Here is a 115,343-nt window from a genome sequence, read left to right on the forward strand (position 1 = left end):
TGACAGAAACAAGCGACAGAAGTTAATAGCTAAAGTAGATAGCAACGAAGAAACTTAAAAGATATTATCAGAAATTTTCCAGATTTAGTTAGTACGTAGAAATACGGACTAACACCTAATTTGCTTGGTAACCATAGCGTTTTGGACCCACCTGACCCCATGCCGAACTCAGTAGTGAAACGAAACAGCGCCGATGATAGTGTAGCATTTGCTATGTGAAAGTAGGACATTGCCAGGCTCCAAATAAGAGAAACCCGTTACAGCGATGTGACGGGTTTTTTGCTGTCTGTAAGAAAGTGAAAATATTAGTTGTCAGCCATCAGTTATCAGCTGCACAGCGTCAACCTGTACTTCGTAGCGTGGGTTGAGTATCACGAAACCCGCGGGTAAAAGAACGCGACGACCACCTCAGTGCCCAGTGAATCCCATTAAAAAACATTAAGAGTACTTTGCTATGTGGCTCACTACCGCTGTGGGCACCACGACATTCTACTGCGTAGCGCACCGACTCCAAATACGAGAAAGCCGCTTCAGAAATGAAGCGGCTTTTTTGCGTCTGTAAGAAAGTGAAAATATTAGCTATCAGCCGTCAGCTATCAGCTGCACAGCGTCAACCTGTACTTCGTAGCGTGGGTTGAGTATCACGAAACCCACGGGTAAGGCTCGGCGCACATCTTTGTATGGTAAATATAGTCCTCTTATCTCACGAGCAGGATTACCCGCAATAACTTTATTTGTCTCTACATTTTTAGTAACGACAGATCCCGCAACAATAACACCGCTATTCCAAATGGATGTGGGCTTGAGCTATTATCAAATTTTTTTAGAAAGTCTTTTAAGTATTTTGCTAATTATCAATTGATAGCAAACCCTATAAACTTGCCCCATCTTGTATTTACATACCTTACCAAAGGGGAGAAGAGCATGTCTCATCAAATTATTAAAGACTTACATAACCGTTACACGGCTAAAAAATACGATACGAGCAAACGTATTTCTTCGGCGGATCTTGATGTAATTAAAGAAGCTATTCGCTTGTCTGCTTCTTCAATCAACTCTCAACCTTGGAAGTTTGTATTGGTAGAAAGTGATGAAGCTAAGCAGCGTTTGCACGATACATTTGCTAACAAGCACCAGTTTAATCAATTACACGCTAAAGAAGCATCTCATACACTTTTACTTGCATATGATCCTAAGTTTACTAAGGATAAATTTTCTAAACGTGTAGACGTTGAGGTTAGCTCTGGTCATTTGCCTGCAGAATTACGTGAGAGTTTTATGGGGGCCTATGCTTTTGCTGAAATGAATACGGATGAAAATGGCTACAATGGCAGCTGGACTAAAGCACAAGTTTACCTAGCACTAGGTAACATTATGCATACACTGGCGCGTTTAAATATTGCATCTACGCCTATGGAAGGTGTTGATCCAGAGTTAATCAGTGAGAAGTTTAGCGAAGAGCTTGATGGTCATATTTGTGAAGTGGCACTTGCAATGGGTTACCCAGTTGAAGAAGAAGATTGGAACTTTGGCAAACCTAAAGCGCGTTTACCAGTTGAAGATATTATAGCTACTGTATAATACCAATCCGCGATAATACTTAATCATTTTGAGGGGCTAAACGTGTCGCTATCTTCGTTAAAAAATTCTTATTTAGAACAACTAAATAGCGAATTTTTTGTCTAGCTATCAACACATTTTTCCATCCTCAAAATAGATCACTTAATTATGCGAATTGGTATAACGTGTTGCTATAAGTTAATTAGCCGAGAGCCTTCTCGGCTTTTTTATTTTTAAAATAAACCATACGCTTGTGTTTCTTCGTCTTCCTGTTGTGCTAAATGATCAGGTCTAAATATTGCGCTAGGGTCTATTAAAACACTGTGTTTTTCGGCTAACTTTATTAGCCCTCGCATCATGCTTTTGGTTTGCGGGTCTATATCAAAGCCTACTTCGGTTAATTTATCGAGTGGCTTAATGTCTTCTTTTTTATAATCTATATTGTCCTCTACTTTATCTACTAGTAATCCGATATGTGGGTTGAGCCCATCTTTGGTAGTAAAAACAATAATAGGTTTATAATCGAGTGTTATTTGCTCTTTTGCCGCATCAAATAACCGTTGTAATTGCATAAAGCTGTTGCGCTTTATACTCGCTAAATATTTACTGGCCTGTTTATAGTCTTGCTCGTTATGTGCACTAACTGCGTGATCTGTTGCTGTAACTAGCGCTTGAAAAGGCTCATCAAGTTTTTCTATGATAGATTTTAGGTCACTGTTGTCGGTTTTAAACTCTTTATAAAATACGGCGATGTTGTGTAGCTGAGTTTTATCGTTTGTTATTACGTGGCTCTGTTGCGCGAGACTTTTTTCAAATTGGCTAAACCAATCATTAAGCGAGGCTTGCCAGGTTCTTAGCTCATTGAGTGCTTTTTTATTTCTCTGCTCTGTAGAACTACCATTTAAAATAATACCTAGGTCGAACACCGGCGTGGGTGTCTCCATGTAGTCTTTTACACCAATAAAGCTCTTATTATTATTTGGCAATGTAGTGAGGTTATTATCAAATCGCTCGGTGAGTAAAATATCGAGAATTTTAAGTGAAATGGTTTTACAGCCCACTTGAAAGTTTATGAATTCCATACCTTTATCTTTAATTGCCTTGTAATGCTTTAAGGATAGAACAAAATAGATAAATAGCTTAAAGGTTGTGTAGTTTTTTAATTAGTGATTTAACTGCGAGTTTAAATTGCTGCTCTAATGCTTTTTTTCCACTTAAGCGATGTTGCTTAATTAGCTGCTCGTTACTGTGGTTTTGTAATACCATTTGTATCAGCAAGTGGCGATCTTCACTTTTAGTTGCCATTAGGCAGGACGGTGAGTGGTTAAATAAATACCATAGTTTTGGCGCGGTATTAAAGCGATTTATTGTACTAATTGTAGTGTTTATAAGTGGGTTGGGCACGCTAGATTCATCGATAAATTTACTTATTAGCTCACTGACTAACTCACTGTCGAGTTGGCTAAAGTGCGTTAATAAACCATAAAACAAATCACTTTTAAATTGCTGAGCTAAGGTATGTAAGCCCTGCGTGGATGTGCTTAATGCTTTAACAACAAGGGCTGAGTGCTCACCGGTGCTTTTATCTCGCTGATAACCTAGCTTTACAGCACTAAAGTCCTGAGATTGCCAAAAACGTAAAAGCCCTGCTGTAGCCCCAAAACTTGCACCTATATAACTACAGGTGGGTGTTAGCTGATGCTGGCAATGCGCTAGCAATGCTTTACCTACGCCTTGTTGGTGCAGATTAGGTGCAACAGCTATACGAATAACGCGTGCGCTTTGTTTTGTTAAATAGCTTGGCTGTGCGCTTAATTGCGCGAGCGATTGCGCCATTAAATGCCCTTGTGGGCGCCGCTCACCACTGATTACTTGCTTAGCTAGCTCTGCATCCATACCGCCTTCAATTGCTATTAAACATACACCCACAACATGCATGTTGCATCTGCTAATAAACAGCCTTTGCGCTGGGGCATCAAGTAATTGGCGTAAATCGTTAACACTGCTTTGGTAATGGGCAAGTGCCAGCAGTGCAACTATTTGCTGCAGTAAAGGCTCATTGTCAACGAGTTGCTGTTGGGTGACCTCAACATGCTCAATGCTATTTAAAGCGGGCGGGTATTCGTTATATTGTGCATCTAAAGCAAAGAGTGTGCGTACATGCTGCTCAAGAGGGTCGCCCTTGGCAAAACGTAAAGGCTCTTCTAAGTTTACAATTTTTGCCGCTTTGTAATTTGCTTTAATATGTTGAGTAAAGCGAATGGTATAGCCTCGGCCATTACCCTCATAACCTACCAAGGTGCTTGCAAAGACTATACGCGGGTAGTGCTTTAGCATGGCTAATAATAGGGGAACAGGGATTGCGGCGGCTTCATCGACCAGTAATAAATCACATTGCGGCAACTGATTAAGCAGTGCGTCGGGCGCCATGTACCGTAAATTAGCTAAATGTTTTTGCTGAGCCTTGTATTCAACCTGCAAGGTTTTAGCTAAATGCTTAAAACAGCTATGGGTGGCTCTAAATTGTGTTGCGCATACAATGATTTTTTTATCATGTAATGCTGCGGCTGCAAGACCTAGCGCGGCTGATTTTCCTCGCCCTCTGTCGGCATTAATAATTAAAGGCCTGTTCGCACGCCCTGTGGCCACCTTAATTATTTGCTCAACGCATTGCTGCTGCGCCTGATACTCAATTTTATTTGTTACACTGCTTTTGAGCGGCGGCTGTTTAAAGTCAGTGTGTTCATCAAAGTGTATGGCAGGTAGCGTTTGTAAAAGGCGAGAAAAACGTAAATTAAAATAGCTTTGCTGATTACTACACCCATAAGACTGCACGTTTTGCAGCGCAGGGTCTTGCCATGAGGCTAAACGTTGTAAATCAGGCAGTAATAAAAATAAAAGCCCGCCGGCTTTTACGGTGCCGGCTAATGCGGCGAGTTTATCGGGGTAAATGCCACTAAAGCCATCATACACGGCATGAGGAAACTCTTGCCCAAGTAGTTGATGAGTATGCTCAGGCCAACTTGCATTGGCAAGGCTGCTTGAAAGTAGTTTTACATCATCCGAACGTGTTAACGCGTTTAATAGCTCATAGCACCAAGTGGGTTGGCCTGTGATAAGCACTAACTGACGATGCTTTGCGTCAGTTAGTTGCTGCGTTAATTGCTCAACACAGTGCTTATACAGCTTGAAGTCGTGCATATGCGGTTACTAACCATTTGCTGCCAAGGTCGTCAAAGTTTACTTGCACACGCGATTGTGCGCCGCTGCCTTCGTAATTAAGCACGGTGCCTATACCAAATTTAGCGTGTAGTACACGTTGGCCTAAGTTAAAACCACTTTCTTCGAATACAGCATGGCTTACTGAGGCACTAAAACGCCCCGCAGCAGGCGGGCGTGATACCTGGGTTTTAATGCGAATTTCTTCTACGCAATCTTCAGGTATTTCGCGTAAAAACCGCGATGGGCTGTGGTACTTTTCTTGTCCGTATAAACGGCGGCTTTCGGCATGGCTTATGTAAAGTTTGTCCATGGCACGGGTCATACCCACATAACAAAGGCGGCGTTCTTCCTCTAAGCGCCCCGATTCTTCATTACTTTGCTGTGATGGGAACATGCCTTCTTCAACGCCCACCATAAACACAAGCGGAAACTCTAAGCCCTTAGCTGAGTGAAGAGTCATCATTTGTACTGCGTCTTCATGCTCATCGGCTTGGCCTTCGCCTGACTCAAGTGAGGTGTAGGCTAAAAAGCCTTGCAGTGGTGAGCTAAACTCTTCTTCTTCGGGGAGCTCGTACTGATCGCAGGCACTGATAAGCTCTTCTAAGTTTTCTACGCGAGCGCGGCCTTTTTCGCCTTTTTCAGCTTGATACATGGCCATTAAACCAGAGGTTTGAATAGTGTATTTGGCTTGCTCTTGCAGTGTAAGGTCGCTAATTTTATCTTCTATGTGCTCTACCAATTCTACAAACTTTGTTACAGCGCTTGCCGCACGGCCAGATAAGTGTTGTTGTTCAACAATTGCTTTGGCTGCGTACCAAAGAGGCAGCGACTCAGCACGCGCACAGTCGCGTATATGGCTAAGTGTTTTATCACCAATACCACGCGCAGGGGTGTTAATAACACGCTCAAATGCAGCGTCGTCTTGGCGATTACCTACTAAGCGTAAGTACGAGAGCGCGTCTTTAATTTCTTGGCGCTCGAAGAATCGCATACCACCGTAAATGCGGTATTTTAAGCCTTCTTGTAGCATTGCTTCCTCAAGTACACGAGATTGCGCGTTACTACGGTATAAAATAGCGGCGTCTTGCAACGCATTGCCGGCATTTAACCAGCTGCGTAGCTTACTGCTTACAAAGCGGGCTTCGTCTAACTCGTTAAAGGCGGCATAAATTGATATAGGCTCGCCTTCGTTACCATCGGTCCATAAGCTTTTACCCATGCGCTCTGAGTTGTTTTTAATTAGCGCATTAGATGCTTTTAGAATGGTTGCGGTTGAGCGGTAGTTTTGCTCAAGACGAATAGTTTCGGCGTCAAAGTCAGTTAAAAAGCGTTTAATGTTTTCTATTTTAGCGCCGCGCCAACCGTAAATACTTTGGTCATCGTCGCCTACAATCATAATGCTTTGTGTATCACCAGCAAGTAGCTTTAACCATGCGTATTGAATGGTATTGGTATCTTGGAACTCGTCTACCAGCATGTGGGCAAAGCGCTGCTGGTAATGGCGAAGTAGCGTAGAGTTATTTTTAAGAACTTCGTAGCTACGTAACAGTATTTCTGCAAAATCAACTAAACCTGCACGGTCACACGCCTCTTGATAGGCGGCATATACACGCAGCATCATTTGCTCATTTATATCGTAGGCTTGAATATCTTTAGGGCGCAGGGCTTCATCTTTTTTAGCGCTGATGTACCAGCCAAATTGCTTGGCGGGCCACTTTTTATCATCAATATTCATTGATTTTAATAAGCGCTTGATCATTCTTAGCTGATCGTCAGAGTCTAAAATTTGAAAGGCTTCTGGTAGGTTTGCTTCACGGTGATGAGCGCGCAAAATACGGTGTGATAAACCATGGAATGTACCAATCCACATGCCTCCCACGGGAGCTTTTAGAGTTTCTTCAACACGAGTGCGCATTTCTTTAGCAGCTTTATTAGTAAAGGTAACCGCAAAAATACTATAAGCAGAGGCTTGCTCAACCTGCATTAACCACGCGATACGATGAACTAAAACACGTGTTTTACCCGAACCAGCACCTGCTAATACCAGCATGTTTTGTAGTGGGGCTGCAACGGCATCGCGTTGTTTGTCATTTAAGCCATCGAGTAATTCAGAAACGTCCATCGTTACGCCTTTTCAATCAATAATGAGGGCAGTATAACAGGTGTTTTTGTTAGGCTAAATAAAATACTGTTTTTATGAACAGCTATTATAAAATTGCCTCTAAAACCAATCAGTTGGCTAGTTTATAAGTGACTAAAATTAATAATAAAAATAATCAAATTGACCTATATTTAGTAAAAAATACTAAAACAGTTATTTAGTACTAATTTAACTAACTGATTTTTAAGCTTTAATAAATTGGCATAAAGTGTGATAGTAAGTAAATAACTAAAATTTAAAATTAATTAACTACAGAGGTGAGTATGGCAGATCAAGGTTCTGGCGGTAATGTAATTGCTGCATTGTGTAATATATTTTTTCCTGGTTTAGGGCAATTAGTACAAGGGCGAATTTTAGCCGCTATCTTTTTTGCGCTAGCTATTATAATTAGTTACGCACTTATTTATGTATTGGTAGGCTTTGTACTTGTGCCTATTATTTACTTATGGTCGATTATAGATGCTGCACGTTTTAGATCGCGAAGTTAGCCTCTATGTTGCCTACTTAAATAGCGCCAATGGGCGCTATTTTGCGTTTTAGGGGCACAGTTTAACGTTATTTATGGGTATAATTAGTGCATTAGCGTTTTAAAAGTAAAAATTATGGAATATCAATTTATACGTGACCCTATTAGCGGGCTGCGCATTAAAATAAGCAGCGAGCATGCCCTAATTGGCCGCTGGTTAAACGAAGAAATTGGCAAAGAAAAAGTCGCGATGGTACAAGCACTTATTAGCTCGGTAAAGACAAGCTACGAGCCAATAACGTTAAAAGGCCAAGAGATAGACTTAATACTCTCTAAAGACGAAGCCTTATTTGAAGCGCATGCTCTACACCAAGACAGCGAAGATTTAGTCGCCTATCAAGATGATGACTTAATGCTTGAAGAAAATGGCTTAAGCAGTGGCTGTGGCTTTGAAGACTTTGTTGACTTGATCAACTCATGGCATGAGTTTTCGGCTGGTCGTTAAGTTATATTATCTGTATTATTTTTATAAATTTATTTAGAGTAGAAAGTTTAAAATGAAAAAAGTTGAATTAAAAATTGTCAATCCTAAAGTTGGTACTGAAATTCCTATACCTGAGTATGCTACAGATGGCTCTGCTGCTATAGATCTTAGGGCCTGTATTGATGACATATTACAAGTTTTACCGGGTGAGACGAAATTAATTCCTACTGGTATTGCTTTAAATATGCAGGATACTGGAATGGCTGCTACTATTTTGCCTCGCTCAGGTTTAGGTCATAAACATGGGATTGTACTGGGTAATTTAGTCGGATTAATCGATTCAGATTACCAAGGCGAGTTATTCATTTCAGTATGGAATAGAGGTAATGATGAATTCTCAATAAACTCTGGTGATAGAATTGCTCAATTGATGTTTATACCAGTACTTAAAGCTGATTTTGTACTTGTCGATGAGTTTGAAGCAACAGATCGTGGAACTGGTGGCTTTGGTCATACTGGCGTGAAGTAAACTTCTTAGGTGGCGTGTATATTCACGCCACATAGCAACTTAGTTAAAAGGATTTACTAAATGATTCGACATATTATTGCCGTAATTTCAGCACTCTTAATTTTGTTAATACTTTATATTCTCAATAAAAATATTGCTATTGGAGCTTTAGGAGGTATTGCAAGTCTTATAATTGTTGAAGTGTATTTTTTTATGGGAAAAAATGATCTCGATCTTACATTCCTTGGCCTGAAAAGGTTATTTTATGTATTTAAAAAAAGAAAAATAATAAAAGAATCTATTAATTATGACTCATTGGCTGATTATGCCTTCTGGTTAAAAGAGGAGTTTGTTTTTCCTCTATCTTCCTTTAATAAAAAAATAGATAAAACTGTAATTCAAAAGCTTTCAAGTTTCGAAGCCGCCATATTTATTCTACTTGTTAATGACAATCAAAATTTTATAGATTGTAGCTACCTTACTTCAGAGGATTTTAAGGAACTTTTTACTAAAGCTCTACAAGAGTCGTTTTATAAAAGGCTAATTCTTAAAGAGTCCCTGTCACGAATTATTAAGCCAGCTGATTTAGATAGTTTACTTTCCAAGTTTGAAGAACAACTCATAGTGGATAGCGGTTTAAGTAATGAAAATACTGATAATAACCTCTTCACTAATAAGGTTAGAGAGCTATGCGGTGAAGGGGGCGAAATAAAAATATCAATTTTCTCAACCACTTCGCAATTATCTCACGATATTTTAAAAGATTTAAAAGCTTATCAAACAAGCACTACTAAAGTAGATATAGATTTCTATATTTGCAGTCCAAATGTTAAAACAGACTTAGCAATCTTGGAATTAATGAAAGAATATGAAGTCCCTGTTGGTGCATTGCCAGATCAGTTTGTAAAAGCTAGTAATAAAAAAGCACATGTAGAGATGGATATTATCCGCCGTGTATTTAGGGTGTTGCGCTCTTTTAAAGACATTAAAGATAATCAAGAAAGCTATTGTAAAACGTCTGTTTATTTATATAAAAAAAGCTATCCCGGTTGTAAAGTTCGTTTAATAGAAAATAAGTTTGTTGAATTACAACCTGGTCCATTAAAGTTTGCTAATAATTTATATCGATTCCGTATTGCGAGCACTGATTCAGAAGTGATACATACTCTAAGTGATGCTGTTAAAAACTTTAAAGGTGGTAATGAAGTTCAATGCATTGAATTATTGAACCAGCCAATAGAACAGGCAGAAAAGCAGGCATTATTAGAGTTAGCTGAATGGCTAATATCAAGGGGCATAAAAACAGATGATTTATCTAATTATGCAACAGATATTCATGCATTTAGTGGTGATCAAGAAGCACGTGCTAGACTAAAATTTTTACAAAATAGAATAGGTATTGCTTATAAAGCGATAACTAATTTGAGTAATTTTACAAATGAAGAGCTTTGTGCAGAAGAAAACTTTAAACAATTAACGGGTAGCGGCATCAGGGAATTAGAAATAAACAATAAAATTAAACATATAACAGTCGCTGCTATTTTTACGAATGATAATAAAATCCTTCTAATTGAAAAAGCTAAAGAATTTTATGAAGGAAAGTATAGCCTTGTTGCAGGACATGTAGAGTATCAAGATAATACGCTCGCTGATGCTGTGGAGAGAGAGGTCAATGAAGAGATTGGGCTGAGCATAAATAGCTTAAGTTATATTTGTCATATTGATGACTTAACAGACAAATGTGGTCATGGTGGTGAGATCCATGATTGGCATGTTTTTAATTCTTATGAAATCATAGATGAGAATAGTTTAAAGCTTGGTGCCGAAGTTAAAAGTATTAAGTGGGTTTCTTTGAATGAACTTCAAACAATAAAAGAAGAATTAACTGATGGTGCTTGCAAGATTTTTAATGCCATGGGTTGGTTGAAATGAAAACCGTTGTTATAAGACTAACCGGAGGCGGTGCTATTTCTGAGGCTAGTACCGAAATTGATGTGCCATGGTGGGGGTATAGAAATATGCATATCGCTCCTGATGTATTCAAAGATTTACCAGTTATTATTACAAACAACCCATCAACAAAGTTCATATTTGTTTGCGGTGGCATAGGAGCTTTTCTTTTTACTGATTTAGTTAAAAACCTAGCCATGGATAGTTATGTAGATGAAGTTGGGAAAGGCATAATTTCGATATTAAATGGTATCGCAATATCATATTTAAACTCATTTTCTATAAACGTTTATTCAAATGAAGTACCTGTCAATCAAATAGAAAAATACTTATCTACAACGGATGCTAGATGTTTTTTTATTAAGCCTGATTCAGGTTGTATTAGTAGTGATTCACTTGCTGCAGAAGCTGCTTTTTTAACTAAAGCAGACCTTCTGTTATATGTAAAAAAAGGCGCCCCTCAATATCATGTTGGTTTTGATAAACCAACAATCATAAATCGCTGGTCATTAGATGATATAGAGCTTAAAGCTCTTACTTTATATGAGAAGCAAAATAAGCATTATGTGCTTGATTATCAGGCATGTTCTATACTCAAATCTAATTCTAACGAAACTTATATTATTCCACCTGAAATTATTAAAGAAATCAGTACGAGCTCTTTTCCTGGCAGTAACTCAAAATTAGTAACAATGGTGTATTAAATGGTATTAAGTTCCGAAAGTATAAAAAGACACCTAATTGAAGGTAAGCTTGTTATTGAGGGTTTTAAAGAAAGCTCATTCAGACCTGCGAGCTATTTACTGAGGCTAAGTGACCACATACTTTTAATGGAACAGCACGATAGAGAAATTGATACTAAATCTACAGATACGAAATCTTTTTTTAAAGCTATACAAATTCCAATTGAAGGATATGTATTAAAACCAGGTGATTTTATATTGGGAGCTTCTGTTGAGTCTTTGAGTTTACCAAACTCTTTGTGCGGGGAGCTAAGCCAACTATCCTGTTACGCTAGAGTGGGTTTGAGCATTAACTTCAGCGCTAATTATGTTGCACCTACATTTGGCCACAATAACCCGTCTTCTATAACCTTTGAGATAAAAAATGAATCTTGTAATGATATCCGTATATATTCTAGAGTGAATTTTTGCCATATACGCTTTATGCAAACTGACTTGGATGTTAAAAGTTCATATAATGGAATATACAGTGGGCATAAAGAGGCAAAGGCAGCTGACTTTAGTACAAAGCCAGCGAAAGGTTAAATAATCTTACGGTAGTCGGTTACGTTTAAGTAATCGGCTATTACATTATGTGGTTGTTGGCTATCTGGGTTAGCAACCGCAAGTAAATGCTCAATGCCGTATTCTCGGGCAGCATTTAAAACTGGCACACTGTCATCAACAAACAAAGTGCGCTGCTTATTAAATCCTAAATCTTTTTGTACTTGATGCCACAAACTTTGCTGCTCTTTACTCACTCCGTATTGATGAGTCGACACCACGCCATCTAAATAATTATCTATCGCGGTATGTTCAAATTTAAGCATGACGTTTTCTGGGTGGGCGTTAGTTAACAGGATTAGCTCTTTACCTGCTTTTTTTAACTCAGTTAAAAAGTGGGGCACATCTTCGCGTACTTTTATTAAGTGCTGGGTTTGGCGTTTTAATTCCATTATTGGCAAATTGAGTTGCTCTTGCCAATAATCTAAGCAATACCACTGTATTTGACCACTTACCGCTTGATAGCGCTTGTGCATTTCGGCTTTTGCTTCATCAAGGGTAATATTGCGAGTGAGCGCAAGTTGCTCTGGTACCACGTTAAGCCAAAAGTGACTATCGAAATGTAAATCGAGTAATGTTCCGTCCATATCGAGTAAAACGGTATCGATTTTTGACCAATTTAGCATGGGCTTTTCCTTGTGAAAAGTTTATGATTAAGCACAACTGCCATGATAGCAAAATAACGCCAATGACACAGAAAAAGCACCCAACTCCGCCTCAAATTATTAGTAACAATGTAGTTGCTAAAAGCCGTTTATTTACTGTTGAATCGTTAGAGCTTAAGTTTTCTAATGACGAAGAGCGCCAGTATGAGCGCATACGTGGCGGTGGCCGCGGGGCTGTAATGATTGTACCAATAACTGCAGATAACGAAATGCTACTGGTACGAGAGTATTGCGCGGGCACAAACAACTACCAATTAGGCTTTCCTAAAGGCTTGATAGACCCAGGCGAAACGCCACAACAAGCTGCAAACAGAGAGCTCAAAGAAGAAGTGGGCTTTGGTGCTGAATTTTTTGAGCCGTTAAAAGTAGTATCAATGGCACCAAGTTACTTTAACGCGACCATGCATATTTTATTTGCTAAGCAACTATATCCGCAAACGTTAGAAGGTGATGAGCCCGAACCTTTAGTGGTTGTTAAGTGGCCATTAACAGATTGGCAGTCATTATTAGAGCAAGACGATTTTACCGAAGCTCGCAGTGTTGCCGCTTTGCTATTATTAAATAAGTATTTAGCGTCTGGAGCTGCAAATGAATAAATTATTAGAGCCTTGTATTGAACTTGCACAAAGTGCAGGCGATGCCATTATGGCTATTTATAAAAAAGACGATATTGGCCAGCAAGAAAAGTCAGACTCTACGCCTGTTACAAAAGCAGACTTAGCGTCTAATGATGTGCTTGTTGCTGGTTTAAAAGCGCTTGCGCCCGACATTCCTATCATGTCGGAAGAAACGCCTATTCCGGCACTTGCTGACAGACAAAACTGGCAACGCTATTGGCTATTAGATCCGATGGATGGCACCGGCGAGTTTATTTTAGAAAGTGGTGATTTTGCCGTTAATATTGCGCTTATTGAAAATAACCACCCTGTTTTAGGTGTGATTCATTGGCCAGCAAAAGACATTACTTACTTTGCTACCGCTAACCAGGGTGCATTTAAACGAGAAAATGGTAGCGACACAAAAATGTCGGTAGCAACACCCGATAACCTAACGCTGGCAGTAAGCCGTAGACAAAAAATTGAAGCGGTCAGTCAGTATTTAAATACGCAGTTTGCCACTATTGCTGTTGGTTCGTGTTCTTTGAAGGCGTGTATAGTTGCCGAAGGTAAAGCCGACTGCTTTTTACGAATTGGTCCTACAGGCGAGTGGGATACCGGCGCATCACAAGTTATTGTAGAAGAGGCGGGCGGATGTATTACCGATGCAGAGTTTAACCCGCTTACTTATAACCAGCGTGAAAGCACTGAAAACCCTGACTTTATTGTAATGGGGCACCCAGATTGGGAGTTTCAAAAAATGATAAGCCCGCATCAGCGATAGCTATTTATAGTGCCTGTTGGTTGCTTTTTGTTCGGTTGAACGCAATTAACTAGTTAAAGCCTTGCAATATAAGTTTATTCCTATATTATAGCGCTCTCTTCGAAACAGGCTCGTTATTAACACGAAACTATTTCAAAGAAATTACAGGCGCGGGATGGAGCAGCCTGGTAGCTCGTCGGGCTCATAACCCGAAGGTCGTCGGTTCAAATCCGGCTCCCGCAACCAATTTTTAAAAAATTTGGTTACTGTAAAACTCTAGCTTAAGAGACTAAATTAAGTAGTCGATAGACTTAAAATATACAGGCGCGGGATGGAGCAGAATGATAAATCATTCGCCGGACTGCTTAAACCTGAAGTCGAAGGTCGTCGGTTACAATCCGTCTCTTAGACTATAAACATACAGGCGCGGGATGGAGCAGCCTGGTAGCTCGTCGGGCTCATAACCCGAAGGTCGTCGGTTCAAATCCGGCTCCCGCAACCAATTTCCTTTATGGAGTTGGAAGCCACGTTGTAATGTAAGCAACGCTAAATAAGTATGCATATTTCAGGCGCGGGATGGAGCAGCCTGGTAGCTCGTCGGGCTCATAACCCGAAGGTCGTCGGTTCAAATCCGGCTCCCGCAACCACTGAAATAAAAAGTTAGAATGAATCGACACTCTATATGAGTGTTTTTTTATGCCTAAAATTCAGTGAAATGAATAGCTCGTCGGTCTCAGCTCTTTATTAGCCAGCAAATGTCGTCGGCTCACCTTTTATAAGATCATGCTCCCGCAGCCACTGAAATACATAAAATGAAACGACACGCTTAATGTGTGTTTTTTTATGCCTAAAATTATATTTCTTTCCTTAAAAAGCACTTTTAGATTTACCCCCCAAGCAATAGCTATAAATATTACAAACTTCCTTAAAAATGCGTTATTACTTAAAACTTTGTATAGTTTGTGTTAAAACGGCACAAATAATTTTGGGTTGTTAAACATGACTGAGCTTTACCACTGGTTTGATTTAATTGGCATTGCCGTGTTTGCTATTACGGGTACATTGGTTGCACACGAAAAGAAAATGGATGGTTTTGGTGTGGTGGTATTAGCAGCGGTGACAGCCATTGGAGGCGGTACAGTTCGCGATCTTATACTGGATGTTCCGGTATTTTGGTTACACGACCAAAGCTTTTTTTATGCTATTTTAGCTGCGGTATTTATTACCACTCGGCTTATTAACAAGCAAAAGTCGATTCCGCATTACACATTACAAATTGCCGATGCATTTGGTTTAGCATTTTTTGCGGTTATGGGTACTCAAAAAGCCTTACTAGCCGGTATGCCAAATATGACCGCAATTATTATGGGTGTAATTACCGGTTGCTTTGGTGGCATGCTCCGAGATGTGCTTGCCCGCGAAATTCCTATGCTGCTAAAAGGCGAGCTATACGCAATTACCTGTATCGCAGGCGGTGTAGTTTATACTTTGGGTATTCACTTTACGTTAGCGACCGAACTTGCCATGGTAATGGCAATGCTAACCACCTTATTGCTTCGTATTGCAGCTATTAAATGGCAAATCACAGTACACGTTTTTAAATATTCTGACTAAACTAATTAATTAAACCATTAATTAGGATAAGGAATGTCGCTAGCTCGCATTTATTCTCGTGCCCAAGTAGGTATAAACGCCCCCGAGGTTATTGTAGAGGTACACCTTGGGAATGGTTTGCCAGCTTTTCATATTGTAGGGCTTCCTGAGGCCTCAGTTAAAGAATCAAAAGATAGGGTGCGTAGCGCCCTAGAAAACTCACAATTTGGTTTTCCCGATCAACGTATCACCGTAAATTTAGCCCCTGCCGATTTACCTAAAGATGGAGGGCGCTTTGACTTAGCTATTGCCGTAGGTATTTTAGTGGCCTCTGGGCAGGTTGTTTGCCCTGATATACATAAATATGAGTTTTACGGAGAGCTTGCCCTTAATGGCGAAGTGCGTGGTGTAAATGCCATTTTGCCCTCTGTACTTGCAGCAAAAGAACAAGACCGCTGCTGCTTTTTACCTTTTACCAACGATAGCCTCGCAAGTTTGGTGAACGGCGTTAAACGTAAAGCGGTTAATTCGCTGCAAGAAGTGTGGGGCGATTTATTAAATCAGCAGCCGCTGCCTTTAAATATTGAATACCCTGATTGCGCCCAGTCTCCCGACTTTTTACTCGATTTAAGTGATGTTAAAGGCCAACCCGGTGCTAAGCGAGTGCTAGAAATAGCTGCAGCTGGAGGCCATAACCTACTTTTTTTAGGCCCGCCTGGTACGGGCAAATCTATGCTAGCGCAGCGTATGGCAACGATAATGCCAACCATGTCGGACGATGAGGCAATATCAACGGCTGCACTGTATTCTATTATTGGCCAATCTATTGACTTAAATAATTGGCGCCAGCGGCCGTTTCGAAACCCGCACCACACTTGCTCAGCCGTTGCTTTAGTCGGTGGTTCTTCAAACCCTAAGCCGGGTGAAATTTCACTTGCGCATAACGGGGTATTGTTTTTGGACGAGCTTCCGGAATTCGAACGTAAGGTACTTGATTCTCTGCGTGAGCCTATGGAAACCGGTTCTGTGGTTATCTCCCGTGCTGCAAGGCAAATGGAGTTTCCGGCGCAGTTTCAGCTAATAGCTGCACTCAACCCAAGTCCGACTGGATGCCATAATGATAAGCGAGCAACGCCTGACCAAGTTATGCGTTATTTATCTCGCGTGTCAGGCCCGTTTATCGATCGTATCGATTTGCAAATTGAGCTGCCACGTTTAACCAGTGTTGAGCTGCAAAGTACTCAGCCTGAAGAAAGCAGTGCTCAAGTTAGGCAGAGGGTTGAAGCTGCATACCATATTCAGTTAAAACGCCAAAGTAAGGTTAACGCGCGTCTAAATAACAAAGAAATGAATATACACTGTGAGCTTGCGCCTGCTGAGTTGCAGTTTTTAGCACGCGCTAGCGAAAAGTTGTCGTTATCACCGCGCTCTTACCATAGGGTCATTAAAGTGGCGCGTACAATTAGTGATTTAAAAGGTGCAGAGCATATTAGTTTAGAAGAGCTAAAAGAGGCGCTAAATTATCGTGCTTTTGAGCGGTTACTAGCGCAGTTAACTAAATAAACTAAACGCTGCTGGAAGTAATACCGAACCGCAATAATGTTTCATTATTTTAAGCTGTTAAGCTCAGTGTATTTTTACGATGTTAAAATTTTAATGCGCTAAATTGAGAGCATATAGCCTTTGCCACGTACGGTTACAATACGCTTTTGGTCTTTTTCATCGTATAGCTTTTTACGCAAACGGCCAATTAAAACATCCACAGTGCGGTCATTTGGGCTCCAATCGGGCTGACCTATTTCTTCTGATATTTTCTCACGCGAGGTGGCTTTGCCTGCGTTGCTAATTAAACAAATTAGCACTTTGTGCTCGGCTTCGGTTAAGCGCGACTCAATACCCGATGAGGTAATTAATGTGCGATTGTCGGGGTGAAGTTTAAAGTCGGCGTATTCTATAAATTCTTCGCTTTCGTCATCATCTTGATTAATTGCAATACGTTTATAAAGCGCACGCATGCGCAGCTCAAGCTCTAATAAGTCGACAGGCTTGCAAATATAATCATCAGCGCCTTGGGCAAGCCCTGCAATACGATCTGCTTGTGAGTCACGGCTGGATAAAACAATGACGCCAATATCGGTCAAAGTGTTGAGCTCTTTGGCAAGCTGCAATCCATCACGCTTGGGTAATACAATATCAATAATGGCAAGAGAAATAGCATTGCGCAGGTTTACGCGTTGCCTAACTATGTTTAGGGCATCAGCACCTGTGGGGTCTATTTCTATCGAAAATTCGGTGTCTGTAAAGTGATTTTGGATGCGCTTAACGAGTAGCTCGTCGTCTTCAACCAATAAAACGTTAATTGCCATAGGACTTATTTTTGTATATTTATAGCTCTGTATGGTAGCACCAATCGTTTAATGCTGAGAAGGGGGGTCTGTAACTTTTCGGTAACTTTATGTTTCAAATATAAAAGGGGTCATACAAAGCACCTGTTGATAGCATGAAGCTCAGCACACTTAGTAAAAATGTGCTGAGCGCTGTGTTACTTATCTGAGTACATAGCATCCCACCATTGTGGTTCGCCTTTTAGGTGTTTATCAAAATAAGCAAGCATGGTGTTCCACCAGTCAAAGCGTTTGTCACGAGCAAAAATTTGATGGTTAGCGCCTTTGTATTCAATAAGCTCTACGTCTTTGTTTAGTAGTTTTAAAGCTGTATACATGGTTAAGCTTTCACCAACAGGTACATTGGTATCGCTATCGCCATGTAAAAGTAACAAAGGAGTCGTTACTTTATCGGCATGAAATACAGGGCTATGATCGCTGTACAGTTTAGCGTTATTCCACGGGAAGCTATTTTTAGAGGCTTCGCCTGAGTATAAGTAACCCCACCAACCTTCGCCCCAATATGAGGTTAAGTTAGAAATACCCGCATGCGCAATTGATGCACTGAACATGTCGGTTTTTGTTGCCAGCAGCATGGTCATAAAGCCACCATAAGAGGCGCCTAAATTACCTACTTTTTTGCTATCAACAAAATCGTACTTTTTCAAAAATGCTTGGGTACCTTGCATTATATCGTTAGCGGTATAGTCACCCCAGGCATTAACGTGCTGTGCAGAGAAATTTTGCCCAAACCCTGTTGCTCCTGTGGGCTGTAATACATAAACAATATAGCCATTTTCTGCCCATAAGTTAAATGGGTAGCGACCTGTAAAGCCACGAGTAACCGGTGAAGTGCCGCCGTAGTAATAGACAAGCGCAGGGTGTTTTTTAGTTTTATCTAAATTAGTAGGTAGGTATACACGTCCTGTTATTTCTACGCCGTCTTTATTTGTAAAATTAAACTCTTCAAGGGTCGGAATTTGCGTATTAGCGTAGGCAAGCGGCTTAGAATCCCAGATTAGATCTGTTTTGTTTTTACTTATATTTAAGCGTTTAAGCTGCTGTGGCGTAGATGCTGTGGTACCGCTTAGTAGTACTTGCGGGTTTCTCTCGTGCGAGTAGCTAAACTGCTCGACGATATCTAGGCCTGTATTAAGTTTTTTAAAGCGCTGTTTACTTAAGTCATATAAATACAAAGGTTGGGTATCTTGCTCGGTTACTTTTATAAGCGCATCGCCGTTATCAAGCACATGTAATTCACCTATAGCGGGGTCAAACTGCTTACTCAGCGCTTTTACGTTTTTACCGTTATCGCTAAGTAAGTATAATTGGCCGTCGTAATTATTAGCTAACATCTCTTTTGGAAGGGCGCGGCCTGCACCATTTTTAAAATCTGGGCCCGCAACAACGTATACATCTTTATTGGCGTACTTTGCATGATTAAAGGTTTTAAATTTACCAAAAGAGGTTATTTTATTTGATTTTAAATCAAGCTCCAGCAGTTCGGTCTCTGGGTGGGTGGTGGCTTGCATAACCATCGCTTGTCGGCTCATTAAAACCTTGCCACGATTTGTGTTTGCATCTTCAAAGTTATGTGAGATAGGTCCTTGGCTCAGTGCTTTGGTTAAGCCACTGTGAGTGTCTAATATATAGAGTTGACTTACGTTGCGTGCGTATGACCATCTATCTTGCAGGCCTTTGTAGTGCTTAGTTAAGCTGTTGTTGTCTTCAGGTGTTTTAGACCAGCTAAAAATAAGGCTGTTACTATCATAAAAATTAAAGTTGCTCGCGCCTTCAAGTTCTGTGGCTAATGTTTTAACGCTGAGGTTTTTACGGTTTAGCTGTTTTAGCTCGTTGCCTAACATATAAACTAAAAATTGGTTATTGGGGCTCCACACCATATTGCTTGGCTGTTGGCCTTCAAAACGATACAAGGTTTGGTTTTGGTTATTTTTAAGCTCAGTTACCACGTTTGCTTGGTTAGCAGTTTGGTTTGAATAGCTGCGTGTACTAGTAACATATTGTTTAGCATCGGGCGCAAAAGAAAGCCCACTAATGGTAGGTGCATCAAAAAGCTGCTCGGCTGAAAGTCGCTCGGTTGTAGAAGTATTAATTGTAATTTTGTCAGTATCGGATTTGGGCTCAAAGTCGAGGGAAACGTTGTTCCAGTTGGCAACCTGTTGTGCTACTACAATCACTTTATGAGTGCCATTTGTTAACGATAAAGAGTATGTGTGGTTATCCCCTTTTTGAAGCTTAGCATCGACAAACAACTGAGCGTTTTCTACTCCCTTTATGGTTAATGTACCCTGGCTAAAGCGCCTTGTTTCAATATTGAACTTAAGCGCTTGTAGGCCACCTAAAGTAAGCGCGTTTACTTTATGAAACGGCTGCCAGCTGTGCTTTTTACCAAATACAGACACGCTTTGCGAATTACGTTGCAGAGGCTCTAATAAGTTATTAATAATGGTTTGACCGTGTGGCGTTTGAAATGGCTTAACTTGCATGTTCTCGCCTAGGGGGCCAATAAACTCAATATTTGATTTATCAAGCGGGGCTGCTATTGCGGTCATACTCAAACTGCTCAGAACAAAAAGCCTGGCAGTCTGTTTTAGTAATTTATTTTTTGTGGTCCAAGGTGAGCTAATTCTCATATTTGTGCCTATTATTGATAGTTATTTGGCCAAATATAGCATGTATTGTTACCATGCCCATATGTTCAACTCATCGGAGAAAAAGTGACTTTACTGATTGTGTACATGGTTGCTGCCATCGTCATTTCTTTTTTATGTTCAGTTATGGAAGCAGTGCTATTAAGTATTTCGCCGAGTTACGTAGCGCTATTACGTAAAAAACAGCCAGAACTTGCTAAGCAACTCGAAAAGCTAAAAAATAATGTAGATCAACCGCTTGCTGCAATACTAACGCTTAACACCGTGGCTCATACCGCCGGTGCTGCAGGCGTGGGCGCACAAGCTGCTGTGGTTTTTTCAGATGCGGCGGTCGGCATTGCTTCTGCCATAATGACACTTTTAGTATTGGTACTTTCAGAGATCATTCCAAAAACCTTAGGAGCCAATTATTGGCGTGCCTTAACCCCTAGCGTGACTTACTCCTTACGCTTTTTAGTAATATCGCTAAAACCATTTGTATGGTTTGCTCAAAAGCTCACTAATTTAATGGGTGCCAAGCACGATGAGGCTTTTTATATTCGCCAAGAAATAGAAGCTATGGCAGATATAGGCACTGAGTCGGGAGCTATTCATCAAGATGAGTCTGAAATTATCCGTAATTTACTGCATTTTAGGCATGCTAAATTATGTGATTTAATGACCCCGCGCACCGTACTGTACAAGGTGCATAAAGGTTTAACCGTCGATCAGTATATGAGTGAGCATGGCTCGTCTTCGTTTTCGCGAGTGCTTGTATTTGATAAAGATGCCGATGATATTATTGGCTTTGTGCATAAAAACGATATTATGTTGGCTTATCACCGCCTTGGCACCGACTATAAAATTAGCAAATTAGTAAAGCCTATTCACACGGTACCAGAAGGGCATAATGTGTCGTCGTTACTACAAACCTTGCTTAAACAGCGCACTCATATATGTTTAATTGTTGATGAGTACGGTGATGTGCAAGGTATTGTAACCCTAGAGGATATGATAGAAGCGCTTATGGGGCTTGAAATTGTTGATGAGCGTGACCAGTCAACCAATATGCGAATGGTTGCTAAGCAGCGTTGGCGCCAGCGTTTAGCAAGCAGTGAGCACATAGTAAGTAATGATGATGATACGCCCCGAGACAACAGGTAATTGCCTCGGGAGTGAAGGCTAGCGTTTAATTGTGCCCCCAGTAGTATTGACCCAGTTTAGTGCCCACTCAATAAAATCGCCTTTGGGTTTGGGGCAGGTAAATAAAAAACCCTGCATAGCTAAATTGGTGCGGTAATTTTTTAAGTACAACGACTCTTCAGCGCGCTCCACGCCCTCAGCCACTAGGGCTAATTGCTCTTGGCTGGCAATATCAACCAGAGAACTAACGACTACTTGCGAGAACTGATCTGTTTCAATATTACTAATAAGTGTACGGTCAATTTTTATTTCAGTAAAAGGCAGGCGTTTGAGCTGGTTCATATTGGTAAAGCCCACCCCAAAGTCATCTAATGATATACCAAAGCCATGCATTCTTAATCTGTTTAGCGTTTCTAGCTGAGAAAGGCTAGATAGCGCATGCTGCTCGGTGATTTCTAAAATAATATCACTTGGTGATAACTCATTGAGCTGTAAAATAAGCATTAGCTTATTAGGGCAGCTTAAATCATCTAATTGCGTAGGTGATAGGTTAAAAGCCAGTTTTAGGTGCGCGGCAATACTTGTGCGTATGGCTTTTAAATCGCTGGTGGCTTGTTCAAATAAGCTAAAGGTAATTTGATTAATTAATCCGCATTGCTCCGATAATGAAATAAAGCGGTTGGGTGCGATGATTTCGCCAGTATCCGTTTTAACTATGCGCGCTAATACTTCAATACTTTCTATTTCACTGGTTTGAGAATTTATTTTGGGCTGATAGTAAGGTGTTATTTCGTTTAATTTTATTGCCTCATGCAATGCTTTTTCTGAAATAGAGGTATAGGAATGATCGCTATGTACTGCTAAATGTTGTGCTTTTTGTAAAACGGTTTTTACTTGGTTTAGTTGTACAGGCTTAGCTAAATTTGCGACTAAGTGAATATTGCTATGACGCGCTAAATTTGCAGCTAAATTAATAACCTTGTGATCCATCTCCGAAATTATAACTACTGCACCTGTAAAATTAAGCTCGCCTAGCTTTCTGATGAACTCCATGCCATCCATTTCAGGCATGTTTAAATCTGTAAATACAATATCGTAAAAGTTTATATCGTCTGTTACATGAGTTAGCGCTTGCTGAGCACTCAGGCATTTTGTAACTTTATTCGAGACTCCTAACTCATTTAAAATGGCCTCCATAACAATTAAAATTGCCTTAGAGTCATCCACAACTAAAATATTGGGTACCGAAATCGACATGCTCTATCCTTGTAACTGCTTAATATATTAGTACTGTAAAAATAGCGCCTGATCAGCCTTTTGTCAGCTTAGTTTTATATTATTTTTTATCTTTTAAGTGCTTTTGTGCTTATTGTTTAAGGCAATTCGTGTTTTTTAAATTCATCGGTATACTAACGCCATTGTTTTAATTGGTTTTAGTCATGATAAAAATAGAACTTATGCTCGCCGAGCAGCCATTAACGTTAATGGTAAGTGGGCAAAAAATAGTACAAATATTCCATAATCAGCAAGCAATAACATTTGAAAATCCAAAAGATAATTATGTTGAGTTTGCTTTAAACAACCAGCGAATAGGTATAGATAGCTCGCAGATTCAGGAGCAATCACTTTCGTTGTTTGTTGATGACGTATTTGCTACTCAGCTTGCTTTACCTGCACCGGTAAATAACACACCCAAAAAAGGCTTTTTAGGGCTAGCGGCACTGGGTTTTAAGTTATTTAAAAGTGCAAAAGTAATAAAGGTGGCGCTGGCAGGTGCATCGGTTGCTGGCTATGCGTGGTTATTTAGCATTGAATTCGCATTAATGCTGATTGCCTGTTTAGTCGTGCATGAATATGGGCACGTAAGAGCCATGAAATACTTTGGTATAAAAACCAAAGGTATTTACCTTATTCCCTTTGTAGGCGGGCTTGCTGTAAGCGACGATAAAATAACAACGCGCTGGCAAGATGTGGTTATATCACTAATGGGCCCTGCATTTGGATTGTTTACCTCAGTGCTAGGTATAGTGCTTTATTACGCCACCGAGATGGAGATATTTGCAGGTGTTGCGGTATTAAGCGCACTACTTAACTTATTTAATCTATTACCCATTTTACCGCTTGATGGCGGCCATGTACTAAAAAGTATCAGCTTTTCAATGCGCTCTTGGGTCGGTTTGAGTGTGTGTTTACTCGGTGTGTTATTTGGCTTATGGCTGAGCTACACATTTGGTTTGATGTTACTGGTATTCTTTTTGTTTGTGGGCGCACTGGAAATCGTATTTGAATGGCGAGGCCGACATTACTCACATTTATTGCCGCTTGATAAATACGGCCAAGGCTTTTCAGCCGCTATGTACGCTATTGTAGTAGCTGGGCATGTAGCTGTAATGATGCACTTTGCCGATTCAGAAAACCCAATATTGAGCCTGCCGATGACTATTTTATCGAGCTAGCAAAAACAGCATGATAGCTCGAATTTTGCTCGCCATACAATTTTTTTGTACGTTACTTTTTAAGGTTTGTGTAGCGATTTCAAGATGTTAGTTTTGGCTTGTTTCTTTATGGGGTAATTGATATGGTGCTACCCATTCAGAATGAAAAATAATAAGCAGCAGGGAACTGATAAATTATGGATGATGCGATAAAGCAACATGTAAATCAAAATACAGTGGAGTCTTTATTGTACACGCTTTATTGGTTGGCCTTTTTTTCACTGGCGCTCCCAATGGTCTCATACTTGATTATTTTTTTATCGGGTGGTGGGGCATTATTGTTAAATGACCTTACACATTTAGATCAACTAGAATCGAATCCCGGCTTAGTTTTTGTATCTATCTTCCTCACAGCTGTACTTACGTTGCCATTTTTAAAGCCTACTCTTGATGCGCAAAATAAAAGCGAAGTTATTGGGCGCTTAGCAATAGAGAAAGTGGCTCTTTTTCCTTTAATTATTACAGTGCTATTAACAGCGGCTTACGTTTTACTGGAGCAATGGCTTTTTGGTTTTATGGAAGTTGCCTTGCCAGATTTTATGTTAGAAGTTAAAGCACAAACAAACTCGCTTTTAGATAAAATTATGCTGTTTTTAGCAGCAGTATTTATTGGGCCTATATTTGAGGAAGTCGTTTTTCGAGGAGTTGCATTCTACAGGCTGAAAAAAAACGCCTTGGGAGTCAGCGGTGCAATTATTATCCCAAGTATTATGTTTACATTGATACATGGGCAGTATGATCAAGTTGAAGTTTATATTTCTCTGTTTGTATTTTCTTGCTTGGTGGGGTTAATTCGTCATTTATCGGATAATCTGTGGTATTGTATTATCGCTCACATGATCTGTAATTTATTAGCGCTAGGTGAAATTATTTGGTGATATAAATGGCTTGTCAGTTAGCTTAATTTTCTTGTGACTAGCAAGCGCGATATAAAATCGCGCCTACTTATTACTAAAATACCTATGGATAAAAACTTAGCATCAACGCAATAAATACCCCCGTTACAAACAACTGCACAACACAAAAACCCATAATATCTTTTGCTTTTAAGCCTGCTATTGCCAATACGGGTAATGCCCAAAAGGGTTGAATTAAATTAGTCCACGCATCGCCCCACGCAACAGCCATAGCAACGCGTGATATATCGGCGCCCAGCTCTTGCGCTGCGGGTATAACAATAGGTGCTTGTACTGCCCATTGCCCGCCGCCAGAAGGCACAAACATATTAACGAGACCTGCACTTATAAAGCTAAAAAATGGCAAGCTATCGGCATCTGCTACGGTAATAAAACCACGTGATATTTGCTGCGCTAAACCACTATCGACCATAACGGCCATAATACCTGCATAAAATGGAAATTGAATAACAATGCCTGCGCCGCTAGGGATTGCTTGTTGTAAGCTATTAAGTAAGTTATGGGGTGTTTGGTGTAAGGTAATGGCTAAAAACAAAAACATCGCAATAACGCTATTAAGGTTTAGGCTACCGCCTGCAAATATAAAGTAATACGCCAAATAAAAAAGGCCGAGCAAACCAATTGCGATGCCAAGCAGTTTACTGTGTTCTAAATGTTGAGCCGGGCGGGTTATGTTTTCATTATGAGCGGGGGATTCTTTTATTAGCGCTGGGTCCACATATACGCTGTTTTTATCACTGGGTAGCATATAGCGGTTAACCAGCGGCATAATAATAAATAAGCCAATTAATATTGCTATGTTAAAACCAGCAAACAGGGTTTGCTCGGTACTAATTATACCAATGCTACTTTGTGAAAAGTGCCCCTCGGTAGCAATGGTGAGCGGGATAGAGCCTGCTAAACCGCCATGCCATACAACAAAGCCAGAGTAAGCACTGGCTACTAGCAACCTGTAATCAACCTTTGTTTGCTTAGCAATAGCTTTAGCAAATAAAGCGCCAATCACTAAACCAAATCCCCAATTTAACCAGCTTGCTAATAATGAAATAAACGTGACTAAAATAATGGCTTTTGGTGCTGTATTGGCAAGCGTAGCTAGTTTTTTTAATAGCTTATTGATAGGCGGTGTGCTTGCCAGCATATAGCCGGTAATAAGCACTAACAGCATTTGCATGGCAAAGCTCAATAGGTTCCAAAAACCACTCCCCCATGCGTTAATAACTTCAATATGTGTTGCGGGGGTAAAAATACTGGCAGAGAGTAAAGTAATTAAGCTCAGCAATATGACAAATATAAAAGGGTCGGGTAAGAAGCGCTCTACTAATTTGGTAAACGGTGTGGCAATTTTATTAAGCATAATGTGTCTGTGTGTTTTTTAGTCTTATTATAATTAATCATGCTCTTAGCACATTAGCAAACCCGCATTTAGTCTTATATTTTAAGGCCTGAGTATCTTATAGGTTGAACAAAATTTAATCCTAAAAGGGTAACAGGCCTTACTTAAAGGCTTAAACGTTGCTTAAAAGCATGGCTTACAGTAACGTACTGTTTATAGATAATTTACTAACAAAGATTTTGTATCATGCCGGTAATATTTAAGAGGCTAGCGCTACTTGTTCGTGCTCATATCGATCAGCTGAGCTGGCAAGCCGTGGTGCTTGCAATACTTGCTCATATGTTAGTGACTTGGGGGCTGCTATTTATTGCAAATGAGCAAGCGCTTACCTCGTTTACGACCTTTTTTTACTACTACACAGTAACTACCTCAACAGTGGGTTACGGCGATTTTAGCCCAACCAGCGAGCTGGGGCGTTGGGTAGTGGCTTTAATACAAATTCCGTTTGGATTAGCTTTATTTGGCGTTCTGTTAGGAAAAACAGGGCAAACAGTGACTTACTTAATTAGGCGCGCTATGACTGGTGATAAAAATTTTGCTCACAGTAACAACCACATTATTATTTTTGGCTGGCACGATACCCGCACAAAAAAAATGATTGATTATATCCTTGCTGATACCAAACGTACCGACCGCCGTATTTTATTGGCGGTGACCGAGCAAATGGATCATCCGTTTTTAACTAACGAAAACGTCGATTTTGCTCGCCTAACCAGTTTTACCGATTTAGAAGAGCTTAAGCGTGTAGCTATAAGCCGTGCCGACAAAATTATTATTGATGGCCAAGATGACGACCAAACATTTACTACGGCGTTGCGTATTAGTCGTTTAGTTAAAGATGAGTGCCATATTAGTGCACACTTTTTAGATGAAACCAAGGTAGATATGCTGCTTGAGCATTGCCAAAATGTAGAGTGCAGTAGTGCTAAATCAGCAGAGATTTTAGTGCGTTCAATGCAAGACCCTGGCTCGAGCCGAGTACAAGAAGAGCTATTATCTACATTGCACGGCGACACGCAGTTTAGCCTAGCTATTCCAAGTGAATGCGAAGAAATGGAGTTTGGCACTTTGTTTCACCATTTTAAGCATGACTATAATGCTATTTTGTTAGGGGTGGCGCATAACTTAAGTGCACAAAATATGGATTTAAATCCGCCGCTTGATTACAAGGTCAGTGCAGGCGATATACTGCACTACATTGCCCTTGAGCGTGTACTGACAAGTGAAGTAGATTGGCAAAGCTTGGCAAAATAACCAAAGCCTAGGTTAAATAATGAATGAAGTAGTATTTTTAATAATTATTTTAAGCGCTTATATATTACCCGTAGTGATAGTGGTTAACAGTAAGCGTACCCAAGGCCACGAAAAAAACGGCTGGTTATTAGGCGTTATTATTTTTTCGTGGCTGGGGCTCTTTATGTATTTTACGATTGTGCCCAAGCACGGCCACAAAAAGAAAAAACGTAAGTAGCTTACTCTAGCTGCTTAAGCTTATGCTCAACAAGTGGGTCGTCTGGCACGATTTGTTGGGCAACTTCTAATAATTGAATTGCATCATTAGGATGCTCATCTTGGTGTTTAAGAGCCACGTCAATCAGTGGCTGAATATCTATTTTTGCTTGATGTTCTTGCACATGCTCTTCTTTTTCATCCGCTAAAATTTGATGAGCCGTACTTAGTAGCGCTAAACGGTGTGGCGATTTTGCATTGGCCTTATTTAGACTTTGGTAATACTCTTCTTTTAAACGTAGGGTTTTAGTTTGCAAACGAAACTGCGCAATATCGATTTGCTGGTGGCGGATAAAATCAACGGCCACTTGTTTGTAAAACCCAAACTTAGTTAGGTAGCTGGCATGAGTGCCGTGACCCATACCAAATACGCGCAAATGGGTAAGCTGCGGGTAACGCTTAGCATGTAAGCGGTCTATTTTATTGGTGGGATCATAAATTATATACCCCTTAGCATGGCCTAAATCAACATCGTTATATTCACTTTGCCAATCAAACTGCTGCGCAAGCTCAGTGCTTGAGCGATTATCCCACGGCACTATTTCGGTATTTTTGCTACTCACAGGATGAAAAAATAAAACCTGGTCGAGCTTTAATAATTTAGCAAATGCACCCACAGCAAAACCACCGCGGCTTAGGCCATAGCCTAAGCGGCATTTAAATGGTTCAAGTAACGTTGCGAGCTGCTCTAAAAAGAAAATTAAATTGCGGCTTCTAAACCAATTACTTTTTCCTAAATGCTGAAATGAAATTACATTAACGTTTTGCTTTTGCGCTAAGTGGTAGCCCCAGGGGGCAAAGTCATCGGTTAGGTCGTGTTCTTGGACGTTAGTGCCTGCGGGGGAAAAAGTAAAAAGCAGGGGTTTATTTAAATCAACAAATTCGTATTTTACATACACATCGCCGAGTAAGTCGCCACCACACATAGGCAGTTTAGTTTGTTGTTCATCACGACAAAGCGTTAACCATTCATCTAACCAATACAGTAATTTCATTAATCCCCCAATTATATCTCGGCGGGGATCGTATCAAACCCAGTTAAAAGAGGTCAAACAGAGCCAAGCTATAGCCCGTTAATGATTAGCGACTATTACAGCTTGATATTTGCTTACTGAGCTTAATTGCCCATGACTATTATGTGCTCCCAGTCGTTTTGTGTGACTGGCATTACCGAGAGGCGGCCAGCTTTTTTAAGGGCTAATTCGGTAATTGCCTCGTTAGCTTTAATGTCCTTTAAGCTAACGCGTTTGTTTAAATGGCTTTTATAGGTTACTTCAACTACAAACCAGCGTGGCTTGTCGGGCGTGGCTTTCGCATCGTAATAGTCACTATTTAAATCAAACTGAGTTGGGTCGGGGTAGGCTTCTTTAGTAACGGTTGCTATGCCCACAACGCCTACGTGTTTGCAGCTAGAGTGGTAAATAAATACTAAGTCACCTAATTTTATATCGTCGCGCATAAAGTTACGTGCCTGATAATTACGCACGCCTTCCCACAGGGTGGTTTGTTGCGGCGCTGTTTTTAAATCATCAATCGAAAAAGCATCAGGCTCAGTTTTAAATAGCCAATAATTCATGGTGTTACTCATTTAGTTAGATTTACATAGCTGCATTGTATAGTATCATTAGCTTATCTGGGGATTGAGAGAACAGCAAATGAGCCAAGTATTAGATGATTTATTATCGTTATTGTCACTTGAAGAAATTGAACAAGGTTTATATCGTGGGCAAAGCCAAGATTTAGGGTTTAGAGCGGTATTTGGTGGTCAAGTAATGGGGCAGGCGTTGTCTGCTGCAAAAGAAACCCTACCAAAAGGACGTGTTGTTCATTCATTACACTCTTACTTTTTACGCCCCGGCGACGCCGCAAAACCGATAGTTTACGATGTGGAAACCATCCGCGATGGTAAAAGCTTTAGCACACGCCGAGTAAGCGCTATTCAATACGGTAAACCTATTTTTTATATGACTGCGTCGTTTCAGGGTGAAGAAGAGGGCTTATCGCATCAGGCAACTATGCCAAATGTGCCGCCACCTGAGGAGCTTCGCTCGTCGCTTGAGTTTTATCAAGAAAATGCCCACCACATACCCGAGGCAATTCGTAATAAATTTATTCGCGAAATGCCCATTGAAATGCGTCCGGTTACGTTTCATAACCCGTTTAAACCAGAGGTTATAGAACCAGTAAAGCATATTTGGATTAAAGCTAACGGTGAAATGCCTGACGATCAGCGCATTCATAACTACTTATTAGCATATGCCTCTGACTTTGAGTTTTTACCTACGGCATTACAGCCGCATGGTGTATCGTTTATGCAGCCAAATATGCAAGTGGCAACGATTGATCATGCTATGTGGTTTCATCGCCCATTTAGAATGGACGATTGGATTTTATATACCATAGATAGCCCAAGCGCTAGCTCTGGTCGAGGTTTAGTGAGAGGCCAGTTTTTTGACCGAGAAGGCAATTTAGTCGCATCAACTATACAAGAAGGGGTTATGCGCCAGCGCTAAGTAAATAACTCTATTTACTATTATTTAAAGTGTTTTGTGAGCATTTAAGTTTAATAGCTAAGCTCATAAAAAAGCCTCAATATTTTGAATGTTGAGGCTTTTTAATGGTATTTAATTAATATGTTTAGCGTTAGTTACATTGATCTTGCACTATATCGCTAACCGATTGCCAAATACGAGCCGGTAGCAAGGTTTTTAAATACATGTATATTTCGCATAGTTGCGCGCTACCGTGAATACCATTTTCACCTTCAGTAATTAGTAGCTCACCGCGTAAATTATCAATAAAGCTTACCAGCACTTTTTTATCAAAAAACTCCGGAGTTTTAATGCCGTGTAAGGTGCCTAAACGGTTTGCTAGTACTTGGCTTTCACGCTCCAGTTCAGCTTTTTCAATTCCGTTACTGGTTTGGATAAAGCCCACTACAATGGCATAACGTTGCAACGTAAAGCTAAGCGACCTACCTAGCATTTCAAGTTTAGCTAAAGAGTCGTTAGTGTTAGTTACATGAATAGTATCGCCATCAAGCTCAATTAAGTTTTGATCGCTAAAGTTGGCCAAAATACGCGTAATATAGTTTTCATCAAGTGGCTGTAAATACCACTCTTTGGCAAATAAAGGGTAAAAAGCAGAAACAAGCTTTTGGCATTGCTCAACGGTACTACTGTGTTGCTTAAATAAGTGCAAAGCAATCAGGCTTGGCACCGCAAATAAGTGCAAAATATTATTACGATAATAGTTAAACAAAGTTTTTTCTTTATCGTTTATGGCAATAATTTCACCAAACTCATCGCTAATCACATCAAACTTATTAAGCTTAATGGCGTGCGTTAATAGTTGCTCTGGTGTTTCATCGGGCGCAGTAACTTTGTCGCTGTAGCTAGCATCACGCTGTAAGCGTAAGTAAAAATCAAGTTGTGCTAATAGCTTAGGTTTACTTAACGCGTGCTTATCGTTAACTAGCAAAATCATAGCCAGTAAATTCACAGCGTTAAGTGCTGCGGCATTATTAATTTTTACCATTACTTGGTCGGCAAGCGCCGCTACTTGCGGCCCTAACCATTGTGGCTTTTGTACATCAGTTGGATGCACAGCATCGCGCCAATCAGGTTGGTTATCGTTTAAGTATTGGTTAATCGAAATAGGATCGCCAAAGTTTAAGTAACCACGGCCATAGTTTTTAAGGTTTTTAATGGCTTTAAAAATACCAAAAATAGACTCACCTTTTTTATCTTTACCGGCAAGCTCTTTTAAGTAGGTATTAATTTCCATCACATGCTCGTAACCAATATATACCGGCACTATAGATACAGGGCGGTCTATACCTCGCAGCATGGCTTGCAACGTCATGGCGAGCATACCGGTTTTTGGCGGTAGTAATCGGCCTGTGCGGCTGCGGCCACCTTCAGTGTAAAACTTAACTGAGTAGCCTTTAATAAATAGCTGGCTTAAATATTCTTTAAATACCGCTGAATATAGCTTATTACCGGCAAACGAGCGGCGGATAAAAAATGCGCCTGAGCGGCGAAAAATACCGCCGGCAGGGAAAAAGTTAAGATTAATACCTGCAGCAATATGGGGCGGCACTAAGCCCTGGTGGTATATAGCATAGGTAAGTAACAAGTAATCCATGTGGCTACGATGACACGGCATATAGATTATCTCGTGGCCTTTATTGGTTAGCTCATGAATTTGTTCGGTGTATTTTATATCTATACCGTTGTAGAGCTTAGTCCAAAGCCACGTTAAGATTCTATCGCCTACGCGTATCATTGCCTCAGAGTAATTAGCCGCAATCTCATCGAGTAGCTTTAATGCATTTTGACGGGCTTCGGTTTGGCTTATCCCTTTTGATTTAGCTTCATCTTGAATCGCTTTTTTTATTGTGGGCGAAGCTAAAAGTGAGTTAAATAATTGCTCGCGTGAAGGCATTTTAGGGCCAGTAGCCGCAAGTTTTTGGCGCTTAAAGTGTACACGAGCAACGCGCAATAGTTTTTGCGGTAACTCGTTTACGTCGGCTTTCTCGTTCACAATAAGTGATAAATCGAGCGGCTGGCTAAAGCGAATAAAGTTATCGCGTCCAGAGAACAACACAACAAAAAACTTTCTAAACCAGCTCGGGGTAAGAGAGTGGGTAATTAAAGTACGAATTCCCGGCTTTTCTTTACCTGGGTCGCGCCCCCATAAAATAGTAACTGGCACAACCTGTACATTTTTTTGGCCGCTATTTAATAGGTGCTCTACTATTTGCTTACCTTGCGATAATGCTGCAGTTGGTTTTGCAGTGTCACCAAATAACGGTGGTGGGTTTTTTATACCTATAAAACGTTCAAGCTCTTGGTTTCCTAGTGTTTGATAGTCGCTTGGATCAGGTAAACCATGCTTTTTACACACATTAGTGAGCGCCGCCAAATCGAAACGCGAATTTAAACGTACTATATAAAAAGTAGGGTGTTCAGGGTTAAGGTCATATTGTTCTATTGGGCTTTGCGGTAGGACCTTACTTTTTACCAAAATACGGCTTACGCAGCTAGTAAGAAAATTCAAACAATAATTTAATAAACGCATCGACTCACCATATTGAGAGTGTTAAAAGCAAAATTAGCGCATAGGATATCATAATATCTATAAAATCCTGTAATTTACGCAATTGATTAAATTGTAAACATAAGACTGTTGCGACGCTTAGCAGTTCAATTATAGCTATTAATAGCTAATGGAGGTTATTTATACAGCACAAGTCCCGTAATTAATTTGCAATTAGTTGTTGCATTTATCACCAATATCACTATAATACGCAGGCTTTCAAGATTCCTCTGGAACTTGAAGGGATAAATTAAGCTTGGATTTCAAGCTAATAAACAGGAGTTCCGATTTGGAACTCATCGTAGATATAAATCAACAACCGGCATCTTAATTATTGAGATTGTTTCGGTCGTTTTTTTATGCTCTTTAAATGCTCTTTATATTGAGGTTTAAGAATGTCAAATCAACGCATTCGTATTCGCCTAAAAGCTTTTGACCACCGTTTGATTGACCAATCAACGGCGGAAATCGTGGAAACTGCGAAACGCACAGGCGCACAAGTACGTGGTCCAATTCCACTACCTACACGCTTTGAACGTTTTACTGTACTAACTTCACCGCACGTAAACAAAGATGCGCGTGATCAGTACGAGATCCGCACCCATAAACGTCTGATCGACATCGTAGAACCAACTGACAAGACTGTTGACGCATTAATGCGTTTAGATCTTGCTGCTGGTGTTGATGTTCAAATCAGCCTGGGTTAATCGAAAGATTAGAGAGGTTATAGGAAAATGGCATTAGGTCTAGTCGGTCGTAAAGTGGGTATGACACGTATCTTCACTGAAGATGGTGTATCTATCCCTGTGACAGTTATCGAAGCGACTCCTAACCGCATTGCTCAGATCAAATCTGACGCAACTGACGGTTATAACGCGCTTCAAGTAACCGCAGGCACTAAAAAAGCAAGCCGTGTAAACAAAGCCGCAGCGGGTCACTTCGCTAAAGCTGGTGTTGAAGCGGGTCGCGGTCTGTGGGAATTCCGCCTAAATGGTGGTGAAGGCGATTTTGAAGTAGGCGCTGAGCTTACTGTTGAATTATTCAACGAAATCAACAAAGTTGACGTAACCGGTACTTCTAAAGGTAAAGGTTTCCAAGGTGGTGTTAAGCGCTGGAATTTCAGCATGCAAGACGCTACTCACGGTAACTCTCTATCTCACCGTGCTCCTGGTTCAATCGGTCAAAACCAATCACCTGGTAAGGTGTTTAAAGGTAAGAAAATGGCCGGTCATATGGGTGCTGAGCGTGTAACGACTCAAAACTTAGAACTAGTTCGCGTTGACGCTGAGCGTAACTTGCTTTTAGTTAAAGGTGCAGTACCTGGCGCTATCGGCGGTGACGTTATCGTTAAACCAGCTGTTAAAGCATAAGTCCTGGAGATTTAGTGATGGAATTAGCAATTAAAGACGCTTCTGGCGCTCTTGAAGTTTCTGAAGCTACTTTTGGACGTGAGTTTAACGAAGCATTAGTACACCAAGTAGTTGTTGCATACGCAGCAGGTGCTCGTCAAGGTACTCGTGCTCAGAAGACACGTTCTGAAGTAAGCGGTGGTGGTAAAAAACCATGGGCTCAAAAAGGTACTGGCCGTGCACGTGCTGGTACAATCCGTAGCCCAATTTGGCGTTCAGGTGGCGTTAGCTTCGCAGCTAAACCACAAGACCACAGCCAAAAAGTAAACCGTAAAATGTACCGCGGTGCGATCAAAAGCATCTTATCTGAATTAGTTCGTCAAGAGCGTTTAATCGTTGTTGAAAGCTTTGGTTTAGAAGCACCAAAAACTAAAGAACTAGTTTCTAAGCTTAAAGAACTTGAGCTTAAAGATGTTCTTATCGTGACTGAAGAAGTAGATGAAAATCTTTTCTTATCGGCACGTAACCTGTACAAGGTTGACACGCGTGATGTAGCTGGTATCGATCCTGTAAGCTTAATTGCTTTCGACAAGGTACTTATTACAGCTGCTGCTGTTAAGCAACTTGAGGAGGCGCTAGCATGATCCGTGAAGAACGTCTTTTAAAAGTGATCCTTGCTCCACATATCTCTGAAAAAAGCACAATTGCTGCTGAAGAAAACAATACTATTGTTTTTAAAGTAACAAATGACGCAACTAAAGCTGAAATTAAAGCAGCAGTTGAGAAGCTTTTTGAAGTAGAAGTAACTGGTGTTCGCACACTTAACGTTAAGGGTAAAACAAAACGTACAGGCATGCGTTTCGGTCGTCGTAGCGACTGGAAGAAAGCTTACGTTACTCTTAAAGAAGGTAGCGAGCTAGACTTTGTCGGCGGCGCCGAGTAATAAGGGGAGTTAGAATTATGGCACTTCAAAAGTGTAAACCAACTTCTGCGGGTCGTCGTCACCTAGTTAAAGTGGTTAACCCAGATTTACATAAGGGTAAACCTTACGCTCCACTTTTAGAGAAAAACTCTAAATCAGGTGGTCGTAATAACAACGGTCGTATTACGGTTCGTCACATTGGTGGTGGTCATAAGCATCATTACCGTGTAATCGATTTTAAACGTACTAAAGATGGCATTCCTGCTACTGTTGAGCGTTTAGAATATGATCCAAATCGTAGCGCAAACATCGCTCTTGTATTATATGCAGACGGTGAGCGTCGTTACATTATCGCACCAAAAGGCTTAAAAGCTGGCGATGCAATCCAGTCTGGTGTTGATGCACCAATTAAACCTGGTAATGCATTACCAATGCGCAATATGCCTGTAGGTTCGACTGTTCACAACGTAGAATTAAAACCAGGTAAAGGTGCTCAAATCGCACGTTCTGCTGGTGCATACGTTCAAATCCTTGCGCGTGATGGTCAATACGTAACATTACGTCTTCGTTCTGGCGAAGTTCGTAAAGTACAATCTGATTGTCGTGCAACACTAGGTGAAGTAGGCAATGCTGAGCATATGCTTCGTTCACTTGGTAAAGCAGGTGCAAATCGCTGGCGTGGTATCCGTCCGACAGTTCGTGGTGTTGCCATGAACCCGGTAGATCACCCACACGGTGGTGGTGAAGGTCGTACATCTGGTGGTCGTCATCCTGTGTCTCCATGGGGTAAGCCGACTAAAGGTGCTAAGACACGTAAGAACAAGCGTACTGATAAATTCATCGTACGTCGTCGTACTAAATAATAGTTGAGGAATAGCCATGCCACGTTCTCTCAAGAAGGGTCCATTTATAGACCTACACTTGCTGAAGAAGGTAGAGAAAGCGTTGGAAAGCGGTGACAAGAAGCCAATTAAAACTTGGAGCCGTCGTTCAATGATCATACCTAACATGATCGGATTGACCATCGCTGTCCATAATGGTCGTCAGCACGTTCCTGTGTTTATCACAGACGAAATGATCGGTCACAAACTGGGTGAATTTGCACCAACTCGCACTTACCGCGGCCATGCTGCGGATAAGAAAGCGAAGAAACGTTAAGAGGGGAATGATAAATGCAAGCATTAGCTAAACATAAATTCGCCTCTGGTTCGGCGCAAAAAGCACGTCTAGTTGCAGATCAGATCCGCGGATTACCTGTCGATCGCGCTCTAGAAATCCTGGCGTACAGCCCTAAGAAAGCGGCTGTATTAGTTAAAAAAGTACTTGAGTCTGCTATTGCTAACGCAGAGCATAACGAAGGTGCTGACATTGATGAGCTTCGTGTAACTACGATTTTTGTGGACGATGGTCCTACAATGAAACGTATTATGCCACGTGCTAAAGGACGCGCAGACCGCATCCTTAAGCGTACAAGCCACATCACTGTTGTGGTTTCAGATAGCTAGGAGTATAAGTAATGGGACAAAAAGTTCATCCTACTGGTATTCGCCTAGGTATATCTAAACCTTGGGTTTCTACCTGGTACGCGAGTTCTAAAGATTTCTCTGATCAGCTTTTTGGCGATCACAAAGTACGTACTTTCCTTACTAAGGAATTAAAAGCGGCTTCTGTGTCTAAAATCGTTATTGAGCGTCCAGCTAAATCTATCCGTGTAACAATTCATACGGCTCGTCCGGGTGTTGTTATCGGTAAAAAAGGCGAAGACGTAGAAAAATTACGTCAAGCGGTAACTAAGATTGCTGGTGTACCTGCTCAGATTAATATTTCTGAAGTACGTAAACCAGAATTAGATGCACAACTAGTAGCAGACGGCATTGCCTCTCAGCTAGAGCGTCGTGTTATGTTCCGTCGCGCTATGAAGCGTTCGGTACAAAATGCAATGCGCATCGGTTCTAAAGGGATCAAAGTTGAAGTTAGCGGTCGTCTTGGCGGCGCAGAAATCGCACGTTCAGAATGGTATCGTGAAGGTCGTGTACCTCTACATACTCTTCGTGCTGATATCGACTACGCAACTTCTGAAGCCTTAACCACTTATGGTATCATTGGTGTTAAAGTTTGGATCTTCAAAGGCGAAGTTATTGGTGGTTTACCACTAGTACAAGAGCAAGAGAAGCCAGCTAAACGCGCACCAAAGAAAGCCAAAAAAAGTGCTAAGTAGAGGTAGCGAGTAATGTTACAGCCAAAACGTACAAAATTCCGTAAAATGCACAAAGGCCGCAACCGCGGTTTAGCGCAAAACGGTAACAAAGTAAGCTTCGGTACTTTCGGTTTGAAAGCTACTGGTCGTGGCCGCATGACTGCTCGTCAAATCGAAGCAGCTCGTCGTGCTATGACGCGTCACGTGAAACGTCAAGGTAAAATCTGGATCCGTGTCTTCCCTGACAAGCCGATCACAGAAAAGCCTCTTGAAGTTCGTATGGGTAAAGGTAAAGGTTCTGTTGAATATTGGGTTGCTGAAATTCAGCCTGGTAAAGTACTTTACGAAATGGAAGGTGTTTCTGAAGAGCTTGCTCGTGAAGCATTTGACCTTGCAGCTCGTAAACTGCCATTCAAAACAACTTTCGTAACTCGGACGGTAATGTGATGAAAGCAAGCGAACTAAAAGACAAAAGCGTAGAAGAGCTTAATGCTGAACTTCTAGGACTTCTTCGTGAGCAGTTTAACCTGCGCATGCAAGCAAGCACTGGTCAGTTAGCTCAGACACACACGCTAAGAACAGTACGTCGCGATATCGCGCGTGTAAAAACAATTATTAACCAGAAGGCAGGTCAATAATGAGCGATAAAATTCGTACTCTTCAAGGCCGTGTAGTAAGCGACAAGATGGAAAAATCTTTCACTATCGCTATCGCACGTTACGTGAAGCACCCAATCTATGGGAAATTCATCAAACGTACTACTAAGCTACACGTACATGACGAAAACAACACAGCAAAAGCGGGTGACGTAGTTACTATCCGTGAATGCGCGCCAATTTCTAAGAATAAATCTTGGACTTTAGTAGACGTTGTTTCTAGTCCAAAGCAAGCTTAATTTTTAAATTAAGTTAGTTTTGTAAAAAGCCCTGGCATTAGCCGGGGCTTTTTGTTTGTATAGAAAGAAGCTATAAGCGGTAAGCTTTTGGCTGTAAGCTGCCCAAAGTGAATATGAGCATCGCAGAGTGGCTTGAGTTTAGGGCATTGCTTGGCATAAGAGAGCCTATAATACGCAATAATCAAATTACCAACCTGCAATAATACTTAATTTATTTGAGGGGGGATCTAACACTGCGGGCGTTAAGATTTCTTACAACGCATTATCGGGATTCTACATTAATAAACCTATGTCTTTGTGAAAGCAAAGCTGTAACAATAGATATTAATATGCATATGGCAGAGCCTACTACTAAGAAGCGGTTCTCGATTCGACTTACTTGCCTTTCGCCTACAATTTGGTAGGTTACATCCCCTTCAATAAAGCGTTCCCCTTGATATTGTTGAGTAACATTAAATGCTAAAAAATCACCTAACTTTGCTTGATAGGTAAAGTAAGTTTGTGGATAAAAAATTTCATATGTTGCACATAACCACGCTATCAGCCCACACATAAATAAAGTCAGACTCATAATTAAAATGATGTGTGAGGGCTTATGTATAGCCGAATTTATAGGTAGGCATTTATCAATACAGGCTTCGCCATAGCAAAGTTTGAGCTTTTCAATTACCTCAGTTGAGGGGATAAACTGTCCATTTTCAAGCTTTGAAAGGTACGACTGTTGAATTCCAATTTCACGCGCTGCAAAAGCTTGAGTCCACTTTTTATTTGCTCTAAGGCGCTTTAACTCCATTCCTAACGCTTGCATACCCTTTGCTCTTATTTGATTAATTAAGCGTTTTATTATCGCTAAAATTTGTATTTATAAACAGCCTAAAAGCGCATATTCATGCTTATTAATATAAAGAATATTATGAATATTAATAGTTTATATTTAATTTAACAAAATATAAGGTATGCTCAATTCGATTTTAATAAGGAGATATAATATGTCGAATAATTTTACTAGCGCTATTTTAGTGCTTATCAGTTCACTGTTGTTTATTAAGCCCAGTTACGCAGAGCCTGTTTTTGCAATTAAAGCCAGTATTTATAAATTACAGAATGAGATTACCGTAGATAGTAAAATAGAGCAGGCTTTAAAAAACTTAAGTCCTACCCATCAACCTCAGCTACTCACACTATTAAATAAAAGTGCAATGATAGAAATTGGTGATGATCGCCAAATGACGGCGCTTGAAGTAAAGCCAAACGCAGAGGGGTCGCACTTTAACGCTAGCTTGAAGTTAAAAGAGCAGGTTGATGGCAAGTGGGAATCTATTTCTTCTTTTATGCCGCAAATCCCAAATGGGCAAACTGTGTATTTAAGCCGTACTTTTACAGATAAAGTATGGCTGATAAAAATTACAGGCAAACGCTACGAATCAATAGAGCGTGCGGAGCAGGGCTTAAATCAAAAGTAATGTTTGCTATACAGTGAGTGGTTGAAAAAAAAGTTTAATATAAGTTTGCTGGTAGAGAGCGGCGGGCACGTTAGTATGCGTTAATAAAGGTACAAGGATCGTAATATGATTAAGCAATCAGTGTTAATTATAGGTAATGGCTCCGTTGAAAAGGATGTAAGTAAAGCCCTTAACGGCTTTGATAGAGTGGTGCGCTTTAATATGTGTGCAAACATGCCCGCATACTTAGGCAGAAAATGTACTGATTTATGGCTAGTAGGAAAAGGGAAGCAAGGCGCAATACTGTGCGCAGCGTTTCCAGATATAGACATAACACAGCTGAAAAATGTCATGATCACTGACCCAAAACCTAACTTATTTACTCAACCTTTTTATAAGCTAATCAATCGCAAGGGCTGTATTGACCATGGTGATGAAATAATACGTAAATATAGCCCGCATGCAAACGTGAGTCGAATCGCCCAGCACGATAAAACAGCATTATTAAAACATTTATATACGTTTGGCAAACCTGCTATTAAAGCTAAAACACCCAGTTCAGGAATGTTAGCCATAGAGTACTTTTTAAAGCAGCAAGCACAGGTGTACATTATCGGTTTTGGTTTTAAGGGCTGGAAGCGTCATCCGTGGGATTTAGAAAAGCAGTATGTAGCGTCACTTATTGCCAAACAAAAAGTACAGTTATTAAAAAGCCCCAGTTAATGCTGGGGCTAAAAAGTTATAACCAAGCTATTACCAAATCATCTCAACAAATTCAGGGTGATCGATATACGGGTTACGATTACCTTGAAATTCATAAGCAGCTTGGTTGCGGTCAAGCTCCATTTGGCTAACAGGGTCAGCGTTATGCCAATTAAGTAACATGGTAACCACCCAGTTTTCGAATACTTGATTGCTAGTACCGTTAAGTACCGCGTTACTGGCAGTTGTATTATTTTGCCAAGCGCCAATCACATTTTCGTAGCGGGTCGCCATGTAAAAGTAAGCGCGGGCAAAGTCACCTTTAAATTCATCAATGGGTTCAAAAACCGTTCCTGAGTAATTTAATGAACTAGCGGCACTGCCTAACTTACTACCGTTTGTTGATGTGAAGGTTGCGCTTGCTACTTCTCCAAATGGGAAGTTACTGCGTTTTGAATTTACATAACCGTCAGTAGCATAGATGTGATGTACATCAGAGTTCATCGGTTCAACAGTGCCACCAAACCAGCTTTTAGGGAATGAATGCTCACGGTTGTAGCAATCGGCTTCACTGTTATACGTACCACACTGATCGCTCACTGGGGTGTAAGTATAACTGTCGTTACCATTTGGTTTTTCACTATACATATCTAAAATACTATTATCGTTTTCAAAGTACTTATCACGGGCTGAGGTATCATAAAAGTTCCAAATAGCCGAATACCCTTGCGAGCTGTGATTTTTAATAATGTTATAAAGCTCAGTTTTTAGCGCATAACCAGATAAACCTTGCGTTGTTACGTAGTAACCTGTTGGAGTAGGGTTAGAGCCGCCGCCTGTATCACCGCTATCGCCCAATTCGAAGGTTGTACTTTCTGTGTTATTAAAACTTGCGCCACTGGCAAGTGTGGTGCTGCCTTGGGTGAGGACATAATTTCCATTACCTACATTACAGCACATACCGTCGCCGTAGCTGTCACTTATAACTAGGGTATATGCGCCATCAGTTAAGCATAGCTGCTCATTGTATTGTGTATTAGATGCATAACCACTGCCACTAGCTACGCTGCTACCTTGACTGTTATTAACTACCCAGCTGGTTTCGCTCCCGTAGTTATCGGTATTGAGTGTTAAAGTAAGGCTATAGTCGTTACAGCTGCCTGAAGTGCCGCCATCGGTATTGGGTAAAAAGTTATCCACGTAAACGGTTTCATTGCCATCAAAGCCGCTCATATCGTAAAAACGTAAACCCACATTAATTGTTTTGTTACTGCTTGGCGTGTAGCTGTGGCTAATAGTTTGCCATTGATTTGTTTGCGCTTGGTTTGAGTAGCCTTGATAGCCATCTACATACAAGCGGGCTCTTATATTCCCTTCAGTGTGATATACATCCACTGAAAAATCATATGTTTTACCAGCCTCCACACTCACTTGCTGTAGTAAATCAGTGTTGCTTTGCGAGCCTGTTGTTACATTAACAGCTGCTGCGCTACTTCCGACTTTAACAGTGCTGGTTGAGTGCGCTAAGCTAATACCGCTGTCAATTGTTGTCCACGCGTCAGGGGTATTCCCTGTCCACTGTTCAAAGCCACCATTAGTAACATTGGCCATTGCAGGAGCAGCAGCAATCAGTAATGCTGTGCTAAGTAACTTATTTTTGTATGTCCCGTGTGACATGATTGTTCCTATTTTTATAGTTGAGTAAATAACATACACTATCTGTATAAAGTTACAAATTTGTTAAATGCAAAATTAATAAAATAGCAATAATAAGCCTTTAAGCTGTTTTTGAAGGTCTTAATATAAATTAATAACTAAATGGAATAACAAAGCAGATTCTATTCTTTTTTTATCACCGCATAGCCCGCTATCCTGCACACTAATAAAACCTCAAGCAGAGCTACTCTGGGTGAGGTAAAACTCATTTTGAACAGCACTTAATGTTGGCTGTCAGTAATTTTCAGGGTTATGGGGAACAAATTCATGTTGTTAGGTCAACTTAACGCAGCGGCAAGCCCGCTATCGCAAGAGCAAGTACAAAAGCTGCAAGGCTTAGTGGCAGAACTTAATCCGATTCAGCAAGCGTGGGTAAGTGGTTACTTAGCTGCAAATGCAAACGCGTCAGCTCTTGGTGGGCAAGCTCCCACTGCGGCTGCAAGCGATGCTGCGCCACTAACTATTTTGTATGGTTCGCAAACGGGTAACGCAAAAGGTGTGGCAACTAAGCTTAAAGAACAAGCTGAATCGCGCGGTTTAGCTGTAAAACTTGTGAGCATGGCAGACTACAAACCTACAGCCCTGAAAAAAGAAAAGTTTTTAACCGTTGTTGTCTCTACCTACGGTGAGGGTGAACCACCTGAAGATGCTGAAACCCTATATGAATTTTTAACCACCAAAAAAGCGCCTAAGCTTGATGGTGTTAAAGTAGCAGTACTGGGTTTAGGCGACTCTAGTTATGAGTTTTTCTGCCAAACAGCAAAAGATTTTGAAGAGCGTTTAAACAAACTAGGTGCAGAAACCATTTTTCAACGTGCCGACCTAGACGTTGATTACGATGATGAGGCAGCAACGTGGATCGCCGGTGCACTTGATGCATTTGAACCTGATTTAAATGCACAGCAAGGTGCTGCGGGTGGGCAAGTTGTATCTATGCCATTTGGCGCGCCAACAGCGGCAGCAAGCCAATACACTAAGCAAAACCCATTTGCGGCAGAGCTTGTTACCGTACAAAAAATTACAGGGCGCGATTCTACAAAAGATGTACGCCATGTTGAGATTTCGCTTGAAGGCTCAGACATCACCTACTTACCTGGTGACTCATTAGGCGTGTATTTTTTAAATGATGAAATGCGCGTAGATGAGCTACTAACACACACGCAAATCGATGCAAGTGCACAGGTAAAAGTGGGCGAAGAGTCATTGTCTATTCGCGATGCATTAATCGAAAAGTTAGAGCTTACTCAGTCATACCCAGGCTTTGTAGAAAAATACGCAGTTGCAACGGGCACGCCTGAGCTACTTAAGCTTGTTGAAGATAAAGCTGCTATGCGTGAGTATATTGAACCTCGTCAAATCTTTGATGTAGTGGCACAAAATCCTGCAAAAATAGATGCACAAGCCTTAGTCGATTGCCTACGTAAACTACAAGCGCGCTTATACTCAATCGCTTCAAGCCAAAGCGAGGTTGAAGAAGAGGTGCACTTAACGGTAGGTTTAGTTGAGTTTGACGCCTTTGGCAGCGAACATTTAGGTGGATGCTCTGGTTATTTAGCGCGCCGTGCCGAAGAAGGGTGTAAAGTTAAAGTATTTAGTGAGCACAACGATAACTTCCGTTTACCTAGCGATGATAATACCCCCATTATTATGGTTGGCCCAGGTACCGGTATTGCGCCATTCCGTGCATTTTTACAAGAGCGTGACTCGCGAGAAGCACAAGGCAAAAATTGGCTGTTTTTCGGTAACCCACACTTTACACAAGACTTCTTGTACCAAGTAGAAATCCAAGGTTATTTAAAATCAGGCCTATTAAGCAAAGTTGACGTTGCATTTAGCCGTGACCAAGCCGAAAAAGTATACGTACAAGACAAACTACGCAAAAACTCAAAAGAAATTTTTGAGTGGCTAGAAGCAGGCGCGCATTTTTATGTGTGTGGTGATGCAAACCGCATGGCAAAAGATGTACACAATGCCTTGGTTGATATCATCAGCGAAAACACCGGCAAAAGCTACGAAGACGCAGAGCAATATTTAAAAGACTTACGTAGCGCCAACCGCTATCAGAAAGACGTGTATTAATCACGTTTCTTATTTTATTAACAGCTAGCAGCCGTCACTGTAACAAATTTAGGATTTAAAATGAGCGAACAAGATAAAAACGTAAAACTTTCTGATAACGAACGTTTGAAAAGAGAAAGTAACTTTTTACGTGGCACCATAGAGCAAGACTTAAAAGATGAAATTACCGGTGGTTTTACGGCCGATAACTTCCAACTTATACGTTTTCACGGTATGTACCAGCAAGATGACCGCGATATACGCCCAGAGCGTGCCAAGCAAAAGCTAGAGCCGCTGCACAATGTAATGCTACGTGCACGTATGCCTGGCGGTATTATCAAGCCAGAGCAATGGCTAGCAATTGATAAATTTGCCGATGAAAAAACAAGCTACGGCAGTATCCGTTTAACAACACGTCAAACGTTTCAATTTCATGGCGTATTAAAGCCAAATATTAAAGGCATGCACCAAATGCTTAATAGCGTTGGCATTGACTCTATTGCCACCGCAGGCGATGTAAACCGTAACGTACTATGTACGACTAACCCTGTTGAGTCAGAGTTACACCAAGAAGCTTACGAGTGGGCTGCAAAAATTTCTGAACATTTACTTCCAAAAACGAAAGCGTACGCTGAAATTTGGTTAAATGGCGAAAAGGCAGAAACCACAGAAGAGCCAATTTTAGGCTCTAACTACTTACCGCGTAAGTTTAAAACCACGGTCACTATTCCGCCTAACAACGAAGTTGATGTGCATGCGAATGACTTAAACTTTGTTGCCATTGCCGAGGATGGCAAGCTTGTTGGTTTTAACGTACTTGTAGGTGGTGGCCTTGCTATGACCCACGGTGATACGGCTACGTATCCGCGTAAAGCTGATGATTTTGGTTTTATACCACTTGAGCATACACTGAAAATTGCTGAGCACGTTGTATCAGTGCAGCGCGATTGGGGTAACCGCTCTAACCGTAAAAATGCAAAAACTAAATACACACTAGACCGTGTTGGGTCTGACGTATTTAAAGCAGAAGTAGAAAAACGTGCCGGTGTAAGCTTTGCACCAAGCCGCCCTTATGAGTTTACTCACCGTGGCGATCGTATCGGTTGGGTAGAAGGCATTGATGGCAAGCACCACCTTACGCTTTTTATACAAAGCGGCCGTATTTTAGACTACCCAGGCAAGCCATTAAAAACAGGTTGTCGTAAAATCGCAGAAGTGCACCAAGGTGATATGCGCATGACGGCTAACCAAAACTTAATTATTGCTGGGGTACCTGCCGATCAAAAAGCAGTCATTGAAGAAATTGCTCGTAACCACGGCCTAATTGATGACAAAGACACTGAGCAACGTAAAAACTCAATGGCATGTGTAGCATTACCAACGTGTCCGCTTGCTATGGCTGAGGCTGAGCGTTACTTACCAAGCTTAATTGAAAAAACCGAAGCACTACTTGCTAAACATGGCATACCAGATGACAGCATTATTATGCGTGTTGTAGGTTGCCCTAACGGTTGCGGCCGCGCAATGCTTGCAGAAGCTGGTTTAGTAGGTAAAGGCCCTGGTAAATACAACGTTTATCTTGGCGGAAACTTAGAAGGTACACGCATTCCTAAACTGTACCTAGAAAACGTAGGTGAAGATGTTTACCTAGACGCGTTTGATAAGCTAATTGGCCAGTGGGCAAGTGAGCGAAACGACGGTGAATGTTTTGGTGACTTTGTAATTCGCAAAGGCATCGTTGCTGAAGTAAAAGTTTCAGTAACCGATTTTCACGCTTAATTAAATACCCACGCGGAGCGTGGGTGAGGTTTAAAATTGACCATGAGTGAATTTAAAAACATATTACAGCTTGATAAGCAAAGCCAAGCGGCATTGCTTGCAGATGCAAACGGCATACTAGCACCAATGAGTGCAGAGCAGCGTGTTGCATGGGCACTAGAGAACTTACCGGATACTGCTTTTTTATCATCAAGCTTTGGCATTCAAGCGGCGGTAATGCTGCATTTAGTAACATCTCAGCGTCCTGATATTCCTGTGGTATTAACCGATACGGGTTATTTATTTCCAGAAACGTATCAGTTTATTGAGCAAATGAGAGCGCGCCTATCACTTAATTTAAAAGTGTATAAAGCTGAGCTAAGCCCTGCATGGCAAGAAGCTAAATACGGTAAATTATGGGAGCAAGGCGAGGACGGTATTAAGCAATATAATCAGCTTAATAAAGTTGAGCCAATGACTCGCGCGTTAAAAGAAATTGAAGCAGGTACTTGGTTTAGTGGCCTACGTCGCGATCAATCATCGACCCGTGCAGATAAACAGTTTGTAGAAATAAGCCGAGGTACGGTAAAAGTGTACCCGATTATTGAATGGTCAAACCGTGATGTATATCAATACCTTACCAAGCATGATTTACCATACCACCCATTATGGGAGCAAGGTTATGTGTCGATGGGCGATGTGCATACTACGCGTAAACTTGAGCCAGGTATGAGCGAAGAAGAAACGCGCTTTTTTGGTTTAAACCGCGAATGCGGGCTGCATATTGACGGTGATGGTATTTAAAAAAAGCGAATGCTAAACAATGTTTTAAACGCAACTTAGGTTGCGTTTTTTATTGCAAAAAAATTGCCTGATTAAGTATTTTTTATTAGACTTGCCTTTCAAGGATTCATTTTTAAGCAGGAACGCTATGAAATACTTCACCTACTTGGCAATATCAGTCATGATCATTGCTGTTATCTCTTTGTTTTACCTTAAAAAGCCTGATGGCCAAACGTGGCTTTCTGGTTCGTCAATTAGTGCTGAATCTCACAAAATTAAAGAAAAAATGGTCGCGTTATCTACTAATACGCTTAATCAGGCTGTGCAAGGTGCAAAGCAAGCGGGCGATAAAATTGCGCAAAGTGTAAACAGTGATGCCGCAACAATTAAACCAGGTAGCAAAATTTATAAGTGGCAAGATAAAAACGGCCAATGGCATTTTTCTGATACGCCTAATGCAGATGGTAAAAGCATTGAGGTAACACTTGATGCTCGTGACGTGACGGTTGTAGCCGCTGAAGACACCTCGATTTTAAGTAGCAGTGCAAGCACCTCAAAAAAGAGTATTCAACCACCTACCCCTACCGTTTACAACGCTGAATCTATTCAAAAACTGTTTGAAGATGCCGAAAAGGCAAAGCAAAAATTAGAGCAGCGTAGTAAAGAAATACAAAGCATAGGTGGGTACTAAATTTTATTGTGCATAAAAAAGCCTAGCAACTGCTAGGCTTTTTAGTTTTAAGTATATGATTAGTCAAGCATGTTACGTAAAACGTATTGTAGAATACCGCCGTGTTTGTAGTAATCCCACTCTTTAGGGGTATCTATACGTACATCGGCACTAAAGCTGACTTTTTTGCCCTCAGCATTAGTGGCAATAATGCTTACTTCGTTGGTTTTGTCGTACAAGCCTTCAATATCAAATTGCTCTTGGCCAGTTAAACCTAACGATTCATGGCTTTCACCTTCTTTAAATTGCAGTGGCAATACGCCCATACCAATGAGGTTAGAGCGGTGAATACGCTCATAACTTTGTGCAACCACAGCTTTTACCCCTAAAAGGAGCGACCCTTTTGCTGCCCAGTCCCGAGATGAGCCGGTACCGTATTCTTTACCAGCTAACACAATGAGTGGTGTATTACTCTTTTCATACTCCATTGCTGCATCGTAAATACTGGCAAGCTTGTCATCGGGTTGAGTGCGAGTAACACCGCCTTCTGTACCTGGTGCGAGTAAGTTTTTAAGCCTAACGTTCGCAAATGTGCCTCGCATCATTACTTCGTGGTTACCACGGCGTGAACCGTATGAGTTAAATTGCGCTTTTTCTACGCCTTTTTCCTGTAAGTAAATACCGGCCGGCGCTTCCGCTTTAATCGCCCCAGCAGGAGAAATATGGTCGGTTGTTACTGAGTCGCCCAGTTTAGCCAAACAACGCGCCCCTTCAATTGTCGGAATACCCGGAGGCTCAACACTCATACCATCAAAAAATGGTGCTTTTTTAATATAAGTTGACCCATCATCCCAATCGTAAAGCTTGCCATCAGGTATTTGGATTTTTTGCCAACGGCTGTCGCCTTCGTATACGTTGGCATAGCTTTTTTCGAACATTTCTCTGGTTACCGTTTTTTGTACTAGTTCGTTGACTTCGCTTACGCTTGGCCAAATATTCTTCAGGTAAATATCGTTACCGTTTTCATCTTGCGCTAATGGCTCGTTGTATACATCTATGTCTGTACGCCCTGCAATGGCATACGCTACTACAAGTGGAGGCGAGGCTAAAAAGTTCATTTTAACATCTTGGTGTATCCGCCCTTCAAAGTTACGGTTACCCGATAAGATAGAGCTTACAACTAGCTTATGTTTTTGAATGGCTTCGCTAATTTCATCTGCAAGGGGACCTGAGTTACCTATACACGTTGTACAGCCATAACCGACCAAATTAAAGCCTAAACTTTCTAGGTCATCCATTAGGCCTGCTTTTTCAAGGTAGTCGGTTACCACTTGCGAACCCGGTGCAAGCGATGTTTTGACCCATGGTTTTACGTTAATGCCGAGCTGTTTAGCTTTTTGAGCCACTAAGCCTGCGGCTAAAATAACACTGGGGTTAGAGGTGTTTGTACAGCTTGTAATAGCGGCAATAACACAGGCGCCATCGTTTAGTTCAAATTCTTGGCCTTTAAACTTCACTTTGGCTGCACCCATAAACTGCGCTTCGTCTACCGGTTCATTTGGGTTGGTTGTTGGGCCTTCACTTTCAATGCGCGCTTGTTCAATATCGCTTTTATCACGACGAGCCATACGCTCATCTTGGAAACCTTTTAGGTGCTGGCCTATTACATCACCGGCTTTATCAAGTGTAATTCTGTCTTGTGGACGCTTAGGGCCTGCAAGGCTAGGTACTACGTCGTCTAATTTAAGCTCAAGGGTGTCTGTGTAATGCGCTTCGTCGCCTTCGTGGCGCCATAAGCCTTGGTGTTTTGCATAGTCTTCAATTAGTTTAAGCTGGTCTTCATCACGGTTTGTTAATCGTAGGTAGTTAATGGTTTCATCATCGATTGGGAAAATACCACAGGTTGCACCGTACTCTGGCGCCATGTTGGCAATGGTTGCTCTGTCGGCTAGCGGTAAATCAGCTAGGCCATCACCATAAAACTCAACAAACTTACCTACTACTCCGTGGTTACGTAGCATTTCAGTTACGGTGAGCACTAAATCGGTAGCAGTGGTTCCCTCGGGTAAGCGGCCATTTAATTTAAAACCCACTACTTGTGGGATAAGTAAACTAATTGGTTGCCCAAGCATGGCGGCTTCAGCCTCTATACCACCTACGCCCCAGCCTAATACACCTAAACCATTAATCATGGTGGTGTGTGAATCAGTCCCTACAAGGGTGTCTGGGTAGGCGATAGATTTACCGTTTTTACTGTCGTTAAAAACAACGCGCGCCAAAAACTCTAAGTTTACTTGGTGCACTATACCTGTAGCAGGTGGCACTACTTTTAAGTTATCAAAAGCTGTTTGCCCCCAGCGTAAAAATTCGTAGCGTTCTTTATTTCGCTCGTACTCAAGCTTGGCATTTAAGTCAAACGCACCGTCGTCACCGTAACCATCTACTTGCACTGAATGATCAATTACAAGTTCAGCAGGAGAAAGCGGATTTATTTTTGCAGGATCGCCACCTAGCTTTTCCATTGCATCACGCATAGCAGCTAAATCAACAATGGCAGGAACACCCGTAAAGTCTTGCATTACAACGCGTGCCGGCGTAAAGGCCACTTCAGCTGAGGGTTTTGCTTTAGGGTCCCAGTCAAGAAGGGCTTGAATGTCTTGTTCTTTAATATTTACGCCATCTTCATTACGTAACAGGTTTTCTAATAATACTTTGAGAGAAAAGGGCAATCGCTTTGCTTTGTCGCCTAATCCTTTAAGTGAGTGAATATGGTATTGCTCGCCATTAATCGTTAATTGTTGTTGGGTGTCGAAACTATTCATTTTTTGCCCCTTTGATAGTTAGGATTATGTCCTTGATAAAATAACGTGTTTATTTGCCAGTAGTTTGCAAAGTGCATACCAGAGATAATAAATATGGCAAAACAGGCTAAAAAGCAGGTAGTACAATGCATGTTTTTTAGACAGTACTAAGTATAGAAGTGCTACCTAAAATTGTTTTTTCAAGTAGCAAAATAATGAGTTTACAAAAAGGGGGAGAAGTTAGTTTAGCCAACCTTGTTGTTTGCTTTTTATACTTAAATATAAAAGCAAAAACGCAATAACAATCACTAAAATAGGCATAAACACCGCGCTTATACCCAGCATTTTAATGCTATTTATAACAATAAAATTATAAAACTGCTGAATAAATATCGCGACTAACGAAAGCACCAGTGTAGGTGTTGCAAGGGCATTTTTGGCCAATAGTAGTATGCAGCCAAGGGTGCCACCAAACACCGCTACAGCAAATGCAATGGTAGACCATAAAGGCACGTTTGAATATGCAGCTTGTTGATCTAGCGGAAGTTTACTTATCATTTCGGGGGTCATCATAAGGTGCATTATAAATGCAAATACACCTAATAAATTCCAGATAAGTGCTGCCCATAGGGCGGGTTTAAACCAATTGGGTGTGGCTGAGGTTGTCATATTATTACCTTGTTTTTATTGTATTTTACGAGGTAATTAAAGAGTAAAAAGGCTAACTGTTCAAGCTAGCCTATGCATATAATAAAAACCGCACAAAGCGCTAATGGCTAGCCAAATGAGATAGGGCGGCGTCCAGTATTTTCATCAACCTTTGGTTTTTTAGTGCGTTTTCTTTTATTTTTTGCCGGCTGTTGAGCAGTTTCATTGGGTATTTTTTCTTGCTGTGGCTGGGTTGTTACCACTGGACGTTCTACAGGAGTTGCATCTTCACTTAAAGTGAGCTGAAAAAGCTCGCCATCAAATTCAAGTACGTCGCCACTGTATAATTTTTTCCGTTTTATTGTACATATTTCATGGTTAACCCCAACATAGCCTTGCGCTATTAGGTTCTTAGCTTGCCCGCCACCTTCTACTAAATCGAGTACTTTTAGTAATTTACAAAGCTCTATAGGTTCTTCTTCAAGTTCAATTTCAATGTATTCTTCTGACATGGTTATCTCTGTTGGTGGCGCATAAGCAGCAAGTATAAAGGCTTGCACCGTTTTTTGCACCTAGCAAGCCCGCCCTAGCGGGATAAAAAAGTGTGATAAATATTAAACTTTTTTCAACTTTAAAAAAACTGCAGCATTTGATGCGTATGCTCTGGCAAAAATTTGGTGCGCTATTTGCTATTGCTTTGGCAAATAAAAAGCGTACCTAAAACATGGTAATAATTTAACCGTTTTAATTGTTTAGGTCTGCATATAATTGGAGCAGTAAATGGGCATAAGATTAGCAATGAAAAAAGAGCTAATGGGCTTAGATAATTCAGATATGCTGACAGCAGATGATGTAAGAGCTCACTTAGCTAACTCGGTAAAAAAACAAAAAGAGCAAGATGAACGCGGCTTTTCGGTTATTTCTAAGTTTAACGATACGCACAGTCGACTAATTAGTGGCGATCCACTTAAAAGATCAAAGTTGGAATTTGAACGCCACCGTTTATTTAATGAAGTTTTATATACCCGACAAAGTGTTGATGCATGGCTAGACAGCCAAACACGTTAAATTGCTATCAATAGTTACTTTTATTAGACTACACTTGTAATCATTAGGAGTAACCATGAAAAATGGCATTTTAATCTGTATGTGGGCACTTTTATTAACTGCGTGCCAACAACCTACCGTTTATGTTTTTAGCGAAAACTTGCAAGAGGAGCAGCGCAGGCAGTTAGATGCTGCACTAAATGCACAAACACTTCCCTATGAATACGTAGAGCTAGCGATCCCATCGGATTTTGGTGAAGCCACATTGCTTTTATCAAGTGATAAAATTTACCAAAAAGAGACTGAGCAACTAGCTATTATTATGCAGGGGCTAGGTTACGAGCCACAAGTTAGCTATACAACACGATCAAACCACTTTTATGGCGATGGCAATATTGGTTTTTATTTAAAGAATACTGATGGAGAAGACGCTTTTACTATGGCGTCTCGGCTAAGAACAATCCAATGTAGCGACGATAAATACAATGATTTAGCGGTTAGATTTTCAAATGAATACGCTGAATTTACATTACCCAGCGGTGCAGTGGTGAGGCTGAGGTGGGAATATTTATATGGTTATGTTGTTATTTATTATAAATCCTACTCGCAGACATACAGCCACTCACAGCCATTGGTAAATACCCCCTTTGGCGCAAAACCATCCGATACTTACACATTTACGGCACACGTAAATAATCCTAGTTGGCTTGATTGCTCATTGCAAGTCGTTTATATGGACTGAGTGATAGAGTTAACCGTGGGTTTCTATGTGCTCACTAAGTTTTGCGATACGCAGGCTCATACCTTCTATAATTCTATCTTTAATTTTTTCACGTATTACATTTGGTAAGCGAGTCAGTGCTTCTGGTGTAATAGCAAGTACTATGGTGTCGGTTTTAGCGCGAGCGCTGGTACTACGCTCGCGGTTATTTATAAAGGCGCCTTCACCAATAAATTCACCAGGCTCTATAGTGCCAAGCTCCAGCAAGTGGTTATGTTTAAAAACAAGTAACGCACCACTTAATACAATGTATAAGCGTTTGTCGTTATCGTATTGTTTAAACAAAAATTGATGCTGGTTAACTAAATACAATAATCCAAACGACTCTAGTAGCATTTGTCGTTCAGCAAGGGTGAAGTCTTTAAAAAAGTGTAATCTATTCACTATTTCCATTTGTTTAAATAATGGAATGTGTTCTATTAATTTCATCCTAGGGCCAACGAGTAACAGTTCGAAACTAGCTAATATTGCGCTCTTTTAATTTGCGGGTCAACGTGTTGCGCCCCCAACCAATTTTTATGGCTGCATCTTGTTTGTGGCCAGAGCAATTAGCCAGTGCTGTTTTTATAAGGCGAGTTTCAAGCTGAGCTTGAATATCTGGCCAAATGTTTTCTTTACCTTGCTTAAGTTCTTGATTTAGCCATTGCTGAAACGCATCGAGCCAGTCACCTTCTTGTTGAACAGGTGCCGCATCAATGATCTCTGGCGGGAGGTCTTGCTCGCTAACCAGCTCCCCAGGGGCCATAACAGTTAACCAGCGGCAGGTGTTTTCAAGCTGGCGAACATTACCAGGCCAGCTAAATAGCTTAAGTTGCTCTGTAGCTTTTGGGCTTAGTACTTTACTTTCTACTTGCAGATCTTTAGCACTTTTATGTAAAAAGTGCTGTGCTAGGCGCTCAATGTCTTCGGTGCGTTCGCGTAGAGCTGGTAAGCGAAGGCGCACAACGTTTAAACGGTGAAATAAGTCATCTCTAAATTTGCCCTGTTTTACTAAATCTTCTAAATTTTGGTGTGTTGCAGCAATAATACGTACATCAACTTTAATACTTTGATGTCCGCCTACACGGTAAAATTCACCATCGGCAAGTACACGTAATAAACGTGTTTGCACATCTAGTGGCATATCACCAATCTCATCTAAAAACAGTGTACCGCCATTAGCCTGCTCAAAGCGGCCTTTTCGCACGCTATCAGCGCCGGTAAATGCGCCTTTTTCATGGCCAAATAATTCAGACTCCACAAGCTCTTTTGGGATAGCGGCCATGTTTAATGCAATAAACTGGTTTTCTTTACGTGGGCTGTGGTTATGTAAAGCACTGGCCACAAGCTCTTTACCTGTGCCTGACTCACCATTGATGAGTACACTCATACTTGAAGCCGATAGTTTACCTATCGCTCTAAACACTTCTTGCATAGCAGGGGCTTCACCAATAATATGGGCACTTTTTGGTGGAACTTGTTTACGCTTCGTTTTTTTAGTTGAATTTGCTCTGCAAGCGCTTTCGATTAACGCAACAGCTTCGTTTAAATCAAATGGCTTGGCTAGGTACTCAAACGCACCTTTTTGAAATGCGTTAACCGCAGAGTCTAAATCTGAGTGGGCGGTCATTATAATAACCGGCAGTCCTGGGTTTTGCTCTGCTATGAGTTCTAGTAGTGCCATGCCGTCCATACCTGGCATCCGTACGTCAGATACCAACACGGTTGGCTGACTAAACTTTAGCGCGCTTAATACGTCTTGCGCATTTGCAAAGCTTTCTGCTTCAAACCCTGCACGAGTGAGCGCTTTTTCTAATACAAAACGAATTGATGCGTCATCATCTACAAGCCAAACTGTTTTCATGCCAACTCCAAAACATTAATCTGCGAAAGGCAGATAGATATTAAATTCAGTATGGCCAGGCCAGCTATCGCAGTCTATATAACCGTCGTGCTGATCTATGAGCGTTTGTGCGATTGAAAGCCCTAGCCCTGAGCCACCTTCTTTATTGGTGATCATTGGGTAAAACAATGTTTCGCGAACGCTTGGGTCTATGCCTGGTCCATTATCAGAAACCTGGATCAACAAGGCTTTTTTAGGGGCTTTTCCGGGGCGGCGGTACTGATGATTAATGCGGGTTTTTATTTTTATTTCACCGCCATCAACTAACGCCTGTTGAGCATTGCGTACAATATTAAGTACCACTTGCTGAATCTTGCCTTGGTCAATAAACACATCAGGAATACTTGGGTCGTAATCTTTAACTAGTCTAATATTTTTACAATTATCTAATGTACTTAATTTAACAACAGACTCAAGTGTTTGGTGAATATTGCCATACGACTTTTGCGGAAGCTGATTTGGCCCAAGTAGCCTATCAACTAATTCGCGTAATCGGTCGGCTTGCTCAATTATAAGCTCAGCGCATTCGTCCCTTTCTTGTTGATCTACCTCATACTGCAATAACTGCGCCGCTCCGCGTATTCCCCCTAAAGGATTTTTAATTTCGTGGGCAAGGCCCCTTATTAAATTACGTGCAGCTTGGTATTGATGCATTTGGTTAGAGGCTTTGTCGTGTTTTATTTCTTCATCAGTTTTACGGCATTCAAGTAAAATATAGCGTTCGTTTTTAAGCTTAACTTGGCGCGATGTAATGGCTATTTTTGCATGGCGAGAATCGATAAAGACCACGTCAGCTCTGTGCTGACTGCAGTCTACACCATCAACAAGTGAGTACTGGGCTATGCGCTCTAAATCCACAGAGTGATAATTAAATAAGCTGTTAAAGGTTTGCCCAATAATGCGCTTTTTACCTAATCCGAGGAGTTCGCTGGTGCTGGTGTTGGCATAAACAAGGGTAAAACTTTTATCAAGTAACATGACCGATGTTGTTTGGTTTTGCCAAATGGCATTAAGAAGTTCGGGGCTGAAATTTTGATTGTTTGACATTTTTGCACCACTTTAGTGCGTTAATATTTGCAAGCAAGTTTTAATCAGTAAATACTGCTGCGCTAATTTTATTATCTGAGTCATTGTACTTAGTTTATAGCCTTTCTTTGCATAACAAAGGTGCTAGGCTGGCTGATTGCAATGGCTTGATTTTGTTTATTATAAAGTTTGAGATACAAAGTATGAGTGCCGTTTTCTACATCTCGTATAGCAAACGTTGATAAACCGCTTGCGGGTCCATACGCATTACCGTTTAAAAATAGCTGTACAGTAAAGCCTGCCTCAAAACGCGGTGTTATTCTGCTTGTTACGTACACTGAGCCTGTGTTCTCGCGCACAGTTTGGTTATGAGTAGGTGACGATATCATAATTTGAAAACGATTAAGGCGCGTTGGTTGTAGTGAATCAGGGGTGTGTTTATCGGTATCAGACAAAGTAAGATCTTGGCTATTTAATTTTATTTCATGCGCGCCACTGCGTGGTGTATCTGAGAACACTAAAACACCATTTTTATCTTTCCAAGCATAAATCTTATCATTGCCTGCATAACTATAAATGCTTAATCCTAAAGCAAAAAATAGTAATAATATCCTGTAATTCACATTGCTACCCTGCATCTTTTGTAATTACATAACTTTAGTGGAGATAACCCTAATTTACCATAAAAAAAAGCCCGCTAAGCGGGCTTGAGAACACACATTTATTATCTTATCGATAATTTACTCTGCAGCGTATTAAACGCTGTAGTACATTTCAAACTCAACAGGGTGAGTTGTCATGTTAAGCTTTTCAACTTCTTGAGATTTAAGTGCAATGTAAGCATCGATTAAATCATCAGTAAATACGCCACCTTGCGTTAAGAATTCACGGTCAGCACTAAGTGCTTCTAGCGCTTCATCTAGTGAAGATGCAACTTGAGGAATTTCTGCTGCTTCTTCTGCTGGTAGGTCGTATAAATCCTTATCCATAGCATCGCCAGGGTGGATCTTGTTTTTAATACCGTCAAGGCCAGCCATAAGCATTGCAGAGAAAGCAAGGTATGGGTTAGCAGTTGGATCTGGGAAGCGTACTTCGATACGACGACCTTTTTCAGATGGTACCACCGGAATACGAATTGATGCAGAACGGTTACGTGCAGAGTATGCAAGCATTACCGGTGCTTCAAAACCTGGTACTAAACGTTTGTACGAGTTAGTAGAGGCATTTGCAAACGCATTAATTGCTTTAGCGTGCTTAATAATACCGCCAATGTAGTAAAGTGCATCTTCAGAAAGACCACCGTACTTATCACCAGCAAAAAGGTTAACGCCGTCTTTTGCTAAAGATTGGTGACAGTGCATACCAGAGCCGTTATCGCCAACAACAGGCTTAGGCATAAACGTAGCTGTTTTTCCGTAAAGGTGAGCCATGTTATGGATAACATATTTCATCTCTTGGATTTCATCCGCTTTTAATACCATAGTATTAAAGCGAGTTGCGATTTCGTTTTGACCTGCTGTTGCTACTTCGTGGTGATGCGCTTCTACTACTTGACCTAGTTCTTCAAGTACTAAACACGTAGCTGAACGCCAGTCTTGTGAAGAGTCAACAGGTGAACATGGGAAGTAACCGCCTTTAACACCTGGACGATGACCCGTGTTGCCGCCTTCATACTCTTTATCTGAGTTCCATGCTGCTTCAACAGCATCAATTTTGTACATAGAACCTGACATATCTGATTTGTATTTAACATCATCAAATAAGAAAAACTCTGGTTCAGGACCAAATAAAACTGTATCTGCGATACCGGTAGATTTCATGTACTCTTCAGCGCGTTTAGCAACTGAACGAGGGTCACGCTCGTAACCTTGTAGTGTAGATGGCTCTACAACATCACAACGTACAATTAACGTTGCTTCTTCTGTAAATGGGTCTAATTTTACTGAATCAGCCACTGGCATAAGTACCATGTCTGATTCGTTAATGCCTTTCCAACCTGCAATTGAAGAGCCGTCAAACATTTTGCCGTCTTCAAAAAAATCTTCATCTACTTGGTGATGAGGAATAGAAACATGTTGTTCTTTACCTCTAGTATCAGTAAAGCGTAAATCAATGAACTTAACATCATTTTCTTTAATAAAATCTAAAACCGATTGTGACATGTGTCCTCCAACTGTTGGGTTTTATTATTGCTGCATTAAATGCTTTGGTTTTTAGTAAGCTGATTCTATGCCATTATTTTAACCTACTGTTTATTAAGTTAAAAAATATGACTGCACAAAAATGGCCATGCGCATTGCACTTTATTGGTGCGTAAAATATCCATAATGGTGCAAAAAATTCACACTTAAATTTGCATGTATTTTAATCACCTAAATCAGCTTAACTGAAATAGTAAATAGTGCCAAAGCAATCAACAAATTAGCCAAAAAATGACAATTTATGTAATTTGTCGAAATTTATTTCATATAAATGTCATATAAAAAACAGATACTTAGTAAAAGTATTAAGAAAGTTTTTAAAATTGTATTGGATAAACTTTCATCCATGTCATTAATGAGGGATAATATGCGCCCTTTTAAATCCTATGCTGGGACATCTGGTGAAAACGCAGATGAGTGCGTAGATCTTGCAGGATCAATGAGAATAAACTTCTCTGAGTAAAAATATGAGCATCGAACAGTTAAGAAATATAGCGATTATCGCGCACGTTGACCACGGTAAAACAACATTGGTTGACAAACTACTTGAGCAATCAGGTACATTAGAAACACGCGGCGGTAACGAAGAGCGTGTGATGGACTCAAACGACATTGAGAAAGAACGTGGTATTACCATTTTGGCTAAAAACACAGCCATTTCTTGGAAAGACTACCATATCAATATCGTAGATACCCCGGGACACGCCGATTTTGGTGGTGAAGTTGAACGCGTACTTTCGATGGCTGACTCAGTATTATTACTTGTTGATGCTCAAGAAGGTCCAATGCCGCAAACGCGTTTCGTAACGCAAAAAGCATTCGCGCAAGGCTTAAAGCCAATTGTTGTTATCAACAAAATCGACAAGCCAGGTGCACGTCCTGATTGGGTTATGGATCAAATCTTTGATTTATTCGATAACCTTGGTGCAACTGACGAACAGCTAGACTTTAAAGTAATCTACGCTTCAGCAATCAACGGTTGGGCTACACTAGATTTAGACGAGCCGTCTGACAACATGGAACCTATGTTCCAAATGATCGTTGACGAAGTATCACCACCGGATGCAGATCCTGAAGGTGACTTCCAAATGCAAATTTCTCAGCTTGATTACAACTCTTATAAGGGTGTAATCGGTATCGGCCGTATCAAACGTGGTTCTGTTGTGCCTAACCAGCAAGTAACAATTGTTAGTGCTGATGGCTCTACGCGTAACGGCAAAATTGGTTCAGTACAAAGTTACCTAGGTCTTGAGCGTATCGAAACAGAAAAAGCTTACGCTGGTAACATTGTAACTGTAACAGGTCTTGGCGAGCTTAAGATTTCAGATACTGTTTGTTGTCCTAATAATGTTGAAGCATTACCACCACTAAGTGTTGATGAGCCAACAGTTACAATGACGTTCTCTGTAAATAACTCTCCTTTCTGTGGTAAAGAAGGTAAGTTTGTTACATCACGTAATATCCGTGAGCGTTTAGACAAAGAATTAGTACACAACGTTGCACTTCGTGTTGCAGATACAGATAACCCAGATAGCTTCCGCGTATCGGGCCGTGGTGAATTACACCTTGGTATCTTAATCGAAAACATGCGTCGTGAAGGTTACGAGCTAGCTGTATCTCGTCCTGAAGTAATCTTACGTACTGTTGATGGCGTATTAGAAGAACCGTACGAAACACTAACAATTGACTGTGAAGAAGAGCACCAAGGCTCTATCATGGAGCAAATTGGTCTTCGTAAAGGTGAACTTACTGATATGGCACCAGATGGCAAAGGCCGTATGCGTTTAGACTTTATGATCCCAAGCCGTGGTTTAATCGGTTTCCAAACTGAGTTCATGACACTTACTTCAGGCTCTGGTTTACTTTACCATACGTTCGATCACTACGGTCCGCATAAAGGTGGCGAGCTAGGTGTTCGTAAGAACGGTGTAATGATTGCAAATGCAACAGGTAAAGCACTTACTAACGCATTATTCAACTTACAAGAGCGTGGTAAGTTATTCATCGGTCACGGTGTTGAAGTTTACGAAGGTATGGTTATCGGTATTCATAGCCGCGATAACGACCTTACAGTAAACGCACTTAAAGGTAAGCAACTTACTAACGTTCGTGCATCTGGTACAGATGAAGCACAAACACTTACGCCACCATTGAACTACACACTTGAGCAAGCGCTTGAGTTTATCGATGATGACGAGTTAGTAGAAGTAACACCTGAGAACATCCGTATTCGTAAACGTCACTTAACTGAAAGTGAGCGTAAGCGTGCGGGTCGTGCTGCTAAAGCTTAATTGCCTTTAGAATAAGCATAGTAAAAGCCGCTGTATTGCAAAATACAACGGCTTTTTTGTTTTTCAAGTAGAGAAGCTTTCAGTTTTTAGTTATCAGTATTGAGATCTAAAGGGCAGTGCCTCTTATTCTCTTGATGAATAATTCACTTAAAAAATATTTGCACAAAGAGAAGGGAGTGAGCAGTAAAAGAGTCAGTGCTAAAACAATCGATAATGCAAAGTATCTGTAATTGATGCTAGGATATTTTTTCGTTGGGTTTCGCTGTGCTCGACCCAACGTTTTCAATTATTGTATTAATGGTTACTTACTTTTTGGCAGCAGGGTGATTTTGCCAAATACGTCTGCATCTATAAAACCACGGTTTCTGTCGCCATTGACTGGTTGTACTTCATGGGAGCCCATAAAGTGCTCGCGTATTTCGCTGCCATCATTATCACAATACGCGAGCATAAAACCAATAACTTGGTTTTCGCTAAGTGTAATGGGTGTGTTTACAACGCCTTCTTGGTAATCGTTAGGGTAGAGCTTTATAGCGACTTCCCAGGTAATATTATAAGGCGCTTGGGTATTACGCTTCCAGTTACTCTGTAAGTGGTCGGTGTATAAATGGGCTTTTTTATCAGGGCCGTAATCGGCGGCTTGGTTATCAAGGCCAATATGATAGGCCAACGCGGTATGATTAAACTGATGAATACCGCCTGAGGCGTCGCTATCGATAAAAATTTCCAGCGCATCGTCATCCCAATATTTTACGGTTGGGTCTGGGTGTGTATCAATTAACACATCATCCACAATGTCAGCTTGAAGGTATAAATAATTTTTATCCCATAATAAACGATAGCGGCCTTTAAAATCTGCATCTGATGAGGGCAATGTACCATCCATTAAATGAGGCATGTCATGCCATGTTGCTTCATTCCATGCACTTTCAGATACGCCATCAACAGTTATAGGTGTAGAGGTATGCGCTACATCTATGGCCATGACCGGTGTACTTAATAAACAGCCTAACGCTAAAAAATGTTTTTTCATGAGTTTCTCAAAACTTTTATTGATATAACAATCATCCTAAAGCAGTTGAGCAATGAGTTACAGTGAAATACTTTCGCCTTCGTTGAGAATATATAGCGGCGTTTGAGTGTTCATTTCATCAGCCATATGTAATAAGCGCAGCAAGGCTGAATGGCTAGTGTGATCGCCCATTCTCCAACTTGAGTTACCATAACCCCACGGTATCATTACTTTGCAGTTAAGATCTTGTGATGCGTTAAGTGCATCCTCAGGTGTAGTGTGCACATAACGATACCATTTGGGGCTCTCTTCGCTGTAATACGAGGCTATGGGCAGTAGGCATATGTCTATATCGCCGTATTTTTGTTGAATGTCTTTAAAGTGCTTTGAATAACCGGTGTCGCCTGCAAAAAATAAGGTATTGCCGTTTTGCTCAAGTAACCAGCCATTCCAAAGGTCTTTATCGTTATCTTCATAAATAAAAGGCACTAATATACGGCTACTAAAATGATGCGCTGGTAAGGCGTGAATTGTTAAATCATCAAATTGTGTTTTTGCGTACCAAGCCATTTCGCTAATGTTAAATCCGCCAGTAGGGAAGTTGTCGGCCAAACCGAGTGGCGTTAAGTAGCGAGGTTTATTACCAAGCTCTTTTATATCGGCTTTATTAAAATGATCGTAATGAATATGCGAGTACATCACTGCACTTAAGTTTTTAAGCTCGTGTTGTGTAAGCCAATCGCCGGGTTGCCTGTAAAACCCTGAGGCTAACCTAAAGGCTAAATCAACAGGGGAATCAAATTGCTCTTTTACAGGGTCAAATAGCACGTGTTGCCCGTTCGGTGTGCGAACCATAAACCCAGCGTGTCCCAGCCAGCGTAAAGTAAAGCCCGTATTTAAATTAATGGGGTTTTGCTCAGCAATAAATTGGCAGTTTTTGCTGTCTTTTTCGCACTGTAATTTAGGGCTAGGCGGGTAGCAGTCGGTTTCGCAGGTGGTTAGGTACGTTTTTTTACCTGGGTAGAGGTTGTGGTAGCGGCCTTTGCGATCGCCATCTTGATGTAGCGGAGTAATGGTATTTTCCCCTGCAATCACCTCAATGCGATTAGCGGTTTCGCAAGCGCTAAGCAGTGTTGATGCAAGTATTAGGGTGATAGCTTTGTACTTCATTTTTATTGTTCTAGTTATTGTTTTTACTAAAGTATAACAACAGCAGCGCATTAGCATATAGTTCAAAGGTAACAAAAAGTAACATTAAAAAAGCCTGCAATTTAGCAGGCTTAGTAAACGGGTTTAAACTAATTAGCCAGCGCTATTCATTTGCTCAATAAACTTGTTCGAATCGGCAATTGATTTATTCATGTCATTCATCAGTACTTGAATGTCGCGTTTAAGGTTAGTGAATTCACCTTTAATAGCGGCAACCGCTTGTGCGTTTAAGTTATGCTTTAAGTACAGTACGTTATCTTGTAAAGAAGATAATACTGGTTCCATTTTGCTCTCGGCGCTGCGCATAGAGCGCAGTAACTGGCTAAATTGGCGCTGTGTTGCAGCTAACTTTTTACTGCTTTCGCGTTTAAGTGAGGCGCTTTTGTATTGCTCAAGTTCATCGCTCCACTCATCAAATAAAGCCTCGGCTACGTCTTCAACTTTATTTATATTGCTCGATACTTCATTGGCTGCTGCTAAGCTCGATTCGTAGTCGTCATTAAGTTGGTTGTAGGCATCTTGTAACTCGCCGCCATCAAAATTAATTAAGGTTGTTAGCCGCTCAAGTGCGGATTGAAATTCTTCTTGCGACTCTTGCTGTGAATCTTTGGTTTCCTCTACGCGGTCAATAAGAATGTCGCGCTTATGTACACCTACTTTTTCCATCGCTGAATAATAGGCCGACTGACAGCCCGATAAGGTAAGCGTAATGGCCAAAACCGATGCGCTAAGTAAAGTTTGTTTTTTCATTTGGTTCCCTATTTACTAGTAAGTGCTGTAAATTATGGTGCTGATTGTTATCATAATCAAAATTCAATTAGCATAAGTCAATTGTATGAATGATAAGCTCTCCCTTTATAAACAGCAAGCTATCTCCTTTTTAAGGCAGCAGCCAGGCTGGTGGATGCAGTATGTTAATCGCTGTATCGACGATCAAATTACAGTGAATGCAGGCTACCTTGCCTATGTTACTTTACTTTCGTTAGTGCCTTTAATTGCGGTAGGTGTGGCAATATTTTCGGCTTTTCCGGGGTTTGAGTCGACCCGCATAGCCATAGAAAGCTTTTTATTCACTAACTTTGTACCTACCTCGTCAGATGTCATTAAAGAGCACATAAGCTCCTTTGCGGGCAATGCAAACCAAATGACAGCAGTCGGTATTGGTTTTTTAGCAGCGATTGCGCTGCTGCTGATACGTAATGTTGATGCCACGCTTAATCGCATTTGGCGAATTAAGAAAAAACGCCCTATGATGATCTCTTTTGCTGTTTATTGGATGGTATTAAGCCTAGGTCCGGTGCTACTGGGTGCAAGTATTGGTGTTACTTCGTATATTGTGTCGTTGGTTTCGTTTGCCGATCAGGGCATTCCTGGGTTTAGTGGCTTTTTATTAAAGCTGGTACCCTATGGTTTTTCGATGATTGGCTTTTTAATGTTATATACCTTAGTGCCTAATACACCTGTCTCTATTAGGGCTGCACTACCAGGCGCGCTTTTTGCGGCAGTTTTATTTGAACTGACTAAAAAAGGCTTTGCACTTTACATTAGTCACTTTCCATCGTACGAAGTAATTTACGGTGCTGTTGCGACCATACCTATTTTATTTGTGTGGGTGTATTTATCTTGGGTGGTGGTGTTACTAGGCGCTGAATTTACAGCATGTATTAGCCCAAATGATATTGAAGATACCCCAGAAATTGAACTTGAAGAAGAGCTAAACTTAAAGGATACGCATTAAATGCAAGGGTTAATACAGCGCGTAAAACACGCAAAAGTAGAAGTTAATAACCAAGAAATTGGCCAAATAGAAAAAGGTATATTACTGCTTTTAGGTGTAGAAAAACCAGATGATGAACAAGCAGCCGATAAGCTACTGCATAAAGTAAGTAATTACCGTATTTTTACCGATGAAAACGACAAAATGAACTTAAGCCTAAAAGATATAGGTGGAGAGTTATTAGTGGTTTCGCAATTTACATTAGCGGCTAACACCAAAAAAGGCATGCGGCCGAGCTTTTCATCAGCAGCCACACCTAGCCAAGCTAACGAGCTTTACGAGTACTTTGTAACGCAAGCCAAAGCTCAAGGTATTAGCGTGGCAACAGGAGAGTTTGGCGCCGATATGCAAGTGAGCCTGTGTAACGATGGACCTGTTACCTTTAACTTATCGGTTTAATTATCAGATTTAGTAACAATAACGATATGATTAACAAAGCCCGCTACTTTATGCGGGCTTACTTTTACCCCAAATACATTTAGCAATAACTGCTGCAATTGAATTAACTGCGACTCATGCTGCGATAAAAAGTTAATAAATAGTGTGCCACCCACATTGAGCGCATCATATATTTTTTGATAAAACGCGGGTTCAAATAAAAATCGTGGCGCGTCTAACTGGCTAAATAAATCTAGAATAATCCAGTCATTGCTATGTGCTTTGCTAAGTATATTTTGCGCGTCATCGCATACCACATTAGCTTGTTTTTCTATGGAAAAAAAATCGCTATAGCAGGCGATAATATCAGCGTTTTTCTCAACGGATGTTATTTGAACGTGTGGATAGGTATGTTGTAAGTAATTACGTATAGCACCGCCGCCAAGGCCTAGCTCTAGTACACGATTTGGCGCTGCCAAGGTTTGCCACTGCTTAGCCAAATAGGTTAAATGTGGAAATAGCAGGCGCTGTGGATTGTTAAGCTCTATTACCGATTGCAAAGTATCGTTAATTAGTAGCCAGCGCAGCTGCCCATACTGGCGAACCTGTATGTGATCGCCTGCGTATTTGTGCCAGTAAACAAGCTCACCAATAGCTTGGCTGCGGCTAATAAAGTGGCCAGTAATTACGCCTGTTGAAGGGGCTATAAAGTCGCTCATAACATTTAGCATAAACTACATGGTGCTCTGGGTAAAATAGTTAACTCAAATTGTAGTTAAGCCAAATTATTTAACCTAGTTAGCGCTTAAAGCAGCGCTAAAGGTAGTTTTAGTGTTCACACTTTAAATTAGTTATTTTACGCTCGCTTACCAAAGTCGTATTGGCAGTGTTTAAAAGATGGAGTATGGTATTTGCCATAATAATCCCAACCAACTTAATCTTTAATTTTTTAGTTTTCAATAACCAGAGTGTGGGTTAAAGAGTTATTCAGTTGGATTACATGCCGTAGCCTTTATTTTTACGGCAAAACAACAGGAGTATATATGTTTCAGGTAACTACACCGCAAAGCAGCGAAGACTGGCAAGCGTATTATCAATTACGCTGGGAAGTACTGCGCGCCCCTTGGAATGAGCCGCGAGGCTCTGAACAAGACGATATGGAACAAGATTCTGAGCATCGCTTTATAAAAAATAAAGAAGGCGATGTACTGGGTGTTGCCCGTTTGCACTTTAATAACCATGAACAAGCGCAAGTGCGTTACATGGCTGTGGCTGAAGGTAACAGAAACCAGCATATTGGTAGCCGTTTATTGCATGAGCTTGAAAAAATAGCATGGACTCAAAACGCAGGTGAGCTAGTATTATTTGCTCGCGAACGTGCACTTGAGTTTTATAAGCGCCACGGCTACGAGCTAAAAGAAAAAGCACATTTAGCGTATGGCGATGTACAACACTATAAAATGGTAAAACAAAAACCAAGCGAGCCAGGCTGGTTTCGTCACCCTGATTGGACCCAAGTGCTGCAAAATATTTGGCGCGAATCTATCCCCATTAGTGATGCAATGGGTATTAAAGTAGAGAGCTACACCGATTGGCAATTTACAACCAGCGCAGACTTAGATGCTAACTTAAACTTACATAACACCATGTTTGCAGGCTCTATTTATAGTTTAGCAACGCTTACTGGTTGGGGGGCTACGTATTTAGCGCTTAAAGAAGCGGGGCTTGAGGGCAATATAGTGCTGGCCGATGCGAGCATTAAGTACTTAAAACCACTTAATACTGACCCTAAAGGGTGTGTAGATTTACAAACGTGTAAAGGTAAACTGAGCGACTTAGAAACCGATGGTAAAACAAGTTACGTAGTGCCAGTAACTATTTATGATGGTGACAATGTAGTAGCAGAGTTTGAAGGTGTGTTTGCCGTTAAAAAATAGCGAGCCTTTAATTACAAAAAAGCCAAGCACTAAGTAATTAATGCTTGGTTTTTTTATGCACTGATTTTATAACAAATCAGTTAATAATATACCGACACCAATACGCTCAATATCGGCGTTGTAATCAATTAAGCTCTCACCGTAGCCGTTAAAGTACTGAGCATAGCCACGTAAGCGCCCCCAGAGTGGGAATGACCAATCAAGTTGAATCGCACCACGGTTATCTGAATTTAAATTATTACGAGTCATAAAGCTAAACTCATGATCGTGATAGCGGTACGCGCCGCTAAACTCAAAATAACCCATGTATTTGTAAATATCAGGGTTGTCATCGCCATCGGCTTCTAATGGATCTTCTTTTTCATCTTCAGCAATGCGGTACCAAGGCTTAAAGCTAAACACAAAGCCTTCATTTTCCCAAATGAAATCAGCGTAAATACGGTTCCACGAACGAGAGTTAGGTTGGCTGCGGCCATTAGACTGATGCGAAATACCCAGCGCGATGGCCATCTCGTCGCCCCACAGTACGTTTTCTTGGTCTAGGTAATTTACCCAAAAAATTTCTGGCTCGTAGTTAGTTTCACGAAATGGAGACGAAATTTCTGAGTTATAAATTTGCCAGTATGACTGCAGTGTAAAGCCAAAAAATATGGCTTGGTCATCATCTGCAAAATCATCAAACAGCGGTACTTTAATAGAAAGCTGGTATTTAGCTTCAAGATTATCGAGCGGCTCGCCATCTTGCTCATCGGTTAACTCGTCAAAGCCATCAAACGGTCGATCGTTAGGATGTGAGACATACGACAGTGGCAAAATATAGTTACGTTTATGTGGCGTAATTACGTTACGGTTTTTTTTACTTACTTCTTCGCGGGCTTTTCGTTTATCAAGTGCGGTAAGTTGTTTGTTTTCCTCAAGCGCTGAACATTTTATACGTAACTCGTCTAAGGTTTGCTTACCATCGCCACCAATTACTTCGTTTAAAATACATTGCTTAACAAGCTCTATATCGTTGTCTTGTTCGTTTTTTTTAACCTCTTGTTGGGCAAAAGAGGGAGTACTTAGTAAAGCCGTAACTGCAATCCAATAACGCCAGCTCATTGTTTATTCCTTTGGGAGTAAGGTAGATTTATAAATTATAACGTGTTTTTACATATGTAACGGTGAACTTTCACTGAATTTACACTTATTTGATTACTTTACGTTTACACTGTTATCACAGATCAAAAAAAAGCGGCATAAAGCCGCCTTTTAGTAAGTTAAGTAACTTACTCTCACGCAATGAGAAGGGGGAGCTACAACAACATGTGTTATAGCTCAAATACGTTGGTAAAAAACTTATAAAGCTCAGTACCTTGGTTTACGCTTGCCGAGGCAAAATGCAAAATAGCAATTGCATCACAATCAAGGCTTAATGTTTGTAATGGTTGCTCACTCAAGTAGCGCTCCATACGTAAAACATGTGCAATAGGCTCGCCTGCTTTAATATGCCCACCTAGTGGGGCTACATATTCAACCATGCCGCCAATAGGGGCGTAGTAAGCAAAGTAGTCATCTAAATTGCACGCGTAGCGGGTTATATTGCTCGGTTTGTGTGGTGCGTCTACCAATACATTTTTATGATTTAAGTAACTTAAAATGCTATTTGCATCGTTGAGTGCTTCTGTTAAGTCTATTTTTTCTTGGCTACCTAGCTCAACCGTAAAGGCCTCTACCTGTACGTTAAAGTCCCTGCCTTGTACACCAAGTGCATCACTTAGGTGCCACCATGGGCAAAAGCTTGCTTCGTCCATGGCGCCATCAAAGTCGCTTGGGATCAGCAGTACATGCTCAATGTTAAAATAACTGGCGCTCTCGGTTGCATACGTTGGGCAATATAAGTGCTTGCTTGAAATAGGCCCTGTGTGTAAATCAAGGACTATGTCGGCCTGGTGCGCAAGCTTTTGCAAATTAAGCGCAATGCGTTTACCCGTATTAAGTAAATAAGCCGGGCCGTTAAGTTTAGTGTCTATTTCATCAATCAGGGCTTGTTTAAAGTTATTTTTTAAAGCTGCATCGTCGTACTGGCTATGATCTTTGGCAAACTGGGTCACTAAATCATTGTTGTAGTGATACATGCGGTTCCAGTTAGTGCCAGTAATCGGGTCGAATCGGCCAAGGGTAAATTCCCCTGATTTTTGATTACAGCCAATAGGGTTAGCATAAGGTACTAAGGTAATGTCGCCTTTTAAATTGAGCTGTTTTAATTGCTCTAACAGCTGAAAAATAACCGCGTTACCTTGCACTTCAGCGCCGTGCATGTTTGCTTGAATATAAACACTTGGTCCGCTGCCATTGCCTTTTAAGCGATACACAGGAATAGTGAGTGGTAAGCCGTTTGCCACTTCCCCTACTACAATATTTTCTTGGCTAATGGGTGTTGTTATGCTCATGATTATTACCTTAAATAGTGGCTGGCATCTTCTGCTTGGCGTACACAGGTGAGCTCACCATTGTGTAACACGTATTCTGCTGCCAGTTCATGGCATAAAAAATATGGCATGCTTTCGGTAAAACCATAGGCGCCACATTGGCTAAATACCAGCCAGTCTTGCTCGTTTAAATCGCTTGGTAGGGTGTGCTCGCCTAAACAATCAAGGGCTGTGCATAATGGGCCATATAGGCTCATTGCTTGTTTTGGCGCTGTTGATTCGCGCAGTAACGCCGTAGGAAAATCTTGGCTTGTAACTGCAGGGCGCAATAGGTGGTTAATGCCACCGGTTAAAATCACTTGCTGTTGGCCGTAGTTTTGTTTGCTCTCAACTACAGGGTTAGCGTAATGACCGCATTCGCCTACAGCGTAACGGCCAAGCTCCATCCAGAGTTCATCTACACCTGCATCTTTTTTAATTTTAGCAAGCGCGCCTATAAGGTCATCCCACTCAAGTGTTGCATCGTTTGGTGTGTAAGGAATACCTAAACCGCCTCCTAAATCTAAAATTTTTAGGTTTATATTTAAGTTATTGGCGAGGGCTGTAAGCGGTGCAATCATTTGCGACCACAGCTCGCTTAGCTTTTGCGTGCTAAGCATATTGCCCCACTGAAAAATATGCAGGCCATCAAAATTAAGGGCTGGGTAATCGCCAGTATTGAGTGCTTGCCATTCATCGCAGCCAAGCCCAAACGGAGTTAGGCTATCGCCGCCTAGTGGGTTTTTTTCACCTTCAGGCCAGCGTAGTTGTACACGCAGTAATACTTGCAGCTGCGTATTTTGCAGCTGCGCTTGTTGGTTTAACCAACGTACTTGATTGAGGCTTTCGGCAACAAAAATACGCACGCCGCGCTCAATAAAGTGTTTAATTTGTTTAGGGCTCTTTGCAGGCCCTGTGTTGAGCACGCGCTGCGAACTAATACCTTGTGCAAGTACTTGTTCAAGCTCACCTTTACTTGCTACGTCAAAGTTAAATCCGGCGTTGTCCAGGCATTGAATAACCTTAGAAAGCGGATTCGCTTTTACTGCATACCAAAGTTTTACATCGGTTTGTGCAACTAAACGCGTAAGGAGTGTGTTTAGTTTGTCTAAGTCGTAAACAAAAAAAGGGGTATCAAGTTGCTGAGTAAGTGTATTTACGGCGGCCTTGATAGGCGTGCTCAAAAAGCTCATTATCGTAAAACCTCTTCTAGCAATAACGATGCATCGCTTTGTTCGTCGCGGTATTTAACAATTAACGCACACGACATGCTTAGGCCTTGCTCACGAGCCCATTCATTAGACGCTGGGCGAGAGCCAGGTATTACAATTGCGTATTCTGGGATTGGCTCGCCTTTATCAAGCTGACGCTCATTAACGCAGTCGTATACCGGAATGGTTGCAGATAAACGTACGCCTGGTGCCAGTACTGCACCTTTTTTAACAACTACGCCTTCAACAATGACACAACCTGCACCAATAAATGCATCGTCTTCAACCACGACTGGGCTTGCACCAATTGGTTCAAGTACACCGCCAAGTTGCACAGCTGCGCTCAAATGTACGTTTTTACCAACTTGCGCACACGAGCCCACTAATGCGTGGCTATCAACCATAGTGCCTTCGTCGATGTATGCGCCAATGTTTACGTACGCTGGTGGCATAATAATAGTGCCTTTAGCGACGTATGCACCACGGCGAACACTGGTGCCACCTGGTACCATACGCACGCCATCTTCAGTGCTAAATTCTTGCGGTGCAAGGTTGTGTTTATCTACAAAACCACCTGCAAACTCAGTGTTAGTGCCATTTTTAAAGGCTTCTAAAATGCCTTGTTTTACTTCTACGTTAGCTTCCCATTGGCCGCTTTCGTTTTGTGATGCTGCGCGTACTGCGCCCGATTCTAAATTATTTAGTAGTTCTAACCAGCTCATTATAAAAACCTGTATTTAATGCCAAGATAAAATGGTGTCGTTTGCAGTGGTAATGCAATCGGTTTGCGTTAACTCAAGGTGTGTTAAAGGTGGGCGCAGCAACGGGCTACTTAAGCGGCCTTGTTGGTGCATTAGCACTTTAACGGGAATAGGGTTTGCTACAGCAAATAGGCTATTAATAGCGCGAGTCCACTGAGCAAATAAATTGGGGTGTTGGCCACTTAGGCTACGTTTTACAAACTCGTGTGTTTGTAAAGGCCATGCATTGGCCGCAACCGAGACTAAGCCTTTTGCACCTGCTTGGGCAAAGTAGGGCATAAGTGCATCGTCGCCACTGTATAGCGCTAAATTAGGCGCGGCTTGTCGGTATGCTTCAAATTGTGTGATGTTGCCACTGGCTTCTTTTAAGGCCCAAAGTTTTGGGTGCGCTTTTAAGTTTTCAATGGTTTCGATAGGAATGCTTACACCGCTGCGCCCAGGTACGTTGTACAACATACACGGATGCGCGCTTTCGTTTAATAAGCTTTCGTACCAATGTGTTTGACCTACAGCCCCTGGTTTTGCATAAAGCGGCGAGCCTAATAAGTAGCTGTGAATAGGTAATTGGTTACAGTAGCTAACCCATTCTTCTTGTTGGGCTAAATTACTACCGCCCACAGCAACCATAAGCGGTACGCTGGGTTTTAATTGGCACACGTGCTCAACAATGCCTTGCTGCTCTTTAAGCGTAAGGGCTAAGCCTTCACCTGTACTACCGAGCAGTAAAATACCGTTTTGTGCCGCTTCTTGTGCGCTAACAAGTGTTGTGAGCGTGTCGTAGTCAACATTACCTTGTTGATCAAACGGCGTAACAAGCGCTGTCCACAGTGCGTAGTCGTCTAAATTGAAGTTGTTGATCATCTCTTACGAACCTATAAGGTGTTCGAGATATTAAGGAGGCTGTATGATGTGAGCCGCATTAACGTCGTTCGAACAGTATTCGAAGAGCGAATGGGCTTAAAATAATAGGGCGCACGGCCTTATTATTTAAGACCAGAAGCTCTCCACCAAACTAATAAGCTGCTTTAAAGCTGCTATTGGTGACAGTCGCTAGGATTCAACCTAGTCGCCCGAAGTAATTGCTTCGCAAAAGCGTTTACCTCTCGGCGGTATTCCCCTGGCGTATGCTCACTGGAGTTTGCGCTCCTAACATACGCTACCTGAATAACGCACCTCTTCTAGCCCTTTGTATTTTGCGTAAACACAAAAGGTTTAACAAAATACAATTTAAATAGGGTAATTGCGGCGATTAAAACATTTTAGCCGTCTAGGTGTCAAGCTGCTAAATACAGAACAGCTCATCGAAAATAGCGGTGGTTACGTATTGGCTGCTTTTCTCGTACACTAACCCTATAAGCAGCGAGGTATTTAATAAGTATGGAAAAATTTAGTGATATTTATAAGCGAGCGGTAGAGCGAAAAGGCTCTGAAAAAATGCTTAAGTTATTACTCGCAAAACCTTTATCTAAAAAAGCGTTAAGCACGTTAAGTGACGACGACTGGCTTGAAGAATTTACCCGAAAGGTTTTTCAAAGTGGCTTTTATTGGTCGGTAATAAACAGCAAATGGCCGGGCTTTAGAGAGGTTTTTTGGCAGTTTAGTGTTGATAAGTTATTAATGATGCCGCCCGATATGCTAGAGCAAAAAGCAACGGATGAGCGCATTATTCGTAATTATAAAAAAGTGAAAACGATTCCTGAAAATGCTTACATGATCCACGAAATAGCACAGGAGCATGGCAGTTTTAGCAAGTTTATTGCCCAGTGGCCAACAGATAATATTATTGGTTTATGGGCGCATTTAAAAAAACACGGCGCTCGTTTAGGTGGAAATACTGGCCCCTATGCTTTAAGAGCGCTTGGTAAAGATACATTTTTACTTTCGCGGGATGTAGAAAGTTACCTAAGAGCGCATAAAATAATTGATGGCGGGCTGCAAACTAAAAAATCACTCACTGCTGCGCAGGCATTTTTTAACGAAATGCAAAAACAAAGTGGTTTAAGCATGCAAGAGCTGAGTTTAATTGTGGCTTACAGTGTGGGCGATAACCGTGTAGGCATAAGCCAACAAACAGAGGATTAACCATGAATCTAGTGCCAAGATACACAGACATAGCAGATAATTTCGCGATAGAGGATCAACCCTCAAGTGTTGCTGCCCCGCAATTGCTGCTGTGGAACGCATCGTTAGCTAAGCAGTTTAATATAGTTGTTGAGCCACAGCTGCGCGCTAGTACCTTTGCAGGCAATGAACCACAGCAAATAAAGGCGGTAGCGCTTGGTTATTCTGGGCACCAGTTTGGACACTTTTCACCACGTTTGGGTGATGGGCGAGCACATTTACTCGGTGCTATAAGTGATGATAAAAACCAGCTGTGGGATATTCAATTAAAAGGCTCTGGTGCTACCCCGTATTCTAGAGGGGGCGATGGGCGGTGCGCACTAGGTCCAGCTATACGTGAATATATTATGAGCGAAGCTATGCATGGCTTAGGGATTAAAACCACGCGGTGTTTGGCTGTTGTAGGCACTGGTGAAGTTGTTTATCGTAATCCGCCACAACCAGGCGCAATTGTTACCCGTTTGGCAAGTAGCCATATTCGGGTTGGCTCGTTTCAATATTTAGCAACTCAAGGTGATGTCGAAGGATTAAAAAAATTAGCTGATGTAGCTATTGAGCGTCATTACCCAAGTATAAAATCAACAGGGGCACAGCGCTATTTAGACTTTTTAGCAGCCGTTATAAATAGTCAGCTAGCGCTGGTTATTAGCTGGATGCGAGTGGGCTTTATTCATGGCGTTATGAATACTGATAATACCTTAATAAGCGGCGAAACTATCGACTACGGCCCGTGTGCAATGATGAATAGATTTGATTTTGATACTGTGTTTAGCTCAATTGATAAGCAAGGTCGTTATGCTTATGGTAATCAACCAAACATAGCGAGCTGGAACTGCGCTCGTTTAGCTGAGAGCCTAATACCGCTGATAAATGATGACGACGAACAAGCTGTAAGTTTAATGACGCCTATAATCAGCCAGTTCTCAACGCTATTTAACGAGCAGTACAATCAAATGTGGGCGCAAAAACTGGGCTTAGCAGGTCATAACGAAGACGATGTGGAACTTGTCAGTAAGCTATTATTGTTATTTCAAGAGTATAAGCTCGATTACACCAATACCTTTGATACCTTAACCGAGTCACTAAATGGTGGCAAAGTACCAGATGAATTAACGCAATGGGCCCAGTTATGGCAAAAAAGATGTGATGAAAACAGCTATAACCTAATGAGAGCGGCTAACCCAAGGGTTATACCGCGTAATCACATCGTCGAAGAAATCCTTGCGCAATATAATCAACACGGCGAGAGTGAGCTGTTAAGTGACTTCTTAACTGTGATGAGTAACCCATATCATAAAACAGCTAATTTAGTCCGCTTTCAAGAGACTGGTGAAGACGACAAGGGCTATCAAACTTTTTGCGGTACTTAAGTACTGTAAATATATGTAAGTTTTTGATTAAAAATAGTCATTTTTACATAATGCAGTGTACAATGATTGAGCAGTTATATACTCAGTGGTATTGTGCACGTTCATAAAAAGTAACTATTTATAAAATACCATTATTTATTAATTGTAGATTAGGTAAAAATTTTTACTTAACCTACAATTGGTGGTTGGAATGCCTGTAGATCGTTGAAAAAATTTATAAACTTTATTTTTCGTTAAGTATTGATTAACAAAAGCTCGGGTAGTGTGTACAAAACTGGTTGAGCTAGTACAGAATTAGCTACAATTTTCTAAGTTGTTAAAATGGGAAGAAAACAATGAAATTAAAATCACTTACAATTGCAATTGCGTTAGCTGCAACTAGCGCGTCTACATTCGCTGCTGATAAAGAAGAAGGTTTCTACATTGGTGCATTTGGTGACTACTATGATGCGTCATGGGAAAACATGCGCGCTCAAGCTGGCCTTGATGTAAACGAGTCAACTGGCTGGGGTGTAGAAGCAGGTTACCGTTTCAGCGATTACTGGAGCGCACGCCTTGAGTATGCAGATATGGACTTTAATGCGTTCGATAAAGCTGCGGGCAATCGTAATAATATTGACGGCGAGCGTTACGGTATTGATGCGCTTTACCACCTTGACGGCGGTCCTTTCTACGGCTTGTTCGGTATTAAAGAAATGGACGTAGTCGATGACAACACATTCTTAAACGCAGGTGTTGGTTACCAACACTTTATTACAGACGGCTTTTTCGTAAACGCTGAAACTGCGGTATATCAAGGTCTTGATAAAGGTTACACAGATGTAGGTGCTAAAATTGGTATTAACTACTTATTTGGCCAAAACTCTATGCCTGAAAAGCCGGTAGAGCCAGCGCCTACAGCAGTAGTAGAAGTACCTGTACAACCTAAAGACAGCGACAACGACAACATCTTAGATAAAGATGATAAATGTCCTAACACACCAATGACAGACGCTGTTGATGGCGATGGCTGTACTTTATATGAAGACCGTGAAGTAACAACTAGCTTACTCGTTACTTTCCCGCATGATTCAGCAGAAGTTGGTTCACAGTACTTTACTGATATCGCTTCAGTATCTGAGTTCTTAAAAGAGCACACAGATACAACAGTACTACTTGAAGGTCATGCTTCAGCTGTAGGTAATGCAAACTACAACAAGATGCTTTCTAAAAAGCGTGCTGATGACGTTGCTAAAGAGCTAATTAAAGATGGTATTGCTGAAGATCGCATTACTACTGTAGGTTTAGGTGAAGAGCGTCTTAAAAACACAGCTAACACTAAAGCAGCTCACGCTGAAAACCGTCGTGTAGAAGCACATGTAAAATCTATTGAACGTGTAAAAGTTAAGCGTTAATAGTTACTTACCTTATTTTAAAAACCCAGCTTAGTGCTGGGTTTTTTTATGCCTTTAAAACAGCATGCGCAGTATTGATCTGATTAAACAAGAATGATTATTACTTAACAAACATTCATGAAAATAGAATTTACGCTTACCACTATTCATAATATTTATAGTCGGTATAATCAGTTGCTTAGCTGGATGGATTTTCATCTATACATAAAAGCTTTATAATCCCGCGTTAGAATACTATAAGTATTGGGTTACTTTTTTTTGCGCATGAGGCGCTACCGAATACTTTCACGTCACCAAGAGGGCAATATTGTGCTACAAGAATATCGTAAACACGTAGAAGAACGTGCCGCGTTAGGTATCGTACCAGCGCCATTAGATGCTCAGCAAACGGCTGATCTTATTGAACTAATTAAAACTCCACCAGCAGGTGAAGAAGAGTTCATCCTAGATTTATTAATCAACCGCGTACCACCAGGTGTTGATGATGCAGCATACATTAAAGCAGGCTTTTTAGCAGCAGTGGCTAAAGGCGAAGCACAATCTCCATTAGTATCTAAAGAAAAAGCAGCAGAATTATTAGGTACAATGTTAGGTGGTTACAACATCGCCCCAATGATTGAGCTTCTTGATGACGAAACACTTGCACCTATCGCTGTAAAAGGCCTATCAAACACATTGTTAATGTTTGATGCATTTTACGATGTAGAAGAAAAAGCAAAAGCAGGCAACGAGCACGCTAAAAAGATTATTAAATCTTGGGCTGACGCTGAATGGTTTACTAACAAACCAGCTGTTGCTGAAAAAATCTCAGTTACTGTATTTAAAGTAACCGGCGAGACAAATACCGATGATTTATCACCTGCACCAGATGCATGGTCTCGTCCAGATATCCCGCTTCACGCTTTAGCGATGCTAAAAAATGAGCGTGATGGTATCAACCCTGAAAAACCAGGTGAAGTTGGACCTATCTCACAATTAGAAGAATTAAAAACTAAAGGCTTACCACTTGCATATGTGGGTGACGTTGTAGGTACTGGTTCTTCTCGTAAATCTGCTACTAACTCTGTGCTTTGGTTTATGGGTGATGACATTCCGTTTGTACCAAACAAGCGCGTTGGTGGTGTATGTTTAGGTAACAAAATAGCGCCTATCTTCTTCAACACAATGGAAGATTCGGGTGCGTTACCAATCGAGTTAAATGTTGATGAGTTCAACATGGGTGATCAAATTGATATTTACCCATACGAAGGTGTTGTTAAGCGCCACGGTACTGATGACGTTATCTCTACTTTTGAACTTAAATCAGACGTAATTTTAGATGAAGTACGTGCCGGTGGCCGTATTCCACTAATCATTGGTCGTGGTTTAACAGATAAAGCACGTACCTCTTTAGGTTTAGGTGCTACTGACGTATTTAAAGTACCAGCAGTAACTGAAGTGTCTGATAAAGGCTTTACACTAGCTCAAAAAATGGTTGGTAAAGCATGTAACGTAGCAGGTATTCGCCCAGGCCAATACTGTGAGCCAAAAATGACGACTGTAGGTTCGCAAGATACTACAGGCCCTATGACACGTGATGAGCTTAAAGACTTAGCATGTTTAGGTTTCTCTGCAGATTTAACAATGCAGTCATTCTGTCATACCTCTGCTTACCCTAAACCAATTGACGTAAACACACACCATACGCTTCCTGATTTCATCATGAACCGTGGCGGTGTTTCACTTCGTCCAGGTGATGGTGTAATTCACTCTTGGTTAAACCGTATGTTATTACCAGATACAGTAGGTACTGGTGGTGATTCACATACACGTTTCCCATTAGGTATTTCGTTCCCAGCGGGTTCTGGTGCAGTAGCGTTTGCAGCTGCAACAGGCGTTATGCCACTTGATATGCCTGAGTCTATTTTGGTTCGCTTTAAAGGTGAAATGCAACCAGGTATCACTTTACGTGACCTAGTACACGCAATCCCTTACTACGGTATTAAGCAAGGCTTATTAACAGTAGAGAAAAAAGGTAAAATCAACGAATTCTCTGGTCGCGTACTAGAAATCGAAGGTGTTGAGCATTTAACTGTTGAACAAGCGTTTGAATTATCAGATGCATCAGCAGAGCGTTCAGCAGCAGGTTGTACTGTTAAACTTTCTAAAGAGTCTATCAGTGAATACCTTGAGTCTAACATTGTTATGCTTAAATGGATGATCTCTGAAGGTTACGGCGATGTACGTACAATCGAACGTCGTATTACAGCAATGCAAGAGTGGCTAGCAAACCCAGAACTTATGGAAGCTGACGCTGACGCAGAGTACAAGCACGTTGTAGAAATCGACCTAGCAGAAATTAAAGAGCCAATCCTTTGTGCTCCAAATGACCCAGATGATGCACGTTTACTTTCTGATGTAACAGGCGAGAAAATCGACGAAGTATTCATCGGTTCTTGTATGACTAACATTGGTCACTTCCGTGCTGCGGGTAAATTACTAGATGGCTTTAGCGGTCGTATTCCAACTCAACTTTGGGTAGCTCCACCAACGAAGATGGATAAAGACCAACTAACTGACGAAGGTTACTACGGTATCTTTGGCCGTGTTGGTGCACGCATCGAAACGCCAGGGTGTTCACTGTGTATGGGTAACCAAGCACGTGTTGCTGATAAAGCAACGGTTGTTTCTACCTCAACACGTAACTTCCCTAACCGTTTAGGTACAGGTGCAAATGTATTCTTAGCATCAGCTGAGCTTGCTGCAGTAGCTGCAATTTTAGGTAAATTACCTACACCAGCTGAGTACCAAGAATACGCGGCGAAAATCAACGCAACGGCTGCAGATACATACCGTTACTTGAACTTCCACCGTATGCCTCAGTACACTAAAAAAGCAGATAACGTAATTATTCAGCAAGCTGTATAATTAAACCTGTTTTAAAAAACCCGCTTAGGCGGGTTTTTTATTGGCTAAAATAAAATTCAAAACTTTCAGTAGTTAAGTTCTAAAAAAATAATTAGTAAATAAAGTTGAAAATTAACAAAAAATGAACAATTATAAGTGGCAGTAACATTTGTTAATGATTGAGGGAGCAATCAACAAGTATTTTTTAGCTCCGCATTAAATAACTATCGGAGCACATAATGGAAAATAAAAGTAACTACCGATTAAAACTAATAGCGAGTACTGTGAGTGCGTGTTTTTTAGTATCTGGCTGTAGTTTTGATAAAGATGAGGATAGCGACGAAATTGTAAACTTAGCCCCCTCTGTAGTAATTTCTGGCCAAGGCGAAATACAAGAAAAAACCAGCTTTTCACTTACTGCCAGCGCTTCAGACTCAGACGGGCAAATAGTAAATTATTATTGGCAGCATGACTCCACTTTAAACCTCAGCGCACAAAACCCAAACTCAAATGAAATCACTTATCTCTCACCCGACATTACAGAAGATGTAACCGTTAATTTTACAGTAACAGTAGAAGATGATGATGGAGCAACAACAAGCGCTACTCAGCAAGTATTAATTAAACGTAACTCAACGGCAGTTACGCTTAATGGCTTAATTACCGACAACACGATTAGTTTTGCAAGTGTAGAAATAACCATAGGTGATAAAACTTATTCAGCTACAGCAGATGAAAATGGTGTTTACACAATAGTATTAGATGTCGATGAAGCCTTAGAGCAAACCCTAGTAAAAGTTAAAGCTAAAGGGCGGGATGATTTAAATCCTGGGGTTGAATTTATATCTCAGCTTAGTTCTGTTAAAAAGTTAGCTACGCAGGCAGGCGATGATGGCATTTTAGACAGTGATGAAAACTTTGGCGTCAACACAACTAATGTGACAACAGCAGAGTATGCACTGATTGTAAGAGACGGTGATGAACCGACAAGTGAAGATGAGCTAGATAATGCACTTTTAAATGTTGATGCTGATGAAAAAGTACAACTTGCAAGCCTGATTAAAATTATTGTAGATAACCCTGATTACGAGTTGCCGGAGGGCGTAGAGAGCACCCTCGATTTAGTAACTAATGAAGAAGCAGCAGAGCAGTTTGAAGAGGACGTTAATGAGCAAGATCCTGACCTAATAGAGCAAACGAAAACCGAAATTAAAGAAGATGAAGATTTAGTAACAGGCTCAAAAGAGTCATTGGTTGGTGAATATATAATTAACTCCCCGCGCTACTATGCAAATCCAGCCAGTCACTTAACTTTAAACGAAAACGGTACTGGTCAGTATCATGCAGTTACGGGTAGCTCACTAACATGGCAAGAAGTGAGTGGTAAAATAGAAGTTACTTTACAGTCTCCTGTACTTATTAATAAATACTCCCAGACCGAAGACGATGTTGAAACTGTTTATGATGAGCATTTAAATTCATTCTCGTTACAAGTACTCGGCGAAAACGATGTTTTTAAAACAATAGATATTAAAAGTGATATTACAGTTTACGAAAACAGCATTGAGGTGCAAAACAAGCAAGAAATACAAACCACCAACCTTATTCTTAAAAGTAAAACCTTAAGTTTGACCGTCGAAGATATTGTCGGTGAGTGGGAAATGGAGCGAACAGAAAGTCGTAATTTCATTAGTCACCTAGAGACTATTGCTTTCTATGATGATGGGACCGGCGCTGTTTTAAGTGATAATTCGGCACCGTTTGAGTGGGAGCTGACTAATAATAAATTACAAGTAACCTATGATGAAGGCGGTAGCGTTGGTACAACAAATTTTTGGTTTACTAAAAATTTAAAAGCAGGCTATCAGCTAGTTTCATTAGATACCACATCAGCGGATCCTGCCGATAGCCAATATGGCCTGATGATAAAAAGAGAAGCGGTGTCTTTATCAAATGATGACTTAGTTGGGCGCTGGCAGGGCTTTATTGGCACGTCACAACTTTATGATATGAACGTATTTGCCGATGGTACGATTATGTTAGGGCTAGGGACTACGTCTTTCCAAGGGATTCTTGAAGATGGCAATCTAATTAGACGCCGCTATGAGTATGAAGGTTACACCGTTAGCAGTTGTGAAGGATTTAATGAAACCTGTTACTTAAGCGCAGAAGTAACCCATGACATCATTGCAGTAGAAGATAGTCATTATTACTTATTAAGAGAGTTTAAATGGTTCTCTCCTGAAGGGGACATGTACGACATTCAGAGAAATTTACTTATTTACCAATATAGTAAAGAGCTGAGCTATTCAGAGTTTACACCTAACTTATTACAAAGCAGTTTTAATCTTTATAAAAGTGCTGGTGAGCAAGTAATAGAAGATCGAATCAGGGTTAATTACGATGACGGCTCACTTACGATAACAATCGATGGCATAGAGTATGAAGCGCAGTTAAATGAAGGCGTAATCGAATATCAAAAAAATGCGCAAACATGGCTTTTTGAAATTGTTAGTGGTGATGGCGAAACATACACTATTTGTAATTACCAACAAGGTAGTAGCTGTACACAGAGCGATAAAACAGTCTATCAATCTAAAAACCCACGAGTGACTTTAACAGCTCCATCTAATGAATTTGGTCAACTACAGCCTGCAGTACAAGAGGTGCCTTTTGCTCAGCTAGTTGGTTTTAATATAGTGCCTAATGAGGGCTATGAGGTTGATTCAATAGAGGGCTGCGAAGGTTATATTGAGGGCGAATATTATATTGCCTTTAGTGGACACAGTGACTGCGAAATTAATGCTACATTTGTGGAAAAGCCAGAAACAATATCAGGGCAATTTTTAATTAATAATCCTGATTACTTTACCTCTACCTCTTTCAAATTAGAGCTTAATGAAAATGAAGAGGGCGCATTTACTGGCAATAACCAGGTTGCGATCACTTGGTCGAAATATTTTGACGAAATTAGAGTTTATTTTTCTGATGAGTATGTCTTAAATGAAAGTGTTGCGTATGAAGTTGAAAATGGCACTCAAGTAGAAGTTAGACGTAAAGATGTAATGACCAGTATTGTACTAAAGGAACGTTTCGATTTAGGTAACGGCTGGTACCAAATGACGCAAAGTTTAAGTAAGTTTCGTAACGAGGAACTAGTTGAAGAGTGGCACAGTGATAGCCATGTTAAGTTATTTGATTCAGTAGCACCTCAAATTGATTTAACCTCAAGCGATTTGGTTGGTAGTTGGTCGTTAGGTATTCCATCTGAAGATACCGTGAAGGAATTACTGCTAAATGATGATGGGACAGGTAGCGTAGTCGATACTATAGATGAAGCGCAAATAGAGGACTTTACTTGGCTGCAAACAGCAGCAGGACTTAAAATTACGACTTCTGATAGCGTTGAAGATATCTATATTACCAAGGATATAGACCTTGGCTATCAAGTAATAATGCAAGGCCAGTATGAAGATGAAAAGCAAGTAAATGTTGCCATAATGGTTAGGCAAGAAGAGCAAGAAATTACCCCGAGTAACTTTACTGGGCGTCACTTATTTAAAGAAGGCCATGACTTAGAGACCATTTGGGATGAGCTACAAATATATGAAGATGGCCAAGTGTTCTTCACTTATTCTACAAGTTCCATTCAAGGTGAGTTTAAAGGGGGGAGCTTTAGCCGCAGCAGAAAATACGATCAACTAACAGAAACATACGGCTCCGATTGTGATTTGACTTTAGAGACGTGTTTTAATGACTATACAATGGATTATAGGCTTATTAATCGCAATGATGACTACCAAGTAGTTGAGCGTGTATCTAGAGCGTTTGATACAAATACGGGAGAAGAAAGCTTTTCTTACGCATCACTTTACTTTGAAAACTATATTGAAAATACAAGTACTGATAAGTTTCATGAGCATGAAATCCCTTTTGAAATTTACGAGCATAGTGGTGAGAACTTCGTAAAATGGGGAGTTTACTATGTGGATGGGTACGAGCTTTGGAAAAACGATATTAAAGCTGCATCACTTGAATTAGTCGAAGGTAAGTTTACCTACGAGCAAGACGGTCAAAGCAAGGTGATTGAATTTATTTCAAATGATCGCGATGAGATAGTGCTTTGTGAGTATTTACAAGGTACAGCATGTCAAAATCAAGAAGAGATGACCTTTACGATTTTTGAGCCAAGGTATGATGTTACAGTTTATTCAGATGGTAATGGTGTAGTAAATAACGGCGTTGAAAACTACACAAGCTTTCATGGCGATACGTTAACCTTTAATATTTCTGCAAATGCAGGCTATAAATTAGAGTCTATAAGCGGGTGTGATGGCGTTTTAGAAGACAATACATACACGGTTCATTATTTGGCGCAAAGCTGCGATATTAATATCGCATTTGAACTAATGGAGTGAATACGCTCTATAGTTTCGAGATAAAATTAGAGCGGTGATTAAATTTAATAAATTGGCTACGCAGCGTAGCCAATTTTTTTGAATTAAATTTTCAATAAACTAGAATTTTAGATCTTAAAATTTAACTTTTAATCTTTTATATCCCAATTTATGCTCAGAAAATCCTCCACACATGCATTAAAATCTCTTTTAATATTCTCATTATTTTAAGCGAGATTTTATGACTGCATTAAACAACCAGAATTTACTGCAACTTCGTTTTATTAACCAAGCAAATATTGATTTGGTTAAGCCTTCTTTTGATAACCTACCTGCTAATCCGTATGCAGATGGTGAATTTCGTAAGCGTCGTTACTCGGTAATTAAATTTCAAAATGGTGAGCTAAAACTTCAAGCTGCCAAAGCGTTTGTTCAAGACGATTCTATTAATACCTTTCAGGGTAATGTTGAGCGTACTTATGAAAATTTAGAGCAGAGCTTACTTGAGTCTCAAGGTATGAAAAGCATTGTAAGTGAGTTTTGTGAGCTTACCGGCATTGATGAAGGCCGTGATATTGAAATACATCAATTTAGAATGCTTGCCATTGATAGCGATACGCCCGCAGCACCTGAAGGTGTGCACCAAGATGGCTTTGACCATGTTTGTGTATGTGGCGTTTCACACGAAAACTTAGAAGGCGGCGAACTGCTAGTATACGAAAACAAGCAAGCTGAACCGTGTTTTAAAATGGAAATTAAAGACGGTATGTTTGCACTAATAAACGACCGTCAGGTTTGGCACAATGCAACGCCAATGAACAAAGTCGATACTAGCAAGCCAGGTTACCTGGATTGTTTTGTACTTACCTCTTAAGGAATGCTCATGAACATAGCGCAATTACGTGAGCAGTTTCCTGCACTAACACAAACCGTTGATGGTAAATCGCCGATATTTTTAGATGGCCCTGGTGGCTCTCAAGTGCCGCAGTCTGTACTAAATGCAATGACTGCTTATTTAGGGCACTATAACTCAAACTTAGGCGGTGCGTTTTTTTCAAGTGATAAAACGGTAGAGCTAATGGCGAGTGCACGCCAAACAGCGGCAGATTTACTTAATGCGCCAAGTGCACAAAATATTGTGTTTGGCCCTAACATGACCAGCCTGACCTTTAGCTTTAGCCGTGCTATTTCACGCGATTGGCAAGCCGGTGATGAGATTATTGTAACTAACGCTGATCACTTCTCAAATGTATCGTCATGGCAGCAAGCCGCAGAAGATAAAGGCGTTAAAGTTCAAACCGCTTTAATTAACGAGGCTGATTGCAGCTTAGATATGGCGCAGTTTGAAAGCTTGCTTAACAGTAATACTAAATTAGTGGCTGTTACTTATGCTTCAAATACCACAGGCTCTATTAACGATGTAAAACGTATTATAGAGCTTGCCCATGCTGTAGGCGCATTAGTGTACGTTGATGCCGTGCATTATGCACCGCATGAGCTTGTAGATGTACAGGCCCTTGATTGCGACTTTTTGGCCTGCTCAGCATATAAGTTTTTTGGCCCTCACTTAGGCATGGTGTACGGTAAAACACAGCATCTTGAAGGTTTTACGCCTTACAAAGTAGAACCAGCTAAAGATGTAGCACCAGGTCGATGGGAAACAGGCACGCAAAGCTTTGAAGCCTTAGCTGGTTTTGTTGCCGCTGTTGATTACATTGCTGCAATTAGTGGGCTTGATGACAGTCACACGCGCCGTGAAAAACTAACTGCGGCTTTTGCTAAAACAAAACAGCACGAAATGGCATTGAGTGAGTACTTTTTAACGCGTTTAGTTAATTACCCGCGTATTAAGCTATTTGGCATTGATGACCTTGAGCGTTTAAACGAGCGTACACCTACATTTGCTTTAACCTTTGAAGGGCTAGAGCCCCGTGAAGTGTCTGAGTTCTTAGGCAAACAGCATATTTGTGTGTGGGATGGACATTTTTATGCACAAGGCTTATGTGAGCAGTTAGGCGTACTTGATAAAGGCGGTGTAGTGCGCATTGGTTGTATGCATTACAACACAACAGCTGAGCTAGATAAGTTATTTGATTTGTTTGATGGGTTACTAGGTTAAAGCCTTACCCATTCAGCACTTTAAAAGCCATAAGTAAAAGCTTATGGCTTTTTTATTGGCTGATTACTTAGGAGCTAGCCCTTAGGTGTACCGTATATTTGTTCAGCTCGGTTAAATAGCACCCACGAGGTTAAAATATACTTATCGTTAGAAATGGGCTTATTACCTCGATGGGTATGCGTAAAGTAGCCAGGGGCTATCACCATGGTGCCTTTTTTAGGGGCTATTTTACGTTTTTGATAATAAAACTCTGTTTCCCCGCCTTCTTCCACGTCGTTTAAATAAAACATAAATAACAAAATACGGTGCAATGCTTCATTGTGTTGTAGCTGTGGGTACACTTCACTATGCCAATAAGGGTAACCGCCTTTATTTACCTCGTACTTTTGTGCCTGAATATTTCCTAGTCTAAATATTTGCTGCACCAAAACAGGAAGCTGAGGCTTGCCCACCTCGTCAAAGTTCTCATGTGTTAAATCTACAACCTCCCCCGTTTTTGGGTGATAAACTTTTAGGCCAAAAGCGCCAATCAGCATAAAAAAGTGTTCTTCTACATAGTTAAAAACATGCTGTGCAGTGGTTTGTTGAATATGCTTTAATTGTTGGGCGTATTCTGGGTAACTGTTTAATTGCAGGTCGTGGCTGTCTTTCTTTTTTAAGTCCACACCGCCAGAGGTTACTCCTTGCTTTACATGCGGGCTTTTAGAAAAAGTGGTAATAAAGTTATCGCAAAAATCATCGCTTAACGCGTTATCAATAACGTGGATAAAGTCCGTCATGATTTACCTTTTTATTTAGTTATTATTTGGATTTTTATGTTTATTGAAAAAGTGATGCCGCGCTTTAGCGAAACAGATGCACTCGGACACATCAACAATACCGTACTCCCTGTATGGTTTGAAGCAGCACGTGTCCCTATTTTTAAATTTTTTACCCCCGATCTAAACCCGCATGACTGGAAGTTGATCATCGCTAAAATAGAAGCATCGTTTGTAGGTGAATTATTTTATGCTCACGAAGTAACAATAAAAACGGTAGTAGAGCATATAGGAAATAGCTCTTTTACTATTAAGCAGGAGGCGTGGCAGCAAGGTAAATGCTGTGTTGTGGGTAAAACTGTATTAGTGCGCTATAACTTTAAAAGCAAAGCTAAACAAAATTTAAGTGAAGCCGAAGTAGCGGCACTAAACGAGCACCTAGTTTAACTAGTTTACTACACGCAGCAAAAAGCAGTCATGTAAACCACAAGCGACAGCTGTAAATTTTTATCGCTGTTTTTTTAACGTATTTTAATTGAGTTACGCTTCTCACTTATATACTATTTATATTATATATTGTTGCACCGCTATAACAGGTACTGTTGAGCTGGTAGTTTATGGAGAATGAATGTGGCATCTACAACTGGCAATAAACCGTTAGAGGTGATAACGCTTAGCGATGGTAAAAGCTTAACTGCAGAAATACTGCCATTTGGCGCTATTATCAAAAGTATAAAGTTTAATAACCAAGAGATGACGCTCACAGTGAGCGACCCACAGTATTACCTAGAAAACCCATTTTATTTAGGTGCAACAGTAGGGCGTTATGCAAATCGTATTGAAAATGGACGCTTTGTGTTGTCTGGTACCGAGTATCAGCTTAAGGCAAATAATGGCCCAAATAGTTTGCACGGTGGCGAAAAAGGTTTTAATAAAGTGCAGTGGCAAGTCACTCAGCAAAGTGATAATGAAGTAGAGCTTTATTATTGCTCCGCCGATGGAGAAGAAGGTTTTCCAGGCCAGTTACAAGTTTGGCAAACAATCACTGCACGCAATGGCGAGTTAATCCTCAGTTACCAAGCAACTACCGATAAAGAAACCCTCGTTAACTTTACCAACCACTGCTATTTTAATCTTGAAGGCAGTGAGAGCATTAACGAACATCTACTGCAAATAAATACCGCCACCTATTTACCTATCGATAGTAACAGTATACCGCTTGCCCATCATGAAGATGGCTCCGGCAGCTGTTTTGACTTTACCAAGCGCACACAGGTGGGTACAGCGCTAAGTGAGGCTCACCCTCAGTTAAAGGCTGGAAATGGCTTTGATCACTGCTATATTTTTAGTGATGACAATCGTTTAAAAACAATGGCTACATTAACCTCGCCACACACGGGCGTTAATTTAACCCTTAAAAGTACCCAACCAGGCATGCAGTTATATACCGCAAACTTTGTAGGAGCGCCTTTTAAAGCACGCCAAGCATTGTGTTTAGAAGCGCAAAATTGGCCTAATGCAGCAAACAGAAGCGATTTCCCAAAAGCTAATTTATTGCCGGATGAAGAATATACTCAGCAAATAATTTTTGCATTTTCGCAATAACGTACTAATTCTACTGTTAAATTAAAGAAAACAAAAAGAAAAATACACGTAACAAAAAGATAGCCATAATTAAGGAAAAGGTTGCACTTTTGCTCAATTTAAAGTATTTATATTATAAATAGTATTTGAAGCTATACACACCATACAACGACAAAATGACTACACACAATCAGGAGTTTTTAAAAAATGATAATTAACAATAAGTTATCGTTCAACAAGAAAACCGCGCTCAGTATTGCTATTACAGGTATATTGGCAAGCGGCCACGTTGCAGCTCAAGGCGCTGAAGGTGACACACCGACAGTAGATAAAGATGTTGAGGTTATCGCAGTAACGGGTATTCGCAGCAGCTTACGTTCATCAATGTTAGATAAAAAAGCATCTAATGTTGTAACTGATGGGATTAAAGCAGAAGATCTTGGTAAATTTCCTGATTTAAACGTAGCAGAGTCTCTGCAACGTATCACAGGTGTAGCCATTGACCGTAGTGGCGGTGAAGGGCAGGCAGTAACAATTCGTGGTTTTGGCCCGCAATTTAATACGGTACTTGTAAATGGTCGTCAAATTGCGACAGACAGCGCAGGTCGTGAATTTAATTTTGATGTACTAGCAGCAGATCAAATCACCGGCGCTGATATTTATAAAAGTAATAGCGCAACACTTCAAGAAGGCGGCATTGGTGGTACGGTAAACGTAACCACGGCTCGTCCTTTTGATTTTGGTGGCTTACACGTTATTGGTTCAGTTAAGGGTATGTACGAAAGCCTTTCTGAAGAAGTATCGCCATCGGCTTCATTTTTAGTAAGTAATACCTTTAACGACGACAAGCTCGGTGTGCTTTTTGCTATTACTAATCAGCAACGTAAACTGCAAAACAACCAAATTTTAACGGCTGGTTGGCGCGGTGGCCAAACAATCTCTAACCCACAAGACGGCGTACTGTATGACAATGCATATATTCCACGTAACTGGGACCAAGTTGTTGATGAGCAAGACCGTGAACGTACCAATGCAAGCTTAGTATTACAATATGCACCGTCTGACGATATCACTATTACCGTAGATGGCTTAATTTCAAAATTTGAAGTGGACTCATCAGTACGCGATTTAGCGTCTTGGTTTGAACCAGACCGCGTAGGTAGCGCAACAATCGACCCAGAAACGGGTACTTTGCTTACCTTTACGCAAGAAGTAGGATTAGGTAACGCCAGTGGCAACCCTGCAACTGACTTTGTATCACACACGCGTAACTCACGTGATGTAACTAACAAAGCATTTGGTGTTAACGTTGACTGGCAAGTAAATGAGTCATTAAAAGCAAAGTTTGATGTGTCTCGCTCAACAGCTGAAAACGACCGTGCAGGTAATGACCGTTTTAACGTAGTGGGTATTATTAATAGCTACAGCTTTGATGGTACAGGAAGTATTCCTACCGTACAGCATGATGGGTTTGAAAATGGCTCGCTGCCAGATGCAAGCCTTGCGCGTCTTCACTATAACGAAGTGGGCAACCAGTTTACTGATGAAGATGAAATTACCGAAATTAAAGCCGATTTTGAATACGTGCCAGACAAAGGCCCAGTTGATCGCATTAACTTTGGTGCATATCGTCAAGAACGTGAAAAATCAAGCTTCCAAATTTTTGGTAGCCAATGTCAATTTTGTGGTTACGGCACGCAAGCTCCTATTGATGAAATTGATTTTGAAGCGTATTCAGCAAGTAATTACTTCCCAGGTTTAATCGATACATTTTATAGCTACGACGGCGACAAAATGCTTGATTACCTAGCTGATCAAGGTTTCCCTGTAGAGCCAACATTACAAAATAACCGTTACACAATTAACGAAGATATCACTAGCCTTTACATGGACTTTACCATTGGCTTTGATCTAGCTGATATGCCAGTTACGGTTAACATGGGTGCACGTTACTCAGAAACAGATATTGAAGTCGCTGCTGTACAAAGTTTTATCAGTGATGTTATTCCTACCTCTGATGCGACTTTATTCCAAAACGTATTTGGCCCTGCAACAGACATTCAAGAAGGGACAAGTTACTCAAACTTACTTCCGTCGTTTAACGTTAAGCTTGAACTGCAAGATAACATGATTTTACGCTTTGCAGCGTACGACAGTATTACTCGTCCTACAATGTCACAGCTTTCTCCAGCGACAACGTTTAACGAGCCTCGTCGTCAAAACTTAACAGCAAGTGGTGGTAACCCAGCTCTTAAGCCATTCCAGTCTGAAAACTGGGATATTTCTTACGAGTGGTACTACAACGACGCTAACTTATTTAGCTTTGCGGTATTTAGTAAAGAAGTGGATGACTTTATTGTTACCCTAACCGGTGATGAAACATACGACATGACTGACCGTACAGGCCCTGATTTTGCGTGTACTACGTGTACTGACCAAACCGATGCAGAGCTTAATGGTAGCTCAGAAGTTTACACTGTAAGTCGTCCGCAAAATGGCGAGTCTGCAACGGTAACGGGTTACGAAATTGGTGTAACCCACATGTTTGAAAACGGCTTTGGTTTTATTGCTAATGCCACAGTAGTAGATAGCGACATTAGTGTTGGCTCTGATACTTCACAAACATTTGCACTTGAAGGCTTAGGCGATTCGCAAAACTTAGTATTGTTCTACGAGCAAGAAAACTGGCAAGCACGTATTGCGTTTAATAACCGTGAAGGCTTTTTACGCTTAGTTGATAACGGCTTTAACGGTGAACCAGTGAACGTAGAAACGTACGGTCAATGGGATATTAGTGCAAGCTACGATATCAACGAAAACTTCACTATTTTTGCCGAAGGCATCAATATTACTGAAGAAGAGCTAGTGCAAACGGGTCGTTTTGCTAATCAAATCTACTCTGTAGAAGATAATGGCTCACGTTACGCGTTTGGTATTCGCGGTACGTTTTAATTGATAGCTGAGGCAGTGATTGCCTCTTAGTTTTCATTGCCGTGCATTATAAGTACTGTTACTAATAAAGTTAGTAGCTAATTTGCACAGAATGAGACTAATTTAAACAAATGCCCGAAAGGGCATTTGTTGTCTAACCGGTTATCAATAAAATACTCAAAGAGTAGTCCGTTATGAATAAAACAATAAAAACAATTGCCGTAATTGGTGGTGGCACAGCAGGATGGCTGAGCGCTGCAATTATTGCTTCGTATCACCAAGGTAATAAGGGTGATGGCTTAAAAGTGATGTTGGTAGAATCATCTGATATTCCAACAATTGGTGTAGGTGAAGGTACCTGGCCCACTATGAAAAACACGCTTCAGCAAATTGGTTTGCGAGAAGTAGATGTATTTAAAGCCTGTAATGCCACCTTTAAACAAGGCGGTAAATTTGTAAACTGGACGCATGGCAACAACGATTTTTACTACCATCCCTTTACAGTGCCGCTAGGCTACGGCCGTATAGATTTAGCCCCCTATTTAGATAATGTTGAAAACTTTGCTCAGCAAACTAATTTTCAGCACGATATTTGCGAAGCAAACCTAGCACCAAGAGGCATTGCGCAAGGCGAGTATCAAGCTAATTGTAATTACGCATACCATTTAGATGCAGGTGCTTTTGCCGAGCTATTAAAGCAACATTGTAAGAGCAAACTAGGCATTGAGCACATTATTGGCACCGTTGATCAGGTAAAGCTTGATGAAAGTGGTGCTATAGACACCCTTACCTTAAAAGATCAAACCCGCACCATAAACGCCGATTTATACATAGACTGCACGGGTTTTTCATCGCTGTTATTAGGCCAAGCCCTTAACGTGCCATTTAAAAAAATGGATCATGTATTATTTAACGACAGCGCCCTAGCTATGCAAGTCCCCTACGAAGAAGGTGATGAGTCACTGGCCAGCCATACTATTGCCACCGCACAAAATGCTGGGTGGATTTGGGATATAGGCCTAACACATCGCCGTGGTGTTGGGCATGTATATTCAAGCAAGTTTTTATCAGACGAAGAAGCCGAGCAAAACTTACGTAACTATTTAGGCGATGCCGCTAAAGGTTTAACTGCACGAAAAATAAGTTTTGAGTCGGGTTACAGAGAAAAGTTTTGGCACAAAAACTGTGTTGCAGTGGGGATGTCGGCAGGGTTTGTAGAGCCGCTTGAGGCAACCGCCATTATGTTGGTTGAGATTTCGTCTCGCTTTGTAGCAGAGCACATGCCAGCCGATACTCAAGTAATGCCGATTGTTGCAAAGCGCTTTAATGAGCAAATGGATTACCGCTGGCAGCGTATTATCGACTTTTTAAAGCTGCACTATATGCTTACTAAACGCCCTGAACCCTATTGGCAAGCGCATGTAGAGCCAGAGTCTATTCCACAAAGTTTACAAGAAGACTTATTACTTTGGGGAACTCGAGGCCCACTTATTCAAGATTTTCATGGCGCGTTAGAGCTATTTCCTGCAGCTAGCTACCAGTATGTTTTATACGGTATGGGCTTTAAGCCCGACTTTACTAAGCAAGCGTATTTGTACTCAAACGATGCGCAAGCAAATCAAATAATTGAACGTAACAGCCAGCTTACACAGCAGATGTTGCAAACGTTGCCGCCTCACCGTGCTTACATAGAGCAGTGGCTTGCGGCTAACCCAGTTTAAGGATGTGTAACTATGGCAATGAGTGAACTATCAAATACTCAACACCAAGCAATAAAAATTAACCCTAATGCGGGTGTTGAATACGCAAAAACACAGCATTTAGTTAATCTACGTGCAAACGAAGTGGCAAAATCAGCCTGCGATTTACCTATTTTTTTAGCGCGTAACGCACATAATGGCAGCCACACCATTTCGGGCTTAACCAGCTTTAGTGCTGGGCAAAGTTTATTTGTGAGTAACAATCAATGGCAAGCGCTATACACGCCCGTGTGTATGCAAACACAGCCGCTTTATTTACTCACTCGTGAGGCAAATAGCAGTGATTACTTTATTGCTATTGATGAGCAAAGCTCAGCCGTTAATACCCAGCAAGGCGAGTCGCTATTTGATGCCAAAGGCAACCCAAGCCTGTATTTAACTGCGCAGCAAAAGCTACTCGAAAGCGATTTAAAAAATGATTACCAAACGTATCAATTTACTCAAGAAATTGCCCGTTTAGGACTAATTAAAAACATAGATATTGTTTTGCAGTTTGAGCAAGGCGAGGCGCAAACTATACAAGGTTTGAGCACCGTTGATGAAGACAAACTGCAAACTTTAGACAGCGATACCATTGCCAATTTACACAAACAAGGTTATTTAAGCGTACTTAACAGCATGCTTATTTCGTTGTTTCAGTTAAATGCGTTAGTAAAGCGTCATAACCAGCATCCTGAACTTATGCCATTAAAGCAAATTAAGTTAGAACTAAGTCGAGATGCACACGCACTGTAAGGTGCAATTTATTTTTAGCCTTCATAGGTTAAAACGTTCACATAGACAGACATTGCGTTTAACGCGCTGGAGACACACACATGTCAGACAACATTTTGCAGTTAGTGGTTTTTTTCTTTGTAACCGCTTTAATTGGTGGACTTACATATTGGAAGTGCCGAGGCCAAAACCGTAATAGTGGTGATAATCAAACAAAAGAGTATTTTTTAGCGGGCGGTGGCCTTACTTGGATGTTTGTTGCAGGCTCAATTACGCTCACAAATTTGAGTACCGACCAGCTGGTGGGCATGAATGGCAATCAAATGGCCTTGCTCGTATGGTGGGAATTAGCAGCTATTTTAGGGCTTATTATTTTAGCCAAAGTATTTATTCCTGTTTATTACAAGTACAACTGTACTACCACTACAGAGCTGTTAGAAAAACGCTACAACAATAAGCATATTCGTGCTGTTATTGGTGGCTTATTCTTTTTAGGTAACGCACTAATTTACATGCCTGCGGTTATTTATTCTGGTGCGCTATTTATGCAAACCATGTTTAAAGTTGATATTCCGTTAATGTACATAGCGACCGCATTTGCATTGGTAGGCGCTATTTATGCATTTTTTGGTGGCTTACGCGCGGTTGCTGTATCAGATACTTATAATGGTTTATTAGTGTTAGGTATGGCAATACTGGTCGTGTTTTTAGCACTTAATGCGATTGATTACGACTTTAGCGGTATTCCACAAGAGCGCTTAACATTAATTGGTGATGCTGACTCGCCAATCCCTTGGCCTACGCTTTTAACCGGCATGATCTTTATTCAAATGTATTATTGGGGTACTAACCAAACCATTACCCAGCGTGCTATGGCTGCACCTAATGTTAAAGAAGCGCAAAAAGGGATATTTGCAGCAGCGGGTATTCGCTTTTTAATTGTACCGGCGATTGTGGTGTTACCAGGTATTATTTCGTACAAACTATATGGCGACATTGGCGATGCGGCCTATGGCCGAATTGTAGGTGATGTAATGCCTGCATGGTTAACGGGTGTGTTTGCCGCAGCAATGGCGGCGGCGGTACTTTCTACTTATAACAGCTTATTAAACTCGGCTACGGCACTTTATGTGTGTGATATTCACGAAGCGTACTTTAATAAAGAGCCAAGCGTAGTAAAGCTAAGTGGTTACGTTACGTTGTTACTTACTAGTTTAACGCTTGTGCTTGTGCCAATTTATCAGCAAGCCGACAGCATTATTAACTTACTACAACAGTTAAACGGCTTATTAAGTATGCCTATATTCTCAATTTTTGTAGTGGGCTTATTGTTTAAAAATGTGGATGCGCGTGCAGGTATTGCCGCAGTAATTTTAGGCGTGGTTATGTATGGCATGCTAACGTTTAAAAATTCACCGCTACATACTGAACTACACTATATTCACTTAATGCCAATTACACTTATTGTATGTGTAGCCTTTGCGTTAATCGTTAATAAAGTAGTGTTTGGTTTAAATGCACAGTGGGCAGGCAAAACACCTGCTATTGAAGATACGCCACAAGTGCACGCACCAAAATAATCAGCAGTAAAAGTTAAGTCACTTTTTACTAGCCAGTTAACACATTACTAAATCGGCCTAAGGTAACTTAGGCCGATTTTTATTTATTCAAATAACCTACACTGTAGATAATAGCCATGATTAAGTATTACCGCGGATTGGTATAACTGGTATAGCCAGTAATAATATTGACTAAAATACAGCGTAAACACTATCTAAAAGTAATTTGTATGATATATACTATTATTTTAAAATCACTGACTGCAATTTGATGCAGTAAACAGCGAGTAAGCACACATATTATATACTCGCGTATTAAACTCATCTTCATTAAAGAGGACAGGAGAATCATGGCTGATATTAAACCATTCTTTCGATTAGACAGCGCAAACAGCACCGTTATTTTCGACTGCCAGAGCAAAACACCGGCATTACTTTATTTTGGTAAGCGCCTATCTGAGCAAACAACTGAAACAATGCTAACTCAGCTTGCGACTCGTCAGGAAGTAAAATGTGCCGTGGTTGAAGAAGCACCTATTTCTCTTTCTCCGCTATTAGGTGAAGGCTTTACTGGCGCTCCGGGCCTAGAGCTATCAAACGATTCTATTGCTTGGTCTGTAGGGCCAAAGCTTCAAGAGGTTCGCCAGCCCTCTGCGTCAACCCTTGAGTTTTTGAGCGTAGATGAACTTCGCGGTATTGAAGTTGTGCACAGCATTACACTTGATAGCACTACCGATGTACTTAGTGCGCACACGGTTTTAACAAATTTAAGTGACTCACCTTTAAGCGTTAACTTTTGTGCCGCACCTACATTTCAATTACCAGATAGCATGAACAAGCTAGTGAGCTTTGAAGGGCGTTGGTCTAACGAATTTCAACGCCAATCGGTTGATTTAGTGCTAGGCAGCTTTGTTCGCGAAAACCGTAAAGGTAAAACCTCGCACGATGTATTCCCTGGTTTACTAGTACACGCTGAAGGCGCAGGCGAGCAACAAGGTGAGTGTTACGGCTTTCATTTAGGTTGGAGCGGTAACAACAAGCTACGTGCAGAGCTACTACCTGAAGGGCGCCGTTATGTGCAAATGGGTGAGTTATTATTACCTGGCGAGCTAACCCTTGCTAAAGGTCAAACGTATCAAAGCCCAAGTATTTATGGCTCGTTTTCGAGCGACGGTTTTAGTGCGCTGTCGCGTAATTTTCATCGTTTTGTTAAAGCAAACTTGTTAACTCAGGCACAGCGCGAAAAAACACGCCCAGTGCATTACAACACGTGGGAAGGCATTTACTTTGACCACGATGTAGACACACTTAAACAGCTAGCCGACAAAGTAGCGCCATTAGGTGTTGAGCGTTTTGTATTGGACGATGGTTGGTTTAAAGGTCGCCGTGGTGATTACGCAGGCCTTGGTGATTGGACGGTAGATTATGAAATTTACCCAGATGGCTTATCGCCAGTGATTGACCATGTAAACAGCTTAGGCATGGAGTTTGGTATTTGGTTTGAACCTGAAATGGTAAACCCAGATAGCGATTTATACCGCGCTCACCCTGATTGGGTATTGGGCTCAGAAAATAACGAGCAACTTAGTTTTAGAAACCAGCTTGTGCTTGATTTAACGCGTACTGAGGTTGTTGAGTACTTATACAAAGCCATTGACGACATTTTAGTTGAATACCCAACAATTAAGTATATTAAATGGGATATGAACCGCGATATAAACCACGCGGGTAACTTCTCAGGCAAGCCAGCAGTTCATCAGCAAACACTGGCACTGTACCGTTTAATTGACCGTATTAAAGCGGCGCACCCAGGTCTTGAAATAGAAAGCTGTTCATCAGGTGGTGCCCGTGTAGATTACGGCGTGCTAGCACACACAGATCGTGTATGGACGTCAGATTCTAACGATGCGCTTGATCGTCTTGAAATTCAACGCGGTTGTTCGTTCTTCTTCCCATCGTCGGTTATGGGTGCACACGTAGGCCCGCGCGATTGTCATATTACAGGTCGTAATGTCAGTATTGAAATGCGTGCAGCGGTATCACTGTTTGGCCACATGGGTATTGAAATGGACCCACGTGAATTGACCGAACATGAATACAACGCCCTTAAAGCGGCCATTGCGCTGCACAAAGAGCACCGTGATTTTATTCATGCTGCCGATTTATATCGCCTCGATAGCGACGATTTATCAATTAACTTTGGTTTAATCGACGAGCAAAAATCAAAAGCGTTATTTGCGTATAACAGTGTACGCGAAACACCACGTACTGCGCCTAATAAGCTTCGTTTCGTTGGTTTAGATGCAGATACACAGTACACACTTAATTTAGTGTGGCCTGTAAAATTTGAAGAGTACCGCCCTTCGTCTATTGCCGCCGTTAACGGGCAAACATTTACCGGTGAAGCGTTGATGGAATTTGGCCTACAAATGCCAATTTCATTCCCGCAAACATCACTTATTTTTGAGCTAAACAAAGCTTAAAATATAATAAGCAGTAAAAAGGGAGCTAATTAGCTCCCTTTTTTAATGGTGTTTTTTTAAGCCATTAGTCGAGTTTAGATTCAATAAGCTCTAAGGCTTCTTCTAAAATAGTTTCTACTGCTTTTTTAGCGCGTTCTGGATTACGTGATTTAATCGTATCTAAAATATCAGCATGTTTTGCTACATCGGCACCTGGCACACCCTTAATGTGGTTGGTGTAACGAATACTTACGCGCAGCGCGGTGCTAATAAATTCAGTGAGCTGCACAAAAAAGCGGTTATTACTGGCCACTAAAATACTGGTATGAAAGGCAATATCGGCTTCAAGCGGATCGTCTAAGCCTTGGTCTGCATCGGCCATGCGAGCAAGTGCGTTGTCTATTTCAGCCAGTTGTGCGGCGCTGGCATTTTCAGCTGCTAGGGCAGCGGCTTGTGGCTCAAGTGCTACACGTACTTGTGTAAACTCTTTTAATAAAGAAAGTGATGGTTTACTGCTTAAAATCCAGCGCAGTACGTCAGTGTCAAACATATTCCAGCTGCTTTCTGGCAGTACCCGAATACCTTGCTTAGGGCGAGAAGATATTAAGCCTTTAGCTGAGAGCATTTTTACGGCTTCACGTGTTGCACTGCGGCTTACATCGTATTTAACACATAGGTCAGCTTCAGATGGTAAACCTTCGTTAACTGGGTATACGCCACGCACAATTGCAAAGCCTAAATCATGGGTTAATTGTTGTGTTAAATTTTGACGAGGTTGGCTTTTCATTGAGCGTTATCCGAATGAGTTATTGCTTTATTATATATCATATATCATATTAATGTACGAAAGGATATGTTATAAACTTTGATAAAGGCAAGTATTTTAACACAGCTGTAACACGAATCCCCAAGCAAAAGTTTTTACTTTAAGTGGCGCAGTCTGTTTTATGGAGAAACGCATTTGAATAAACACGTTCACTACCCCAGTATTTCTGGCAGAGTTGTTTTTATTACCGGGGGGGCTTCAGGCATTGGTCGCGCAATGGTAAAAGCGTTTGCCGATCAAGGTGCCAAAATTGCTTTTATAGATATTAATAACGAGGCTGCTCAATCTCTTATTGCCTCGCTGCCTAACGCTAAATTGTGGTTTAGACAGGTTGATGTAACCGACTCAAATGCTTTACAGCAATCTTTGGTAGATGCCTGCGCTGCATTGGGTGCCATTAATGTGCTAGTAAACAATGTAGCCAACGACCGCCGCCAAGCCAGTGAAGATGTTACCGTCCAAGATTGGGATCAATGCCTACAAATTAACTTAAATCCGGCGTTTTTTGCCTCGCAAGTGGCTATGTCTTATATGAAAAGCGAAGGCGCGGGGAGCATTATTAATTTTAGCTCTATTAATGCGATTATGGGGCAGCCGCAAATGGCCGGTTATGTAACCGCAAAGGCGGGCCTAATCGGCATGACTAAAGCGCTGGCTCGCGATTATGGTGAGTTTGGCATAAGAGTAAATGCTATCTTACCGGGTTGGGTTGCCACCGACCGCCAATTAGCCAGTTGGTTTACTAAAGAAGAGCAAGTGAAGTGGATGGAAGCCATGGCACTTAAAAAGTTAGTAACCCCTGAAGATGTAGCTAACTTGGCACTTTTTTTAGCTGCCGACGAAAGCAATATGATCACAGGTCAAGGTATTAAAATTGACGGTGGGAGGCTCTAAGTTGCAGCACTTAAACCTTTTTATAGCCGTAGATTGGGGCACGAGTCATTTACGCGCTTATTTATGTAGTGTAAATACCACAGGGCAATTAACGTTAATTGCTCAGCGCGACGGCCCAGGTGTGATTAGAGATAAACAAAACTTTGAACACACTTTAATTGGCGTCGTTGCACCCTGGACCAGCGAATACGGCGTGTTACCTATTTATATGGCAGGGCAAATTACCTCAAGTATTGGCTGGAAAGAAACCCCATATTTAGCCTGCCCTATAAACCCCGAAAGCTTACTCAGTGGTGCGATTAACTTTGATTGTGCAGGTAATAAAGTCAGTGCCTTACCTGGCACAAAATGCACATTACAAAATAATTTATTTGATGTAATGCGCGGCGAAGAACTGCAAATTTTAGGGTTTTTAAAACAAAATCCGGACTATCAGCACGGCAATGTACTAATATGTTTACCCGGTACCCATACGAAATGGGTGTTGCTAAAAGATGGGAAAATTATCTGTTTTAAAACCGCAATGACCGGTGAATTGTACGATTTGCTGTGTCATCAAAGTGTACTTATTCCTAATGATTGTGAGGCTGGGGAATTTGATTGGCATGCATTTGAGCAAGGTTGTGAGCTTACCTTAGGCAGTGACAGCGGTAATTTGGCGCACGGTATTTTTAGTGTCCGTACGCGCCAGCTTTCAAAAGAGTTAACGCCAGTGCAAGCCAAGGCGTACTTGTCGGGAGTGCTAATAGGTAGTGATGTACGCGCTGCACGCCATGCCAGTGAATGGCAATTGGTGAATAATTCTAAAGTGGTGGTTATTGGCACAGAGCAACTAAATAAGTGTTTTACCCATGCGTTAAATTGCATAGGCGTAGAATGCCTAGAGTTTGATGTTAAAACGGCAACCTTAAGTGGTTTTAACTACTTGTTTAATACTAAAAGCTAATAACCCAGCAGATACAAAAAACCCTCTACATTATAATTATGTAGAGGGTTTTTGATTTATATGTTTTGCGTTTTATGCTGTTTTAGCCCCTTGGCTTTGCTCAATATAATGATTAAGCGTTGCCACTTGTGCGTCATTAAAACGCAGGCCTAGTTTACTTCTGCGCCATAAAATATTATAAGCGTTGCCCGCCCATTCTTCGTTTAGTAAGTAATCGACTTCTGCTGCAAATAAGCCATGGCCAAAGTCTTGGCCTAAATCACTTAGCTGGACTGCATTGCCTAAAATTAGTTTGGCACGAGTCCCGTAGGTACGTACAAAGCGTTTAAGAGTGATTTCTGGTAACCAACTATAAGTCGCTTTTAGTTCATTAGTGAGTGCCTCTACCGAGCTAAAATCACCACCAGGAAGTGCGCTGTGTTTGGTCCACGCTTCACTCATTTGTGGGTAAAACTCTTCAAGCTTATTCACCGCAGCTTCGGCAAGTTTACGGTAGGTGGTAATTTTGCCACCAAACACACTTAACAGTGGTGTGTGTTTGCCTTCACTTGATAGCTCTAACTTGTAATCACGTGTTACTTTTTGTGCATTCACTGACTCGTCATCAAGCAGTGGGCGCACACCCGAAAAGGTATGTACTATGTCTTCGCGTTTAATGTGGTTTTTAAAGTAGCTGTTAGTAATATCAATTAAGTAATCGATTTCTTCATCACTAATTTTTACATCTTGCGCTGCGCCTTTGTGTTCAACATCGGTGGTGCCTACTAGCGAGTAGTCATCCTCAAATGGAATAACAAACACAATGCGCTGATCTTTATTTTGTAAAATATAGGCTTGTTTTTCATCGTGAATACGCGGCACCACAATATGGCTGCCTTTTACAAGGCGAATATTTTGTGGTGATTTTTCAATCAGTGCTTCGTCAAATAATTTTGCAACCCACGGGCCTGCTGCATTAACAATACCTTTGGCTTTAATAGTTTGTTGCGCCTTAGTTTGTTGTTGCTCAAGCGTTATCTGCCATTGGTTATCAATGCGTTTTGCACTAACACACTTGGTTTGCGTAGCAATGGTCGCGCCTTTGTTTTGCGCAGCTAAGGCGTTTAAAATTACCAAACGTGAATCATCAACCCAGCCATCTGAGTATTCAAACCCTTTTGTAATTGAAGGTTCTAATACGCTGTTTTCACCAAATTTAATGCCACGCGAGCCAGCAAGTGTTTCTCGCTTAGCGAGGTTGTCGTACATAAATAAGCCAATGCGGATCATCCATGCTGGGCGTAGGTGTTTTTGATGCGGTAATCTAAAGGTGAGCGGCCACATAATGTGCGGGGCATTTTTAAGCAGTACCTCACGCTCTGCAAGTGCTTCTTTTACAAGTCTAAATTCATAATGTTCAAGGTAGCGCAAACCGCCGTGGATTAGTTTAGAACTATTTGAAGATGTTGCACTGGCAAGGTCTGATTGTTCGCACAAAAGCACCTTTAATCCTCTGCCTGCTGCATCAGCTGCTATTCCAGTGCCGTTTACACCGCCACCGACGACGAGTAGGTCGTATTCGTTATCTGCTAATTCCACCGAGCTAACCTTTTTATTTGTAATATAAATAAGACATATAACATCATAAAGCGGTGGCTCTTATTTGACAATAGATAACCACGCTTTTTGCGTGTTAATTTTCAATCCTGATCTTTTAAAACATACAGCGTACAGCGCGCTATTTAGCTGACTTTGTTTATGTTTGATAAGCCGCTAACTTAATTAGCGGCTAGTTTTTACTGCTGTTGGCAATCGTCACTAGATAAACGAACTTGCGCTACACAGTGCTGCCATTTTGCGTATAAATCATTACGCTCGTCAGCACTCATTGCTGGCTCAAAGCGACGGTCACAGGTCCACATTTTTGCTAATTGCTCCGTTGACTTATACACACCGGTTTGTAAGCCTGCTAAGTATGCTACGCCTAAAGAGGTGGTTTCGGTCACTGTTGGGCGCTCTACGGTTGCGCCTAGAATGTTTGATAAAAAGGCAAGTACCCAGTTATTTTTAACCATACCGCCATCAACCCGTAACACGCTTGGACGTAAGCCATCACGCTCCATTGCTTTTTGTAAATCTTTGGTTTGATACCCTACAGATTGCAGCGCAGCAGCAACTATGGTGCTAATGCCCGAGTCGCGCGTTAAACCTAAAATAGCGCCCCGTGCGTTCGGGTCCCAATACGGTGCACCTAACCCTGTAAACGAAGGCACTAAAAATACCCCATGATCAAGCGGTACATCTTTTACCAACGATTCGCTCTCTCCGGCATGGCTTAATAGTTTTAAGCCTTCAACAATCCACTGCATCGTGGCGCCAGCCATAAAAATGCTGCCTTCAATGGCATATGTTGGTTTGCCATTTAGCCTGTAAGCCACCGTGGTTAGTAAGCGGTTTTCAGAGGTAAGCGCTTTTTCGCCAGTATTAAGCATTAAAAAACAGCCCGTACCGTAAGTGCTTTTAGCCATGCCTTGTTCAAAACATGCGTGGCCCACAAGGGCTGCTTGCTGATCGCCGGCAATACCACATACACGTATTGGCGCGCCAAAAATATCGTCGCTGGTTGAGCCAAACTCGTCGGCTGAGTCCATCACTTGAGGCAGCATAGATTCAGGAATATCGAATAAATCGAGTAACTCTTGATCCCATTGCTGAGTATGAATATTAAATAGCATGGTGCGCGATGCGTTAGTTGCATCGGTGCGGTGCTCTTTACCACCGGTTAACTGCCACAATAAGTAGGTATCTACAGTACCAAAAGCCAGTTCACCCGCAAGGGCTTGTTCGCGTGCGCCTTCTACGTTGTCTAAAATCCAGCGTACTTTAGTGGCCGAAAAATACGGGTCTAGTAGTAGGCCTGTTTTATCGCTTATGGTTTGGCAAAGCTCATCAGTGCTTAGGCTTTCGCAGTAATCACTGGTGCGGCGGTCTTGCCAAACAATCGCGTTATAAATTGGTTTACCGGTTTTTTTGTTCCATACCAGAGTGGTTTCGCGTTGATTGGTGATACCAATGGCAATAATTTCTTCAGGCTTTACGTTTTTATCGGCTAGCACTTTGCGGCTGGTACTTAGCACGGTTTGCCAAATATCGTTAGGGTCGTGTTCTACCCAGCCATTTTGCGGAAAATGCTGCGAAAATTCTTGTTGTGCTGTACCAAAAACGTCTGCATCTTTTGTAAACAAGATGGCCCGAGAGCTTGTGGTTCCTTGATCAATTGAGAGTATGTATTTGGACATGATATTTGTGTTATTTATCTTATCTTATATATGACTAGATTGCCTTTAACTAAGATTAATGGCAACGATTTTTTCTTAAAATAGCCGATTAAAAAATAAACACGCTGTTTTTATTTGCTAACTCTTTTAAATAACAGGTGTTTTATTACGGCATAATTTTAAGTGCGAGTGCGGTTATTTATAAAAATAACCGCTTAAAAACTTAATGTTACTTGGTGTGAGGTTTGGCTTGTTGCCAATCCATACCCGTTGAAAAGCGATTATCAAACCCGTGCCATTGTGGCAGCGGCTTACCATCAACAATGGCTTGATCTCCGTTTTGTGGTAAATCAAGGTATTCGCATTGGCTGGCAACGCCTTTTACGTGGCAGTCCATCATAGCAAGTACAAAGTGTTTGTTGGTCTCATTTAGGGTGCGCATTGACCAGGATGGCTCGTAGTAATGGCCAATATCTAATTCGCTACTACTTTGTGCAATAGCAGGCGCAGGGTGCGGTGCAATATTATGGCGAGCATTTTTGTAAGTAAGCATATACTTATCTGAGCTGCCTGTTTGGTCATACAGGTTTTTAATGCCTTCGTAACCGGATATATCATCTAAGCTACCCGCCACATAAAGCGAAGGGACTTTAATGTTTTGCATAGCATCGGTTTTAAATAGGTTATGTTGCCCGCCCCACGGTGCAAAGGCCACCATGGCTTTTATGCGTGTATCAACTTTTGGATTTTGATATTGCCCACCTGCGCAGCTATTGAGTAATTGCTGCACTTGTTTAATTTGTGCAGGGTCTTTTATACCGGTAAACATGGCGGTTGTTTGCTCATTAAAGTCATAACAGCCACCAATTGTATTTACCGCGCCAAAACCTCCCATAGAGTAACCAATGATACCTGCACTATTGTTATCGACTTGATTGCTGGCAAAGTTGTTTTGTTCGTTAAAATAATTAAGTACAAATTGCTGATCGCGTGAGCGGTTAATAAGGGTACTAAAAAAGCCCGAAAACGGGGCGTTTTTAAAATCAACATCGGCATTGGTTGAGTCGGTATGATCAAGTGCAGCAACTATGTACCCGTGCGATGCTAAGTGCTCACCTAGGTAGTACATAATGGTGCGATAGCCGGTATAACCGTGCGAAAGCACAATAACAGGGTAGTGCTCTTTATTATTAATGGCTACATCGCGCATGGCATCGGCTTGTAAGGTAAATGATTTACCTGTGCGTGTTACATCACTGTAGCTAGTGAGTGGTGCCTTTGCCGTGTTTGCTGCGGGATACCACACTTCTACTTTTAAAGGGCGATCTTTTTGAGTTTGTGTTGCAGGGTCAAACTGCGCTGGGTTTACTAAGTCAAGCGTTTGTACGCCAACACTGTAACTACCTTTAGCAGCAAGCTCTGGAAGTACTTCGCTGGTTATTGGCGGGTAGAGTTGCTCAGGTGTTTTTTGAGCTGCAAAAACAGTACTTGCTGTTAAGCAGCCAGTTGCAAGCAGCAAGGCTTTGGAAAGCGCCTTTAAAGTGTGTGTGGTTGTCATTGTGTATCCTTGTTGTGTGTATTTTTTATTATTAATCTAGCTCATGAGTTTCAACGCTATCACTGTACTTAAGCTGCCACTGGGCCCGAAGCTCATCCATTATATTCATAACTCTTAGGCTTGTGCTGAGCGGTAATACAGTACTTTGTGTTTGCTGCTGTAAAATACACTCGCTTACGTGAGCAATTTCGAATTTAAAGTTCTCATCGTCATTAAAGCTAAAATCAAAGCGCTGCATTTGTTGTGCGTTTAAATGAAGCTCTAGCGACTGAGCACCGACAAATTCATCAATACGAATATATCCTTGCTCCCCTAAAATACAGGCTTGAGTAGGGCCATTTTGTTGTAAAGCGCTGCTAAGCTGTGCAAATTGGCCTTCGCCGTAATTTATAAGGGTTACACTTCGCTCATCTACGCCGGTCGTGCTTTTATGTACTAATGATTTAATTTGCTCAGGGGCTTTATTAAATACCACATCGGCAATCGATAGTGGGTAAATACCTAAATCAAGTAATGCGCCACCCGCTGTTGCAGGGTTCATTAAACGGTGTGAGTCAGCAAAGTTGCCTGCTAGGCTAAAGTTAGCATTAACACTGTGTACTTTGCCTATTACGCCCTCGCTTAATAGCTGCTGCAGTTTTACTATGGCTGGTAAAAAGCGCATCCATACACCTTCCATTAAAAAGCAGTTTTGTTGCTCTGCTAACTGACTAAGGGTTGTGAGTTGCTGTGCATTAACCGTAATGGGTTTTTCGCTGAGTACATGTTTATTGTGCATTAAGCATTGCGCAATGGTTTTAAAGTGTTGCTCGTGGGTATTGGCAATATAAATGGCATCAATGTGTGGGCATTGCATAAGAGCTTGGTAGCTCTCATAGCCTTTAATACAATAGTGTGTGGCAAACTCATTTGCGCGTTGCTCGCTGGTCGATGCAGCGCCAATAAGCTGTGCATTGGCGCAATGCGCAATGCTTTTAGCAAAGGTGTGAGCAATATTGCCACACCCAATAATACCCCAATTAACCTTTGCCATGCTTATTCCTTAACGATGTTTAAAAAGACGTAATTTGTAATCCTGAACCTGCGGAGCATACGTAAATGTCGGCATTTAAATTAAAGCGTTCAAAGTAGTGTTGCTCTACTGCGGCTTTAATAAGGGGTACTTCTGCATCACGGCATAAACACACAATCGCACCGCCAAAGCCGCCACCGGTCATACGTACTGCACCACGTTCGCCCATGGCTTCTTTACAAATTTCTACTAGGCCATCGGTCGCGGGTACGGTTACTTCAAAGTAATGCTTAAGCGACTGGTGCGATGCAGCCATTAGCTCACGTAGCGTATCAATGTCGTTATTTTGCAGCGCTTTAGTTGCTGCAATTACACGCTCGTTTTCGCTAATTACGTGGTGTGCACGTTTGTATTCGTTTTCGCTGAGTACGTCTTTTGTTGCTTCAAGCGTAGCCATGGTTGCTTTACGAAGCGTGGCTACGTTCATTTTTGCAGCTGCTTGCTCACAGTCAACACGACGTTGGTTGTATTCGCTATCTACTAACTTACGTGGGTAGTTAGAGTTAACAATAACAATGTTTAAATCATCCGGTACTTTTACAGACTCAGTGGCTAGGTTTTCACAGTCAATTAAAAGAGCATGGCCGTTTTCGCCTTTTGCCGAAATAAGCTGATCCATAATGCCCGATTGGCAATGCATAAAGTCGTTTTCGGCTTCTTGGCCTAGTAATGCAATTTTTTCTTCGCTTAAACCAAGTTGTGCAATATGGTTAAACATACCACCAACAGCAACTTCCAGCGCAGCTGATGACGATAAGCCACTGCCTTGCGGTAAGTTACTATCAATCAGTAAATCGGCGCCGCGTAAAGTATGGCCTGCACGCTTTAATACAAATGCCACGGCACGAATATAGTTGCCCCATTGCGACTGTCCTTCACTGATGTCTTCATCAACACTAAAGCTGTCTTTTTCGCCTGGGTAATTTAACGAATGCACGGTAATGATGTTGTCGTCGCGCTCTTTAAACATAACTTGAGTACGAAACTCTAACGAGCACGGAAATACAAAGCCGTCATTGTAATCGGTAAATTCGCCAATGAGGTTTACACGCCCAGGTGCTGCAGCAATACCTTGAGCAGGCGCACCGTACAGTGATAAAAATTGTTGTTGAAAATCGTTAAGCGTCATCTGTGTGTCCTGCTGTTTTTTTATAGTGTGTGGTACTGGCTGCTTGTAAAATAGAGGCAGCTGTTTCTGCGCTTAAATCGCGCTGGCTTTCGCCTAGCATTTCGTAACCAACCATGTGTTTTTTCACAGTAGCCGAGCGAAGTAGCGGCGGATAAAAATGAGCATGTAAGCGCCAATGTTGCTCATCTGAACCACGATTTGCGGGTGCATTGTGCCACCCCATAGAATACGGGAAGCTACAATTAAATACGTTGTCGTATTTAGTCGTTAATACTTTTAGTGCTTGTGCTAAAGCGTCTGTTTGCGCATCGTTTAGCTGGCTAAAGTTTTGAATGTTATCTTTAGTTACAAGTAGTGTTTCAAACGGCCATGCTGCCCAAAATGGCACTACAACAAGCCAATGTTCGTTTTCAAATACGACGCGGGTTTTATCTGCTTGCTCTTTTTGCATGTAATCGGCAAGCATCGCGCTGCCATGCTTTTTAAAATAGGCAAGCTGCTGCGTATCTTCGGCTTCTATTTCGGTTGATAAGTGCGAGTGAGCCCATACTTGGCCATGGGGATGAGGTTGCGAGCAACCCATGATCTCGCCTTTATTTTCAAATACCTGAACACACTCGTAGTGCTGAGCAAGTTCTGTGTAGTTGTCTTTCCAGGTTTTTACTACTTCGTGCAGAGCATCGTGCTCAAGCTCGGGTAATGTTTTGTTATGCTCTGGCGAAAAACAAATCACACGGCATTCGCCGCTTGCTTCATCAGCAATAAATAAATCGCTGTCTGACTCTAAGCTTTGCGATTGCTCGCTCTCATTAGGTGTCAGTGCGCCAAAGTCATTTTTAAATACATGGGTGTATTTGTAATCTGGATTGCTGTCGCCATTTGCACGGGTGTTACCTGGGCAAAGTGGGCAGCTTTCATCGTGCTTGGGTAGTACGCTTTCGTTTACTGCTTCTGTTGCGCCTAACCACGGGCGGTTATTACGATGCGGTGATACTAATACCCAACGCCCCGTTAGCGGGTTTTTACGTCTGTGAGTACTTTCTAATAAAGCCATGTTAACTCTCCAACCCACTTGGGTAATTAGTTTGCCAGCGCCATGTATCGTTGGTCATGTCGCTAAGTGTTAGTTCTGCGTGCCAGTTAAGGGTGGTTTGCGCTTTTGTGGCATCGGCATAATTACAGGCAATATCGCCTGCTCGGCGCGGTGCACTTTTATACGGAATATCTTTATTGGCTGATGCGCTAAATGCGTTGATCATATCAAGCACTGAATAACCTTGGCCTGTGCCTAGGTTATAAGCATGAAAGGCGGTATCTGTTTTATGTTGCATAAAGGCCGCTACATGGCCTTTCGCTAAATCTAAAACGTGAATGTAGTCGCGCACGCCGGTGCCATCTTTGGTGTCGTAGTCATCACCAAAAATATTAACCACTTCGCGTTTACCTACCGCAGTTTGAGCAATAAATGGCATTAAGTTATTTGGGATACCATTTGGGCTTTCGCCTAATAAGCCGCTTGGGTGAGCACCTACTGGGTTAAAGTAGCGAAGAGCAATGCCCATAAATTGGCTGTTGGCATTACATACGTCTTGCATGGCTTGTTCAACCATAACTTTGGTCCAACCGTATGGATTGGTCGCGCGTATAGGGTGTTTTTCATCAATAGGGAGGTAGTCTGGCTCGCCGTACACGGTTGCCGATGAGCTAAATATAATATGATTAACGCCTACCTCTTGCATGTTTTGTAGCATGCTTAACGTGCCCGACACATTGTTTTGGTAATAACGCAGTGGTTGCTCGGTTGATTCACCTACTGCTTTAAGCGCTGCAAAGTGAAATACAGCCTCTGCCTTGCTGTGTTTAAGCGCAAGTTTAAACTGCTGCTCGTCTTGAATATCACCTAAAATAAACTCAAAACGGGTGCCGGTAATTTTTTCGAGTTGATCAAGCACACGGGGGCTTGCGTTAGATAAGTTGTCGTAAATAACTGGGGTAATGCCTGCCTCGTGAAGGGCAATACATGTGTGGCTACCAATATAACCCATACCGCCTGTAACTAAAACTTTCATGTGTTTTCTCGAAAAGTGTATTTATATGATAAATACTACTATTAAGGTAATTTAAAAACAATAGTTATGATTGCCCGTTATTTCAAATAAAAGCTTAAAATTCACCCAAGCAAAGGTGCATGGCTATATCTACTTATATAAGGGCGCATAGGTTTATCAATTAATTCTATAAACTGATTCTACTGAGCCACTAATTATTAGTCGCTAAAAGTGGTGGTACTATTAATAAATAGCAGTGAGCTAATGCGTGTTTAATTTGTCGTTAATGCAGTGGCCAAAGTCTTTATATAAAAAGGAACGTTCAACATGAAAAAAACAATTTTATTAACCGGTGCCACCGACGGTATTGGCCTAGAGACCGCTAAAATGTTGTTAGCGCAAGGGCATACTGTATTATTACACGGGCGTAATCAAGATAAGCTAAACAATGTGCAAGGGGCTTTAAACGAGCAATACCCTCAAGCAAATACAGCAACCTATGTAGCCGACTTAAGTGCTATGGCGCAGGTGCAAACATTTGCGCACACAGTATTAGCTGACTTACAGCAAAGCGGCAAAACATTAGATGTACTTATTAATAACGCCGGTGTTTATAAATTGGCAAATATCACTACTGTCGATGGGCTAGATGCACGTTTTGCTGTTAATACGTTAGCGCCTTATTTACTTACTAAAGCGTTATTGCCTGTAATGAACACGCAATCACGTGTGGTTAACGTGTCATCGGCTGCACAAACCAGCGTTAATTTTGACTCGTTGGTGGGTAAAAAGCCACTATCAGATAGCGCAGCCTACGCGCAAAGCAAATTGGCTATTACTATGTGGTCGCGTCACTTAGGTTTAGCACTTAAAGGTAACGGGCCGTTAGTCGTTGCGGTAAACCCTAAGTCGTTACTAGGTAGTAAAATGGTAAAAGATGCCTACGGGCTTGCTGGTGGCGACTTAAAACTAGGTGCCGATATTTTTTGCCGTGCCGCACTAAGTGACGAATTTAAAGATGCCACTGGCCTTTATTTCGATAACGATGCAGAGCGCTTTGCCCCGCCACATCCTGATGCGCTCAACCCCGCTAAAAATCAGCAGTTAGTTGATACGTTAGATAGCTTGCTTGCTCAACTAAATGCCGATAGCTAGTAGTAAATTAACGCGAAAAGATTTTACTCATGCCTTATAAGGCCTAGTCGTTTTTATAAAGCCGATATGTGCTTTAAATGTTTTACCCTTTGTTGATCGTCAAAGAGTTCACCTAACGGTGAACTCTTTTTTTTGTGTGCAGCATTACTCTTGTTGTAAACGCTCGTACAACCAATCTTTTAATTCTGAACGCTCATGCTTTAGTTGATTCATTTGCTCATCGCTAATGGGCGCATCTTTAAGCTCTAAAGTGCGTATTTCTTTATCTAGCTTGTCGTACTTATCTGCCTTTTTGGCAAATTCTGTATCGCTTTTATTTAGCTCTGCAATGGTATTTAGGTACTGTGGAAAGTCATTGGTAAGTGAGTGGTCTTCGCCTAACATATTCGCTCCTTAGTAGGAAAATGAGTTATTTAAGTGAATTACTACCTTTTCATCTATTACTCTGGGGTTTACACAATCATAAATCAACCATAGCTATTTTAAATTGATATAGCGCCGCGACAGGGTAGGGCTTTGTTTAATGCCTACTTTTAAACAGGGATGGGGGATTTTTAAACTCTATTATAAATATTCTTTTGAAACTGATTGTGTGATTAGCCTTATTATCATTTTTAAAGGGTGTGTCTACAATGAAGCTTCATTACATAATTACTTATCAACAGATAACAGAGGCAATACCCATGAAAGCAATGACAATTAATAATTTTGGTGGCACTGAAGAGTTTGTAGCAGCTGAGGTTGCAAAACCACAAGTAACAGCAGGTAATGTATTAGTTCGTATTGCCGCAACAAGCGTAAATACAATTGATATGATGATTCGTCAAATGGGTGCAGACTTACCCTTTGCTCCAAAACTACCGGGCATTTTAGGGATGGACTTTGCAGGCACCGTTGAAGCTGTAGGCGAAGGCGTAACAGATTTTGCAGTAGGTGATGAAGTATATGGTTGTGCTGGTGGCCTAGGCGATTTACCAGGTGCACTTGCTGAGTTTATTCTTGCTGATAAGCGCTTAATCGCTCACAAACCTAAAAACCTAAGCATGAAAGAAGCAGCTGCTATTCCACTTGTAGGTATTACAGCACTTGAAGGTTTAACACGTGCAAGTGTAAGTGCAGGGCAAAAAGTATTAGTGCACGGCGGTGCCGGTGGCGTAGGCCATTTAGCAGTACAACTAGCTAAGCATTTTGGCGCAGATGTTTACTCAACGGGCGGTAACGCAGAGCAATTAGCCCTAATAGAAAGCTTTGGCGCTACAGGCATAAACTTTAAAGACGAAACCGTAGAGCAATATGTTGAAAAACACACAAGCAACGTTGGTTTTGACATGGTATTTGACACGGTAGGCGGCGGTAACCTGACTAACTCATTTGCTGCAGCAAAATTAAATGCTCAGGTATCTACAACGCTTTCTTTATTAGAAGTAGATTTAAGCCCAGTACACTTTAAAGGGTTATCGTTAAATGTAATCTTTATGCTTATTCCAATGATCCACGACTTTAACCGTCAAGACCATGGCGACAAACTAGCACAGCTTGCACAAATTGTTGAAGCAGGCGGCATGCGCCCAGTACTTGATGAGCAAAACTTTAGTTTAGAAGACGCAGCTAAAGCGCATGACCGCTTAGCAAGTGGTCAAGCCATGGGTAAAGTTGTTATTTCTGTACAATAAATTATACCAATCCGCATAATTAAGTGATCTATTTGGAGGATGGAAAAGCGTGTTGATAGCAAGGCAAGAAATTCGCTATTTAGTTGTTCTAAATGAGAATTTTTTAACGCAGATAGCGACACGTTTAGCCCCTAAAAATGATTAAGTATTATTGCGGATTGGTATCATTAAGGCCGGCAGCTTCGCCGGCCCTTTCTTTTTATGCCCGCCTGATTAACGTTTGCACACCCTTTTTATAACTAAATATAAACAATGGTACTTTTATTAATCGTATATAATTACGTTTTAAAATGAGTTGTTAATATTTTAGGGTCAGAGTAAGCGTTTATATGAAAATATTCACTAATAAATTTGCCAGTAAAGCTAAGCAGTTTTATATAGGTACTGTACTGGTAGGCTGTGCCCTATCTGCGATGGTTTATTATCAGGCAGAAACCATTAAACGCACCTCATCGACCTTAATGGAACAACAACTTCCGGCGCTGCGCGATATTCGATTAATCGAAACCTATCTAGTAAAACAAGAGCGCTTATTATATGAGTATTACGCAACTAATAAGCGTGAACTTTATTTAATCGACTTTTTAGAAAACCATGTACATATACTTGCGTTGATAAAAAACCTAGATCAAAACCACAGCACATTATCGCTAGAAAGCAGCTTAAGTGATGAGCTTAAACGTGGTTTAGACTTAGCACTTAAATTACACGAAAACTTATCAAGCTCCCGTACCAGTTGGGATTTAGCAAGAGAGCAGCTTGAGCAACTCACCGCGTTACAAGCGCAAATGATGGGCCAACTAGGCAATGCTGAAACTGTCATTTCAAAGGCGGTTGATAGCGGCTACAAAAACACAGAGAGTAATCTGCATAGCACAGTGCAAACGGTATTTTTATTTACCTTTGCCTTAGTGCTGGTAAGTATTTATACAGGCCGTTACGCCTCTAAATTTATAAAGCTTAGTGCCCGTAACGAACGTTTGGCGCTATTTCCAACCCGTAACCCTAACCCAATTGTCAGTTTAAGTGCCAACCTTGATCTTAATTACTGTAACCCTGCAGCCATTACTATGCATAAAGCGTATGTAAGTGATAAAAATACTACGCCTATTGCATTATTAAGCCCTAATATAAAGCAGCAGCTAATACAAACTAAACAGTCGGCCAATCACGTTGAGCGTTTTTATACACAACTAGATAACCATTACCTCACTTACCAAGTTCATTGGCTGCAAGAAATAGATGCCTTTGATATACATATACGCGATGTAACAGAGCAATTTGAGGCAGAGCGCTCATTAGAGTATTTAGCCTTTCATCACCCATATTCAAAGTTGCCTAACCAGGCCAGTTTAGAAACATACACCAATGAGCTAATTTCACTTGAGCAGCCGTTTAGTTTAATGCTGATTGATGTGAGCCACTTTAAGCTATTGCTTGAGCAATATGGTTTATCGGGTGCTAATGAGTGTATAAATGCCTTTGCAATGCACTTATCGCGTAGCGCTAATAAGTTTTCGCAGCAGGTTAAAAGTAAAAACAAACTGACCTTTTATCATATTGCCGATGCTAACTTTGTGGTTATTTATACTGAGCAAGATTGCTCTACAACCCTAGATGATTTGCTCAAAGGGGTGCAAAGCCGCTTAAGCCAAGCTATTAGCACACCGTACGGTGAAATGCGCATGAGCTTTAATTGCGGTGTCACACGCTACCCAACCAGCAATAACTATAAAGCGCTTCTACTGCACGCCAATATTGCTTTAGAAGAAGCGGTAAAACGTAATATTCCCTATGCTCATTTTAATACTGAGAGCGGCGCTAAACATGCACAGCAATTGCATATTGCACGGCGCCTTGATACTGCCATTGAAAAACAACAGTTTGAGCTTTATTTTCAACCTAAAATGCACCTTAAATCGCAAACTATAAACAGTTGCGAGTGCTTAATTAGGTGGTTTGATGACGGGAAGTTTATTTCTCCGGCGCAGTTTATTCCTATTGCCGAGCACAGTGGGTTTATATTGCCATTAGGCGAATGGATACTCGATAGTGCCTTTGCCCAAGCTAAAAAATGGCATCAACAAAACTTAAACATACGCCTAGCCATTAATATATCGGCTAGGCAATTTACGCAGCAAAACTTTGTACAAAGTATAAAACAAAGACTCATTCATTTTAACGTGCCCGCGCATTTAATAGAGCTAGAAATTACCGAAACCGCCATTATGGACGATGAAGAGTTTGGTATTTCGGTACTGCAAGCGCTCAGCGCACTGGGTATTAGTTTATCAATAGATGATTTTGGTACAGGCTATTCATCACTTGGCTACTTACAGCGTTTTCCGGTTAATAAATTAAAAATAGATCAGTCGTTTGTGCGCAATATGGCAAACGATAAACGCGACCAAGCTCTTGTGCTGAGTATTTGCCAATTAGCTAAAAACTTAGGGCTCGATATTATTGCCGAAGGCGTAGAGGAGCACGCCCAACTTGAAAAGTTAACAGAGTATAACTGCGACCTAATTCAAGGGTACTTATTAAGTCGGCCAATACCTGCCGATGAGTTTGAGGCTTTTTTAGCTAAAGGCATTAGCTTTTAAGGCGTTTTGCTCATGTATGTTGGGGAATTATTAGTGATAGAATAGGCATTATAAATGCTTCTACTGCTCATTATACAAGCCAAACATGTGAGCAAAGAGCACTCCATTTGAAATAAGGTCGTTGTGTAATGCTGTTGATGATCGACAACTACGATTCGTTTACTTATAACCTAGTACAATATTTTCAGCGCTTAGACCAAGAAGTTTTGGTAAAGCGTAATGACGAAATATCGGTTGCGCAAATTAAGCAACTAAACCCTAAGCATATTGTTATATCGCCAGGCCCTTGTACGCCAAACGAGGCGGGTGTGTCACTCAATGTCGTTGAGCAGCTAAAAGGTATTTACCCTATTTTGGGTATTTGCTTAGGGCATCAAACTATAGCGCAAGCGCTAGGGGGTAAGGTTATTCGTGCAAAGCAAGTGATGCATGGTAAAACCTCGCCTATTATTCACAATAATAAAGGGGTGTTTAGCGGTTTAGAAAACCCCCTTACTGTGTGTCGCTATCACTCGCTGGTGGTCGAAAAGCACAGTTTACCGAGTGAATTAACCATTACCGCGTGGAGTCAAACCGAGCAAGGTGAGTTTGATGAAATTATGGGGCTACTTCACACAGAGCTTGCACTCGAAGGCGTGCAATTTCATCCCGAGGCTATTTTAACAACTCAAGGGCTCGAATTGCTTGCTAACTTTTTGTCTCGCTTCTAACCTTACAGTAACCACCGAATGGTAACACTTATACTGAATGGACTTTATGACTGAACTTGCCTCGCAAAAGCGAATAGCCTCAATGCTTGACCAGCGTGCTCACGACTTGCTGCTTGGGCATAGTTTTGCACATCAACAAATAGGCTTTATTCATACATTAGACATTGATTATGGTAAACCTATGAAGCAGCGTACTTTATTAGAAGTTGAAGTTGCCGCACAGCATAAACGCCAACAAAATAGCACCGCGCATCATAAGTACCGAGCACAAGCGAGTAAGCAGCTCCATAAAGTAATAGAAACAGCCATATTTAAGCAATTAGAAGATATGGACAGTGTTATTCAAAACACCATAGGTATAGAAGATAACGTAGCGACTATGCTAGATATACTCGCGGTAAAGTCGGTATCTGTTGGGCGTTTAGAGCCATTGGTAAATGACTCAAGTTGGCTTGGCCGTGAATTAGTCTCGTTGGTAAACTTGCCTTATTATCGAAAGCAGCGCAGTAAAAGTACCTCGGTTAAAGTAGACAGCCCTGCACTTGCGCTGCGCTACATTGGCCTTGATAACTTGCAGTTGGTTATTCCTACTTTTGCTGTGCGTCATTGGATGCCACATAGCACAGAGCCATTTCCACTATTAAAGCGCCGCCTACGCGATGCC

General features: G+C 41.2%; 101 protein-coding genes, 3 tRNA genes, 1 rRNA gene and 1 riboswitch (1 of these 106 running past the window's edge). Of the genes, 65 read left to right on the plus strand and 40 right to left on the minus strand.

The annotated features are described in order from the left end of the window. Nucleotides 1-123: 123 nt before the first annotated feature. Both rrf and WDB87_RS05350 read left to right on the plus strand, forming a co-directional pair. Nucleotides 124-238: ribosomal RNA gene (gene rrf / locus WDB87_RS05345) — 5S ribosomal RNA — on the plus strand. Nucleotides 239-924: 686 nt separating this feature from the next. Beyond that, nucleotides 925-1,581 (plus strand): NAD(P)H-dependent oxidoreductase, encoded by a 657-nt coding sequence (locus WDB87_RS05350; RefSeq protein ID WP_337849301.1) that lies wholly within the window; start codon nucleotides 925-927, stop codon nucleotides 1,579-1,581. 212 nt (nucleotides 1,582-1,793) lie between these two features. Here WDB87_RS05350 and WDB87_RS05355 read toward each other — a convergent pair whose 3' ends face one another. From WDB87_RS05355 to uvrD, 3 genes are read right to left on the minus strand one after another with little or no spacing between them, the layout of a single operon-like run. Beyond that, nucleotides 1,794-2,642: a chemotaxis protein gene (locus tag WDB87_RS05355; protein WP_337849302.1), complete on the minus strand. Its 849-nt coding sequence runs from the start codon at nucleotides 2,640-2,642 to the stop codon at nucleotides 1,794-1,796. A gap of 58 nt (nucleotides 2,643-2,700) precedes the next feature. Continuing rightward, complete coding sequence (locus tag WDB87_RS05360) at nucleotides 2,701-4,761, minus strand: GNAT family N-acetyltransferase (RefSeq protein ID WP_337849303.1); 2,061 nt, start codon at nucleotides 4,759-4,761, stop codon at nucleotides 2,701-2,703. Then, the gene (gene uvrD / locus WDB87_RS05365; RefSeq protein ID WP_337849304.1) at nucleotides 4,739-6,904 is read right to left on the minus strand and encodes a DNA helicase II; all 2,166 of its coding nucleotides are present in this window, start codon (nucleotides 6,902-6,904) and stop codon (nucleotides 4,739-4,741) included. The genes WDB87_RS05360 and uvrD overlap by 23 nt, the downstream gene beginning before the upstream one ends. Nucleotides 6,905-7,206: 302 nt before the next feature. Here uvrD and WDB87_RS05370 point away from each other — a divergent pair, with 302 nt between their 5' ends. From WDB87_RS05370 to WDB87_RS05395, 6 genes are all read left to right on the plus strand, one after another. Continuing rightward, entirely contained in the window at nucleotides 7,207-7,431 is a 225-nt protein-coding gene (locus WDB87_RS05370; protein ID WP_004588664.1) for a hypothetical protein, read from the plus strand. A gap of 114 nt (nucleotides 7,432-7,545) precedes the next feature. Beyond that, entirely contained in the window at nucleotides 7,546-7,914 is a 369-nt protein-coding gene (locus WDB87_RS05375) for a YacL family protein (protein WP_337849305.1), read from the plus strand. 52 nt (nucleotides 7,915-7,966) lie between these two features. After that, entirely contained in the window at nucleotides 7,967-8,422 is a 456-nt protein-coding gene (gene dut / locus WDB87_RS05380) for a dUTP diphosphatase (RefSeq protein ID WP_337849306.1), read from the plus strand. Nucleotides 8,423-8,482: 60 nt separating this feature from the next. After that, nucleotides 8,483-10,333, plus strand: coding sequence for an NUDIX hydrolase (locus WDB87_RS05385; RefSeq protein ID WP_337849307.1), 1,851 nt, complete (start codon nucleotides 8,483-8,485; stop codon nucleotides 10,331-10,333). After that, nucleotides 10,330-11,055, plus strand: a complete 726-nt coding sequence (locus WDB87_RS05390) for a hypothetical protein (RefSeq protein ID WP_337849308.1) — start codon at nucleotides 10,330-10,332, stop codon at nucleotides 11,053-11,055. Before WDB87_RS05385 ends, WDB87_RS05390 begins: the two co-directional genes overlap by 4 nt. Beyond that, the gene (locus WDB87_RS05395) at nucleotides 11,056-11,619 is read left to right on the plus strand and encodes a dCTP deaminase (protein ID WP_337849309.1); all 564 of its coding nucleotides are present in this window, start codon (nucleotides 11,056-11,058) and stop codon (nucleotides 11,617-11,619) included. It begins immediately after the preceding gene. Here the strand turns inward: WDB87_RS05395 and yrfG are convergent. Further along, nucleotides 11,616-12,263, minus strand: coding sequence for a GMP/IMP nucleotidase (gene yrfG / locus WDB87_RS05400; RefSeq protein WP_337849310.1), 648 nt, complete (start codon nucleotides 12,261-12,263; stop codon nucleotides 11,616-11,618). The two genes, WDB87_RS05395 and yrfG, sit on opposite strands and share 4 nt — an antisense overlap. A 62-nt stretch (nucleotides 12,264-12,325) precedes the next feature. Between yrfG and nudE the strand changes: the two genes are divergently transcribed. The 7 genes from nudE (at nucleotide 12,326) to WDB87_RS05435 (ending at nucleotide 16,817) form a co-directional block, all read left to right on the plus strand. After that, nucleotides 12,326-12,898 carry an ADP compounds hydrolase NudE gene (gene nudE, locus WDB87_RS05405; protein WP_286247636.1) on the plus strand — a complete coding sequence of 191 codons (573 nt, stop codon included), beginning with the start codon at nucleotides 12,326-12,328 and terminating at the stop codon, nucleotides 12,896-12,898. Then, a complete protein-coding gene (cysQ, locus tag WDB87_RS05410; RefSeq protein WP_286245799.1) occupies nucleotides 12,891-13,682 on the plus strand; it encodes a 3'(2'),5'-bisphosphate nucleotidase CysQ in 792 nt (263 codons plus the stop codon). The genes nudE and cysQ overlap by 8 nt, the downstream gene beginning before the upstream one ends. A 148-nt stretch (nucleotides 13,683-13,830) precedes the next feature. Next, nucleotides 13,831-13,907 (plus strand) — tRNA-Met (locus tag WDB87_RS05415). A 179-nt stretch (nucleotides 13,908-14,086) separates the two neighbouring features. After that, a tRNA-Met gene (locus tag WDB87_RS05420) sits at nucleotides 14,087-14,163 on the plus strand. 68 nt (nucleotides 14,164-14,231) lie between these two features. Continuing rightward, a tRNA-Met gene (locus WDB87_RS05425) sits at nucleotides 14,232-14,308 on the plus strand. Nucleotides 14,309-14,660: 352 nt separating this feature from the next. Beyond that, nucleotides 14,661-15,275, plus strand: coding sequence for a trimeric intracellular cation channel family protein (locus WDB87_RS05430; protein WP_337849311.1), 615 nt, complete (start codon nucleotides 14,661-14,663; stop codon nucleotides 15,273-15,275). 33 nt (nucleotides 15,276-15,308) lie between these two features. Next, nucleotides 15,309-16,817 carry a YifB family Mg chelatase-like AAA ATPase gene (locus tag WDB87_RS05435; RefSeq protein WP_337849312.1) on the plus strand — a complete coding sequence of 503 codons (1,509 nt, stop codon included), beginning with the start codon at nucleotides 15,309-15,311 and terminating at the stop codon, nucleotides 16,815-16,817. Between the two features lie 98 nt (nucleotides 16,818-16,915). Here WDB87_RS05435 and WDB87_RS05440 read toward each other — a convergent pair whose 3' ends face one another. Together WDB87_RS05440 and WDB87_RS05445 are read right to left on the minus strand one after the other, a co-directional pair. Beyond that, complete coding sequence (locus WDB87_RS05440) at nucleotides 16,916-17,620, minus strand: response regulator transcription factor (protein ID WP_286245801.1); 705 nt, start codon at nucleotides 17,618-17,620, stop codon at nucleotides 16,916-16,918. Between the two features lie 176 nt (nucleotides 17,621-17,796). Next, nucleotides 17,797-20,292: an alpha/beta hydrolase family protein gene (locus WDB87_RS05445; protein ID WP_337849313.1), complete on the minus strand. Its 2,496-nt coding sequence runs from the start codon at nucleotides 20,290-20,292 to the stop codon at nucleotides 17,797-17,799. Nucleotides 20,293-20,376: 84 nt separating this feature from the next. On the opposite strand from WDB87_RS05445, the gene WDB87_RS05450 reads away from it, so the two are divergent. After that, nucleotides 20,377-21,453, plus strand: coding sequence for a hemolysin family protein (locus WDB87_RS05450; RefSeq protein WP_337849314.1), 1,077 nt, complete (start codon nucleotides 20,377-20,379; stop codon nucleotides 21,451-21,453). Nucleotides 21,454-21,471: 18 nt separating this feature from the next. Here the strand turns inward: WDB87_RS05450 and WDB87_RS05455 are convergent, their stop codons facing one another. Continuing rightward, entirely contained in the window at nucleotides 21,472-22,689 is a 1,218-nt protein-coding gene (locus WDB87_RS05455; protein ID WP_337849315.1) for an EAL domain-containing response regulator, read from the minus strand. Between the two features lie 182 nt (nucleotides 22,690-22,871). Between WDB87_RS05455 and WDB87_RS05460 the strand changes: the two genes are divergently transcribed. Further along, nucleotides 22,872-23,888, plus strand: a complete 1,017-nt coding sequence (locus tag WDB87_RS05460) for a metalloprotease (protein ID WP_337849316.1) — start codon at nucleotides 22,872-22,874, stop codon at nucleotides 23,886-23,888. Between the two features lie 176 nt (nucleotides 23,889-24,064). Continuing rightward, a complete protein-coding gene (locus tag WDB87_RS05465) occupies nucleotides 24,065-24,805 on the plus strand; it encodes a CPBP family intramembrane glutamic endopeptidase (RefSeq protein ID WP_337849317.1) in 741 nt (246 codons plus the stop codon). A gap of 82 nt (nucleotides 24,806-24,887) precedes the next feature. Here WDB87_RS05465 and WDB87_RS05470 read toward each other — a convergent pair whose 3' ends face one another. Then, entirely contained in the window at nucleotides 24,888-26,201 is a 1,314-nt protein-coding gene (locus WDB87_RS05470; protein ID WP_337849318.1) for a short-chain fatty acid transporter, read from the minus strand. A 225-nt stretch (nucleotides 26,202-26,426) separates the two neighbouring features. On the opposite strand from WDB87_RS05470, the gene WDB87_RS05475 reads away from it, so the two are divergent. Then, entirely contained in the window at nucleotides 26,427-27,494 is a 1,068-nt protein-coding gene (locus WDB87_RS05475; protein WP_337849319.1) for a potassium channel family protein, read from the plus strand. A 19-nt stretch (nucleotides 27,495-27,513) separates the two neighbouring features. Next, nucleotides 27,514-27,711, plus strand: a complete 198-nt coding sequence (locus WDB87_RS05480; RefSeq protein WP_286245813.1) for a PLDc N-terminal domain-containing protein — start codon at nucleotides 27,514-27,516, stop codon at nucleotides 27,709-27,711. Nucleotide 27,712: 1 nt separating this feature from the next. Here WDB87_RS05480 and WDB87_RS05485 read toward each other — a convergent pair whose 3' ends face one another. Next, nucleotides 27,713-28,744, minus strand: coding sequence for a cytosolic protein (locus WDB87_RS05485; RefSeq protein ID WP_337849320.1), 1,032 nt, complete (start codon nucleotides 28,742-28,744; stop codon nucleotides 27,713-27,715). A 122-nt stretch (nucleotides 28,745-28,866) separates the two neighbouring features. Continuing rightward, complete coding sequence (locus WDB87_RS05490) at nucleotides 28,867-29,325, minus strand: EVE domain-containing protein (RefSeq protein ID WP_337849321.1); 459 nt, start codon at nucleotides 29,323-29,325, stop codon at nucleotides 28,867-28,869. Between the two features lie 79 nt (nucleotides 29,326-29,404). On the opposite strand from WDB87_RS05490, the gene tesB reads away from it, so the two are divergent. Beyond that, nucleotides 29,405-30,262, plus strand: coding sequence for an acyl-CoA thioesterase II (gene tesB, locus WDB87_RS05495; RefSeq protein ID WP_286245816.1), 858 nt, complete (start codon nucleotides 29,405-29,407; stop codon nucleotides 30,260-30,262). Nucleotides 30,263-30,392: 130 nt separating this feature from the next. Here tesB and plsB read toward each other — a convergent pair whose 3' ends face one another. Then, the gene (gene plsB, locus WDB87_RS05500) at nucleotides 30,393-32,831 is read right to left on the minus strand and encodes a glycerol-3-phosphate 1-O-acyltransferase PlsB (protein ID WP_337849322.1); all 2,439 of its coding nucleotides are present in this window, start codon (nucleotides 32,829-32,831) and stop codon (nucleotides 30,393-30,395) included. A 413-nt stretch (nucleotides 32,832-33,244) separates the two neighbouring features. Here plsB and rpsJ point away from each other — a divergent pair, with 413 nt between their 5' ends. From rpsJ to rpsQ, 11 genes are read left to right on the plus strand one after another with little or no spacing between them, the layout of a single operon-like run. After that, a complete protein-coding gene (gene rpsJ / locus WDB87_RS05505; RefSeq protein WP_002957900.1) occupies nucleotides 33,245-33,556 on the plus strand; it encodes a 30S ribosomal protein S10 in 312 nt (103 codons plus the stop codon). Nucleotides 33,557-33,583: 27 nt separating this feature from the next. Beyond that, the gene (gene rplC, locus WDB87_RS05510) at nucleotides 33,584-34,219 is read left to right on the plus strand and encodes a 50S ribosomal protein L3 (RefSeq protein WP_004588685.1); all 636 of its coding nucleotides are present in this window, start codon (nucleotides 33,584-33,586) and stop codon (nucleotides 34,217-34,219) included. A 17-nt stretch (nucleotides 34,220-34,236) separates the two neighbouring features. Next, the gene (gene rplD / locus WDB87_RS05515) at nucleotides 34,237-34,842 is read left to right on the plus strand and encodes a 50S ribosomal protein L4 (RefSeq protein ID WP_004588686.1); all 606 of its coding nucleotides are present in this window, start codon (nucleotides 34,237-34,239) and stop codon (nucleotides 34,840-34,842) included. Further along, a complete protein-coding gene (gene rplW / locus WDB87_RS05520) occupies nucleotides 34,839-35,141 on the plus strand; it encodes a 50S ribosomal protein L23 (protein WP_004588687.1) in 303 nt (100 codons plus the stop codon). Before rplD ends, rplW begins: the two co-directional genes overlap by 4 nt. A 17-nt stretch (nucleotides 35,142-35,158) precedes the next feature. Continuing rightward, nucleotides 35,159-35,983, plus strand: coding sequence for a 50S ribosomal protein L2 (gene rplB, locus WDB87_RS05525; RefSeq protein WP_089346354.1), 825 nt, complete (start codon nucleotides 35,159-35,161; stop codon nucleotides 35,981-35,983). A gap of 16 nt (nucleotides 35,984-35,999) precedes the next feature. After that, nucleotides 36,000-36,278, plus strand: a complete 279-nt coding sequence (rpsS, locus tag WDB87_RS05530) for a 30S ribosomal protein S19 (RefSeq protein ID WP_010376377.1) — start codon at nucleotides 36,000-36,002, stop codon at nucleotides 36,276-36,278. Nucleotides 36,279-36,292: 14 nt separating this feature from the next. Further along, nucleotides 36,293-36,625: a 50S ribosomal protein L22 gene (rplV, locus tag WDB87_RS05535; RefSeq protein WP_004588690.1), complete on the plus strand. Its 333-nt coding sequence runs from the start codon at nucleotides 36,293-36,295 to the stop codon at nucleotides 36,623-36,625. Between the two features lie 11 nt (nucleotides 36,626-36,636). Then, on the plus strand, nucleotides 36,637-37,338 hold the full coding sequence (gene rpsC, locus WDB87_RS05540; RefSeq protein ID WP_004588691.1) for a 30S ribosomal protein S3: 702 nt from the start codon (nucleotides 36,637-36,639) through the stop codon (nucleotides 37,336-37,338). A gap of 12 nt (nucleotides 37,339-37,350) precedes the next feature. Next, nucleotides 37,351-37,764 carry a 50S ribosomal protein L16 gene (gene rplP, locus WDB87_RS05545; RefSeq protein WP_002957890.1) on the plus strand — a complete coding sequence of 138 codons (414 nt, stop codon included), beginning with the start codon at nucleotides 37,351-37,353 and terminating at the stop codon, nucleotides 37,762-37,764. Further along, nucleotides 37,764-37,955 carry a 50S ribosomal protein L29 gene (gene rpmC / locus WDB87_RS05550; RefSeq protein WP_004588692.1) on the plus strand — a complete coding sequence of 64 codons (192 nt, stop codon included), beginning with the start codon at nucleotides 37,764-37,766 and terminating at the stop codon, nucleotides 37,953-37,955. The genes rplP and rpmC overlap by 1 nt, the downstream gene beginning before the upstream one ends. Further along, complete coding sequence (rpsQ, locus tag WDB87_RS05555) at nucleotides 37,955-38,212, plus strand: 30S ribosomal protein S17 (protein WP_006791355.1); 258 nt, start codon at nucleotides 37,955-37,957, stop codon at nucleotides 38,210-38,212. The genes rpmC and rpsQ overlap by 1 nt, the downstream gene beginning before the upstream one ends. Before the next feature lie 262 nt (nucleotides 38,213-38,474). Here rpsQ and WDB87_RS05560 read toward each other — a convergent pair whose 3' ends face one another. Beyond that, entirely contained in the window at nucleotides 38,475-39,020 is a 546-nt protein-coding gene (locus WDB87_RS05560; RefSeq protein WP_337849323.1) for a helix-turn-helix domain-containing protein, read from the minus strand. Nucleotides 39,021-39,201: 181 nt separating this feature from the next. Between WDB87_RS05560 and WDB87_RS05565 the strand changes: the two genes are divergently transcribed. Further along, on the plus strand, nucleotides 39,202-39,675 hold the full coding sequence (locus tag WDB87_RS05565) for a hypothetical protein (protein WP_337849324.1): 474 nt from the start codon (nucleotides 39,202-39,204) through the stop codon (nucleotides 39,673-39,675). Between the two features lie 105 nt (nucleotides 39,676-39,780). Further along, the gene (locus WDB87_RS05570) at nucleotides 39,781-40,377 is read left to right on the plus strand and encodes a hypothetical protein (RefSeq protein WP_337849325.1); all 597 of its coding nucleotides are present in this window, start codon (nucleotides 39,781-39,783) and stop codon (nucleotides 40,375-40,377) included. A gap of 30 nt (nucleotides 40,378-40,407) precedes the next feature. Here the strand turns inward: WDB87_RS05570 and WDB87_RS05575 are convergent, their stop codons facing one another. Further along, nucleotides 40,408-42,033, minus strand: coding sequence for an endonuclease (locus tag WDB87_RS05575; protein ID WP_337849326.1), 1,626 nt, complete (start codon nucleotides 42,031-42,033; stop codon nucleotides 40,408-40,410). Nucleotides 42,034-42,339: 306 nt separating this feature from the next. Between WDB87_RS05575 and WDB87_RS05580 the strand changes: the two genes are divergently transcribed. The 4 genes from WDB87_RS05580 (at nucleotide 42,340) to WDB87_RS05595 (ending at nucleotide 47,362) form a co-directional block, all read left to right on the plus strand. After that, nucleotides 42,340-44,151, plus strand: a complete 1,812-nt coding sequence (locus tag WDB87_RS05580) for an assimilatory sulfite reductase (NADPH) flavoprotein subunit (protein WP_286245824.1) — start codon at nucleotides 42,340-42,342, stop codon at nucleotides 44,149-44,151. Between the two features lie 60 nt (nucleotides 44,152-44,211). Then, a complete protein-coding gene (gene cysI / locus WDB87_RS05585; RefSeq protein WP_286245825.1) occupies nucleotides 44,212-45,909 on the plus strand; it encodes an assimilatory sulfite reductase (NADPH) hemoprotein subunit in 1,698 nt (565 codons plus the stop codon). A gap of 42 nt (nucleotides 45,910-45,951) precedes the next feature. Further along, the gene (locus WDB87_RS05590) at nucleotides 45,952-46,692 is read left to right on the plus strand and encodes a phosphoadenylyl-sulfate reductase (RefSeq protein WP_286245826.1); all 741 of its coding nucleotides are present in this window, start codon (nucleotides 45,952-45,954) and stop codon (nucleotides 46,690-46,692) included. Between the two features lie 127 nt (nucleotides 46,693-46,819). Then, entirely contained in the window at nucleotides 46,820-47,362 is a 543-nt protein-coding gene (locus tag WDB87_RS05595; RefSeq protein ID WP_286245827.1) for a DUF4124 domain-containing protein, read from the plus strand. A gap of 59 nt (nucleotides 47,363-47,421) precedes the next feature. Here WDB87_RS05595 and acnA read toward each other — a convergent pair whose 3' ends face one another. The 3 genes from acnA to WDB87_RS05610 all read right to left on the minus strand — a co-directional run bounded on the left by acnA (nucleotide 47,422) and on the right by WDB87_RS05610 (nucleotide 51,302). Beyond that, on the minus strand, nucleotides 47,422-50,163 hold the full coding sequence (gene acnA, locus WDB87_RS05600; RefSeq protein ID WP_286245828.1) for an aconitate hydratase AcnA: 2,742 nt from the start codon (nucleotides 50,161-50,163) through the stop codon (nucleotides 47,422-47,424). A 219-nt stretch (nucleotides 50,164-50,382) separates the two neighbouring features. Further along, the gene (locus WDB87_RS05605) at nucleotides 50,383-50,811 is read right to left on the minus strand and encodes a hypothetical protein (protein WP_286245829.1); all 429 of its coding nucleotides are present in this window, start codon (nucleotides 50,809-50,811) and stop codon (nucleotides 50,383-50,385) included. A gap of 107 nt (nucleotides 50,812-50,918) precedes the next feature. Continuing rightward, nucleotides 50,919-51,302 carry an RNA-binding S4 domain-containing protein gene (locus WDB87_RS05610; protein WP_286247640.1) on the minus strand — a complete coding sequence of 128 codons (384 nt, stop codon included), beginning with the start codon at nucleotides 51,300-51,302 and terminating at the stop codon, nucleotides 50,919-50,921. A gap of 268 nt (nucleotides 51,303-51,570) precedes the next feature. On the opposite strand from WDB87_RS05610, the gene WDB87_RS05615 reads away from it, so the two are divergent. Beyond that, complete coding sequence (locus tag WDB87_RS05615) at nucleotides 51,571-51,858, plus strand: hypothetical protein (protein WP_286245830.1); 288 nt, start codon at nucleotides 51,571-51,573, stop codon at nucleotides 51,856-51,858. 55 nt (nucleotides 51,859-51,913) lie between these two features. Continuing rightward, nucleotides 51,914-52,579: a hypothetical protein gene (locus tag WDB87_RS05620; protein ID WP_337849327.1), complete on the plus strand. Its 666-nt coding sequence runs from the start codon at nucleotides 51,914-51,916 to the stop codon at nucleotides 52,577-52,579. Between the two features lie 9 nt (nucleotides 52,580-52,588). Here WDB87_RS05620 and WDB87_RS05625 read toward each other — a convergent pair whose 3' ends face one another. The 5 genes from WDB87_RS05625 to glnA all read right to left on the minus strand — a co-directional run bounded on the left by WDB87_RS05625 (nucleotide 52,589) and on the right by glnA (nucleotide 57,688). Beyond that, the gene (locus WDB87_RS05625; protein WP_286245832.1) at nucleotides 52,589-53,047 is read right to left on the minus strand and encodes a cyclic nucleotide-binding domain-containing protein; all 459 of its coding nucleotides are present in this window, start codon (nucleotides 53,045-53,047) and stop codon (nucleotides 52,589-52,591) included. A gap of 28 nt (nucleotides 53,048-53,075) precedes the next feature. Further along, the gene (glnG, locus tag WDB87_RS05630) at nucleotides 53,076-54,461 is read right to left on the minus strand and encodes a nitrogen regulation protein NR(I) (protein WP_286245833.1); all 1,386 of its coding nucleotides are present in this window, start codon (nucleotides 54,459-54,461) and stop codon (nucleotides 53,076-53,078) included. A gap of 15 nt (nucleotides 54,462-54,476) precedes the next feature. After that, on the minus strand, nucleotides 54,477-55,547 hold the full coding sequence (gene glnL, locus WDB87_RS05635; RefSeq protein ID WP_286245834.1) for a nitrogen regulation protein NR(II): 1,071 nt from the start codon (nucleotides 55,545-55,547) through the stop codon (nucleotides 54,477-54,479). An 89-nt stretch (nucleotides 55,548-55,636) separates the two neighbouring features. Beyond that, nucleotides 55,637-56,149: a DUF4124 domain-containing protein gene (locus WDB87_RS05640; protein WP_286245835.1), complete on the minus strand. Its 513-nt coding sequence runs from the start codon at nucleotides 56,147-56,149 to the stop codon at nucleotides 55,637-55,639. Nucleotides 56,150-56,281: 132 nt separating this feature from the next. After that, nucleotides 56,282-57,688 (minus strand): glutamate--ammonia ligase, encoded by a 1,407-nt coding sequence (glnA, locus tag WDB87_RS05645; protein WP_286245836.1) that lies wholly within the window; start codon nucleotides 57,686-57,688, stop codon nucleotides 56,282-56,284. A 506-nt stretch (nucleotides 57,689-58,194) separates the two neighbouring features. On the opposite strand from glnA, the gene typA reads away from it, so the two are divergent. Further along, nucleotides 58,195-60,018 carry a translational GTPase TypA gene (gene typA / locus WDB87_RS05650; protein ID WP_286245837.1) on the plus strand — a complete coding sequence of 608 codons (1,824 nt, stop codon included), beginning with the start codon at nucleotides 58,195-58,197 and terminating at the stop codon, nucleotides 60,016-60,018. A gap of 301 nt (nucleotides 60,019-60,319) precedes the next feature. Here the strand turns inward: typA and WDB87_RS05655 are convergent, their stop codons facing one another. From WDB87_RS05655 to WDB87_RS05665, 3 genes are all read right to left on the minus strand, one after another. Further along, a complete protein-coding gene (locus WDB87_RS05655) occupies nucleotides 60,320-61,051 on the minus strand; it encodes a CBM9 family sugar-binding protein (RefSeq protein WP_286245838.1) in 732 nt (243 codons plus the stop codon). Nucleotides 61,052-61,108: 57 nt separating this feature from the next. Then, on the minus strand, nucleotides 61,109-62,200 hold the full coding sequence (locus WDB87_RS05660) for an MBL fold metallo-hydrolase (RefSeq protein ID WP_337849328.1): 1,092 nt from the start codon (nucleotides 62,198-62,200) through the stop codon (nucleotides 61,109-61,111). A 132-nt stretch (nucleotides 62,201-62,332) separates the two neighbouring features. Next, nucleotides 62,333-62,989 carry a DUF2959 domain-containing protein gene (locus WDB87_RS05665; RefSeq protein WP_286245840.1) on the minus strand — a complete coding sequence of 219 codons (657 nt, stop codon included), beginning with the start codon at nucleotides 62,987-62,989 and terminating at the stop codon, nucleotides 62,333-62,335. A gap of 85 nt (nucleotides 62,990-63,074) precedes the next feature. Between WDB87_RS05665 and WDB87_RS05670 the strand changes: the two genes are divergently transcribed. Next, on the plus strand, nucleotides 63,075-63,977 hold the full coding sequence (locus WDB87_RS05670) for a virulence factor BrkB family protein (RefSeq protein WP_286245841.1): 903 nt from the start codon (nucleotides 63,075-63,077) through the stop codon (nucleotides 63,975-63,977). After that, the gene (gene dtd, locus WDB87_RS05675; protein WP_337849329.1) at nucleotides 63,978-64,415 is read left to right on the plus strand and encodes a D-aminoacyl-tRNA deacylase; all 438 of its coding nucleotides are present in this window, start codon (nucleotides 63,978-63,980) and stop codon (nucleotides 64,413-64,415) included. It abuts the gene before it with no gap. Here the strand turns inward: dtd and WDB87_RS05680 are convergent. Next, nucleotides 64,412-65,125 (minus strand): spermidine synthase, encoded by a 714-nt coding sequence (locus WDB87_RS05680; RefSeq protein WP_337849330.1) that lies wholly within the window; start codon nucleotides 65,123-65,125, stop codon nucleotides 64,412-64,414. The genes dtd and WDB87_RS05680 overlap by 4 nt on opposite strands. 312 nt (nucleotides 65,126-65,437) lie before the next feature. Here WDB87_RS05680 and WDB87_RS05685 point away from each other — a divergent pair, with 312 nt between their 5' ends. Then, nucleotides 65,438-66,331 carry a bifunctional GNAT family N-acetyltransferase/hotdog fold thioesterase gene (locus WDB87_RS05685; RefSeq protein ID WP_337849331.1) on the plus strand — a complete coding sequence of 298 codons (894 nt, stop codon included), beginning with the start codon at nucleotides 65,438-65,440 and terminating at the stop codon, nucleotides 66,329-66,331. A gap of 66 nt (nucleotides 66,332-66,397) precedes the next feature. On the opposite strand, the gene WDB87_RS05690 is transcribed toward WDB87_RS05685, so the two are convergent. The 5 genes from WDB87_RS05690 to dapA form a co-directional block, all read right to left on the minus strand. After that, nucleotides 66,398-67,432: a phospholipase A gene (locus tag WDB87_RS05690; RefSeq protein WP_337849332.1), complete on the minus strand. Its 1,035-nt coding sequence runs from the start codon at nucleotides 67,430-67,432 to the stop codon at nucleotides 66,398-66,400. A 209-nt stretch (nucleotides 67,433-67,641) separates the two neighbouring features. Further along, on the minus strand, nucleotides 67,642-68,763 hold the full coding sequence (locus tag WDB87_RS05695; protein WP_337849333.1) for a succinylglutamate desuccinylase/aspartoacylase family protein: 1,122 nt from the start codon (nucleotides 68,761-68,763) through the stop codon (nucleotides 67,642-67,644). 5 nt (nucleotides 68,764-68,768) lie between these two features. Further along, nucleotides 68,769-69,974: a PLP-dependent decarboxylase gene (locus WDB87_RS05700; protein ID WP_337849334.1), complete on the minus strand. Its 1,206-nt coding sequence runs from the start codon at nucleotides 69,972-69,974 to the stop codon at nucleotides 68,769-68,771. Further along, nucleotides 69,974-70,714 (minus strand): 2,3,4,5-tetrahydropyridine-2,6-dicarboxylate N-succinyltransferase, encoded by a 741-nt coding sequence (locus WDB87_RS05705; RefSeq protein WP_054983375.1) that lies wholly within the window; start codon nucleotides 70,712-70,714, stop codon nucleotides 69,974-69,976. Before WDB87_RS05705 ends, WDB87_RS05700 begins: the two co-directional genes overlap by 1 nt. A gap of 15 nt (nucleotides 70,715-70,729) precedes the next feature. Continuing rightward, complete coding sequence (dapA, locus tag WDB87_RS05710; RefSeq protein WP_337849335.1) at nucleotides 70,730-71,614, minus strand: 4-hydroxy-tetrahydrodipicolinate synthase; 885 nt, start codon at nucleotides 71,612-71,614, stop codon at nucleotides 70,730-70,732. Between the two features lie 128 nt (nucleotides 71,615-71,742). Next, nucleotides 71,743-71,939, minus strand: a riboswitch (Lysine riboswitch). 191 nt (nucleotides 71,940-72,130) lie between these two features. Here dapA and WDB87_RS05715 point away from each other — a divergent pair. The 7 genes from WDB87_RS05715 to WDB87_RS05745 all read left to right on the plus strand — a co-directional run bounded on the left by WDB87_RS05715 (nucleotide 72,131) and on the right by WDB87_RS05745 (nucleotide 85,040). Continuing rightward, a complete protein-coding gene (locus WDB87_RS05715; protein WP_337849336.1) occupies nucleotides 72,131-72,835 on the plus strand; it encodes a DNA-3-methyladenine glycosylase I in 705 nt (234 codons plus the stop codon). A gap of 2 nt (nucleotides 72,836-72,837) precedes the next feature. Beyond that, nucleotides 72,838-74,244, plus strand: coding sequence for a protein adenylyltransferase SelO (locus WDB87_RS05720; protein WP_337849337.1), 1,407 nt, complete (start codon nucleotides 72,838-72,840; stop codon nucleotides 74,242-74,244). Nucleotides 74,245-74,579: 335 nt separating this feature from the next. Continuing rightward, entirely contained in the window at nucleotides 74,580-75,638 is a 1,059-nt protein-coding gene (locus WDB87_RS05725) for an OmpA family protein (protein ID WP_286245851.1), read from the plus strand. Between the two features lie 309 nt (nucleotides 75,639-75,947). Next, a complete protein-coding gene (gene acnB / locus WDB87_RS05730; protein WP_337849338.1) occupies nucleotides 75,948-78,545 on the plus strand; it encodes a bifunctional aconitate hydratase 2/2-methylisocitrate dehydratase in 2,598 nt (865 codons plus the stop codon). Between the two features lie 218 nt (nucleotides 78,546-78,763). After that, nucleotides 78,764-82,942: a PKD domain-containing protein gene (locus WDB87_RS05735; protein WP_337849339.1), complete on the plus strand. Its 4,179-nt coding sequence runs from the start codon at nucleotides 78,764-78,766 to the stop codon at nucleotides 82,940-82,942. A 220-nt stretch (nucleotides 82,943-83,162) separates the two neighbouring features. Continuing rightward, complete coding sequence (locus tag WDB87_RS05740; protein WP_286245854.1) at nucleotides 83,163-83,795, plus strand: 2OG-Fe dioxygenase family protein; 633 nt, start codon at nucleotides 83,163-83,165, stop codon at nucleotides 83,793-83,795. Nucleotides 83,796-83,804: 9 nt separating this feature from the next. After that, entirely contained in the window at nucleotides 83,805-85,040 is a 1,236-nt protein-coding gene (locus WDB87_RS05745) for a cysteine desulfurase-like protein (RefSeq protein ID WP_337849340.1), read from the plus strand. Between the two features lie 74 nt (nucleotides 85,041-85,114). On the opposite strand, the gene WDB87_RS05750 is transcribed toward WDB87_RS05745, so the two are convergent. Continuing rightward, nucleotides 85,115-85,819, minus strand: coding sequence for a 2OG-Fe(II) oxygenase (locus WDB87_RS05750; protein ID WP_286245856.1), 705 nt, complete (start codon nucleotides 85,817-85,819; stop codon nucleotides 85,115-85,117). A 36-nt stretch (nucleotides 85,820-85,855) separates the two neighbouring features. Between WDB87_RS05750 and WDB87_RS05755 the strand changes: the two genes are divergently transcribed. The 7 genes from WDB87_RS05755 to WDB87_RS05785 all read left to right on the plus strand — a co-directional run bounded on the left by WDB87_RS05755 (nucleotide 85,856) and on the right by WDB87_RS05785 (nucleotide 96,829). Beyond that, nucleotides 85,856-86,245: an acyl-CoA thioesterase gene (locus tag WDB87_RS05755; RefSeq protein WP_286245857.1), complete on the plus strand. Its 390-nt coding sequence runs from the start codon at nucleotides 85,856-85,858 to the stop codon at nucleotides 86,243-86,245. A gap of 177 nt (nucleotides 86,246-86,422) precedes the next feature. Further along, nucleotides 86,423-87,403: an aldose epimerase family protein gene (locus WDB87_RS05760; protein ID WP_286245858.1), complete on the plus strand. Its 981-nt coding sequence runs from the start codon at nucleotides 86,423-86,425 to the stop codon at nucleotides 87,401-87,403. 186 nt (nucleotides 87,404-87,589) lie between these two features. Next, nucleotides 87,590-90,334 carry a TonB-dependent receptor gene (locus WDB87_RS05765; protein WP_286245859.1) on the plus strand — a complete coding sequence of 915 codons (2,745 nt, stop codon included), beginning with the start codon at nucleotides 87,590-87,592 and terminating at the stop codon, nucleotides 90,332-90,334. Between the two features lie 173 nt (nucleotides 90,335-90,507). Next, nucleotides 90,508-92,034, plus strand: coding sequence for a tryptophan halogenase family protein (locus WDB87_RS05770; protein WP_337849341.1), 1,527 nt, complete (start codon nucleotides 90,508-90,510; stop codon nucleotides 92,032-92,034). 12 nt (nucleotides 92,035-92,046) lie between these two features. After that, entirely contained in the window at nucleotides 92,047-92,808 is a 762-nt protein-coding gene (locus WDB87_RS05775) for a SapC family protein (RefSeq protein WP_337849342.1), read from the plus strand. 80 nt (nucleotides 92,809-92,888) lie between these two features. Then, complete coding sequence (locus WDB87_RS05780) at nucleotides 92,889-94,367, plus strand: SLC5 family protein (RefSeq protein ID WP_286245862.1); 1,479 nt, start codon at nucleotides 92,889-92,891, stop codon at nucleotides 94,365-94,367. 329 nt (nucleotides 94,368-94,696) lie between these two features. After that, nucleotides 94,697-96,829, plus strand: a complete 2,133-nt coding sequence (locus tag WDB87_RS05785; protein ID WP_286245863.1) for an alpha-galactosidase — start codon at nucleotides 94,697-94,699, stop codon at nucleotides 96,827-96,829. A gap of 64 nt (nucleotides 96,830-96,893) precedes the next feature. Here WDB87_RS05785 and WDB87_RS05790 read toward each other — a convergent pair whose 3' ends face one another. After that, nucleotides 96,894-97,595 (minus strand): FadR/GntR family transcriptional regulator, encoded by a 702-nt coding sequence (locus WDB87_RS05790; RefSeq protein ID WP_286245864.1) that lies wholly within the window; start codon nucleotides 97,593-97,595, stop codon nucleotides 96,894-96,896. Between the two features lie 174 nt (nucleotides 97,596-97,769). On the opposite strand from WDB87_RS05790, the gene WDB87_RS05795 reads away from it, so the two are divergent. Both WDB87_RS05795 and WDB87_RS05800 read left to right on the plus strand, forming a co-directional pair. Further along, nucleotides 97,770-98,528, plus strand: coding sequence for an SDR family NAD(P)-dependent oxidoreductase (locus WDB87_RS05795; RefSeq protein ID WP_286245865.1), 759 nt, complete (start codon nucleotides 97,770-97,772; stop codon nucleotides 98,526-98,528). Nucleotide 98,529: 1 nt separating this feature from the next. After that, complete coding sequence (locus tag WDB87_RS05800; RefSeq protein WP_337849343.1) at nucleotides 98,530-99,474, plus strand: 2-dehydro-3-deoxygalactonokinase; 945 nt, start codon at nucleotides 98,530-98,532, stop codon at nucleotides 99,472-99,474. 72 nt (nucleotides 99,475-99,546) lie between these two features. On the opposite strand, the gene glpD is transcribed toward WDB87_RS05800, so the two are convergent. The 7 genes from glpD to galE form a co-directional block, all read right to left on the minus strand. Continuing rightward, nucleotides 99,547-101,052, minus strand: a complete 1,506-nt coding sequence (gene glpD, locus WDB87_RS05805; protein ID WP_337849344.1) for a glycerol-3-phosphate dehydrogenase — start codon at nucleotides 101,050-101,052, stop codon at nucleotides 99,547-99,549. Between the two features lie 197 nt (nucleotides 101,053-101,249). After that, the gene (gene glpK / locus WDB87_RS05810) at nucleotides 101,250-102,752 is read right to left on the minus strand and encodes a glycerol kinase GlpK (protein ID WP_337849345.1); all 1,503 of its coding nucleotides are present in this window, start codon (nucleotides 102,750-102,752) and stop codon (nucleotides 101,250-101,252) included. Nucleotides 102,753-102,960: 208 nt separating this feature from the next. Further along, a complete protein-coding gene (locus tag WDB87_RS05815; RefSeq protein WP_337849346.1) occupies nucleotides 102,961-104,289 on the minus strand; it encodes an alpha/beta hydrolase family protein in 1,329 nt (442 codons plus the stop codon). 31 nt (nucleotides 104,290-104,320) lie between these two features. Continuing rightward, on the minus strand, nucleotides 104,321-105,322 hold the full coding sequence (locus WDB87_RS05820; RefSeq protein ID WP_337849347.1) for a Gfo/Idh/MocA family protein: 1,002 nt from the start codon (nucleotides 105,320-105,322) through the stop codon (nucleotides 104,321-104,323). A gap of 19 nt (nucleotides 105,323-105,341) precedes the next feature. Continuing rightward, the gene (gene galK / locus WDB87_RS05825; protein WP_286245871.1) at nucleotides 105,342-106,490 is read right to left on the minus strand and encodes a galactokinase; all 1,149 of its coding nucleotides are present in this window, start codon (nucleotides 106,488-106,490) and stop codon (nucleotides 105,342-105,344) included. After that, nucleotides 106,480-107,544: a UDP-glucose--hexose-1-phosphate uridylyltransferase gene (locus WDB87_RS05830; RefSeq protein WP_337849348.1), complete on the minus strand. Its 1,065-nt coding sequence runs from the start codon at nucleotides 107,542-107,544 to the stop codon at nucleotides 106,480-106,482. Before WDB87_RS05830 ends, galK begins: the two co-directional genes overlap by 11 nt. Nucleotide 107,545: 1 nt before the next feature. Further along, complete coding sequence (gene galE / locus WDB87_RS05835) at nucleotides 107,546-108,559, minus strand: UDP-glucose 4-epimerase GalE (protein WP_286245873.1); 1,014 nt, start codon at nucleotides 108,557-108,559, stop codon at nucleotides 107,546-107,548. Between the two features lie 306 nt (nucleotides 108,560-108,865). On the opposite strand from galE, the gene WDB87_RS05840 reads away from it, so the two are divergent. Further along, the gene (locus WDB87_RS05840) at nucleotides 108,866-109,693 is read left to right on the plus strand and encodes an SDR family NAD(P)-dependent oxidoreductase (protein WP_286245874.1); all 828 of its coding nucleotides are present in this window, start codon (nucleotides 108,866-108,868) and stop codon (nucleotides 109,691-109,693) included. Nucleotides 109,694-109,837: 144 nt separating this feature from the next. Here the strand turns inward: WDB87_RS05840 and WDB87_RS05845 are convergent, their stop codons facing one another. After that, nucleotides 109,838-110,077 carry a YdcH family protein gene (locus tag WDB87_RS05845; RefSeq protein ID WP_138541493.1) on the minus strand — a complete coding sequence of 80 codons (240 nt, stop codon included), beginning with the start codon at nucleotides 110,075-110,077 and terminating at the stop codon, nucleotides 109,838-109,840. A gap of 299 nt (nucleotides 110,078-110,376) precedes the next feature. Here WDB87_RS05845 and WDB87_RS05850 point away from each other — a divergent pair, with 299 nt between their 5' ends. The 4 genes from WDB87_RS05850 to WDB87_RS05865 all read left to right on the plus strand — a co-directional run. Then, nucleotides 110,377-111,366 (plus strand): zinc-dependent alcohol dehydrogenase family protein, encoded by a 990-nt coding sequence (locus WDB87_RS05850; RefSeq protein WP_286245875.1) that lies wholly within the window; start codon nucleotides 110,377-110,379, stop codon nucleotides 111,364-111,366. 329 nt (nucleotides 111,367-111,695) lie between these two features. Further along, nucleotides 111,696-113,969 carry a putative bifunctional diguanylate cyclase/phosphodiesterase gene (locus WDB87_RS05855; protein WP_337849349.1) on the plus strand — a complete coding sequence of 758 codons (2,274 nt, stop codon included), beginning with the start codon at nucleotides 111,696-111,698 and terminating at the stop codon, nucleotides 113,967-113,969. 128 nt (nucleotides 113,970-114,097) lie between these two features. Next, entirely contained in the window at nucleotides 114,098-114,679 is a 582-nt protein-coding gene (locus WDB87_RS05860) for an anthranilate synthase component II (protein ID WP_286245877.1), read from the plus strand. Nucleotides 114,680-114,725: 46 nt separating this feature from the next. Next, nucleotides 114,726-115,343, plus strand: the 5' portion of a protein-coding gene (locus WDB87_RS05865; RefSeq protein ID WP_286245878.1) for an HDOD domain-containing protein. Its footprint extends 543 nt past the window's final position; only the first 618 of its 1,161 coding nucleotides appear in the window; it begins with the start codon at nucleotides 114,726-114,728; the stop codon falls past the right edge of the window.

The sequence above is a fragment of the Pseudoalteromonas sp. C12FD-1 genome (genome assembly GCF_037414265.1).
Taxonomy (GTDB): Bacteria; Pseudomonadota; Gammaproteobacteria; order Enterobacterales; family Alteromonadaceae; genus Pseudoalteromonas.

What these genes read in the sequence shown, in the direction of transcription:
- WDB87_RS05745 (WP_337849340.1), top strand. Translation starts at nt 83,805, where the DNA reads ATGAACATAGCGCAATTACGTGAGCAGTTTCCTGCACTAACACAAACC.
- WDB87_RS05430 (WP_337849311.1), top strand. Translation starts at nt 14,661, where the DNA reads ATGACTGAGCTTTACCACTGGTTTGATTTAATTGGCATTGCCGTGTTT.
- acnA (WP_286245828.1), bottom strand. Translation starts at nt 50,163, where the DNA reads ATGAATAGTTTCGACACCCAACAACAATTAACGATTAATGGCGAGCAA.
- dtd (WP_337849329.1), top strand. Translation starts at nt 63,978, where the DNA reads ATGCAAGGGTTAATACAGCGCGTAAAACACGCAAAAGTAGAAGTTAAT.
- WDB87_RS05680 (WP_337849330.1), bottom strand. Translation starts at nt 65,125, where the DNA reads ATGCTAAATGTTATGAGCGACTTTATAGCCCCTTCAACAGGCGTAATT.
- WDB87_RS05375 (WP_337849305.1), top strand. Translation starts at nt 7,546, where the DNA reads ATGGAATATCAATTTATACGTGACCCTATTAGCGGGCTGCGCATTAAA.
- WDB87_RS05390 (WP_337849308.1), top strand. Translation starts at nt 10,330, where the DNA reads ATGAAAACCGTTGTTATAAGACTAACCGGAGGCGGTGCTATTTCTGAG.
- nudE (WP_286247636.1), top strand. Translation starts at nt 12,326, where the DNA reads ATGACACAGAAAAAGCACCCAACTCCGCCTCAAATTATTAGTAACAAT.
- WDB87_RS05615 (WP_286245830.1), top strand. Translation starts at nt 51,571, where the DNA reads ATGGGCATAAGATTAGCAATGAAAAAAGAGCTAATGGGCTTAGATAAT.
- WDB87_RS05560 (WP_337849323.1), bottom strand. Translation starts at nt 39,020, where the DNA reads ATGCAAGCGTTAGGAATGGAGTTAAAGCGCCTTAGAGCAAATAAAAAG.
- rpsS (WP_010376377.1), top strand. Translation starts at nt 36,000, where the DNA reads ATGCCACGTTCTCTCAAGAAGGGTCCATTTATAGACCTACACTTGCTG.
- WDB87_RS05670 (WP_286245841.1), top strand. Translation starts at nt 63,075, where the DNA reads ATGAATGATAAGCTCTCCCTTTATAAACAGCAAGCTATCTCCTTTTTA.
- WDB87_RS05620 (WP_337849327.1), top strand. Translation starts at nt 51,914, where the DNA reads ATGAAAAATGGCATTTTAATCTGTATGTGGGCACTTTTATTAACTGCG.
- WDB87_RS05575 (WP_337849326.1), bottom strand. Translation starts at nt 42,033, where the DNA reads ATGTCACACGGGACATACAAAAATAAGTTACTTAGCACAGCATTACTG.
- WDB87_RS05665 (WP_286245840.1), bottom strand. Translation starts at nt 62,989, where the DNA reads ATGAAAAAACAAACTTTACTTAGCGCATCGGTTTTGGCCATTACGCTT.
- WDB87_RS05580 (WP_286245824.1), top strand. Translation starts at nt 42,340, where the DNA reads ATGTTGTTAGGTCAACTTAACGCAGCGGCAAGCCCGCTATCGCAAGAG.
- WDB87_RS05820 (WP_337849347.1), bottom strand. Translation starts at nt 105,322, where the DNA reads ATGGCAAAGGTTAATTGGGGTATTATTGGGTGTGGCAATATTGCTCAC.
- rpsC (WP_004588691.1), top strand. Translation starts at nt 36,637, where the DNA reads ATGGGACAAAAAGTTCATCCTACTGGTATTCGCCTAGGTATATCTAAA.
- galE (WP_286245873.1), bottom strand. Translation starts at nt 108,559, where the DNA reads ATGAAAGTTTTAGTTACAGGCGGTATGGGTTATATTGGTAGCCACACA.
- WDB87_RS05350 (WP_337849301.1), top strand. Translation starts at nt 925, where the DNA reads ATGTCTCATCAAATTATTAAAGACTTACATAACCGTTACACGGCTAAA.
- WDB87_RS05455 (WP_337849315.1), bottom strand. Translation starts at nt 22,689, where the DNA reads ATGTCGATTTCGGTACCCAATATTTTAGTTGTGGATGACTCTAAGGCA.
- WDB87_RS05660 (WP_337849328.1), bottom strand. Translation starts at nt 62,200, where the DNA reads ATGAAGTACAAAGCTATCACCCTAATACTTGCATCAACACTGCTTAGC.
- WDB87_RS05565 (WP_337849324.1), top strand. Translation starts at nt 39,202, where the DNA reads ATGTCGAATAATTTTACTAGCGCTATTTTAGTGCTTATCAGTTCACTG.
- WDB87_RS05480 (WP_286245813.1), top strand. Translation starts at nt 27,514, where the DNA reads ATGAATGAAGTAGTATTTTTAATAATTATTTTAAGCGCTTATATATTA.
- rplD (WP_004588686.1), top strand. Translation starts at nt 34,237, where the DNA reads ATGGAATTAGCAATTAAAGACGCTTCTGGCGCTCTTGAAGTTTCTGAA.
- WDB87_RS05845 (WP_138541493.1), bottom strand. Translation starts at nt 110,077, where the DNA reads ATGTTAGGCGAAGACCACTCACTTACCAATGACTTTCCACAGTACCTA.
- WDB87_RS05840 (WP_286245874.1), top strand. Translation starts at nt 108,866, where the DNA reads ATGAAAAAAACAATTTTATTAACCGGTGCCACCGACGGTATTGGCCTA.
- dut (WP_337849306.1), top strand. Translation starts at nt 7,967, where the DNA reads ATGAAAAAAGTTGAATTAAAAATTGTCAATCCTAAAGTTGGTACTGAA.
- WDB87_RS05690 (WP_337849332.1), bottom strand. Translation starts at nt 67,432, where the DNA reads ATGAGCTGGCGTTATTGGATTGCAGTTACGGCTTTACTAAGTACTCCC.
- WDB87_RS05765 (WP_286245859.1), top strand. Translation starts at nt 87,590, where the DNA reads ATGATAATTAACAATAAGTTATCGTTCAACAAGAAAACCGCGCTCAGT.
- WDB87_RS05705 (WP_054983375.1), bottom strand. Translation starts at nt 70,714, where the DNA reads ATGAGCTGGTTAGAACTACTAAATAATTTAGAATCGGGCGCAGTACGC.
- WDB87_RS05435 (WP_337849312.1), top strand. Translation starts at nt 15,309, where the DNA reads ATGTCGCTAGCTCGCATTTATTCTCGTGCCCAAGTAGGTATAAACGCC.
- WDB87_RS05720 (WP_337849337.1), top strand. Translation starts at nt 72,838, where the DNA reads ATGAATCTAGTGCCAAGATACACAGACATAGCAGATAATTTCGCGATA.
- rplC (WP_004588685.1), top strand. Translation starts at nt 33,584, where the DNA reads ATGGCATTAGGTCTAGTCGGTCGTAAAGTGGGTATGACACGTATCTTC.
- WDB87_RS05605 (WP_286245829.1), bottom strand. Translation starts at nt 50,811, where the DNA reads ATGACAACCTCAGCCACACCCAATTGGTTTAAACCCGCCCTATGGGCA.
- WDB87_RS05445 (WP_337849313.1), bottom strand. Translation starts at nt 20,292, where the DNA reads ATGAGAATTAGCTCACCTTGGACCACAAAAAATAAATTACTAAAACAG.
- glnG (WP_286245833.1), bottom strand. Translation starts at nt 54,461, where the DNA reads ATGAAAACAGTTTGGCTTGTAGATGATGACGCATCAATTCGTTTTGTA.
- WDB87_RS05775 (WP_337849342.1), top strand. Translation starts at nt 92,047, where the DNA reads ATGGCAATGAGTGAACTATCAAATACTCAACACCAAGCAATAAAAATT.
- WDB87_RS05780 (WP_286245862.1), top strand. Translation starts at nt 92,889, where the DNA reads ATGTCAGACAACATTTTGCAGTTAGTGGTTTTTTTCTTTGTAACCGCT.
- WDB87_RS05790 (WP_286245864.1), bottom strand. Translation starts at nt 97,595, where the DNA reads ATGAAAAGCCAACCTCGTCAAAATTTAACACAACAATTAACCCATGAT.
- WDB87_RS05815 (WP_337849346.1), bottom strand. Translation starts at nt 104,289, where the DNA reads ATGACAACCACACACACTTTAAAGGCGCTTTCCAAAGCCTTGCTGCTT.
- cysI (WP_286245825.1), top strand. Translation starts at nt 44,212, where the DNA reads ATGAGCGAACAAGATAAAAACGTAAAACTTTCTGATAACGAACGTTTG.
- rplP (WP_002957890.1), top strand. Translation starts at nt 37,351, where the DNA reads ATGTTACAGCCAAAACGTACAAAATTCCGTAAAATGCACAAAGGCCGC.
- rplV (WP_004588690.1), top strand. Translation starts at nt 36,293, where the DNA reads ATGCAAGCATTAGCTAAACATAAATTCGCCTCTGGTTCGGCGCAAAAA.
- WDB87_RS05610 (WP_286247640.1), bottom strand. Translation starts at nt 51,302, where the DNA reads ATGTCAGAAGAATACATTGAAATTGAACTTGAAGAAGAACCTATAGAG.
- WDB87_RS05740 (WP_286245854.1), top strand. Translation starts at nt 83,163, where the DNA reads ATGACTGCATTAAACAACCAGAATTTACTGCAACTTCGTTTTATTAAC.
- galK (WP_286245871.1), bottom strand. Translation starts at nt 106,490, where the DNA reads ATGACGCTTAACGATTTTCAACAACAATTTTTATCACTGTACGGTGCG.
- dapA (WP_337849335.1), bottom strand. Translation starts at nt 71,614, where the DNA reads ATGATCAACAACTTCAATTTAGACGACTACGCACTGTGGACAGCGCTT.
- WDB87_RS05485 (WP_337849320.1), bottom strand. Translation starts at nt 28,744, where the DNA reads ATGAAATTACTGTATTGGTTAGATGAATGGTTAACGCTTTGTCGTGAT.
- WDB87_RS05750 (WP_286245856.1), bottom strand. Translation starts at nt 85,819, where the DNA reads ATGACGGACTTTATCCACGTTATTGATAACGCGTTAAGCGATGATTTT.
- WDB87_RS05460 (WP_337849316.1), top strand. Translation starts at nt 22,872, where the DNA reads ATGATAAAAATAGAACTTATGCTCGCCGAGCAGCCATTAACGTTAATG.
- WDB87_RS05475 (WP_337849319.1), top strand. Translation starts at nt 26,427, where the DNA reads ATGCCGGTAATATTTAAGAGGCTAGCGCTACTTGTTCGTGCTCATATC.
- uvrD (WP_337849304.1), bottom strand. Translation starts at nt 6,904, where the DNA reads ATGGACGTTTCTGAATTACTCGATGGCTTAAATGACAAACAACGCGAT.
- WDB87_RS05370 (WP_004588664.1), top strand. Translation starts at nt 7,207, where the DNA reads ATGGCAGATCAAGGTTCTGGCGGTAATGTAATTGCTGCATTGTGTAAT.
- WDB87_RS05395 (WP_337849309.1), top strand. Translation starts at nt 11,056, where the DNA reads ATGGTATTAAGTTCCGAAAGTATAAAAAGACACCTAATTGAAGGTAAG.
- WDB87_RS05700 (WP_337849334.1), bottom strand. Translation starts at nt 69,974, where the DNA reads ATGAGCTTTTTGAGCACGCCTATCAAGGCCGCCGTAAATACACTTACT.
- WDB87_RS05715 (WP_337849336.1), top strand. Translation starts at nt 72,131, where the DNA reads ATGGAAAAATTTAGTGATATTTATAAGCGAGCGGTAGAGCGAAAAGGC.
- plsB (WP_337849322.1), bottom strand. Translation starts at nt 32,831, where the DNA reads ATGCGTTTATTAAATTATTGTTTGAATTTTCTTACTAGCTGCGTAAGC.
- rplW (WP_004588687.1), top strand. Translation starts at nt 34,839, where the DNA reads ATGATCCGTGAAGAACGTCTTTTAAAAGTGATCCTTGCTCCACATATC.
- WDB87_RS05735 (WP_337849339.1), top strand. Translation starts at nt 78,764, where the DNA reads ATGGAAAATAAAAGTAACTACCGATTAAAACTAATAGCGAGTACTGTG.
- WDB87_RS05470 (WP_337849318.1), bottom strand. Translation starts at nt 26,201, where the DNA reads ATGCTTAATAAAATTGCCACACCGTTTACCAAATTAGTAGAGCGCTTC.
- WDB87_RS05385 (WP_337849307.1), top strand. Translation starts at nt 8,483, where the DNA reads ATGATTCGACATATTATTGCCGTAATTTCAGCACTCTTAATTTTGTTA.
- typA (WP_286245837.1), top strand. Translation starts at nt 58,195, where the DNA reads ATGAGCATCGAACAGTTAAGAAATATAGCGATTATCGCGCACGTTGAC.
- WDB87_RS05855 (WP_337849349.1), top strand. Translation starts at nt 111,696, where the DNA reads ATGAAAATATTCACTAATAAATTTGCCAGTAAAGCTAAGCAGTTTTAT.
- glnL (WP_286245834.1), bottom strand. Translation starts at nt 55,547, where the DNA reads ATGTCAAACAATCAAAATTTCAGCCCCGAACTTCTTAATGCCATTTGG.
- rpsJ (WP_002957900.1), top strand. Translation starts at nt 33,245, where the DNA reads ATGTCAAATCAACGCATTCGTATTCGCCTAAAAGCTTTTGACCACCGT.
- yrfG (WP_337849310.1), bottom strand. Translation starts at nt 12,263, where the DNA reads ATGCTAAATTGGTCAAAAATCGATACCGTTTTACTCGATATGGACGGA.
- WDB87_RS05440 (WP_286245801.1), bottom strand. Translation starts at nt 17,620, where the DNA reads ATGGCAATTAACGTTTTATTGGTTGAAGACGACGAGCTACTCGTTAAG.
- WDB87_RS05850 (WP_286245875.1), top strand. Translation starts at nt 110,377, where the DNA reads ATGAAAGCAATGACAATTAATAATTTTGGTGGCACTGAAGAGTTTGTA.
- WDB87_RS05760 (WP_286245858.1), top strand. Translation starts at nt 86,423, where the DNA reads ATGAATGTGGCATCTACAACTGGCAATAAACCGTTAGAGGTGATAACG.
- glnA (WP_286245836.1), bottom strand. Translation starts at nt 57,688, where the DNA reads ATGTCACAATCGGTTTTAGATTTTATTAAAGAAAATGATGTTAAGTTC.
- WDB87_RS05590 (WP_286245826.1), top strand. Translation starts at nt 45,952, where the DNA reads ATGAGTGAATTTAAAAACATATTACAGCTTGATAAGCAAAGCCAAGCG.
- WDB87_RS05695 (WP_337849333.1), bottom strand. Translation starts at nt 68,763, where the DNA reads ATGAGCATAACAACACCCATTAGCCAAGAAAATATTGTAGTAGGGGAA.
- WDB87_RS05490 (WP_337849321.1), bottom strand. Translation starts at nt 29,325, where the DNA reads ATGAATTATTGGCTATTTAAAACTGAGCCTGATGCTTTTTCGATTGAT.
- WDB87_RS05655 (WP_286245838.1), bottom strand. Translation starts at nt 61,051, where the DNA reads ATGAAAAAACATTTTTTAGCGTTAGGCTGTTTATTAAGTACACCGGTC.
- WDB87_RS05465 (WP_337849317.1), top strand. Translation starts at nt 24,065, where the DNA reads ATGGATGATGCGATAAAGCAACATGTAAATCAAAATACAGTGGAGTCT.
- rplB (WP_089346354.1), top strand. Translation starts at nt 35,159, where the DNA reads ATGGCACTTCAAAAGTGTAAACCAACTTCTGCGGGTCGTCGTCACCTA.
- rpsQ (WP_006791355.1), top strand. Translation starts at nt 37,955, where the DNA reads ATGAGCGATAAAATTCGTACTCTTCAAGGCCGTGTAGTAAGCGACAAG.
- tesB (WP_286245816.1), top strand. Translation starts at nt 29,405, where the DNA reads ATGAGCCAAGTATTAGATGATTTATTATCGTTATTGTCACTTGAAGAA.
- WDB87_RS05570 (WP_337849325.1), top strand. Translation starts at nt 39,781, where the DNA reads ATGATTAAGCAATCAGTGTTAATTATAGGTAATGGCTCCGTTGAAAAG.
- WDB87_RS05355 (WP_337849302.1), bottom strand. Translation starts at nt 2,642, where the DNA reads ATGGAATTCATAAACTTTCAAGTGGGCTGTAAAACCATTTCACTTAAA.
- cysQ (WP_286245799.1), top strand. Translation starts at nt 12,891, where the DNA reads ATGAATAAATTATTAGAGCCTTGTATTGAACTTGCACAAAGTGCAGGC.
- WDB87_RS05785 (WP_286245863.1), top strand. Translation starts at nt 94,697, where the DNA reads ATGGCTGATATTAAACCATTCTTTCGATTAGACAGCGCAAACAGCACC.
- WDB87_RS05625 (WP_286245832.1), bottom strand. Translation starts at nt 53,047, where the DNA reads ATGAAATTAATAGAACACATTCCATTATTTAAACAAATGGAAATAGTG.
- WDB87_RS05685 (WP_337849331.1), top strand. Translation starts at nt 65,438, where the DNA reads ATGTTTCAGGTAACTACACCGCAAAGCAGCGAAGACTGGCAAGCGTAT.
- rpmC (WP_004588692.1), top strand. Translation starts at nt 37,764, where the DNA reads ATGAAAGCAAGCGAACTAAAAGACAAAAGCGTAGAAGAGCTTAATGCT.
- glpK (WP_337849345.1), bottom strand. Translation starts at nt 102,752, where the DNA reads ATGTCCAAATACATACTCTCAATTGATCAAGGAACCACAAGCTCTCGG.
- WDB87_RS05725 (WP_286245851.1), top strand. Translation starts at nt 74,580, where the DNA reads ATGAAATTAAAATCACTTACAATTGCAATTGCGTTAGCTGCAACTAGC.
- WDB87_RS05770 (WP_337849341.1), top strand. Translation starts at nt 90,508, where the DNA reads ATGAATAAAACAATAAAAACAATTGCCGTAATTGGTGGTGGCACAGCA.
- WDB87_RS05830 (WP_337849348.1), bottom strand. Translation starts at nt 107,544, where the DNA reads ATGGCTTTATTAGAAAGTACTCACAGACGTAAAAACCCGCTAACGGGG.
- WDB87_RS05595 (WP_286245827.1), top strand. Translation starts at nt 46,820, where the DNA reads ATGAAATACTTCACCTACTTGGCAATATCAGTCATGATCATTGCTGTT.
- WDB87_RS05860 (WP_286245877.1), top strand. Translation starts at nt 114,098, where the DNA reads ATGCTGTTGATGATCGACAACTACGATTCGTTTACTTATAACCTAGTA.
- WDB87_RS05360 (WP_337849303.1), bottom strand. Translation starts at nt 4,761, where the DNA reads ATGCACGACTTCAAGCTGTATAAGCACTGTGTTGAGCAATTAACGCAG.
- WDB87_RS05755 (WP_286245857.1), top strand. Translation starts at nt 85,856, where the DNA reads ATGTTTATTGAAAAAGTGATGCCGCGCTTTAGCGAAACAGATGCACTC.